Here is a 115,343-nt window from a genome sequence, read left to right on the forward strand (position 1 = left end):
AATTATTAGTACAACGGCATCCGATCATAATCCTCTATTAGTGAATTTTAGATTGGGTTTGCATTAGCAAGGTTGATAGTTAAAATATCGCCTTCTTTTACACGCGAATTTTTTAACTTATTCCACTCAAGTATATCGGTAATTTTTACACGATAGTTTTGTGCGATAGAGTAAAGGTTATCACCTGCTTTAACAAGATAGGTAATTTTTTTACTGCTATTACCATTTTTACCTAAAATAGAATTAACCGTTTTATTATTTGTTGAACTATACTTAATCGTTGACGATTTCACTTCAAATGGCATTGTAGCATGCGGTACGTCTTGTAATAGTTCAGTTATTTCATTAGCAACCAGATTCTCTGCTTGTAATTTTTTAAATAAATCTTCAGCATGAACATAAGGAACTAGCAGATGGAAAGGACCATTTACTGTTTGTTGTACATACCCTGCATTATATGTCATTAAATCATTGAGTGATAACCCAGTATATTGGGCAATTTTAGCCAATGAGATATTTTTAGACATATCGATTCGAACTAAAGAATTTTCATAATTACAATCGGGTAATTTAATACCATATTGTTGATTATTTTTTACAATATCAATGATGGCTAAAATCTTAGGTACATAGTGCATGGTTTCACTAGGTAAATCTAAAGACCAATAATTGATTGGTAAACCTTTAGCTTGATTTTTTTCTATTGCTTTTCTAACTCGACCTTCACCCGCATTATAAGCAGCAAGAGTTAATAACCAATCACCATTAAATTTGCTATTAAGGTTTTGTAATAGTGATATAGCTGAATTAGTTGATGCAATCAAATCACGGCGACCATCAAAGTAATTGCTTTGCTTTAATCCATATTCTTTGGCTGTAATTGGCACAAATTGCCACAATCCCGCAGCTTGAGCAGAGGAGGTTGCCATCGGATCGTATGAACTTTCAATTAAAGGAATTAATGCCAACTCAACCGGTAAATTATTTTTACGTAATTGGTTGATAATATAGTATACATAAGGTTCAGAACGTAGTGCGATAGTTTCAAATCCTTGAGGATCACGTAATAAACGTTCTCTTTCAGCTTTAATTCGACTATTCTCTGGCACATTAACATTGATTTGCGCTAACATAAATTGCCAAGGATTTTGAGTCACTGATGAGTAATTTACACCACCACTTTTGATACTCGTTGTCATTATTGATTTAGAGTTGTGCTTTTTATAAGTGCTATTATAGCGAGCTCCGTGATTTTGACATGCACCTAAAAAAGAACATAACACAGTAAAAATTATTAACTTTTTCATTAGTTTACAAGATTTAACATGAATTTAAGTTGAGTATTATACCTAAAAATTGTCTTTTTGGCTCCTAAAAAAAGTAAACAATTCTAACTCATTGTTAAAATTGAATTTACTTTGTAAGTTTTTTTCATTACATCTCAAAAATAAATTAATTTGTCTTTCATTCAACAACGTTGAAGGTAAAGTTATTGTTTTATTTGAAATATAATTTAAATATTGCGTAATATTTTTGTCTTCCGGTACCATGTGTGTAGCAAATTTTAAATTCGATAAAGTGTACTCATGACCTGCACAAATTAATGTGTTATCCGGTAACTTTTTTAATTTATTGAGTGAATCTAACATTTGCTGGTAGTGCTGCTCGAAAACTCGTCCACATCCGGCCGAAAACAACGTATCACCACAAAAAAGATAGGGCGCACAGTAATAGGCTAAATGTCCTAAAGTATGGCCTGGTACTTTTAATATATCAAATTTAAAATCAGCAATGGTAATTGTGTGCTGATTAGATAGTGATATTAAAGGTAGATTAATTTCACTTGGCCCATAAATGGCTATATCAGTATAGTAATCTTGCAGTAATTTAACACCACCAAGGTGATCAATATGGTGATGAGTAAGTAAAATTGCAAGGGGGGAGAGTTGGTGCTGGTTTAGATAGTTAATAACAGGTTTGCCATCACCAGGATCAACGATAATCACTTGCCTATGGGCATTTTCGAGCAACCAAATATAGTTATCTGCTAATGCCGGAATAATATGCAATTGAAACATATGACCTAACTCCTTTCAACAAAATTTATTAAATATTATCACGCTATTTTTATTGAATTAACACTTAGTCAACTGCAGATTGTTCAAATAGCGTGTCATGCATAGTTGGATTTTCAGCCATACTTTTTGCAATGACATCACAACGTTCATTTTCAATATGTCCAGCATGTCCTTTTACCCAAATCCATTCAATTTTATGCGTTTGTACTAGTGAATCTAGTCGAGTCCAAAGATCGGCATTTTTTACTGGTTTTTTATTAGCTGTTTTCCAACCGTTTTTTTTCCAAGCATGGATCCAGTTTAAAATGCCATTACGCAAATATTGACTATCGGAAAATAATTCAATTAAACAAGGTTGTTTTATCTCTTCTAAAGCAACAATTGCTGCAAGTAATTCCATACGGTTATTTGTTGTTTTATAAAAACCTTTTGATAAGATTTTTTCTGTTTGTTTATATTTTAATATCGCGGCATAACCACCAGGACCGGGATTGCCTAAGCAAGAACCATCAGTATAAATTTCTATTTGTTTGAGCATGTTAATAATCTTTTAAAATGATATTAATTGTTAGCTATCTGCTAAAGATAAAACCAAAACGAGTGTTTGTTACTATAAATGAGTTAACCCTCTATACTATTGGGTCTCAACATTAGAAGCGTTTAGTGCTAAACTATACCATTATTTTGATCATTCCCCAATTATTGATAAACAAAAAGAGAATAACGTGATAACCAATTGTAATCGCCAAATTGTATTAGATACAGAAACCACTGGTATGAATCAAGAAGGCAATAATCATTATGAAGGACATAAGATTATTGAAATTGGTGCTGTTGAAATTGTTAATCGACGATTAACAGGAAATCATTTTCATGTCTATATTAATCCCGAACGTTTAATCGATGAAGAAGCCTTTAAAGTTCATGGTATTAGTGATGAATTTGTAAAAGACAAACCTATTTTTAAAAATATTGCTCATGATTTTATCAAGTTTATAGATGGTGCTGAGTTAGTTATTCATAATGCTTCGTTTGATGTCGGCTTTATGGATTACGAATTTCGCCTTTGTGGCTTAAATTTCAAAACAGCAGATCACTGTATTATTACCGATACCTTAGCAATGGCAAGACGCTTGTTTCCGGGAAAACGTAATAATTTAGATGTGCTTTGTGAACGTTATCAGATTGATAATTCTCACCGAACACTGCACGGCGCTTTACTTGATGCCGAGATCTTAGCAGAAGTCTATCTTGCAATGACAGGGGGGCAAACAACCTTGTCATTTAGTAACGATGATCATCTTTCATCTTCCACTGATGCTAATGCTGTTAAGAAAATAGATCGTAATGGTAATCGTTTAAAAGTAATCAAAGCGTCTGATGATGAACTTGGCCAACATAAAGCTATTTTAGAAAAAATTGACAAAAAAAGTGGTGGGGCGTTATGGAACTCACAATAATGATGGTTTTATATGCAATTAAACATTAATTTGCAAATTATTATTGACGAAAATGAAATTTATCTTTAACATCACGCCTACTTTAATGTTGTTGCATTAAAAACAGCTAAAAAGCGGAGCGGTAGTTCAGTTGGTTAGAATACCTGCCTGTCACGCAGGGGGTCGCGGGTTCGAGCCCCGTCCGTTCCGCCAATTCAATCTTGTTTTGGTCCTTATTTGTTACCTAATTATACTATATCTACTTAGTATCCATTCTATTAATCAATATTTAGTCGAAATAGAGCTATATTCTCATGTTAAAAAAATGGTTATTTATCATCGGTGGCGGCATGGCTTTTACATTAGGGACAGTTGGAATTTTTGTTCCTCTTCTACCAACAGTACCTTTTTATTTATTAACTGCCTATTTATGGCTTAATAGCTCTGATCGTCTTTATCACTATTTTACCAAAAGTCGTTATTATCAGATTTATATCCAGAAGATGCTAATTGAAAAACAAGTTACTAAATCAAGCCTGCTAAAAATGTCAATAATGGTGTTTATTGTTTTGCTAATTCCATTTATTATTTTTAATTCATTACATGTTAGAATTATCTTAGCGGTAGTCTTTTTAGCTCACCTTGTTTTTGGTTATTATTATTTTAATAAGCAGTAATAGCTAAGCGGAGTGTTTATAACAAGCAAATAAATTACAGGGCAAGTTACCCTGTAACAATATGCAAGTTAATGGTTATTTTTGCAGACTCTTTTTAATTTCGATTGCTAACAAAGGATTCCACATAGCACCAGTAGCACTCATTACTGCATCAGCTCCAACGTTTAACAACTCATTATAATGTTCACTATTGCTAACCCCACCAACGCCAATGATGCTAAATTTTAAATCCATCTGTTTACGATATTTAGCTAAACGACTCACCATATCTAAACCCGCCCAACGAATTGCATCACCACAGATTCCTCCTTCTTTTCGATTATCACCTAAAGCCGGATGACCTTTGGCATCAACTGGTTTAGCGGATAACGTGTTAATTGTACTTAAACCGTCGATAATAGAACCAACACGCGTTAATAAAGAAACAATTCTTTCATCATCAGGAAAATAAGCTAGTTTTAAGATAAGTGGGCGATCTGGTACTGCTGTTTTAATTTCATTAACGATACGTTCAACTTTATCAACATCAAAACACAGTAATTTACTTGCCCCTTCATTTGGGCAACTCAAGTTTGCTTCGAGTATTGGTGCATTGGTTTCTCTTACTAATTTTGCAGCTAAAGCATAATCTTTTTCAATTTCACCTTGACCTTGTGTACCTTGAAAACTACCAATAACGCATTGACCCTGTCCCGCTGAATTTACCGCATCAGCCATGTCAGGCTGCCAAATATCTGGCGCAAAAGAGGGCACGCCAAAGGAGTTAGTAATCGATAAAGGTTGTTGATAATTAGTATCAGCTAAAACAGTATCAAGATTACTTGATAATTTTCCTGTAGGATGAACTGATAAAACATTTGGTAAAGGATGGCATTTATGGAATTTTGTTCTAACTGTTTTATATACACATAAATCGAATCCATAAGCAAAAGCAGCTTTAATATAATTGGCATTTAATAAAGGTCCAGCAGGCTGACCGAAAGGTAGGTTAACATTAACATTTAAGAATTTAGTTTGTTTAGTCGGCACGTGTTCTGCTTTGTCCAATTCGGCAAAAAGTCCAAAAGGTCCTTGAGCATAATTATCTTCATAACTGATGTTCGGATTATAAAAAGGGATTAAGGCGGTCATATCAGCTCCTATTTATGTGTGTTCTTAAAATCAATTTGGTTTATAATGGTTGAGGAAAATAAATTTAAGAGATGCTTAAAATAAAAAATCCTCCATAAAGGAGGATTAATAATTGTAATTAAAAAAGAATGAAGATTTAGTTTTTCGTTCTGTTTGGGTATCTGGACCACTAACATTTATACATTCCTTTTTATATGAGTTGCTTGGCATTGTAGCTGAATTAAAATAAAGCACAAGCCAAAAACAAGAAAAAATATCTAAGTAAATGAAATAGTTATAGTGTTTTTTTTGAGACAAGTAATTAAATTATATACACTACTATAACTATTTAACTGTCAAAAAAAGCAATTTCTAATTATTCTGAATAATAAGATCTTATAAGCTATTAATAAAATTGAATAATTTTTGTCGAAAAAATGATACTGACATAACTGATCAGACCATTGTAATTGGAGAACAGTTATCAGTAATGATATTATTACCAGTAACAAATCAATTTAAGTAATTATTAGGTAACTAACGATGAGAAACGAAAATACTTTTAAACCTTTTATTTTGCCCAATGGGGTTGAATTAAAAAATCGCATAATGATGGCACCAATGACTACTTGTTCAGGTTTTCATGAAGGATCGGTAACGCATGATTTAATTGAATATTATCAAGTTAGAGCGGGTGATATTGGCACTATTATTGTTGAATGTGGTTTTGTTGATGATAAAGGTTTGGCTTTCCCAGGTGCAATTGGTTTAGATAGTGACGATAAAATTGAAGGATTAGCTAAAATAGCTGAGGCGATCAAATCTAAAGGATCGAAAGCTATTATACAGGTTTATCATGGCGGTCGAATGGTTGAACCTAAATTAATCGGTGGCCAGCTACCTGTCGGTCCGAGTGCTATTGCAGCGCCAAGACCCGGTGCCGCAACTCCAATTGAATTAACGAGTGATGAAGTTGAGCATATGATTGATAAGTTTGGTCAAGCCGTGCGGCGTGCTATTCAGGCTGGATTTGATGGTGTCGAAATCCATGGTGCCAATACTTATTTGATACAACAGTTTTATTCACCTAATTCGAATCAACGAAATGATAAATGGGGTGGAAGCCGTGATAACCGAACTAGATTTCCTTTAGCCATTTTAGATATTACTCATAGCATGGTTAAACAATACGCAAATTCTAATTTCATTATTGGTTATCGTTTTTCACCTGAAGAATTAGAAGTTCCTGGCATTCGTTTTGATGACACGATGTATCTACTTGAGAAATTGGCTGAAAAAGGATTGGATTACATTCATTTTTCAATGGGAGCAATTCTTAGACCGTCTATTGTCGATACCCAAGATCCTACGCCATTAATTCGAAAATATGTTGCAATGCGTTCTGAAACATTAGCAAAAATTCCTGTTGTAGGTGTGGGAAACGTAGTAAATCAAACCGATATCGATGCCGCGTTAGAAAACGGTTATGATTTAGTTGCAGTTGGACGAGCTTGTATTGCATATCCTGATTGGATAAGCAGAATTGAAAAAGGTGAAAAACTTGAGCTAGTTATCAACAGTGATAAGCGAGAAGCCCTTAAAATTCCAGAACCTTTATGGCATTTCTCTTTGGTTGAAAGTTTAATTCGAGATGTTAATTTAAGTGTAAAAAAATTTAAACCAGGTGATTACCAAGAGAAAGTGAACGATGAATCATATGAATTTGTCATTAATGTAGAATTGGCCAAAGATTTTATCAAAGACATGCAATTAGTTAATGCTAATGAATTTGATAATGAAGTTATAACTCATTTTTCCGAAATTAAACATCGCATCATTGAAGCCAATAGTCCTTTTGTCGATGCTATTTCTGGCGCAACATCGCAATGTGAAGCATTTAAAAAAGCGGTAACCAAAGCTATGGCTAAATCAAATAAAGCTGCGATAGTGGCTGAAGGCGGTGATCCAAATGATAAAGCTTATGATATTGTTGTCGTTGGTAGTGGTGGAGCGGGACTTGCAGCAGCTATTCGAGCTCATGATTTAGGCGCAAATGTTGTGATTGTTGAAAAAATGTCTGTTATTGGTGGTAATACCAATAAAGCCTCAGCCGGAATGAATGCAGCAGAAACTAAGTTCCAAAAACTAAAAGGTATTGTCGATAGTAAAGAACTTTTTTATAAAGAGACGTTGATTGGCGGTAAAAACAAAAATAATCCAGAATTATTGCGTTATTTTGTTGAAAATGCACCTGAGGCTATTGATTGGTTGGATGATAATGGTATTGAACTTAGTGGTATTACAACAACTGGTGGCATGAGTGTTGATCGTACCCATCGACCTGAAAGTGGGGCTGCTGTAGGGGGATTTTTGATTAGTGGTTTAGTTAAGAACATTAACAAACGAGGCATTGAAGTTTTATTAGACACGAATGTAACTGAAATTATTACCGAAAATAATAAAGTGATGGGTATTAAAGCGGTTGATGACGATGGAACTATTCAAACCATAAAAGCTAAAGCGGTGATAATTGCAACGGGTGGATTTAGTGCAAATCGTGAAATGGTCGAAAAATATCGTCCAGATCTTAAAGGATTTGTGACAACGAACCATAAAGGTGCTACCGGTTCAGGTATTATGATTTTAGAAAAACTTGGTGCAGGGACAGTGGATATGAAAGAAATTCAAATTCATCCAACTGTTGAACAAACAACATCGTATCTCATTTCGGAATCTATTCGAGGTGGCGGTGCAATTTTAGTATCACAAAATGGTGAGCGTTTTGTTAATGAATTGGATACGCGAGATAAAGTGTCTGCCGAGATCATCAATTTGCCTCAACACTATGCTTATATTTTATTTGATCAAAAAGTGCGTGATGAAAACAAGTCTGTTGAAGAATACATATCGCATGATTTGGTTATTCAAGCTAGCAGCATTAATGAATTAGCGCAAAAATTATCAATTAATGTTGATTCATTAACTAAAACCATAGAACGTTATAATCAATTTGTTTCAAATCAACACGATGAAGATTTTGGACGAACAACGGGTATGCGTCATCCTATTAATACTGCGCCATTTTATGCAATAAAAATCGCACCCGGTGTGCATCATACTATGGGGGGCGTAACGATAAATACCCAAACACAAGTATTAGATGTCGAACATCACGTTATAAAAGGTGTATTTGCTGCTGGTGAGGTTGTTGGTGGCGTACACGGAGCGAATCGAATAGGTGGTAATGCTGTTGCTGATATTATCATATTTGGTATGCAAGCTGGAAAAATAGCAACAGATTATATTCATCAGTGATTGTTTTATACTTAGGGTATATTTAGCATGGTTAATTCAAGCTATGAATATGTGCAAAATTTATTAGGCACAACGGTTTCATTAATACTTTGTGAACCTAATGAAAACGTTGCTCATAAAATATTTGAGTTAATAAAAGTGCTTGAAAGTAAGTTAACCGTTAATCGCCCTGTATCTGAGGTGATGTCTGTTAATTTGGCTGCGGGTCAACAACCTGTTAAAGTGAGTCATAGTATTTTTTCCTTAATTGCACAAGCTAAAGATGTCAGTTTAATGCCCGGTAGCTGTTTTAATGTCGCTATTGGGCCATTAGTTAAGTTATGGAAAATAGGATTTAATGGCAGATTTCCACCCAGCCAACAACAAATTGATGAAAAGCGCTTATTAATCGATCCACAAGATATTGAACTCAATGTTGAAAAACAAACTGTTTTTTTGAAAAAAAAAGGCATGGAAATCGATATGGGCGCTATCGCAAAAGGCTATATTGCCGATATTGTAAAAGCCATTTTGCTACAAAATGGAATCAATCAAGCGATTATCAATTTAGGCGGCAATGTTGTGGCTTTAAATCAATCACCGGCAAATGCCGAAGGTTTTTGGCATATAGGATTAAGAAAACCTTTCTCTAACAATGATGAATTAGTCGGTTTTTTGAAGGTAATAAACAAATCTGTTGTGACATCAGGTATATATGAACGCTATTTTGTACACAAAGATACTCTCTATCATCATATTTTGGATTCTTCAACGGGGTATCCTTTGAATAACGAATTAGAAAGTATCACAATTATTTCTGATACGTCTCTTGAAGGGGATTTATTTTCAACGCTTTTATATGGATTAGGCTATGAGCGTGCTAATGAATATTTACAAAAACACCGCAATTTATCAGCAATTTTTTTATTAAAAAATAAAACGATAAAGTTAGCTAATCCCCATAATTTTGCTTTCGAACTAACGAATCATCAATATGTAATGCGTTAATGCCTTAATTGAAATGATTATTGAATGTTGAATTTAATGTTTGTTAAGAATTAGATCATGAAATTTTAAAATTAAAAAAGGAAAAATCCCATGAATACAATAAATAAGCCACCAGTAAAATGGTTACCTTTAATAATTATTGCTGCGCTATCAGCAATATTATGGTTATTGGTATCCCCCCCGCAGGGTATCAGTATAGAAGGGTGGCGAACAAGTATTATTTTTGTCGCAACCATTGCCTGCATTGTTGCTGAAATTATGCCTATTGGTGCCATTGGTTTATTGGCTATTACGGTTTTTGCAGTATTAAGACCTTCAGGGGCTATGTCTGCGGCAGAATCGATAAAAATATCGTTAAGTGAATTAAATAGTAGCCTAATTTGGCTTATTGTTATTGCCTTTATGATTGCCCGTGGATTTATTAAAACAGGACTGAGTAGACGCATTGCTTACTATCTTGTTAAAATTTTAGGTAAAAATACGCTTGGTTTAGCTTATGGTTTATCAGTAACAGATATGGCTTTAGCGCCGGCTATTCCAAGTACCACAGCTAGAGCTGGAGGCGTTATATATCCAATAGCTGAAGCGCTGGCGATTAATTTTAATTCAAACCCAAAAGATGAATCAAGAAACCGCATAGGTACTTTTTTGATGTTAACTATTAGCCATGTTAACGACATCACCTCTGCTATGTTTTTAACAGCTTTTACAGGAAATTTGTTGGCTGCTAAATTAGTGACAACGTCACTAGGTATTACTTTAGGCTGGGGGCAATGGTTTGTAGCAGCGATTGTACCTTGTTTAGTTTCGTTTGTTGTTATTCCATTAGTTATCTATTTTTTAACTAACCCTGAACTGAAAAAAACGCCAGAAGCACCGACTTTGGCTGTTGAAGAACTAAAAAAAATGGGGACGGTTTCAAGAAAAGAAATTATCATGGGCTGCACTGTTATATTATTGTTATGCCTTTGGATTTTTGGCAGTAATTTTGGTATTGACTCAACAACCACTGCATTTATCGGCTTGTCTATTTTGATTTTATCCGGTGTTCTCAGTTGGGATGATATAAAAGGAGAGAAAGCAGCATGGGATACTTTAATTTGGTTTGCTGCATTATTGATGATGGCCGGCCAAGTTAATAAACTTGGTGTAACTAAATGGTTAGGTGACACCATTGGTAATGCAGTAAAAGGTCATTTAGGTGATAGTAGCTGGGTATTTGTGATAATCATTTTATGTGTGGCTTATGTTTATCTACACTACTTTTTTGCAAGTGGAAATGCACATATTGCAGCTTTATTCCCTGTTTTTCTGTCAGTTGCTATTGCACTGGGCGTACCACAAATGATTGCCATTTTTGCTCTTGTGATTTGTACTAATTACTTTGGTTCAATTACACAATTTGCTAATGCGAGAAATCCTTTACTCTTTGCTGAAGGTTTTGTGCCAGTAAAAACATGGTGGAAAGTGGGCTTTATATGTAGTGTTGTAAATTTAATTATTGTCTTTACCATCGGTATTTTATGGTGGAAGATCATTGGATTAGGTTAATCACGTTATATTATGACCGCCAGTCATATCTGGCGGTAAGTTATAGGGTTTATCTTTCAAAACGTTTCAATGGATAAATCCCAATCATTGACTGATTTCCAATATTTTTGCTCTTGTTCTAAATCAAGCAATATAAGCTTATTATTTTCAATAAATTGTTGATCAACTTCTAAGATGATATGGGTTAGTTTATCTTTTGTAAGCTTTAAACGAAAAGCCTCTACATTAAGATCATTATTACGTTGATTATTAATTAAAATTGAAAGCCTTAAAATTTGTAACAATGAAACAATATGTTTATATTCAAAAAGGCTAAAATAGGGTAAATCATCAATATTAATTGACTTTCTGTGGTAACGTACCAGCGTTGATAAAAGTAGTTGTTGTTCTTCATTAAATCCTGGCAGATTGCTATTTTGCAGTATATAGCTTGAATGTTTATGAATTGAAGAGAAATTAATTTTTAATCCCACTTCGTGTAACTGCGCGGCCCAATATAAAATTGCTTCAACATTGGTTGGTATAATCATCAAGGCTTGCTTTTTCCATTGCGAAAATAGATGTTTGGACGTTTTTACAATTTGTTTTGCATGGCGCTCATCAATATTATAGTGTTGCGATAATGATTCTGCTGTCGTTTCTCTAATATCACGGTAATTGGGTCCATCAATTAGCTCATATAAAACACCTTCACGTAGTGCAAAAGGACAATAGTGCAATGCTTGCAATTCTAATGCATCAAAAATACCGCTAAATATTGCTAAACCACTAACAAACACTTTTTTTCGTTCATCTGAAAGAGATGGAAAATCGATATCCTGAAAAGATTTAAATTCTAGGACATAGCTAACTAAGTCGTCCAAACGTTTTGGTGTGATAATTCCGTCGCTAACACCAATATCGAGTAATATTTTATATATACTTTTAATTGTACCGGAGGTACCAAAAGCGACACTAATATTTTGTTTTTTTATCGTATTTATAATGTTTTCAATTTGCTGCGTTGCTGCGAGTTTTGCTCGTTGAAATGAAGCTTTATCAATTATCTTATTTGGAAAAAATTGTTTAGTGTAAGTAACACATCCCATAGGACGACTGGCGACTATCGAAGGTTTAAGATCATTGCCTTTACCTATAGCGATCTCTGTCGATCCTCCGCCAATATCAATAACAAATTTAGTATCAAATTCAGAGGTGGATTCAGAACTCATGGCGCCTAAATAAATCAAACGCGCTTCTTCTTGGCCTGAGATAATTTCAACAGGATAGGGTAAAACTTTAGCAGCTGCAGTTAAAAACTTTTGTCTATTTTTAGCAATACGTAACGTATGTGTGGCAACAATTCTCACGTTTTCAACAGGAAAACCATTTAACCGCTCTGCAAATAAAGCAAGGCATTCCACACCACGACTGATACTTGATTCACTTAGCTCATTTTTATCATTTAAGCCTGTTGCTAAATGAATATTTTTTTTATTTTTATAAATAATTTGAGTTGCACCATCAATACAGCGCGCAATAACCATATGAAAACTATTTGATCCTAGGTCAAGAACCGCATATTCATTGAATTTATTCACTGTTTGAATTCCTTATTCATGTGTTTCTAATTGTTTTAAATAATCATAAATTGCATGTTGAGCTCTAATTTTTTTCTTATTGCCTCGTTGTACATAATTATTCATATTATCTTTATCAATTACACGGGCTTTAACATTATCATTACATTGAATATTAAAAATATCATGGATAGTTGATCTTAAAATAGGATCGAAAATTTTAACGCCGACTTCTATGCGATTATCCAGATTTCTTGGCATCCAGTCAGCAGAAGAGATAAATGTATCTTTTTTACCCTCATTTTCAAAGATATAAACCCGAGCATGTTCTAAAAACTGATCCACAATACTCGTTACATAGATATTTTCGCTGAGATTTGCAATTTGAGGAACTAAAACGCAAGTTCCACGTACGATCATCCTAATTTTGACTCCTGCACATGAAGCACGATAAAGTGCATCTATCATTTCTTTATCGGTTATTGCATTAAGTTTTAAATAAATAGCGGCATTTTTTCCTGATTTTGCATGATTGATTTCTCGTTCAATAAATTCATGGAACCGCAAACGTGTGTTTTGAGGCGAAACAAGCAAATAATTGAAAGAGACGGGTTTAAATGGATTTTCAATAAAATTGAAAACTTTTCTCACTTCATCTGTTATGGCAGGATCGGCGGTGAGCAGTGAAAAATCAGTATAAATTCTAGCCGTTCTTTCATTAAAATTACCAGAGCCAATATGGGCATATCGAACAATGTCGTCATTTTCTTTACGATCAATTAAAAATAATTTCGCATGAATTTTTAATTTTGGTTGTGAATAAATAACTTTAATTCCACTACTAATTAATCTCTTAGCCCATTTAATGTTTGCTTCTTCATCAAAACGCGCTTGTAACTCAACGACTACAGTGACTTTCTTACCGTTATTAGCTGCATTAATTGCTGCATGAATGAAACGAGAATCTTTCGCTACCCGATAAATATTCATTCGAATATGTGTTACAGCGGGATCAAAAGAAGCTTGACGCATAATTTCAAGTACATGGCCAAATGAATAATAAGGGTAGTAGAGTAGAACATCGCGGTCTTTGATAGCTGCAAAAGCATTTCTGAACTTTTTAAATCGATTATAGGCAAGACTTGGCAATCGTTTATTCAACAAATTTTTTACGCCAAGATCTGGAAATTTGACTAAATCCTTAAAATTAGGGTAACGTCCACCAGGCATTGCATCTTGTTCAGTTAATCGTAATTTATTTATCAATAATTCAAATAGTGCTTTAGGCATGTCTTTTTGATAAGTAAATCTTACTGGTTGGGCAGTTAAACGTTGCTTTAATCCTTGTGACATGAGCTCGAGTAAGCTATCTAATTCAGTATTCAATTCATACTCGGCATCACGATTAATATTGATTGAATAAGCATTAAGTTCCTTGGCATCAAAAAATACTTTAAAAATTTCGGATAAGCAATAACGCAGAATATTATCTAAAAATATGATTGATTTATTTTTGGTTGAAACTTCAGACGGAAGTAAGACAAAACGTGACACATTGTCTGTCGGTAATTCGAGTAATGCATAGCTTATGCTATTTTCACAAATTATCTCAACAGCTAAGTAAGCATGATCGTCCTTTAAAAACTGAATTAATTCAGTATGACTATCTAACAAAATTGGCGTAATGTACTGGCGTAAATTCTGTTTATAATAATTTTTTATCCAATTTTCTTGATACGAGGTTAATTGCCTTTCATTGATCAAAAAGATCTGATTTCTTGCCATTTCAAGTAATAATTCATTATAGAGCTGATCGAACTGTTGTTCTAATTGAATAACTTTTTGATTAACTTGTCGTAACAGTTGTTTTGCATTGGATGAGGTTTGGGCTTGTTCTTGTTCAATTAACACATATTTTTTTAAATTAGCAAACTGTACTTTATAAAATTCATCAAGATTACTCGAATATATGCCTAAAAATCGAATTCTTTCAATCAGAGGATTATTTTTATCCGCTGCTTCTTGTAAGACTCGTTGATTAAAGGATAACCAACTCAGTTCTTTAGGTGTATATACTTTCTCTTCAGGCATTTTTTATCTCTTACAATTTATTAATTTAATGATAACAGGATAACTTAAGATAAAAAAAAAGCTAGCATCTAGCTAGCTTTTTATAATTAAGTTAATAACCCTTAAGTGGATTAAATACGATGTACAGAAGTTGTATTAGTTGTCCCACTTGGTACCAATGCACCTGATACCATTACAATCGTATCACCTTGTTGTAGACCGCAAACTTTTACCGCCATTTCTTTACCTAATCGGTAGAAATCATCAGTAGAATTAATTGCATCAATTAAAATTGGCTCAATACCTTTTGATAGTGCTAATTGGTTCACTGTTTTTTGGCTAGAAGACAGTGCTAAAATACGTGCTCTAGGGAAATAATGACGAACTTCACGTGCTGATTTACCACTACGTGTTGCTACAACGATCAATGGTACATTTAAACGTTCTGCAATTTCAACCGCACCACAACAAACAGCTGCTGTAATACGTAATTTTTCTTCTTTAGCAGTTAATTCTAACGAAGCAGGAATCGTGCCATCGGTACGTTTACAAATAGTTGCCATGACGTTGACGGTTTCTAATGGATATTTACCTTTAGCACTTTCACCAGATAGCATTACCGCATCAGTTCCATCAATGATTGCATTTGCCACGTCACCCGCTTCAGCACGAGTAGGGCGAGGATTTTTGATCATTGAATCAAGCATTTGTGTCGCAGTAATTACAGGTTTCGATGCTCTATTACATTTTTTAATCATCATTTTTTGGGCAAAAATAACTTCTTCAACCGCGATTTCAACGCCTAAGTCACCACGTGCAACCATGATACCGTCAGAAGCTTCCAGAATTTCATCAAAATTGTCTAAACCTTCTTGGTTTTCAATTTTAGAAATAATCTTAATATCTTCTCCACCATGAGTTTTTAAGTGAGCTCTAATATCTTCTACATCAGAACGCTTACGAATAAAAGAAGCTGCGATAAAGTCAACACCTTGTTCACAACCAAAAATAAGGTCATTTTTGTCTTTTTCTGCTAGAGCAGGTAATTTAATAGAAACGCCTGGTAAATTAATTCCTTTATTTTCACCTAAATCACCATTGTTTAAAACAGTACAAATAACTTCGTTGCCTTTAATTTCTTTTACATCCATCGCAATTAAGCCATCATCGACTAAAACGCGATTACCTGGTTTTAAGTCATGTGCAAAGCCTTTATAAGTTACGGCTACACGCTCAGCATTACCAATGACGGTTTCATCAGTTGTGAAGGTAAAAGTTTGACCTGCCACAAGTGAAACATCATTGCCACCTTCTAATTTAATGGTACGAATTTCTGGACCTTTGGTATCTAGCATGATAGCGGCTTTTAAACCTGTTTCTTGCATTACTTCTCGTAAATTTTTGATTCGATTACCATGCTCTTCATAATCACCATGAGAGAAGTTTAAACGCATAACATTCATGCCTGCTTTTAATAATTTTGCTAACATCTCTTTTGATTCAGATTTAGGACCAATGGTGCAAACGATTTTTGTCTTTTTCATAATATTATCTACTAGTTGTTAAGGTTGAAGTTAAAATTTTAAATAAACTGTTTTTAAATAAAAAAAAATCAATGTCAGTACATTGATGGGAATGATAGGTAAAGGGAAATGAGTAACTGCAATATGGTTACTCAATTTAAATAAATTATTTGAAGAATTGATTATTTTCATCAAAGTGTGACCCTTAAAAAACTGTGGTCATTATATTCTTAACTATTGTTAAAATAAAGCTTTTTATCGTGATATGTGTCTTCTCTTTTTACAACTTAGTTACCTTAAAACCTTATGTAAAATTAAATACCTCAAGTGTTTTAAGGTAAACTATGGGGTTTGTGTCACATCCATTCTTTGACTTGATAGATAAGTTCGTTATCTTTATTTTTTAAAATAAGTTGATTATTTGTCAATTCAACTTTAGCGCCATTACTAATCAGTTGATCTATCACAATATCCAACTTATCAAGTTGGTCATCATTACAAAGCATTTTTGTCATAGCAACGCCAACACCTTTAATTTCATCATTTTTTAACGTAACTTGACCAGAAAATTGGTTGCACATTTTTCCTGTTATTGTCATCTTTTCACCAAATTCTAAGTCGGCTTGTTTATCTAAAGCAACGTCTTGACCATTGGCTTTAATCAACACAAAATGATGATGCATTAAATCTGTATCTTTAATTTTGCCTGACTCCCCACATCCAGATAAAGTGAAAAAAGCTGTGAGCAAAGAGATATAGCCAATCGTTTTTTTCATACCAACTCCTAATAATAAGTAAATTTTGCTATAATGACATAATTATAATTGTTTACTAATATACTTGACACTTTATGTTATCTCAACAACAATTCAAACTCCTCGAATCAACGACTTTAAGTGATAAACAAAAAATAATAAAACTGTCACGTACCAAAGCTGATTCATTAAAAATTAATGCTGCTATTTTGCAAGCTGTTGATCATTACCAAACTAAATTGCAATCTTTGCCGAAGCAAATTAGTTATCCTCAACATTTACCTGTTGTTGACAAAAAACAAGCAATTTATCAAGCTATAAAAAATCATCAAGTTGTGATTATTGCAGGCGAAACAGGATCAGGTAAAACCACACAAATTCCAAAAATTTGTTTAGAACTTGGTTTAGGTGTAAAAGGTTTTATTGGACACACTCAACCTAGACGATTAGCTGCTCGTTCGGTTGCTAATCGTATTGCGGAAGAGTTAAGCACTGAAATAGGGCAATTAGTCGGTTATAAAGTGAGATTCTCTGATCATGTTAGTGATAACACTTTAATCAAATTAATGACTGATGGTATTTTACTGGCCGAAATACAGCAAGATAAATTACTATTAAATTATGACACCATTATTATTGATGAAGCACATGAACGCAGTTTAAATATCGATTTTATTCTTGGCTATTTGAAACAATTATTACCTAAACGCCCTGATTTAAAAGTGATTATTACATCAGCAACAATAGATGTTGAGCGATTTTCTCAGCATTTTAATTGTGCGCCAATTATTGAAGTATCAGGTAGAACTTATCCTGTTGAGGTGAGATATCGCCCACAAGTTGCGAGTCGTGATTCAGATAATGACAATGAAAGTAGTAATGATTTTCAACCTATCGTTGATGCAATTGATGAGCTGTCTGCTGAAAGTCATGGCGATATTTTAGTGTTTTTAACTGGTGAACGTGAGATTCGTGATCTGGCCGATACATTAAATAAACTAGATTTACGTCATACTGAGATTTTACCTTTGTATGCTAGGTTATCTGCTTCTGAACAAAATCGTATTTTCCAATCGCATACTCAGCGACGCATTATTCTTTCAACCAATGTGGCAGAAACATCATTAACTTTACCCGGAATTAAATATGTCATCGATCCTGGTTTGGCGAGAATAAGCCGTTATAGTTACAGAACTAAAGTTCAACGATTACCGATCGAGCCGATTTCGCAAGCATCGGCTAATCAACGAAAAGGGCGTTGTGGTCGTACCTCTGATGGGATATGTATTCGTTTATATGATGAACAAGATTTTTTATCCCGTCCAGAATTTACCGAACCAGAAATTTTGCGTACCAATCTGGCCTCTGTTATTTTGCAAATGACCGCCTTAGGATTGGGTGATATCGCTGCCTTTCCATTTGTTCAAGCACCGGACTCTAAATATATTCGTGATGGGATTCGATTATTAGAGGAACTTGGTGCAATTAACGCTCATCATCATCAATATCGTTTGACCGAAATAGGAAAAATATTAGCACAACTGCCAATTGATCCAAGATTAGCGAGGATGTTGGTTGAAGCAAGGCGATCGGGCTGCACTAAAGAGATTATGATCATAACTGCAGCTTTATCTATTCAAGATCCGAGAGAGCGTCCTTTTGATAAACAGCAAGCGTCCGATGAGAAGCATAGACGGTTTACTGATAAGCAATCAGATTTTATTTCTTTCATTAATCTCTGGCATTATATTGAAGAACAACAAAACCAACTTTCAGGAAATCAATTTCGACGATTATGTCAAAAAGAGTATTTAAATTATCTTCGTATTCGAGAGTGGCAAGATGTTTATACTCAAATTAGACAAACAATCAAGCAATTAACTTTTCCAATAAATAGTCAACCTGCTGATTATCGTTCCGTACATCTAGCGTTAATAAGCGGCTTACTATCACATATTGGGATGAAAGAACTTGAAAAGCACGAATATATAGGTGCTCGCAATATTAAATTTGCTTTATTTCCGAATTCAACATTATTTAAAAATCAGCCTAAGTGGTGTATTGCAAGCGAACTTGTCGAAACCAGTCGTTTGTGGGGTAGGATAGTGGCAAAAATCGACGTTGAATGGATCGAGCCTTTGGCTAAACATTTGCTTAAGTATAGCTATAGTGAGCCTAGATGGTCAAAAAAACAAGGGGTTGCCATCGCCAATGAAAAGGCAACATTATTTGGTTTGCCAATTGTCATTAATAGAGTCATAAACTATAGCAAAATCGATCCTGATTTAAGCCGAACTTTATTTATTAGGCATGCACTGGTAGAAGGCGATTGGCAGACAAATTATCGTTTTTTTATACAAAATCAAAAGCTGATTAAAGAAGTCGAAGATTTAGAACATAAGTCTCGTCGACAAGATATTTTAATTGATGATCAAGAATTATTTGATTTTTATAATCATAGAATTGATCAGTCTGTTATTTCGGCCAAGCATTTTGATTCATGGTGGAAACAAAAACAAAAGTCAGATCCGGATTTGCTGAGTTTTGAAAAAAATATGTTGATTAATCATTGTGCTCAACAAGTTAACCTTAATGAGTTTCCTGACTTTTGGCAACAAGGCAACTTCAAATTACCATTAAGTTATCATTTTGACATTGGCAATAAACGTGACGGCGTCACAGTTGAAATTCCTATCGATGCACTTAATCAAATTAAAAATAGAGGATTTGAATGGCAAGTACCAGGTTTTAGGAAAGAATTAGTTATAGCATTAATCAAGTCATTACCCAAATCACTACGTAAAAGTCTGGTTCCTGCACCAAATTATGCTGATGCATTCTTAAGTAGGGTGAGTTCAACTGACATTCCTTTACTTGAAAGTTTACAAAGTGAATTTAAAAAAATGACAGGTGTAAAAATACTCAATGAAGACTGGCAGTTAAATCAAATTCCTGATTATTTAAAAATGACCTTTGCTATTATTGATATTAATAATAAAGAATTAGCCGCAGGTAAAGATTTGGTTCAGCTTAAAGAACAACTTAAAGCACAAATACAGCATGCTTTGTCGAATATAAATACTAAAAAAACTGATTTAATAGAAAAAAAGAATATTATCGATTGGAATTTTGGAACACTACCCACTATTTATGAGGGACAACAAAAAAATTACACGATTAAAGCTTATCCCGCAATTGTTGATAATCAGACATCGGTAAGTATAAATCTAGTGGATAGTTACGAAGAACAACAACGATTAAGTAAATTGGGATTAAGGCGTTTGTTGTTGTTAAATATTCCTTCACCGATAAAGTATTTACACGAAAAATTACCCAATAAATCTAAATTAGGTCTTTATTTTAATTCGTTTGGCACTGTATTAAGTTTAATCGATGATTGTATTGCTTGTGCAATTGATGAGTTGATAGACAAAAATAATCAATTTGTCCAAAACCAAGAACAGTACCAGCAATTATTGAATTATACCAAAGCTAATGTGAATGAATATGTCTATCATATCGCTAAGCAAGTTGAATCAATTTTAACTTTACATTTCAGTATTAATAAAAAGCTTAAAGGGCGAGTTGACTTGTCTTTAGCTTTTGCATTATCAGATATAAAACAACAAATCGATGGACTGATTTATAAAGGGTTTGTATCTAAAACAGGTTATAAAAAATTATCTGATCTCTATCGCTATTTATCAGCAATCGAAAAACGTATCGAAAAATTAACAGTTAATCCAAATAAAGATAGACAAGCCATGAACATTGTTGAAGAAGTTAAAAATCAATACGAAAGTTGGCTAACTACTTTGCCTGAAAATCAAAGATTGCAAGATAATGTGAAAGATATACGTTGGATGATTGAAGAGTTGCGAGTTAATCTATTTGCTCAGCAGCTAGGTACACCATATCCAATTTCATCAAAACGAATAAAACAACAAATTGAATTAGTTAAATCGGAATTATAATTTTTATAGTGTTGAATTTAAATATGAACGCTGTTAAATCCGATTTAAATTAAGGTAGGAAGAGTTGAAAAAGTAGGGCGCCAATGCGCCCAATACTGTTATTATCGATAAAGATCAACAAATACTGTGATATTTGGTCCGTTAGCATCTTGAGCGATGCGAGCAATATGATAATATTTAGCGCCAGCATCAATAGCACGTTTACCCGCTTGATACGAGATTTCCTGATCGGTTGGATAATACCCTCTAAACTTCACGGTATCATATGCAACCATTTTCGCCGCAGTTGCATCATTGAGTTCTTGAATTTTACGGCCATCTGGCAAGGTGACAGTGTAACGGCTTGCTCGTTGTGGTGCATTTGCTGCATCTGCGGTTGCAGCTTCTGTTATTGATGTACCACTCACTGTGCTAACATTGCTTGGTTTAGCGGTTTTATCAATAACTTTATTGTGGAATTTTTCGGCATAGAATTTTTCGTTAAATGCTGATGGTGAATAATAGCCTGGTTTTTCAACTTGCATTGCAGCTTCACCACCTTGAGCTAAGGCAAGTTGCCCAGCTTCTGAATCATAAGGAATAGCATTTTCAGGTTGTAATTTTCGTTCTGGCGCATCTTTTTTAAATAAATATGCAGCAACTTGCAAATTACTACCAAGTTCTGATCGCGAATCAATATAAAATGCATATGCACCTTGAGCTAAGGCTTCTTTTGCAATCGCTTGATTTACATCGTAATCATTAGGAAAATAACCACGAATTCTAACAATATTAAAAGGTTCTAATCGAATAGCTTTAGACTTAGGATATTCATAAACACCTTCAAATTTGCGAAGGTTTTCAGCGGGCTCTTCTAATTTTGGTGCATCTGATTTATATAATTTAGCATAAACAATACGCAAAGTATCATTTGAAGGACTAATATTTGTTGTTGTAATAAAAAAAGCAGCTGCTCCTTCTTTATCTGCTGCTTTAGACATTGCCATTACATAATCACTATCAGTGTAAAATGCACCACGAACAGTAATCTGTTTGAATGATTGCAAATTTTTAGCTTGCTCTTCAGTGAGCTGTTGTGCAGCAAATGAACTCATTGGCATAATGGCCACAGTTGCTGCTATAAGAGTTTTCTTTAAACTTATCATAGTTGTTAAACCTTAATATGAACTTTTTAAAATATTTTATCATGAAATAAATTACTTTCCCAAAACAATTAAAGCATTTAAATTTTTGATAAAAATATATTTTCCTTTTACTGATAATATATCTTGCTCTTGAAACTTAGACAAAATTCTACTAACTGTCTCAATTGTTAATCCTAAATAATTGGCAATATCAGTCCTACTCATTGATAATTTTATATTCAAAGAGGTGTGACCTCGTTTTTCATAGCGTTTATATAGTGAATAGATAAAAAATGCTAATCGTTCATCCGCTTTTTTCTGGGAATAGCATAATAGTAATTTCTGATAGTTATAGATATCCGTACTTAACAACTTGAATATCATATCTCTAACGGTTTTATTGACTTCAATAAGTGACATTAATTCTTCATAATTAAGTTCACAAACGGCAACATTATTTAAGGCTTTAATAGTATAGTTATATACTTTTGTTGAAATAGAATCTAAACCAACAATGTCACCTGGCAAGTAAAACCCATTAATATGTTCATTACCATCGGCGGTGGTGATATAAGTTTTTAAAGCACCTGAATGAATAATATAAAATTTAGTGAAAGGTGTATTTTCTTCTATCAAGATCTGATCTTTGGTATAAGAACATTTACGATCTAAAACTGTATGCAATTTGTTATTGACTAACATAGGAATACATAATGAACCTACACTACATAATTCACAAGGGACTGAATAACTTTTGGAACGTAATGGCTTATAGTTACTTTGCATATTTTATTAAAAGGATTAATTCCAATTCGATAATTGATAATAATCGCATATTTTACAATAAAACAATATATAACAGTTAGCCATTATTTTTTTATATGTTAAAAAAGAACAAAATAAATGATAAATTCGATTAAAAGTGCCTGATTAAATTCGATAAGATCAAATCATAAATTTTTATGAGCTTCAACGTAACTTAAATTAAAAGCCTAGGTAGGTGAGAAGCATAGACTCAAAAGCTTGAATAAATAAGATGATATACGTAACATTTCACAATCAAAACTCAAGGTCTATAATTTAAATCAACAACAACTTAAACATTCAAATGAAATATTAATAATAAAATAACAATTTAATCAATTTAACATAATATACATTATGCGTACCAATATAAACGTAGATGAATTTTAGTAATTTAACTGACAGATTCATGACGCTAATTTAAAAATTTGTGGCATCTAATACCAATCTGGAATCGGTCAATCTGTAACACTATATAATCTCGGCACACTATATTGATAATTTATCGTTTAATCCTCCAGCTCCAGATCTTGCGATGTTATTTTTCCATGACTAATAAATTTTTCGGCTAACTTTTTTCTTGGAATATCCAATGTCCGGTCTAACATTTGACTTGATATCGTTGTGTACTGTTTTTTAGCCGTTAAATATTTACTTTTGGTTAATGCTAATACTTTATCCGACTCAGTCAATGCTGTGCCTAATTCTGCCTTTTGAACAGCTTTATCGTCACCAAATTTAGCTAAATTAAACTTAATAAATCATTGGCTTGATACACTTCTTGAGCATAGGGATTTTTAGGGTGATTGACATTGGTGGAGTCAAAATTTGAAATTCATTGTTTTTTTGCTGCCTGCGCTATCAGCTCAAAATTATCAAACATCTTTATTACACCTCAATTAGCCAAGAATAGTCTAAAGTTTCTTTAATTCGATTACGCACAAAATCTAAGGCTACAATTTTTTCATGATAGTTATTGATTTTAATTCAATCCTCATCATAAAAAGTTAAAGTATCTTTCATTTTTTATAAAAGTAAGACGTTAATTTATTGAGCTCCTGCAGATAATTTCATGTTGTTCTAGTGTAATTAAATTTACCACAAATGCGTGTCTGAATTCATTTTTCATCATGCTTTCAATTGTTTCCACTCGCTCTTTTTGGTCTCAAATACTGTACTCCTTAGCTAGTTTTGGTGATATTAACATTTGAATTATGAAAAATTTTTAAAAGACACCTAAGCGGAAAGCCTTGCGGTGCGTTCCTTCCACCCGCATTAAAGGATAAAACTTGGTGACTTTTCAATAGTTCACTGCGTGACTGCGACCGATTGACTATAGCAACACCGCGCAATTATTAACATAAAATGTAAATAACACTGTGTATAAAATTTAATTCATGATCTAAATCAATACGTTAATTAGATGCATAAAAAATAAACAGTATAAGAGCTACTAATCTTTCTATATTTTCTCAACATATAAAATAACAACAATATTAGTCTTATTGTCGTCACTTCCCTTTGATTTTAAGAATGGTAATAATGTAACCCTGTTGAATTATCACTAGTTATTTTTTAGTCAAAATACCAAGCAAAATAAAAATATTATTAATAATCAATAATATAAAGTTTGCATAATGTATATTATGTTAAATTAATATAATTATTGCGAACTTCTGTTTTGTTGTTACCTTATTAAACATAACTAAAAAATTTTTCATAATTAGATACCAAAAACGTCAAAAATTATTAACCAATTTACAACTTAACTATTTTTAGTCAGTAAAATGACCTCACTACCGGGTAATGGCATTTTTAGAATATGATTTTTTATTTTCCCCCAAACTTGCATTTCACACGCTTTACAATTAAATTTTAGCAGTAGCTCCTCATTGTTTTGAATAAGCTTCATTGGTGTAACTTTAGTTTTAACACCTTGTATACCTTTAGCTTGTTTAGGACATAAGTTAAATGCAAAACGTAAACAATGTTTAGTTATCATTAATGGTGCATCATCTTTAACTTGGTGAGCTTCATAAGCACTTTCAATTAATTCAACCCCATGCTGAGTGTAAAATTCTCTAGCTTTATGATTATAAACATTGGCCAAAAACGATAACTGATTTTCAGGATATATTGGTTTTGGTATTAATTCAGGTTTGCGCTTTTGTCGACAGTAACTTTTTAGTCGTTCTGTGGTTAATTTTGCGATAATATCTCGTCTAAATTGGTTAAGTTGACTGCTGGGAATAAAATAGACTTTTGATAAATTAATTTTAAAATCAATTAGATAATATATAGTTTGACCAAGTTTTGAAAGATTATCACGAATATTGTTAATTGCTTTATCAGGTTGATCTGCAATAGCAAATACGCTATTTAGCTCTAATGTAACGCAAATGCCCTCTTCGCTTTTAGCTGAAAGAATAATTCCACCATCTTGATTACTTAATTCAAATATAACACCAATTCGTCGATCACTTGAGTTTTTAAGTAAATTTTGCTGCCAAATATGGTCTAAGTTTCGATTAACTAAATAAGGTAATTTCACCGAAAACAGCGCTTTAGGAATTTCATTCGGGAAAATTCGATAATGACCAACTGCAATTTTTTCTACTTTATCGGCTCTAAAACCATAAATTTCACGTTTAACTAAAACATTTAAACCATCACCGTTAGTTAACAATTTATCTGTTTTAACCTCTATCGTTTTGGATGTAACTTTTGTAATTTCACCTATGGATAAGCCAATAAATTTTGGTGAGTCAAAAGCCCCTATATCCGGTTTTCGGCCATGAACAAAATAATCGGTACTACCTCGATGGAAAGTTCGATTCGGATCGGGCGTAAAAAAGAACTCCGTTTTACCGCTTGATTCTGGAGATAAATCAGGATACTCACATAAGATTTGATCTAATTTTTGGCGATAAAATGCAGTAATATTTTTTACATAACTTAGATCTTTATAACGCCCTTCTATTTTGAATGATCGCACGCCTGCGCTGATTAATTCCCGCAAATTATTTGATTGATTATTATCTTTCATAGATAAAAGATGTTTTTCGTAAGCAACAATTCGACCTTTATCATCTTTTAAGGTGAAAGGTAATCGGCATGCTTGAGAACAATCACCACGATTGGCACTACGCCCTGTTTGAGCATGAGAAATATAACACTGACCGGAAAATGCAACACAAAGTGCACCATGGATAAAAAATTCTATTTTTGCATCTATTTGTTCATGAATTTTAGCAATTTCAATTAAATTAAGCTCTCGAGCAAGCACAATTTGCGAAAAACCAACTTCAGACAAAAATTTAGCTTTTTCAGGTGTTCTTATATCCATTTGAGTGCTGGCATGTAAATCAATCGGTGGGATATCCATATTTAATATGCCCATATCTTGTACAATCAATGCATCGACACCTGCATCATAAAATTGCCAAATAAGCTGTCTTGCAGCTTCAAGTTCATTATCATGTAATATGGTATTGAGAGTCACAAAAACTTTTGCATAATAGTGATGAGCAAATTCAACTAATTGAGCAATATCACTAACAGAATTACCCGCATTATGTCTAGCACCAAAACTCGGTCCACCTATATATACTGCATCAGCACCATGCAAAATAGCTTGTTTGGCAATTTCAATATTTTTAGCTGGACTAAGTAATTCTAATTTATTGTAGGTCGCTTTATGATGCAACATTTAACTATCTCACAAACTCAGGTTAAGCAGGTATGGAATTGACAAGTGTTATAGTGATTATCACAACACTTGTCAAGACAATATAAGATTAAATAATGGATTTAAAATTAACGGTTATATGAACCATTTCGTAAGGCATCGATCCGTTTTTCTAATGGTGGATGCGACATAAATAATTCTGAAAATTTCACCTTTTTTTCACCATTTATGCAAAAAGCCATGATGGAAGCTTCTTCTTGGGGTTCATAACTTATTTTTAATTTTTCTAATGCTGCAATCATTTTTGTTGCTCCGACTAATTTGGCTGAGCCTGCATCAGCATGAAATTCTCGATAGCGAGAAAACCACATTGCAATTAAACTAGCAAGAATACCAAAAATGGTTTCAAAAACCATAACAACAATATAATAGACAAGTGGTGAGCTATCCCTTTCTCTATCGGACATGGCTTGAGATGCAACAGAAGCTAAGATTCTAGCAATAAAAATGACAAAGGTATTTAGTACACCTTGAAGTAAAGTCATGGTAACCATATCACCATTAGCTATGTGACTCATTTCATGCCCCAGTACAGCTTCAGCTTCATCTTGAGTCATGTTATTTAATAAACCAGAGCTAACTGCAATGAGTGAACTATTTTTTGTTGCTCCTGTAGCAAAAGCATTCATATCTGTAGCCTGATAAATAGCGACTTCTGGCATTTTAAGGTTAAGAGCTCTTGCTTGTCTACCGACAACATCAAGTAACCATTGTTCTTGTTGATTGCGTGGTTGTGTAATAATCTGACCATTTACAGATCGTAACGCCATGCTTTTAGACATAAATAGCGAAATGAAAGCGCCGCCAAAACCAAAAATAGCAGCAAAAATAAGTAAGCCTAATGTGCTATGAGAATCAACACCCAGTATGCTTAAAATAATACCAAATACAAACATCACAGCTAAGTTAGTTAAAATAAATAGTCCAACTCGCATCATAAATATTTCTCTCTTGTTTTATAAAATTAAAATCTTTTATTGGCATTTCCAATTATTGGATAATTAGATTAATCATATGATCTCAAAAAACTATTCTCGTCACAACCATGTATATGTTCAAATTAAAAAATAAAGATTATTTGATGATAGATTAATCAGTTATTGAGTGAGGTAATTGAGGATTTATTTATGATTACTGTAAATTGAAATTTTATGGAGGAGACCCTATCAGCCGCATCCCACACACATACTTTTTACTTTGGCTGCTTCCTTCCGGACCTGACCTGATGAGCAAAAAAACGTTGCAAGAGGACCCATAGAGCCTCCATAGAAGAGGCGTTATTATGCTTTATTTGGAAAAATAAAACAACTACTTTATTAAAAAAGAAAATAGCCTTTCCGCTTTTCAACTGAAGAAAGGCTATGTGATCAATGGATATAAGAAATTAATTTAGCGATTGATAACTAAATTTTTTTCAATTCGTTCTCTAAATTTTATCCCTGGTCTAAATGTGACAACTCGACGAGCTGAAATGTCTACACTTTCCCCTGTTTTTGGATTACGACCTGGGCGTGAATTTTTATCTCGTATAGCAAAATTACCAAAACCGGATAATTTAACTGGTTCCCCTTTTTCTAAAGCCACTCGAATCTCTTCAAAAAAAAGTTCAACAAGGACTTTAGCTTCTTGGCGATCTATATTAAATTTTTCGGCAAGACGATCTGCAATATCAGCTTTAGTTAATGTCATAGTTATTATTCTCTTAATAGGGCTTTAAAACGAATTTGTAAGGCTGTAATACATTTGCTTACAATGTTTGTTATATCTTCTTCTTCAAGTGTACGTGATTTGTCTTGTAAAATCAAACTGATAGCAAGGCTTTTTTGATCTTGTTTAATGTTATCACCTTGATAAACATCAAACAAATTGACTTTAATAAGTTGCTCTCCGCCAGCACGTTTACACTCAGCTATAATATCTGCTGCTGGAATTGTATTTGAGACGACAATAGCTATATCTCGTTTATTTGACGGATACTTCGATAGGTCTTGAGCAACAGGTACCTTCTTATCGCTAATTTTAGCTAAATTTATTTCAAAAACAAGCGATTTACTATTTAAAGATAATTTTTTTTCGATTTCTGGATGCAATACGCCAAAATAGCCAATAATTTCATTGTTCAAATATATGGCCGCACTTTGCCCTGGGTGTAATGCATTGATGTCTGCTTTTTTAAATTCAACAGTTTCGCTACAGCCTAATAGTGCCAAAATAGATTCTATATCCCCTTTTAAGTCATAAAAATCGATATTTCGTTTAGGCAATGCCCAATGTTCTTCATATAAGTTACCGGTGACAACGCCTGATAACATGAGTTCTTGACGAACGCCAAATTCACAACTTTGATCTGGAACAAAACGTAAACCAGTTTCAAAAAGACGAATACGTGATTGTTGACGGTTTTGATTGTACAACACTGCATCTAATAATCCAGACCAAAGCGATAAGCGCATTACAGACATTTCACTTGAAATTGGGTTTGGCAGCGTTATTGCAGTTTGCTCAGAATGAAGAAGACTTTGAATTTTTGGATCAACAAAGCTATATGTAACGGCTTCTTGATAACCACGATCAACCAATAAATCTTTAATTCGTTTTAACGCTATGTGGCTTTCTGGCTTCGGTTTCATAACTAATTCAATTTTCATATTCGCATTAGGAATATTGTTATAGCCATAAATACGGGCTACTTCTTCAACTAAATCTTCTTCTATTTGTAAGTCAAATCGCCAACTCGGTGCTTCAACGGTCCAAATCTCATTTTTGAATGAGACGTTACATCCTAATCGTTCAAGAATATCAATTATTTTTTGCGTTTCAATTTTATAACCGATAATGCGATCTATTTTTGAACGATGTAATTGAATGGTCGCTTGTTTTGGCAAGTGTTCTTCGTTGGTAATATTAACAACAGGACCTACCTCACCACCACAAATTTCAATAATTAATTGAGTTGCTCTTTCCATTGCAACATTTTGTAAAGCAGGATCGACTCCGCGTTCATAACGATGAGAAGCCTCAGTATGCAAACCATATTCACGTGCTTTACCGGTAATAGCTAATGGAGCAAAGAATGCTGATTCTAGAAAAATATCTTTGGTTGACGTTGTAACACTTGATTTTTCACCGCCCATAATACCGGCCATCGCGAGTACTTTTTGCTGATCAGCAATGACAAGCGTATTATCATTTAATTTGACTTCATTACCATTTAATAATGTGAGTTTTTCATCTTGATGTGCATAACGAACAACAATCCCTTTTTCGATTTGAGCTAAATCAAACGCATGCATTGGATGACCAAGTTCGAGTAATACATAATTCGTAATATCTACAATGGCATCAACTGAACGAATTCCACCACGACGCAACTTTTCTTTCATCCATAATGGCGTAGCTGCTTCGATATTGATGTTTTTGATTACTCTTCCTAGGTAGCGAGGGGCTGCCTTTGGAACATCTATTTGAATTGAGACGGTATCGGAAATTGACACTGGTACGTTTGCTACTTTAAGCTCCTTCATTGGTATATTGTTAACCGCTGAAATATCACGAGCAACACCAACAATACCAAAACAATCAGCTCGATTAGGTGTAACACTAATATCAATCATAACATCGTTAAGATTTAAATATTCTCGAATATCTTGTCCTAAAGGAGCATCTTCAGGTAACTCAATAATACCATTATGATCATCAGCAATACCTAATTCAGCATAAGAGCACAGCATTCCTTCTGAAGGTTCACCTCGGAGTTTTGCTGATTTGATTTTGAAATCTCCTGGTAAAACAGCCCCAACAGTTGCACAAGCAACCATTAAACCTTGACGGCAATTAGGTGCGCCGCAGACAATGTCTAATAATTCAGATTTACCAATATCGACTTTTGTCACGCGTAGTTTATCGGCATTAGGATGCTGTTTGCATTCTACCACTTTTCCAACAACGACACCTGTAAAATCACCAGCAACTTTTTCGATATCATCAACTTCTAATCCAGCCATAGTTAATTGATCGGCTAGTGTATCGCTACTTATTTCTGGATTGATCCATTCACGTAGCCAACTTTCACTAAATTTCATGTTTTGATCTCCAGAATTAATTAAATTGCTTTAAGAAACGTAAATCATTTTCAAAAAATGAGCGTAAATCGGTGACACCGTAACGTAACATGGTTAATCTTTCGATTCCCATACCAAAAGCAAACCCATTATAGACATCAGGATCGATACCGACATTACGCAACACATTTGGGTGGACCATACCACAACCTAGAACTTCAAGCCATTTACCGTTTTTCGCTTTGATATCAACTTCGGCTGAAGGTTCAGTAAATGGAAAGTAGCCAGGTCGAAAACGAATTTCCATATCATCTTCAAAAAAGCAGTGAAGAAAATCATGCAATAACCCTTTCAAATGAGTAAAGCTAATATCTTTATCAATCAATAAACCTTCCATTTGGTGGAACATTGGCGTGTGAGTTTGATCATAGTCATTGCGATAAGTTCGACCTGGAGCAATGATTCGAATAGGTGGTTTTTGTGTTTCCATTGTTCTAATTTGAACAGTGGATGTTTGTGTTCTTAATAAACGATTTGCATCAAACCAAAAGGTATCATGATCTGCTCGAGCAGGATGATGAGAAGGGATATTAAGTGCATCAAAGTTATGATAATCATCTTCAATTTCGGGGCCTGTTTCAACAACAAAGCCCAGTTCACCAAAAAATTCAACTAAACGATTTATTGTTTTGGTGACGGGATGTAATCCCCCTAATTCAAGCGTTTTACCCGGTAATGAGATATCGATGGTTTCATTGGCTAATTTTGCATCAAGAGCCTGGCGCTCTAAAAGTTGACGTTTTTGATTTAATAATTCAACGACTATTTGCTTAGCATCATTGATTTTTTGACCGACCGCGGGACGTTCATCGGCAGGAACATCACGTAAAGAAGCCATTTGCATGGTAAAGTAACCTTTTTTACCAAAATATTCTACACGTATCTGTTCGATCGCATTAATGTCATTAGCACCTTCAATAGCGGATTTGGCATTATTCACCAGTTCAACTAATTGAGACATACAGTTCTCCTGCTTATTGTTCATTATATAAAAAAAGCCTCTTTTGAGGCTTTATAATTATTTTTCGTTTTTTCCTTGCCTCACGAACCAATATTGCTATTGAAGCTAAAAAACAAACGAAAAATAACTAAATTCATCATTAATCCACTTTTTTGAAATAAATCATTTATATTTAAAATAATAAAAGCCGAGATAACTCGGCTCTTATAAAGTTATTATAATGCAGCTTTTGCTTTTTCAACTAATGCAGCGAATGCATTTTTATCAAATACAGCAATATCTGCAAGGATCTTACGATCGATTTCAATTGATGCTTTCTTTAAACCATTAATGAAACGGCTATAAGAAAGACCACATTGACGAGCTGCCGCATTGATACGCACAATCCATAATTGACGGAATTGACGTTTACGTTGACGACGGTCACGATAAGCATATTGTCCAGCTTTGATTACTGCTTGGAAAGCAACACGATAAACACGTGAACGAGCTCCATAATAACCTTTTGCTTGTTTTAAAATTTTCTTGTGACGTGCACGAGCAATAACACCACGTTTAACACGAGCCATAAATCATATCCTCTAAATAGTTAACCAAAATTAAGCGTATGGAACACACGCTACAACTAAACCTAAATCACCTTTTGACACTGTTGTCAAACCACGTAAATGACGTTTACGTTTAGTTGATTTTTTAGTTAAGATATGACTTTTGTTAGCTTGCTTATGCTTAAAGCCACCAGAAGCTGTTTTTTTAAAGCGCTTTGCTGCGCCTTTTACAGTTTTAATTTTAGGCATTTTATTAATTCCTACTTCGCATTGTTAATAACACAAAATAATGGTGTAACGTTTAACAAAATTAAAAATTAACTTGATGAACCATTATTTCTTCTTCGGCGCAAGCACCATAATCATTTGACGACCTTCGATCTTAGTTGGATAAGATTCGATGATTGCCAAATCAGCTAAGTCTTCTTTAATGCGATCAAGCATTTCAGTGCCTAACTGTTGGTGAGCCATTTCTCGACCACGAAAACGTAGCGTTACTTTAGCTTTATCGCCATCTTCTAGAAAGCGCATCAGGCTGCGGAGTTTTACCTGATAGTCGCCTTCGTCTGTACCAGGTCGGAATTTAATTTCCTTAACCTGAACAACCTTTTGCTTCTTCTTCTGTTCTTTTGTTGCTTTACTCTTTTCATAGAGGAACTTGCCATAATCCATAATTCGACAAACAGGTGGCTCTGCATTAGGGCTTATTTCAACTAAATCTAGAGTTGCTTCTTCGGCTTGCTTTAAAGCTTCATCTAAGCTAACTATACCGAGCTGTTCACCATCGACGCCGGTTAACCTCACCTCGCGAGCAGTAATTTCATCATTGATTTTATGCGCGCGTGTTGACTGAATTCGTTTACTGACTTTAATATCTCATTCCTCCAAATTAATTTATCATTAATTCATCTGTTCTAATGAACGACTATGAATTTCGTTAAGCAACAATTCTATAACATGTTTCACTTCAAAGCTACCAAGATCTTTACCTTGACGAGTTCGAACTGAAATTGTTCCTGATTCCATTTCTTTGTCTCCACAGACAAACATATAAGGAACACGTTTTAGAGTATGCTCGCGGATTTTAAACCCTATTTTCTCATTTCTCAAGTCTGCTTTTGCTCTAATGCCAACTTTTTGTAGTTGCTCGGTTAATTGTTTTGCATATTCAGCTTGATTATCGGTAATATTGATGACAGCAACTTGTAGTGGTGCAAGCCATGTTGGGAAAAATCCTGCACAGTTTTCAGTCAAGATACCCATAAAACGCTCCATAGAGCCTAAAATAGCCCTATGAATCATAACCGGTGTGTGGCGTTCATTATCTTCGCCAACATAAGTTGCATCTAAACGTTCAGGTAACATAAAGTCAAGTTGAACTGTACCACACTGCCATGCTCGACCTAAACAGTCATGTAACGTAAATTCGATTTTAGGACCATAAAATGCCCCTTCACCTGGTAAATATTCAAATTCAATACCATTTTCGGTTAAGCAGTCAGCTAAATCTTTTTCAGCTAAATCCCAAGTTTCATCTTTACCAATACGTTTTTCAGGACGTGTTGATAATTTGACCGTAATATCAGTAAAGCCAAAAGTGCTGTAAGTGTCATAAACCATTTTAATACAGCTGTTTACTTCACCTCGAATTTGGTTTTCAGTACAGAAAATATGCGCATCATCTTGGGTAAAACCACGTACACGCATCAACCCATGCAAAGAACCAGAAGGCTCATTACGATGACAACTACCAAACTCTGCCATGCGCAAAGGTAAATCACGATAAGATTTCAAACCTTGGTTAAAAATTTGCACATGCCCAGGACAGTTCATTGGTTTAATACAATATTCACGATTTTCAGATGAAGTCACAAACATTAACTCTTTATAGTTACCCCAGTGACCCGTTTTTTCCCACAACACTCGATCCATCATAAATGGACCTTTTACTTCTTGGTAGTCATATTCTTTAAGTTTGGTACGAACAAACACTTCAAGCTCACGGAAAATAATCCAGCCATCATTATGCCAAAACACCATGCCAGGGGCTTCTTCTTGCATATGATAAAGGTCAAGTTGTTTACCGATTTTACGATGATCGCGTTTGGCCGCTTCTTCTAAAAATTGTAGATAACTATCTAATTGCTTTTTGTCAGCCCAAGCTGTCCCATAAATACGTTGTAACATTTTATTATCACTATTGCCTCGCCAATAAGCACCCGCAACTTTTTGTAATTTAAAATGATGACAAAAACGCATATTTGGTACATGCGGACCTCGACACATGTCGATATACTCTTCATGATGATAAAGTGCTGGCGTTGAATCTTTCGGTATGTTTTCATCTAAAATGGCGATTTTATAAGGTTCATGACGTTCCCAAAAGACTTCTCTAGCTCTTTCCCAACTAACGACTTCCTTTATAACTTCATAATCTTTTTTAGCCAATTCATGCATACGTTTTTCAAGCGCATCAAGATCTTCTTGTGTTAAAGAATGTTCTAAATCAACATCATAATAAAAACCATTGTCAATTGTCGGCCCAATAGCCATTTTCGTATCCGGCCATAATTGTTTAATGGCGTGACCCAATAAATGTGCACAAGAATGGCGAATAATTTCAAGTCCATCTTCATCTTTAGCGGTAATGATTGCTAATGTTGCATCTTGATCAATGAGGTCACAAGCATCTTTACGCTGTCCATTAACACGCCCTGCAATACATGCTTTGGCAAGACCTGCACCAATACTTTGAGCGACTTCTAAAACAGTAACCGGTTTATCAAACTGACGTTGACTTCCGTCAGGAAGAGTAATAATTGGCATAATAAATCCTTATAACAGTGGTGCGCCACACGAAAGCGCACATGTGTGTAAATATTGCATCTAAAATAATAGATCGCGTATACTACCACTTATCATAAGGATTTCAAATAGAAATAGTGGTCTTATGAATATTAATAATGAATATTTTTTACTATACTGAATCGTATAATTAACATGAAATTTTTAACGAAATTTGCATCTTAAAACGGTTAAACGATTTATGATTGATAGTTGTTTAAGTTGAATGGTTTGTTAATGCTATTATGAACATTTGGATTGATGCTGATGCTTGCCCTAACCCAATTAAAGAAATTTTATATCGAATCGCTATTCGTAAATCAATCAAAATTAATTTAGTTGCTAATCAATGGTTAAATATTCCGCCTTCACCTTTTATTTCTCGATTACTTGTTGAACATGGTTTTGATAAAGCAGATAACAAAATTGTCGAACTTGTTGAATTAAATGATTTGGTCATTACATCTGATATACCTTTAGCATCAGATGTATTAAATAAAGGCGCTTTTGTTCTTACACCTAGAGGTGAAGTTTATACGTTAGAAACAATTAAAGAGCGGCTAGTGATGAGAGATTTTATGGAAACAATGCGAGCAAGTGGAATACAAACTAAAGGACCCGCTCCCTTTTCAAGTAAGGACCGCGAAAAATTCGCCAATCAACTTGATATTTTAGTTAATAGGTTAACTAAATAAAGTTAATCATTTTGATAAGAAAATTATACCTATATTTTAAAATATTTATCTTTAATAACGTTACGACGTTATATTTTTAAAAATAATTCTCTACTTTTAAATGGTTTTGCACCTATATAAGGTTTCAATGCAATTCTGGTAAAACGTTTAGCCGCTTTAAGTGTATCTTCATTATTAAACTGACGTTTGCCAAAAGCTAAAACGTGTTCACCACTAAAACTAGTACTATTTTGCAGTAAACTACTAATAAACCCTTTTTCTGATTGATATTGATAATGCATTGTTTCAACAATATCATCACCGGTTGCACTGCAATGAAAAAAATCAACGTGATAACCTAAGTTTTCTAATAAAGATAGCTCAAAACTACGTAACACATTTTCAGCAGAAACTTGCTGTGCGAGTTGCTGTAAGCTTTGTAAATAGTCATCAAAAAGTGTAGGCATTTCTGTTTCGGCAACTAACACTCGATGGAGTAACTCGTTTAAATAAAAAGCGCTATATAAATGAATTGAAACCAAAGGTAGTGTCAAAGATACCGCTTCAACCTGGCGTAATGTTTTTATTTCACCTTGACCAGAATATTGAACAATTAATGGAGTAAAGGGTTGTAAAATGCCCTTTAACGCGGATTTTTTACGTCTGGCACCTTTAGCTAAAATAGTTATTTTACCTTTATTTTCAACAAATAAATCAGCTAATAGACTACTTTCACTGTAAGTTCTGGTATGAAGTATAAATGCTCTTTGCCAATTTTCCATTAAAAAAGCCTTTTAATTGCGTCGCAATTTTTTATCCACAAGGGTATCTGACCAAAATTTAAGTAATTTTATGAAATTTTCACCTGAAATCTAGCTGAAAATCCGATATAATCAATTGCTAAAAACTACAGGATTATAGGATAAATAAAAGACAAGCTATGGAACTTTTTTCAATAATTTTACTTATAGTATTAATTGTATCACTTTCTGGTGTCGTTGTTAAAATGTTACCAATACAAATTCCACTACCACTTATGCAAATATTGTTGGGATGTATATTGGCAGCGTTTGGTGTTTATGTGAAGTTCGATCCAGAACTATTTCTTGTTTTATTTATACCTCCTTTACTTTTTGCTGATGGTCGAAAAACATCAGTTAAAGATTTCGTCTATAATTTCAGAGAAATTGTTGGATTGGCCTTAGTATTAGTGGTGATATCCATCATTGCATTGGGTTATTTGTTACATTGGATTTTACCAAATGTGCAATTAGCCGCAGGTTTGGCTTTGGCTGCCGTATTATCACCAACCGATGCGGTTGCGTTAAGTGGCATTGTCGGTAAGGGTCGAATCGAAAAAGAAAAAATGGAAATAATTGAAGGTGAAGCTTTAATGAACGATGCATCTGGCTTAGTATCATTAAACTTTGCAATAGCCATCGCCGCAGGCGCGATACAGTTCGATTTATTACAAATTAGCGTGACATTCTTTGTTGTTGCCATTGGTGGATTAGCTATTGGTGTTTTATTTACCTGGTTATATGCACGCATTTTAAGAAAAATAAATAAACTTACCCATAATGATCCGGCAATCCAAATTGTGCTGTTATTCTTACTTCCTTTTGCTGCTTATATTATTGCCGAAGAATGCCACTGTTCAGGTATTTTAGCTGCAGTTAGCGCCGGCATGACAGTTAATCAATCTGGCATGATGAGAAATGCACCTTTAACAGCGCGTTTACAATCAGATAGTACTTGGTCAATGTTAACTTTTGTGTTCAATGGTTTTGTATTTATTTTATTAGGAATTCAATTACCAAGTATTTTAACGAATACTTTTGCTGAGAATCAAACCGATGCATCCATTGAAGTCTGGCAATTATGTTTAATTGTGCTGTTTGTCTTCATTGCTTTAATGGGAACAAGATTCGCTTGGCTTTGGGCAATGAAACATATGCCAACAATGCCATTTGGTACCAAACGCCCTCTTGCATTTCGATCTTATTCAACCCGAGATTTGTTAATTTCAACTTTTGCAGGTGTACGCGGCGCAATAACCCTTGCCGGTGTTCTCTCTATTCCAATGACAATCGGCGGTCGATATCAACTTGTCTTTATAGCAACAGGCATTATCCTTATTTCATTAATTGCCGCTGTGATTATATTACCGATATTATTAAGAGGTAGCGTCATTTTAGATAATTCCGAACAAGATAATGAAATTCTTACTGTAAAAGGTCATATGGCCGAAGAAGCCATTGTCAGTTTAGAAAAAATGCAAAATAACTTATTACAAGAAACAACCGAAAACAGCATGGATCAAGAAATTGTTAATGAAGTCGGTTCTCGTGTTATCGGTTCGTTAAGACGTAGAACGGGGCTGAAGGACTTAGAACAAAAAGCACTTGAAGCCGAAAATCTTGAAAGGCGCATGCGTTTAGTTGCTATTGGTGCAGAGCGTACGTCGTTATTACAAATGAAAATTCGTAATGAAGTGAGTGAAGAAGTTTTCGAGCATTTAAATACAGATTTAGATATTTATGAAAAAATGATTTCTGGGGATGTATAAATGATAAGCAATCATCACTTATTAGGAAAAATACACTCAACATTTGTCGACAAAGCCCCTCAAATGTTGGGGGTAACGTTGCGTTGTATTCCTTTCAATTTAAAAAAACAAGTTATCGAACAATTGTTACAATTACAATTTAAGCATTCACTTGAGGATGGAGATCTTGATTTTTTAGAAAATCGTTGGCTCAAAATCGAAGTGACCGATTTACAACTAGTCTGGTTTGTAAGTCTGATTGAGAATAAATTAGTTGTTAGTCGTGAAGAGATTGCTGATGTTAGTTTTATAGGTAATGCAAACGATCTAATTATGATAGCAACTCGACGACAAGATCCCGATACATTATTCTTTCAACGTCGATTAATTGTTGAAGGCGATACTGAACTAGGTTTATATGTCAAAAATCTTATGGACTCGATTGAAATAGAAGCCATGCCTAAATTTTTAAGGATAACACTCGAAAAACTTGCAGATATTATCCAAACCGCACCTCAGAATTAAGTCAATTTGCTCAATTTTAAACAAAATTGAGCAAATAAACGTTTCAAATACGACATTCTATTTTCAATAACTAACAATAAATTATTTACTGTTATTTAGCTAGCATTAAATAAACAACTAATTATATGTTTTGGGCCATAATAAATTTCTTAAAAATGGGGTTCTGTTTATTTTTCCTCTATTTATTAGACTGTTAGAAGCTTAAATTAGACATAGCATTATCTCCTATATAGCGTTATATTTAAAGGGTGATGAAATAATTATCAGAGATATGACGAGTGTTCACTCCCCATGAACCTTAATCTTTGTTAAACAATTTATCAGCAAAACGGAAAAATATTACAGGAGGAACCTTTATGTCTTTGATGAAAAAATTGATGATAAGTATTGCGATTGTTACAACGTCATTTTCTAGCTTTTGTCTCGAATTTAATAATCAGCTTGAGGCTGACTACAACATACCTAATTTCAAATTTAATGATGGAAACACGGTCGAAAATTTACGAATACATTATACAACTCTTGGTAACCCAAATGGAAAACCAGTGCTAATCTTACATGGTACAACGGGAAGTGGAAATGCAATGTTAAATAAAAGTTTTGGTCATGCCCTTTTTGACAAAGGTATGCCATTAGATGCTGAAAAATATTATATTATTCTTCCTGATGCTATTGGTACGGGTAAATCATCGAAACCTTCGGATGGTCTAAAAAGTGATTTTCCACATTATGATTATACCGATATGGTAAATGCACAGTATCAACTTGTAAAAAACGGTTTAGGAATAAAACATCTTACACTAATAATTGGTAATTCAATGGGTGGCATGGAAACTTGGAAATGGGTTACCCTGTACCCTGATTTTATGACTGCAGCAGTACCATTAGCATCCACACCAGCAGCAATGTCTAGTCGAAATTGGATAATGCGAAAAATGGTCATTAATGCAATTAAAAACGATCCTGATTGGCATAATGGCTTTTATGATAAACAGCCGACAAAGTTCCAAACTGTTTATAATTACTACAATATTGCAACCGATGGGGGGGATATCGCCTGGCAAAACCAAGCATATAATACCGAAATAACTGAACAGATTTTGACAAAAAAACTTAATGAACATGTGACAATGGATACTAATGATTTTCTATACCAATGGGATGCAGCAAGAAATTTCGATCCATCGAACGATTTAACAAAAATTAAAGCCCATCTATTAGTGATCAATTCAGCTGATGATGAAAGAAACCCTGCAAAAACTGGCGTGATGGAAAACGCATTAAAAAAAATTCCTAATGTTAAATATTTTTTAATCCCTGCCAGTGATAAAACTAGTGGACATAGTACAACCATGAAAGCGGATTTATGGAAAGACCAATTATCCACATTTCTTGAAGAAAACAAAATCAATTAATAATATTAGTTTAATAAAAGTGGGTAATGCATTTTTACCTACTTTTTTCGCTATGTCATAATTGGTTTATTTAAGCCCGAAACACTTACCATTTGTTACAATGTCACAAAAAATATAATTCTCGATGAAATAATCCCCAAGAAAATACTTAGATTCTGTTATAATCAGCTAATTAACTAGTAACATTACTTTTTAGCCATTAAGCTGTCATTTTGAATATCAATGATCAACTTTAAAATCATGCAACTTGGTTGACGGCTATAAGGCAGCAAAAACGATAAAAATGAAAAACAACACCGAATTCCCTACTTTTTACTTTCATGATTATGAAACTTTTGGTATCAATCCTGCTTTGGATAGGCCAGCGCAATTTGCTGGAATTAGAACAGATAATGATTTTAATATCATTGAGGAACCTTTAGTCATCTATTGTCAAATTGCTCAAGACTATTTACCAAATCCAGAAGCAGTATTAATCACAGGAATTACACCACAAAAAGCAAATTCGAAAGGTCTGTGTGAAGCAGAGTTTACCAAATTAATTCATCAAGCATTCAGCCAAGCCAATACCTGCATCTTAGGTTATAACAATCTTCGTTTTGATGATGAAGTGACTCGCAATATTTTATATCGAAATTTTTATGACCCTTATGCCTATAGTTGGCAAAATGGCAATTCTAGGTGGGATCTTCTTGATGTTGTGCGTGCTTGTTACGCCTTAAGACCTGATGGTATCAATTGGCCTATTAATGATGCGGGTTTCCCAAGTTTTCGTTTAGAGCACTTAACAAAAGCCAACAATATTGAACATGAACACGCGCATGATGCGATGTCAGATGTTTATGCGACTATCGCTATCGGTAAATTAATTAAACAAAAGCAGCCTAAATTATTTGATTATTTTTTTAAACTTCGCCATAAAAATAACGTTGCGCAACTTATAGACATCATTAACATGACACCAATAATACATGTATCGGGCATGTTAGGTAGTTATCGAGGCAATATAACCATCGTGAGTCCAATAGCTTGGCATCCAACGCAAAATAATGCGGTTATTGTCTGTGATCTTACTGGTGATATCGATTCAATCATTAATTTACCAATTGAACAAATACGGCAAAAACTGTACACCAAAAACGAAGATTTAGCATTAAATGAATCGCGGATCCCATTAAAACTGATTCATATAAACAAATGCCCTATCGTTGCACCATTAAAAACCTTATTACCTGAAAATGCACAAAGGTTAAATATTAATGTAGCGCAATGTTTAATCAAACAGCAACAGTTATTTAAACATCAACACGCTTTACAAAACAAGATGAGAGAGCTATTTAACTCAACTGATGATTACTCCGCTAATAGCGATGTTGATGCTCAAATTTATGCAGGATTTTTAAACAACCAAGATAAATTACGGTGTGAAACTATTCGTACGACACCAATTCAATCACTTGAAAATTTATCAATGAATTTTGATGATGAACGATTAAAGACATTATTCTTTCGTTACAAAGCAAGAAATTATCCTCAAATACTAACCGAACAAGAGCGTATAATCTGGCAGGATTATTGTCAACAGAAACTGAATATAACCAAAGTCCAAGATTATCTGTTAACATTAGAACAACTTGCTCAAACCTATATACAACAACCTGAAAAACTGAATTTAATTAAACAACTTTATCATTATTGCCATTATTTAGTTGGATAATTAAATTTGAGCGGCGTATCATATAAAGAAATATTCATATCATTTCTAAACTTTGAAGTGATCATCATTATCAAAGAAAAATTAATTAGTATTAACGTTATGAAACATTTTTTAGCAAAGCATGCCACAATCAAACACCGTATATACTCTTTATACTACACGTTATTTAGTTATGGTCGAGGATTACTCGTATTAACCGCTTGTTTATGGGTAGGTAATATCATCTCACTGATATTACCAATTATGATTCCGGGCAGTATTATTGGACTACTAATTCTGTTTTTCTTATTAGCTTTTCAATTAATTCCAACTTGTTGGATTAAAAACAGTTGTAATTTATTCATGCGTTACATGACCCTGCTATTCATCCCGGCTGCAATGGGGATTATGGATAATTACTCGTTATTATTAGACAACTGGCTCCCAATCATTTTTGGTAGCGTGGGTGGCTCAATTATTGTCTTATTATTAACGGCCTTTTTGACAGAACATTTACATAATAAATCAACAATAAAAGCCGCCAAAACAGTATCAGAAAATAATGGGGATAAGCAATCATGATATGGATGTTACCTTTAACGCTTTGTGTATTTCTTATTATCCGCAGAATTTCAATAAAAATTAAATCGCCATTATTTAATCCATTGGTGGTTTCTGTCATTGTTTTAATTCCTATTTTACTCATTACAAAAACTAGCTATATTCAATATGTAAATAACGTACAAATAATTAATGACTTACTACCTTATTCAGTGGTCGCATTGGCTTATCCTTTATACGAATTGATACCACAAATCAAAGCACGCTGGAAATCAATAATGCTAATCACCTTCACTGCATCAATCGCCTCAATGATAACGGGGGTATGCATCGTATTTTGGTTGGGGGGAAGTCATGAAATTGCGGCATCAGTTTTACCGAAATCAGTAACCACAGCTATTGCTGTAACTATCGCATCCAATCAAGGAGGCGTCCCTTCAATTGCTGCACTTTGTGTTATTTTAGTTGGCACCTTAGGCGGAATCTTTGGTCATCAATTATTAAATATGGTAAAAATTAAATCTGCTTCAGCAAGAGGTCTTGCAATTGGTGCGGTTTCACATGCTGTTGGTACTGCTCGTTGTATCGAAGTTGATTATAACGAAGGTGCATACAGTTCTTTATCTTTGGTACTATGTGGTATTATGACATCATTGACAGCACCTTTTTTATTCCCAATAATGGTTTTTATTTTTGATTGGTTATAGCATGAACTTAAAAAAGCTATTGGCTTATTTTATCGGATTTTGCTTTATTATAATAACGTTGATTCTTGGTCTTGATTACTGGATCAGTTATAAAACTGCGCCTTATATTTATCAAGACGAAAATCAACTACCGCATCGAGCTATTGGTGTCGTTCTAGGTACATCTAAATATGTACGAGGCGGCGGCATAAATGGATTTTATCGAAATCGCATAGATGGTGCCATAAACCTTTATTGGCAAGGTAAAGTGGATTACCTTCTGCTTAGTGGTGACAATGCATTACTCAGTTATAATGAACCAATTACAATGCAAAAAGATCTGATTAAAGCTGGTATTCCAAAAGAATCTATTGTTCTTGATTATGCAGGCTTTAGGACATTTGATTCGGTTGTTCGAGCAAATAAAGTCTTTGATGCCAATGATTTTACGATTATTACTCAAGAGTTTCATTGTGAGCGAGCAATCTTTATTGCATTAGCACAAGGCATTCAAGCACAATGTTTTGCAGTCCCCTCTCCTGACAATATGAAATTAGTAAGAATTCGTGAAATGTTTGCTCGTGTCAGTGCTTTTGTCGATCTTTATATTCTTAATCAAAAACCAAAATATTTAGGACCAGTCATTCCTATTATTGCCCCTGATCGTTAACTTTGATGATCAGCATCTTAAAAAAATGAAAAATGTCGAACAAAACCAATAATCAATTTTTTGTCTCATTTTTGTGATTGCATTTTTATGCAAAAAAAAGTAATATTTAGTCAATTTGAATTTAAGAAAACGAATAATGAATATTGAATTAGACCATATAAACTGTTTTTATGGTACCCACCAAGCTTTAAATGATGTTTCTTTATGTTATCCCCTTGGCGAAACCATTGTTTTGTTAGGACAAAGTGGTGCAGGAAAAAGCTCTTTATTAAAAGTATTTAATTTACTTGAAATTCCAACATCAGGTAAAATGACAATTGCTGATTCTCATTTTGATTTCTCAACTAAAATTAGTGAATCAACAATACGACAATTACGTAAAAATGTTGGTATGGTTTTTCAAAACTACAATTTGTGGCCACATTTAACAGTACTAGAAAATTTAATTGAGGCGCCTTGTCAAGTTTTAAAGCTTTCTAAACAAGAAGCCAGTGACAAAGCTATGTCGATTTTAGCTCGGTTACAAATCGATGAAATGGCACATCGCTACCCACTTCATCTATCTGGCGGTCAACAACAACGTGTTGCTATCGCTAGAGCATTGATGATGGAACCACAAATTTTATTATTTGATGAACCAACTGCGGCTTTAGATCCGGCAATTACATCGCAAATAGCCGAGATTATTAATGAATTATCCCAAACAGGGATCACACAAATTATTGTCACGCATGAAGTTGATTTTGCTCGAAAAGTGGCTTCACAAGTGATTTATATGGAACACGGTAAAATTATTGAGCAAGGACAACTAGAATGTTTTGCTCATCCAAAAACCGAAGAATTTAAATCTTATTTATCACATTAATTAATATAAAATTGGGTGGATATATGAAAAAAACGTTACTAGCCATTTTGCTTGCAGGATCAGCTTTTGCTGCTCAAGCTGCAGAAACCTTAACCATTGGTACAGAAGCGACTTATGCGCCTTTTGAGTTTACCAACGAAAAAAATGAAATTGTTGGATTTGATATTGATGTGATTAATAAAATTTGTGATGAAATTAAAGCATCATGTAATATTGTTAATCAATCATTCGATGGATTAATTCCTAGTTTAAAAACTCGCCGTATTGATGCTGCAATTGCAGGTATTGATGTGACACCAGAACGCCAAAAACAAGTGGATTTTACTAAAATATATTATGATGATAGTTCTATTCAATTTATTACGCTAAAAGATTCATTAACCAGTTTAGATCAACTAAAAGGCAAACGAATTGGTATACAAAAAGGGACAACTTATTCAAAATATTTGAATGAAAAATATCCTGATGTTAAAGCCGTAAGTTATGACAGTTATCAATTTGCTTTTTTAGATTTAAAAGCCAAACGCATTGATGCGATTGTTGCAAGTTCATTTGTTGCTGGTGACTGGCTAGGTAAAGATAGTGAAATTGTCGCATTAGGTGATAAAATTACTGATCATGAATTTTTTGGTGAAGGTTTAGGTATAGCATTACGTAAAGGTAACGATAAATTACGTGATCAATTTAACCAAGCTATTGATAAACTGAAAGCAAATGGTCAATTAGACGAAATTTACAAAAAATGGTTTAATAAATAATCATTAAACTTTAATTTAGACTTTATGATGACCTCGCCGCATATTTTGCGGCGAGTTTATTTTTTTAATTTAACAACGGTTTTTTTATGTCAGACTTTCTTGCAAACGGGATGAACTGGATCTTATCATCAATGGATGGTTATATTTTGCCGCTTACTAAAGCGACATCTATTACCTTGTCATTAGCGTTTATATCGCTAATTGTAGGCATGTTTTTTGCGTTTATTTTTACAATTTTAGAATCCGTTCCTTTTAAACCCGTTGCATGGTTAATGTCACTGTTTAACTTAACCATACGTGCTCTACCAGAACTTTTGATAGTGGTAGCAATTTATACAGGATTACCTTTGCTGTTAATGGCATTAGATGATGGTTTTTCTATATCATTAGGTTTTACATCATTCACACTACAAATGAATATCGAAAATACAAAACCCGATCCTTTTTTATGTGGTGTGATTGCCTTATCATTACTTTATGCTGTTTATGCATCACAAACATTACGAGGGGCATTCAAAGCGATTTCAAGTGGACAAAAACAGGCAGCACAGGTGCTGGGATTAAGTAAATCACGTACTTTTTTCCGTATTATTTTGCCTCAAATGTGGCGCCATGCTCTACCTGGATTAAGTAATCAATGGTTAATTTTACTAAAAGATACAGCACTAGTGTCAGCCATTGCTATTGATGATTTAATGATGCAAACGAAAACAATTATAGCTCGAACAAATCAACCCTTTCTCTGGTATTTTATTGCTATGATTATTTACTTGGTTATTTCGATTTTAAGCCAAAAAGTTATCGGGCGAATCGAAAAACGCTCAACCTATTTTGAACAATCTAATTCTGCTAATAACCAGTAAGGTCAATTTATGTTTGATAATTTTATTTACTATCTTAAAATCATTTTACAGGGGTTACCTAATACACTAAGTTTGGGTATTTTAGGGATCTTATCTGCTGGTTTATTAGCAATAATCTTTTCTTGCTTATTATCATTCAATTCGAAAGTATTAACTAAGGCAATTCGAACCTATATTATTATATTTACGGGTTCTCCACTGCTAGTCCAATTATTTCTAATTTATTATGGACCATCACAATTTGGTCAAACGTTAAGTCATGTACCAGCATTTTATGATCTTATCTCCTCTCCTTGGTTTTGTGCTTACTTAGCTCTGACACTTAATAGTGCAGCTTATACTACTCAGATTTTTTATGGGGCTCTAAAAGCAGTGCCACAAGGGCAGTGGCAGGCTTGTAAAGCTTTAGGTATGAACAAATGGCAGACGTTGAAAGTTGTTATGCCTTATGCATTAAAACGATCATTATCAACCTATTCCAACGAAGTGGTTTTTGTAGTTAAAGGCACTGCTCTAGCGTCTATGATACCAGTAATGGACATTATGGGATACAGTAATGAATTAAATGGTGATTACTACGACTTTTCAATTTTTATTGTTGCAGGCTTAATTTATCTCTTGATAAATGGTTTATTAAGCACCATTATGAGAGTTATAGAGAAAAAAGCCCTCACATTCGAAAACTAATAAATATGAGCCAATTTGATTCGACATCTTTTTTAAAAACTGTTCCCCATAAACCGGGTATTTATCAGATGTTCAATGATAAAGACACGATTATTTATGTAGGAAAGGCCAAAGATCTCAATAATCGATTAAAAAGCTATTTTAATAATAGTAAAAAAACGTTAAAGACCGATAGACTGGTAAGTCACATTCATCGAGTTGAATTTACTATTACTAATACCGAAACAGAAGCTTTATTACTCGAACAGACTTATATTAAAAAGCATCAACCTCGTTATAATGTACTATTAAAAGATGATAAAAGTTATCCCTTCATCAAATTAAGTAAAGAACGTCATCCCCAATTATCACTTTATCGAGGGACAGTTAATCGCAAAAAAGATGAATTTTTTGGTCCTTACCCAAGTGGCTATGCGGTTAAACAAATTCTTGCACTATTGCAAAAAACGTTTCCGATAAGACAATGTTTAAACTCGACTTATCGTAACCGTACTCGCCCTTGCTTACAGTACCAAATAAAAAGATGCTTAGGGCCTTGTGTACCAGGGTTAGTCAGTGATGAAGATTATAACGAACAGGTTAATTATGTAAGATTATTTTTATCGGGACAATCTGAACAAATTTTACAAAAAATAACTGAAGATATGCAAACAGCAAGCCGCGAATTAAATTTTGAAAAAGCAGCGGTATTACGTGACCAGTTACAAGCTATCAAACACATTAATGAAAAACAGGCCATTTACAATAATAATGATAATCTTGATGTAATTGGATTCCATTATGAACTCGGTTTAGCATGTATCTATGTATTATTTATTCGTAATGGACAAACCTTTGGACATCGCTCCTACTTCCCTAAAGTTCCATCAAATACCGAATTAGAAGAAGTTATTGAAACATTTTTAGGTCAATTTTATTTACAAGGAAACCAAAATCGTAATATACCTAAAAAGATTTTACTCAATTTTTCATTATCCGATAAACAGCCAATGGAAGAGACGCTGTCACTTATTGCTGAACATCAAGTTAAACTGATCGATGAGCCCAAAGGAGACAATTTAAAGCTTTTGAATATTGCAACGATTAATGCACAAACAGAAGTTAAAAATAAACTGCTAGAAAATTCCACAATTAAACAACGTTATGATGCCTTACAAACGTTTTTGGGAATTAAAAAAATTAATCGCATGGAATGTTTTGATATCAGTCACTTTATGGGAAAAAACACTATTGCATCTTGTGTAGTTTTTGATGACAAAGGTCCAGTTAAATCAGAATTTCGCCGTTATAATATCACCGGCATCACACCGGGCGATGATTATGCAGCAATGCAACAAGTGTTAACACGTCGTTACAGCAAAAAAGATCTACCTGAAGAAAAGATACCCGATATTATTTTTATCGATGGTGGTAAAGGTCAACTTAACCAAGCTCTACAAGTTTTTGAACAACTCGATGTAAATTGGGATAAACATCACCCTATTTTGATTGGTGTAGCCAAAGGGGCTGAACGTAAAGAAGGATTAGAAACACTCTTTTTTGAAGCGCATGGAATAGGACACTATTTAGATGACCATTCCCCTGCACTATTATTAATTCAACAAATACGTAATGCATCACATGATCATGCCATTGTTGGTCAACGCAAAAAAGGGGTAAAACAGCTCACTGACAGTGCTTTAGAGCATATTGAGGGCGTGGGCGGAAAGCGCCGACAAGCATTACTTAAACATTTTGGTGGTTTACGGGAATTAAAAAACGCCAGTATAGATGAAATTGCACAAGTGCAAGGGATATCTAAATCTTTAGCTGAAAAAATTTATCTCAATTTGCAACAATAACACATTGAAAAATTAAAATTTTTCAGGCAACATAATCATAATAAAAACACTGTTTTTTTAATTGTTACTAATTATTTGATTAATCAAACAAAAAAGAGCTTATGTCACATGAAAATTAATTTCCCTACAGTTTTAACCTTATTCCGAGTTATATTAATTCCTTTTTTTGTGATGGCTTTTTATCTATTTCCGCATGAGTGGTCAGGTTTTTTTTCTGCCTTAATTTTTTTAATCGCAGCAGTCACTGATGTGTTAGATGGTTACCTTGCGCGTCGTTTAGGTCAAACAACAAAATTTGGTGCTTTTTTAGATCCTGTCGCCGATAAAATTATGGTCACTATTGCTTTAGTTTTGATTACTCAATACTACCAATCGTGGTGGATCTCTATTCCTGCAATCATTATTGTTTCAAGGGAAATCATCATATCAGCATTACGTGAATGGATGGCTGAAATAGGCAAACGCGGTAATGTTGCGGTATCTTCAATCGGCAAAATAAAAACTATCGCACAAATGACAGCCTTGACTTGGTTACTCTGGCGGCCTTGTGATATTGTTATTTATGCAGGTCTTGCAGCTCTTTTTCTAGCAACAATTTTAACTTTACTATCCATGTTACAATATTTATGGATAGCACATAGCGATCTGTTGGATGAAGAGTAATTTATCTAAAAATCACTAAAAACCAGCTTTAGTGTAATTTTGTGATAGTCCATTATATTCACAAAATTACACGCCCTTTTCCCCAAAAAACACAATATTAAAACAACAATAAGTTAAACATTGAACAATTAAACAATTAATCAAAAATATCTGTTGACTGAAATCATAAGATAGGTAAAATGCACAGCATTCAAAACGAATTACATTTTAGTAAGCAGTTTTGAGCCCGGGTGGTGAAATCGGTAGACACAAGGGATTTAAAATCCCTCGGCCTTTTTGGCCGTGCGAGTTCAAGTCTCGCCCCGGGCACCATTTAAAACACGTCTCATGCGGGAATAGCTCAGTTGGTAGAGCGCAACCTTGCCAAGGTTGAGGTCGCGAGTTCGAACCTCGTTTCCCGCTCCAATTCATGATGTATAAAGCTGTACTAAAGTATACAACTTAATGAGTTTTAATTAATATTTAGTTTTTTTGTATACTGAGATGTACCCAAATATACCCACAGATACTCAAATTTAGTACACTTCATGTTCGAGCTAGTACACTTTTATCTTTTAAACGAACCTCTTATTTTATATAATAATTCTGCCTTTTAGTTTGATTTCTAAAGGAGAGTTTTATTATGGCTTTAACTGAAATTGCCGTTCGTAATGCCAAACCAAACCAAAGGATAATTGATTTCATTCACGTAAAGTGGTGCATTGATGTGTTAGCGGAGGTCGATCCATTTAACTCATTTTATGTGCTATTTTTATTTTTTTACACTAATTGCTATTGAAAACCTAATTTTATACTGTATATTTGTACATATTCGTTTTTTACCACGATAATTAGAAAAAAGTGGTGATTTTCTCTACTTTAGTTTTTTAGGAGTATTTTCTTGCACAAATCGAGTTGTGTTGTGCTTAGCCGTGTTGATGTTTCTATTTTAAATCCGTTGCCATTAGTGGAAACGCCTTTACAGCAGGTTTCCCCCTCACCTGCGGATGATTATTTAGAGGTTAAACTTGATTTAACTGAGCATTTAGTCAAACACCCTAGTGCAACGTATTATATTAAAGCGATGGGGGATGCCTGCCTTTAAGATTCTCCTTGCCATTCGTAAGCAAGTGACGTTATTAAGCTCTAATTACGAATTGTATGGTTACGAGTCGGCGTGTCTTTAATACAGTACGTGATTACTCAGCAGATGTAGAGCCTTATTCGATTGATAAAGCATTTATTGCATTAGATAGATTTTCTGATGTTATTTCACATTATCAGCATATCCGAGCGGTAGTAAAACGTGACACGGGTATACCCGTCAGTATTGGTATTGCTTCAACCCGAACTTTAGCTAAAGTCACTAACCATATTTCTAAAAAGCAAACGGCTTACTGCGGTGTCTGTTATTTAGCAAATGACAGTGGTTTGTTGACTGAAGCCTTAAAGTAGTTTCCAGTGAGTGAAGTATGTGGAATTGGAAATCGTATTGTGGAAAAACCACACGCGCTAGGTATTCGGATTTGCGCCAAGCCAACACCAAACAAATTAGGCAGCAGCACATTACTGGAGCTACAAGAAACTTCTTGTAACGAGTTAGATGATATGTCCACGCCAAAACAAAATATAATGACTTCGCGTAGCTTTGGTTAGTTAACCGGTGAGTTATTTGATTTACAGGAAGCGATTCGTGTTCATGTCAGCCGAGGAGTGGAAAAACTTAGACATCAACACTCCGTTGCCAGTACAGTACTGTTTTTTTTGAAAACCAATCGTTTTCGTGAAGATGTGGTGCAATATAACCCCTTTATAGTGGTTCCTCTAGCATCCCCACCGATGATTCAAGCCGCACAAAAAGGATTACAGGTTATTTATAAAAAAGGGGGGATATATATTAAGACTTGGGTAATTTTGCTTGACTTACGCACTAAGAATACGGATTCACAGTTTGATTTATTTGAAGATATGAACAATATAGAGCAAAAGCAAAAAAGTGATAGGTTGATGCAAGCACTCGATGGGATCAATCACAAGATGGGTAAAATACTGTGTAATTAGGTGGTATTAGAAAACAAGCCCCTTGGCAAATTAAGCGGGCGTTACTAATCCCGCGTTATACCACGCGTTGGGATGAGTTGCTTCAAGTCAGGTAGTCATTTTTATATGTTTTATCAAGGATTACTTTGACGATAATTACGATGCCACTCATCAATATAAGCTAACTCATCGACTTCTTAGGAAGGTATTTTTGTTTGGACTCATCTTTAGTACAACGAGATAAGTAATTACAAGCAGGACACCAAGTGCCTGCTTTAACATGACTGGGCCTTGCTTGCCACGTATGACCTAAATGACAAATCCAAGTCAGTTTGGTTTCTAAATTTTTGTAACTTGTTGAAAGGCATTGTCCGCCTCGTGCTATCGCCAGTTGTTGCATGTCCTCAATGGTGTAGGTTTTACGGGCACAGTAGGGACACCAACGACCTGTACGAATCAAATAGGTTGCTTGTGACCACTGATGTCCCTTAGCACATTGCCACGTAACCTTATCACTTACCATTGCATCATAAATAGCTAAACATAACCCACCACGAGCCGCTGCAAGCGACTGTAAATCAGCTAATGAACAGCGATGCTTCTCATAACGGCACCTTGGGCACCAAGTTTTTGAGTTCTTGATACTGTTTCCTGTGGTTTGCCATTCATGTCCGCTGGCACAACGAAAGCTGTATTTATCTTTACCATATGTATAAGCCGTTGATAAGCACTCCCCTCCTTGCTTGTTGGCTATTTGTTGCAGAATTTGTAGCGCGTGTTGTTGTTTTTGTACTGTGGTACATACTGGGCACCACTGTCCTTTTTTATAGCCATCAATATTCATTTGCCAAGTGTGTCCGTATTGACACTGCCAGGTGAGAGGCTGACGACTATTTTGGTAGTCAGTAGTAAGGCATTTGCCCTTTTTTTGCTGAGCCAGATTTTGAATATCTTCAATACGGTAACGAAGATTATCGAAATAACAGTGAGGACACCACTGTCCGCGATGCAAATGAAATACTCGAAATTTAAATGTATGACCGTTGCTACAGCGTATGTAAAGTTTAGCAGTTTGGGTAAGCTCATTGGGATTAAGCCATTCCCCTCGCCATAAATGAATCAATTTTTTAATCGCACTACGCAGTGCTTTAGAGTATTCAGGGGTGCTTTGTCCTTTATTACTCGGCCACTTAGCAAGTGAGCGTAGGATTTTTTGTTGTAAGGCGGATGGGGCATTTTTGAGGGCACTGCCACAATCAGGGGGAAGTGTTAAAGTCATAATAAGCATCTTAACTAATTCGCTCCGTTACATTATCATCTATGGGTGGTGATACTACGGTAAACCATAGATTATCCAGAATACTCGCTACGCGATAAACGTCAGGAAAAAAGCTAGTGCCTAACGCCACTGATAACAATTGACTGAGATTAGCACAATAGTTCTCCTTCATGTACCCGAGCCATACGGCTTTCGTCTCACTAAACGCGGATTGCACTTCTTGCATTTGGGTAATGGTAAGATTAAGTTTTTCAGGAGTGGTTTGCATAGTACGTCGTATATAACTTTCAGACGTTATCGGTTCTGATGCTTGATAACTCAGTAATAATGCACTGATAAATGCAGTACTGTCTTGATTGCTAGCTTGGTCTGTGATTAATAAATACAGGGTATTATCTTGTTTATCAATCAATCTCTCAATGATAACGGGATGCCTTTGGCTCTGCGTTCACATAGGCAAAAGTCACCATCCACGGTAAGTTAACCAGGGCAAAACTGCTAAGTAGGTTTTCTTCAAAAAATGGCGAGTGCAGTGTGTTATCCACGCTTTCAAAAAGCATGACCTTATGGCTTAAGTTATCAATATCATTTTGCTCATCGATGAGTGCATCGAAACTAAATTGACTCGGTGTCATCAGAAATGATTTGAGTACCACCATTGATTGCATCGACCAGTCTTGCCAGTGTTGGTGAAACGCTTTCTCTTGTTGTGCCCAGCATTTTTGTTTTTCTTCAGCATAGCCATACACCATCAACCTGATACCAAAGCACATCCTTGCGATAGTTAATGTAATCACTAGTCGAATACGGAAAAAACCTATCATCGTCGTTTGTGTCTGGAGCGACTCCAGCAACATGAAGACTGTCATGAATAACACACCAGCATAAATCAAGACAATCAGCGAAAGCCAATTCCATAGTTTAAGTGGTGTTAGCTTCGGTAAGGGTGGTATTACGGGTTTAGACCACACGTCTTTCTCCTTGTTTTATGTGGTAACCTTTAGTTATTTTTTATAAATACGTCACCACCATCGTCACGACGTAGTAATTGCCATGTCAAATCGATATACTCTTGCTGAGTTTCACTATCAATAAAAGGCTCTACTTTATAGCCACTGACTAACTCACGATATTCAATTCTGCCATTAATGGTGGTTGAATACAGCCCACTATGACGGCATAATTCTCCGGTTTTGAGGCTTATACGCACCGCCGAATCAACTTGATTGATGCTATCTAATATTTCTTCATTTACTACAGGAATATCGGTTGCCCTAACATCATCAAAACGACTTTGCCACTCTTTTGAGGTTCGTTTATTAAAACGGATTTCGCCATTAATCGAGCCAAAGCCTAATGAACCAATTTCAGGGGCTCGTGCGGCCTTTAACAGCACATTGACGTTAACATAATGCCGTGGATACGGATTGCTCGCCACATCCCCCAGTTCAGGCACTTCACCGGCCCGCACCACAACCCCACCCGAATAGGGATAAAAGGTGATACCTTCATCATGATTACGCTGCTTTAATTGGCTAAGACCACCCAGTTTGTTATTAAGCAACTCATCACCGAGTACCGTCAGCCAGTTAATGCACTTAAAACCTTCTCGAAAATGCTCATCTGTTTCATCATTAGAAATATCTAACCCCAAAAATTGATGGGCAATATCGTATTCTAAATATTGGTAATCATAGTATTCATGGCTGTGCTGAATACCTAAGCCAAAAAAACCATGCATCGGTTGTAAAATACCACTGATTTTTTGAATCAACTCCACCAGTTTTTCAACACCAAAATGCTCAAGCTCATCAATCGGCAGATAAAATTGGACATAGCTTAATGGTTTGTGTACCTCTTCATACCATTGCACTTTAGAAAATACTTCAATCATATAACTAGGAGTAAAATCTAAATTGTCAACATTACTCCAATAAAAATTCAATGTGTCATCATCAAACTGACTAATTTGTTCTAACTTTTGTGCTAATGAGCTACCGTGATATTGATATAATTCGTTTGGATCGCCATCGAAATAGCCATAACGCAGCTTTTCCCCCCAATATTGATCATACAGCGCTAATACTTGTCTAATGGCTTGCCGTTTTTCTGGTCGGTAAGCTTGGTTTAAATAAAAACAACCCACCAACCCCGTTTTTAACGAAAAGGCATTATCGGGATCTAAATAGTGTGTATAAGTAAACTGTGCCTCATTTTCAAAGTACTTATCTAATAATCGTTGTACATTTTCTATCATCATTTATCCTGTTATTTTTAAGTAAAACACATTCACCAATGCTTGGCTAGTCATCAGAGGTTGGTTCATCACCTGGCTTAAAATAGTAAGTCGATATACTTCCTGCCGAAGAGGTTTTCCCTGTTGCAAACTTACCTGAACCTTTACCTATCTTTCATTCCTTGTCACGCCGTAGTAATTGCCATGTCAAATCGATATACTTTTGCTGAGTTTCACTATCAATAAAAGGCTCTACTTTATAGCCACTGACTAACTCACGATATTCAATTCTGCCATTAATGGTGGTTGAATACAGCCCACTATGACGGCATAATTCTCCGGTTTTGAGGCTTATACGTACCACCGAATCAACTTGATTGATGCTATCTAATATTTCTTCATTTACTACAGGAATATCGGTTGCCCTAACATCATCAAAACGACTTTGCCACTCTTTTGAGGTACGTTTATTAAAACGGATTTCGCCATTAATCGAGCCAAAGCCTAATGAACCAATTTCAGGGGCTCGTGCGGCTTTTAACAGCGCATTGACGTTAACATAATGCCGTGGATACGGATTGCTCGCCACATCCCCTAGTTCAGGCACTTCACCGGCCCGCACCACAACCCCACCCGAATAGGGATAAAAGGTGATACCTTCATCATGATTACGCTGCTTTAATTGGCTAAGACCACCCAGTTTGTTATTAAGCAACTCATCACCGAGTACCGTCAGCCAGTTGATGCACTTAAAACCCTTTCGAAAACGCAAATCACTTTCAACATTAGAAATATCTAACCCCAAAAATTGATGGGCAATATCGTATTCTAAATATTGGTAATCATAGTATTCATGGCTGTGCTGAATACCTAAGCCAAAAAAACCATGCATCGGTTGTAAAATATCACTGATTTGTTGGATAAATTCAATTAATTGTTCAACACCAAAATGCTCAAGCTCATCAATCGGCAGATAAAATTGCACATAGCTTACACCTCTGTGCAGTTCTTCATGCCAACCTACCCTTGAATACGCTTTAATAAAGTACTCTGGAACAAACTCTAAATCATCAACATCACTCCAGTAAAAATTCAATGAATCGTTATCAAACTGACTAATTTGTTCTAACTTTTGTGCTAATGAGCTACCGTGATATTGATATAATTCGTTTGGATCGCCATCGAAATAGCCATAACGCAGCTTTTCACCCCAATATTGATCATACAGCGCTAATACTTGTCCGATGGCTTGCCGTTTTTCTGGTCGGTAAGCTTGGTTTAAATAAAAACAACCCACTAACCCCATTTTTAACGAAAAGGCATTATCGGGATCTAAATAGTGTGTATAAGTAAACTGTACCTCATTTTCAAAGTACTTATCTAATAATCGTTGTAAATTCTCTGTCATCATTTATCCTGTTATTTTTAAGTAAAACACATTCACCAATGCTTGGCTAGTCATCAGAGGTTGGTTCATCACCTGGCGTAAAATAGTAATAGAATTGCTGCCTAGCGGGATAATAATGTACTTTTCTCCCTCGCTCATCAAGGCGATATTTATCTCTATTTTGCCTTGCTTGCATTGAATCGTCCTCAATATCCATTATGGGGTTTATCTGTCCAATATTTTTTTGATAACGATAATCAATTTCTATTAAACGATCATCTCGGTATTTCAGGCGTTCTTGTTTAGAAAAATCACGATAGTAAGTTAGCTGATTATTTTTTTCTAAAACATAACTATTAGAGTTTTTTTCCTGTGCGGCTAGTCGTTCAGCACTCGCGGCCCCGACTCCAACAACCGTTGTGGCTCTAATAATTGGAAGGAGCTCGATCAGTTTACCCCCTCCAAACTAGTTATTGTCGCAGTGGTAACTGATTCGGCACTTGACGCCAAGTTCGCTGCTTCCATTTTTCAGCAAAGATAGACAATATCGAAAGTGATGAGAGGCCACTAAGGTTTAATGTATAATGGTTGTTCAAAGAATGAGAAATGATAGCACCAAGATACCCTGTTTCTCGCTGTGAGATCAACATAGGAATTCCTTATTATTTGCAATCAATTTTTATTATTGTTCACTTATTAAGTTGTTTTATACATAATAACGATAGGCGGATTCATTCTCAGAATGATAGGTTATTTCTTAATTTATATCAATTATTTTTATATTATTGTGATATTAGCCTGTAGTTAATATTGGTAATAATCTTTAAATCACATTTTTTGTAAACAATATCAGTAATAAGCATTGTATAAATAGCCATGCACTTTTGGTATTTTTCGGACCTTCAACCGCACACGTCCAGATACTATAACCATATCCTAATCGTTTGTGGTATTTGAGTTTTCAAAGGCTTCATATATCGCTAGGCAGCAGTTTTCTCAACTTTAGCAATCTGTTGCATCTGTGGAAATTCCATCACATAACACATAAAAAAACTGGGTATAACAATAAAAACGTATCATCTACCGTATGAATTAGCGATTGATGTTGGTTGATAATGAACTTTTGCATTAAGATAACTTCTTTTAACCATTGTACAAAATGTTCTCCTGAGGGGGGGATTTCATCAATTTGCTTCATTACTTGTTTTTTCATATCGGTAAATTCAACGATAGGTAACGTTGATTTACAAACTGGGGAATGAAAGCAACTTGCAAATACCCCATATTTTCCGTTTGGTATAACGTAATGCCCTTCACAAATTTTACATTGGATAAATATTATTAATATTCATTATCAGTTTACTTATCGCTTAATAACAAATGACGTAATTAATAGCTATTTCGAAACAATCATATTAACCACAAATAATTCAATGCCTCTCTCAAGAAAAAGCAAGAGGAGATAGTTTAAATTTTAACTTTTAACTTTCACATCTAAATTTATATTTTTTTAGAAGATAAAGTTTTTTGCTCCGTTGTTTTTTGTAAAGAATCAATTTCCTCTGATATAACAGATTTTAAAGGAACTGCACCCACCGGCAATGCTTTTTCAATAATTAAGTCTGAACCTTGTTTGGCTAGCCATTGCTGTAATTTGGTAAAATCACTGCACCAAAGGGTTTCAATATCACTATCACGTTGTTGATTGTTTTCGGAAGTCAATTTAACTGCTCGTACCTGCATGCGTGCCACCTCAGCGTTAGCGGCTAACTCTATGCCGTAACCAGGTGTAGAAGGATTACGCAAAACTAATCGCCCATCTTTCGCCCACTGTGTATCCATTCCGTGTCGTACTTCATATCCTAGGCTAGCCAATCCCTGTAAAATAACTTGTTGTCTGTACATCGCTTCTGTTTTTTCTTTGATTTTTGCCAGCGTATGTTCGCAATTATCTATTAATATTTTCAATTCTTTAACACTCATCGTGTCAAGTTTATTAAAATCAAAATCTAAAGGCTCCGTTGTTTTTTGTTGTAATTCAGCGATTAATAATTCCAATTGTGCTTGTAAAACACCACGTTCCTTGGCCTCATTAACCGCTTGAGCTAAGTCTAATACAATACTATCAAGCAGTAGTTTCTTACGGCTAGGTTGCAACTCCTGCTCAATGTTGTTTAAGCGCTCAATAAATACATCATAAACTTCTTTTTGTTCAAGTGATAACTCTGCAAGATAGTGTTCAATTTTTTGTATATAAGGGTCTTTTTGCAATGCAATATTTTGTTGTTCTAACCAGCTTGCAAAGGTTTGCGTGGTGTCATCTACTACCATACGGTTGAGCAAAGCTTGTTGCTCTTGTGAAAGTTCTTTGGTGTTTTTAGGCGTGAGTAAATTAAAGACTTTCGTTAAAAGCTGATTAACATTCCCCTGATATTTACCTTTAATCGCTTGTTGTAATTCGTTATTGAATTGATCGGAGAGTACTACTTGTTTATTATTTAATAAATTAACCAGAGCTTTGATATTTTCTTTTGCTTGCTTTTCTTCAATAGCTTGCTGGCTTTTTGCTGCGACCTTTAATTGTCGACGTTGTGCAATATCGTCATTTAGACTGGTTATTTCAATCGGCACAAGTTTTTGTATATCTGAGAAACGTTGCTCTTCTAACATATGATCAAAGGTTTTCCGTTTTGCAACGATTGTTTCATAAAACTTTTCATCTGTTTCACTCAGCTTATCCATTGATTTTTGCCATTGTTTTATCGATTGATCCAGACGGGCCAAATAGCCTTTGCTGGTAGCCGTCATTTCTTCTAGCGTAACAATTCTTACAACTTTTGGGCCACTCATTGACTTACCTCGGGTGTTAATACAGTTTCAACCAACGTTTTTAAACGTTTCTTTTCTTGTTCTTTATTTTCATACCAATTATGTGATGAAATACGTATGATATTAGGAATTGCACGTTTTAAAACCGATTGTCGCCAGATTTCACGTGATCTGGCATGATTTAACAATGAGTGAATTGGTGCATCACATTCAATCCCAATACTGTATAGTTTCGTTGCTGGGTCTTCAATCGCAAAATCTAACGCGAATACCCCATTACCTGATTGACGCATATACCCTACCCCCAAAGACTGGATAAAGGCTTCTACATCATCAAGAAAAGCATCTTGTTGCTTAGTCTCTGCTCTATCAATAACCAACTGGCTATTCCCCGTAACCCGATTAAGTAGATCTTTACTGTAATCAAATTTACCTTCTGACAATGCTTTAGCATAGGCTAAATAGCACTGTAAATAATCTCTAGGTGTAGTTGGGATCTGTTTGCCAGATAACATATCAGAAATAGCGTCTATCGGCATCGAGGAGACTAAAATTACTTTTTTTCGAGCTCGTGTAATGGCCACATTAAGTCGCCTTTCTCCACCTTGTTGGCCTAATACGCCGAAATTACGTCTAAAGACTCCTTTCTCATTGCATCCGAAAGTTGTCGAGAACACAATAATGTCCCGTTCATCGCCTTGTACATTTTCAACATTTTTAATAAAAATGGACATATCTTCGCCGTTGTCCATGCGTTGATTTTCTTCTTTGAAGATGTCGGCAAACGTTTCATCTTCAGCTGCTTTTTCATAAAAGAACTTTTCAATTAAGTCTGCTTGTTTTTTATTAAATGTAACCACGCCTATAGAAGGACGTTTGCCCGATGACTGCTGCCAAATATTGTCCACCACTTGAACAACTTTTTTGGCTTCTTTTAAATTTGTTTGTTGTTCATATACTCCATTAGCCCATATATACTCTAAAGGCTGTGCTTGTTTAATCGTATCTAACGGATGCCGAACGGGTATATTTAGTTGATTCATATAGAAAGCAGCATTCGAATAATCAATTAACTCTCGATATTCCGAACGATAGTGAATTTGCAGGCCTGTTGTTGGTAATACTGATCGAGCAAGCTGTAGTAAATCAGGACAATCCGTAATTTCTTTTGAGTCCCATTTGCCTTGTAATACCTCTTGTTGTTCTTCATCGGTTAATTTAGCGCTTAAATTAAGATCTAAATCTTCCTCAAGCTCTACTTGAGCACTAAAGAAAGAGCTAGGTGGCATTTGCTTTTCATCCCCACTAACGACAGCCACTTTACCGCGATAAAGTGATGGTATTGCATATTCGACAGGCATTTGTGAAGCCTCATCAAAAATGACCACATCGAACAAGCCTGCTTTTAAAGGTAATAGCCGGCTAACAATATCAGGATTCATTAACCAAATGGGTCTTAAGCTCATAAGCCCTAACTGCACACCTTGTTCTACAAACTCGCGCAATCTTCTCGCACGCTGCCCCGTTAATCGGGTGATATCTTCCCATTCTCTAGCGCTCGCTAACTTACCGAAAGGAATATTGTGCGTAAATAAGGTTTTATTTAATTCACGGATCTCTTCATCAGCTTTGGCTAAAGCCTGAATTTGTTGTTGAATTTCATCCTCATTGGTTAGCAGTACAGGATTATCTTGCTCAATACGTGCTTTCCATGTCTGTTTAGCCTCATAATTTAATAGCTGTCTAAAACTTTTATCAAGCGCTGTCATGGGTAAATGAGTTAAGTCTTCCTGATAAAGCCTTAAACGTTCAAACAACTTAATAGCTTTGGCTGATAATTGTGGAACACGTTTTCTAAAATATTGGTAAGCTTCAAGAGTATCAAGTACACGGTTAATTTCTATCAGCAACATCGGAGAAATTTCATTTTTTTCGATGGCTGTTTTGCAGTTTCCATAGAGTGTATCTTCAAAATAACTCACTAACGGCAATAATGCCTCTAAAGAAGCTTTACGTGAAGCATATCTTTCAAAAGCGGTATGATAATCATTTAATAAGTGTTCGAATGCCACTTTACTTTGTAAGACTGACTTTTCAACTTCTTCACAGTGAGGTGCCGACATAATTCTTTTAGCCCATTCTTTTACCTCTTGCAAACTTGTTAATGTTTCATTGACGACATTTTTTATATTCAGGTTTGTACGATTATCAGGTACTGGCAATTGTAGTCTAGCGCATATAGTTTGTATCTCTTGACGAATGGGGCGATATTCTTGCTCAAGCAACAATGCATTATAAAGCTTAGGAATGACCTCCAAATTCGGCAACTCACCTTGTAATGCTAAAAATGCTAATAATGCCTGTTTTGATCTATAACGTTTAATATTTAAGAAACTATACCATGACCTAGGCATTAACATCCGTCGAGCTTTGTTTGATAAATCATTTAACTCATTTAACTCTAACAAACAAAGTTTAAGGGATAAATCACACCAACTGCTTTCATTTAACAGTGCTAAGCGCTCTTTCAATAGAGTCAGTTGGTTAATTAGTAAATCGCCTTCTAACACAGCGGAAGCATCAGCACCCAGCTTAAAGAAAGGCAACCATTTTACTAAACGTGCGCGAATACTTTCTGAGATCGCCAGAAAATAATTCCCCTCTGCTTCAATCCATTGCTGGTAGGGTTTTGGGTTGTCTACTTCAAAGCGCGTATGATTAGTCAACTGACTCATTCTTAGCTGTTCAACACTTAAAAAATGGCTAAAGAATTTTTTAAAATCTTCTAGTGTAGCTAAATCATGGGAAAATACTTTTAAATGAATTAGAGGACTATTTTCGTAACAGGCAGGCAACCAAAAACGCACTAGTGGTGCACACTCATTTTCTAATGCGATTAACTGTTGTGGATCGCAATCACTTAATACTGATCTTATTTGAGGCGCTGCAAATAACTGATAGTTTTTATTAGCACCAATTAAATCAGCAATCAATTCTCTATAACTTAACCCCGTTTGAGGATCTTGTTGATGTAGTGCCTCGTGATGACTATCTAAGCGATTTTCTAAATCTGTAATTTTGGCTGCAACTCGCTTACGCTTTTCGATCCAATCCGTTCTTTCAGGAAATTTAAATAATAATCCCAGTTGTTCTCGTATACTACTAATCACCGAATTTCTATTTGCATTAACATCATTGACCATAATACTGCGAGAATCTAGCCCCTCAGCAGCTAAGCGTTTATATACTACCTCTAAGGCTGCTTTTTTCTGGCAAACAATCAACACAGTTTTATTTCGGCCAATCGCGTCGCCCACCATATTTACAATGGTTTGGCTTTTCCCTGTTCCAGGAGGACCTTCAATTAAGAGTCCTGAGTCTTGTCGTGCTTGCAAAACGGCATTTTCTTGCGAAGGGTCACTGGACACTGAAAAATAGCGATCTAACTCTGCTGGCTTTTCAGGAATCTCAGCAACTGCTTGATAAGGCTTTAAACGCAGTGCTGTTTCTAACGCAGTATTAACAGGGGATAATTTCTTTAAACGGTTAAGTTCTTCACCGATGGATTGACCTAAAAAGTTTACATCAAATAAGACAGCCGAACATGCAAAGCAGACTTGACCACGTTCAGTGTCAAAATTAACAGGTAGATTTTGCACTTGCCGAGACAATACACACCCCAAATGAGTCAATGTATCCATAACTTCGAGTGTCGTCAGCGCAGATCTCGCTAATAATTCATCTATAACGCTTTTCCAGTTTTCATACAACGCTTTTCCTAATATACCTTCTAATGCAGGATTAACTCTGATTTCTTCACGTTCAATATCAAATGCTAAAGTAATACGGTTGGGAACGCCCATGTTATAATTGAGTGTGATGGGCCAAAGTAATAGCGGAGCAATACGAGGTAATCGATAGCTATTAGGCTCTTGATAAAGCAAAAAAGGGAATCCCATATACAATCCATTTATTCCTGTATCTCTTCTATAGAGATTGGATTGGCGGTATAAATTACGCAACTGATACTCGATAAAGTCGTTGGCTTGAAATGCTTCCATATCAATAGTTTGCGGTCGGCTATTGCGCTGTACAATATGATCTAACAATTTATTGGCAGACGTTCTTTCTGTACCTAATAAATTAATATCGACACGCGCTGTATGCATTCCTAGTCGCATTCTTACCAAAGGGCCTTGTAATATAGACGTAGTGACTTTTTTATGGAAAAAATCAATAATCTGAGAAGTATACTGCCGTTTATGGGGCTTAACCCATTTTTCAGGTTCAATACTTAATAAAACCAACAACCTCGGTAATGGCATGCGTTTTTCAAGACGGTATTGTTCTGCCCACTGGTCGACTTCCTCCAAGCCCGTGCTGGCAAATCCCTCTATTCGTTCATTTAACTGTTGATAAAGCGTCAAACGCGGTTGCGCGATTAACCTTCTTAACGCCTCATCATCAACCATATCAATGTTGAATTTTTTTCCTAATTTGAGTGACTCTTTAAGTACTGTATCTAATGATTTAAACTGTCCAAGCTCAGCACTGAGTAAAACAATAAAATCCTCTTCGCTAATGCTGCGTCGCTCTAATAATGACAGTAGCCCTGCATTATTTGCATCCGGAAACAGGGCACTTTTTTCCGACCATATGGCTGCTAATTGGGCTCGAGAAGCAGATAACAAATGGATTCTTAAAACTTCCTCATCAAGTTTTATTTGTAAGTTCAAAGCTCGCTGACGAACTGTATTAGCTCGCTCATGTAAATGCCATAACCACACCTCAGACGCTTTTAGTATACTTGGAATAACTCCTGAAATAAGCTGGTATCCATCACTAGGATGTTGCAATAACCAATTTGGCGTTACAATATTACCGGCTATAATGAGTGGGATGTCAGGATTTAAAATCTTTAATACCACCATCAATTGCATATCCGATGTTAAATCCGGCTTACGCATAACCTCTCTGATAGTGGCTAGACTCGTGGCGTCAAAATCTGCTTGCTCTAACCATGTCACCAAATTACCTCGAGACAAAAGCTCTGTCGCCTCTTGCCAATTAACAGGGTTAGCTGCATTTAATGCAAATAATTTAACTCTATGGTAACTTTTTCCACCTAAGGAAATACTCCTATCGAGATCAACTTCTTGCACAGTCGCTTGCACAATTTCTGAAGCAGCTACATCCTCGCCATTAATCCACGCTTGAACTTCAGACCATTGCCAGCGACAATGATGGTCTTTAGCCAATAGCCCTCTTAATAGCAACTGTAACCGAGGGTCTAATGTGGTTGGAATATCTACACCACTGGCCAGTACTTGAATGATAAACGCTTGTGTATTTACGCCCTCAAAGCATTTACCTTGTGTCAATTGCTCTAGTAGAATAACGCCCAAGCTCCACCAATCAGAAGCGACACTTACACCACCTGCTACAACTTCTGGCGCAGTATAAAAAGTAGTTGCCAAAGGCGATATGACTTCTAGATCAAACTCTGATAGCCTTGCTGAACCAAACCCCGTAATCACTAAATCCAGAGGTTCTTTTGTACGCACTAATAAGTTATTAGGTCTTAAATCACAATGACGTAAACCTGCTGCGGTAAAAGCATTTAGTGCTTGACCTAGCTCTGTCATGACATGGCGAATAGTATCCATATCATTAATGACCATCCCCAGATCAGCCAATACTCCACCGGTTAATTCTTCTGCCACAACATAAGCTTGGTCGTTCCAACGACCTTTAGTAATAATTTCTGGCACATGCTCACGAGGAAGGTTACGCAAGACTTCATATACATCAATATTTGGCTCAGCACCGGTATGATAGAGCGTTAGAACTGCACGTTTTTCATCATGTAATCTTTTGACCAAATAACGTTCACGCACGCCATCGGTTTGACTAATAAGTTGCAATAACTGCCAATCATCAATGGTGGTAATATCAGACTCTGTTATGGCTTCTTCTTGGTTAGAAGGTATTCGTTCTAGATTTTCTGAATTATCTATCTCAGCTAAATCAGCACCACACTCCATGCAAATTAAATCACCTGTATCCATGATATGACCATTCACACAGTGTGCCACAGTGATTTCTGGCAATACATCATTGACAGTTACAACGCTCTGAGGGCGCCATCCTGTCTCACTAATAGTTACCGATGACAAATCCCAACCACAGAGTTCATCATTAATAGTCCCTTCACAGAAAATCTCATGAAGAGATCGCTCTGTTTGACAATTAGGACAAAACCGCATCATTGCCATTTTTAAATCCTTAATACTTTATTTTATCAGCGGTCACTTTTATCTGGTGCCCTTGTTGCTTTAAAAGAGTTTGTAATTTTACGAAATCATCACGCCTAGGGATGCCGGCAAACCAGACAACACCTTCTGCATCAAACATGACATCTAATACTTTATCCTTAGTTGTAACTGCTTGCTGATAATAGGCATATTTTTCGATTGCTTGTGAGGTAAAACAATGTAAACGTTGATTATCACTCCCTCTTAACCTTAAAGTTTGTGAACTCTGCCGTTGAAAGGGGTCACTGATTAACACATCAATATAAGGTTTAATTTGCTGTAACTGATCGGTAATATCTTCAACGCTATACCCTGTGTAAACTAAAATATCGACCTTTGTTTTTTTGCGTAACTGAACCACAATAGCCAACAACGCCTCAAATTGATCGAAAGGTTCCCCGCCAGAGATAGTAATCCCATCAATCAAAGGTAGGTAAGAGGAAAGCGTCATCATCAGTTGTTCAATTGGAATTAACGTTTTAGCTGTTGCCCATGTATCAACTGAAATACAACCTTCACAACGTAAACTACAGCCTTGAAACCAAATACCAAGTCGCCTACCTGGTCCTAATGTTGTTACTGGAAAATGAATACGCGAGATACCAACTGTTAACACCATTTACTCCAAAATTAATTGTCCTACTTGCAACTCAGTTACGACTAATGTTTGACCTGTTTGAGGGTTTAACTTAAACAACTCACGAGCCAATGGATTTAATAAATAAGCCTCAATGTGATTACGTATTCCTCGACCTCCGTTTGATAAATCAGCTAAAGCAATGTTTCGCAAACTGTCTAATGCTTCTGGGGTAAATGATAAAATTAACCCTTGTGATTGTAAATCTTCAATCACACCATCAATCATTTGTTGGAATATTTGCTCCGCCACACTAGGACGAATAAAGTCAAAGACAATAATATTTTCGCCTATCCTATTTAAGATTTCGGGACGATTTAAAACAAATTTAAAATGCCGCTCAATTTCATTTTTTACTCTGGCTTGAACATCATCAAATTGAACATTAGCAGTAACGTTAGGAATGCGCTCACCTGTTTCGGTCAGTTTATAAATTCCAAGATTGGATGTAAAAATGATGAGTGCCTCTGAAAAATAAACACGCTCACCTCGACCAGAAGTTAGAACACCATCATCTAAAATTTGTAAAAATTTATCCATAACCCGAGGATGAGCTTTTTCAATCTCATCAAATAATACGACACTAAACGGTTTTTCACGTATTGCATTGGTTAGCTCCCCTCCTACATCATACCCCACATAGCCGGGAGGTGAACCAATTAAACGCTGATCTGAAAACTCTGAACTAAACTCAGACATATCAAAGCGAATGTATGCGCTTTCATCATTAAAGAGTAAACTGGTAATTGTTTTGGCTAGCTCAGTTTTACCTACACCTGTTGGACCTGCTAAAAAAACTACACCACGAGGTCTATTACCTCTTCGATTAGCGCCAATACCCGTAATCGCTCGCTTTATAATATCGAGCATATGGACAACTGCATGATTTTGTCCTTTAACTCGTTGATACACAAAGTTATCTGCTTGTACTATTTTTTCACGATCAATTTTTTGCCACGGATCTTCCGTGACACCTACTTTATAGCGCCTTACGGCATCATTGATATCATCAATGCTCAGTTTCTCTACTTTTGCTAATGTTGTAATGGCATTCATATCCAGCAATAACATCCCCTCTGTACTGTTAACAAAAGTTGTTTCCGCTTGTGCCAGCAATTCAGGCGTAGTTTGTTGCGAACCTGAAATACCTTTTATTAATCTAGAGGCTAATGCTCGACGAGCGGCACTGTCTGGTTTAGAAACTGGAATATGACGAATTCGTGGATTATTCACTAATAACCAGTCAGGTAAATCCCCCTCTTTTTCGACCAACCAAAGTACAGTATTAAAAAACGGCGTACGACTAGTGCCAGCTGGTCTTGTACTCGCTCGATGAGAGAGTACTAATGCTCGCGTAAACAGCTGATGCTCTGCTGCACTTAAGTTATCAGCACGAATGGTCAGCTGAGAGGCAAAATCAATAATTAATGCAACAGGTTCGCCGTTAAGATTAACAAAATTCTCTAAGACATTTCCCAATAAATCAATGCCAGCAGCAGCCCGCCCTTTTTCTGGCGTTAGTCCTATTTGTTGTAATAATTTATCAATATCGATAGCTGGTAAATCAGGCGTTTGTAAACCATAAAACCCCGATAAAGGATCCCAAATCAGTACTTGACTATACCCTACATCGCGGAGAGCACGATATAACGCCAACTCAAATGTTTGTGGTGTAATAACCCCTGGCTCCACTTCACACGCTTGTAAATCCCTAATATTTCCTGACAATACAAACTGGCTCTTTAAATGTAAAAACCTAACTAAATCACGCATCCAACGTGGCTTATTAAACTGATAAGTCATGCCGAAAATCCTTTAATAATATAACCTCAATAATCACTACCATATATTATATAGAAACATATTGATATAACTAGCCTTAATAATTAAAGATCTATAATATCCATCCTTCTAAAATGAAACCACTTAGCACTTGAGAAGAATTAGCTAACATTTAACATCTTTAATATTAATTACTGAATGTGAAGAAAAATTGCTTAATTTCTACTTAGTAAATTATCTGATACTATTAAGTAATATGCTATTCTTAGATAGGCTAGGATATTGTAGATAAAGGATGAGCCAATAATAAAAGCAATGACAGGGACTAAATTAACAAAAAGAATACCATTAATCGCACCAAGACCATTGATACCTGCATTCCAAGTAATGATCACTAATGTGGTTATGACAAGTATAAAAATATCAAATCCACTTGTGATAAATACACTCAAACTAGGAAGTTTTGCTAAGCCTAAAAAAGATGCAATTAAAGTAATCGTGATAATACTTATTACGCTAAGAGAAGAACTTAACGCTGTAACTCTTAACGCGCTCCATTTGTCTTTTGTCATCACCATATTTGCAAAATAGGTATAAATAACCCAACAAATTGTAGCGGCCAACAATAGTACATCACCTAAAAAGCTTGATGAAGCTATCAGATGATTAAAATCTCCATTCGTTATAACCAAAACTATTCCTACAAAAGCTAATAGCGTGCATAAACTTGTTTTAATGTTAGGTATATTGTGATTGAGGATAGATGATAAAATCATTGAGAGCATCGGCATTAACGCTAATATAATTGTTGCATGCTCAGCAGATGAAAAACCAATGCCGATAAACGTTAGGAAGTTTAATCCAGCAAAACCGATTGTGCCAAAAAGCCACAATTGAAAAGCTTTTCCTTCCGTTTGATAACTTTTTTTACCTTCGATAACAAGCAGAACAATGCTTACAAGAAAAGCACCAAGAACGTAGCGAATAACAGTAAGATAATAACCATCTATACCCGATGATACCGCATGTTTTGAAGCGGGATACATAATCCCCCAGCCAAAGACAGTCACCAATAAATATAATGTGTATTTATAATGTTCTATTCGAATACCCTTCATAAAAAACCTATTTTACGTATTATTTATTTTATTGACTTTTATAATATTTTTTTATGAAAAGATCATTATCGTCGAGGTAATATCTTTTTTTACATTTTGTAATAAATAATTCTACGTTATTGAGTTAGCATTATTATAAGATTGAGAACTCTGATTAGATTTTGTTCAATTTAAGATATTATTCTTTTTTGAATTATAATGTGAATCTTCTTATCCTTAATAAATAATCTTTTCAATATCTCAATTCAAACTATGTGGGTCCAATGTTAATAATTGTTTATTAGCTTGTAACTCTTCAATTATAAAATCAATAAAAACCCGAATTTTAGGTGATAAATATCGATTTGTAGGCCATATTAATGATAACTTACCTTGTGGCTTCATAAATTCTGTTAAAATAGGCTTGAGTTTTCCTAACTGAATAGCCTCTTTAGCTATGTATACAGGTAAATGCGCTATTCCTAAACTATCGATTGTTGCACTTAAACAGGCAAATGAATTATTAAACACAATATTATTGGGTAAATCCAAAGCATCATAGGGTGACTTAAAAGACCAATTAGCTAAACGTCCATTAGAAGGATGTTTAAAATGAATGCATGCATGTCGAACCAAATCTGAAGGTAATAGAGGTGTACCATGGCATTTAAAATAATGTGTACTTCCACACACAACATAATTTTGATCGCCAATGCTATGACATATTAAGCGAGAATCGTTAAGTTCTCCTATTCTGATGGCAACATCGACCCCTTCTTTAATAATATCTACAACATTGTCATCAAAGTCGATAATGAGATCTATGTCAGGAAAATTATTTCTAAATTTTGGTAAGAGTGGTAATAAAATTACATGCCCAAAAATGTGAGGAATATTTAAATGTAAAGTACCTTTTGGATCGCCTAATTTAGCCATCATCATGGAATTAGTGTCATTAATTAAACTTAAGATGTGTTTACCGCGACTATAAAAAAAAAGTCCCTCTTGAGTTAACCCGATACTTCTAGTTGTTCGATGAAAAAGCCTAGTACCAAGATCTGTTTCAAGTTTATTTATACATTTCGCAACTGCAGATGCAGATAAACCTAAAATTCGACCGACTTCAGCATAACTACCCACCTCAGCTACATGAATAAATATTCTCATTCCTTTAAGACTGTACATATTAAACTCATTATTAAGGAATTTTTTTCATTATTATAAAGACCTGCTCCCACATTTACAACTTTGATTAATTAAAATAAAGTAAAAAAAATTTATTATTACATGTTGTTTTTTATTGAGTATTGAATATCGATTTTAATTAAAAATAAGGGAGAAGTTGACGCTGGTCCTATTATAGATCAGGAGCCAGTTAGAATTAATAATATGACTTTGGATAATTTACGCGAATCAATAATTTCTGCAGAGAAAAAAATGATATATAAAGCAATAATCGCATTTTTAGAAAACAGACTAAAACTTTTTGAAGATAAAGTTATCTATGAGGGTTACAAAAATGATTAAAATAAAGAACCCTGTGATCAGTGCTAGTCTTATTGCTAGTATTCTATTTCTTTCTATTATCAGTCTTGGATTATCTTTATCAATACTACCATTATATATAAATAAAATTATTGGTTATTCTGCTTTTTATGTGGGTTTAGTTGTAGTTGCTGAATCACTTTCAACACTCTTTTCAAGAGTTTATGCCGGAAGATATTCAGATAAATATGGACCCCGCAAAGGAATGACTTTAGGATTAAGCTTAACTATTTGTTCCGGAGTACTATTTCTATTTGTCATTTTGTTTATTAGTAACAATCTTTACGGCTATCTAATTATTCTTTTATCAAGAATATTTATGGGCGTAGGTGAAAGCCTAATATTTACTTGTAGTGGAACATGGCCAATTGGTTTAGTTGGTCGCGAACACGCAGGAAAAATTATGTCATGGGTTGGAATTGCTATGTTTATAGGACTGGCAATAGGTAATTATTTTGGCACTTTATCTTATTATTACTCTGGGGTAGCCTTATCAACCTTAATAATGACAATGATACCTGCATTAGGGTTTATAATTATTTTAATTGTTAAGCCTGTACAAATTACTGAAAATTCTAGTCATGTAACACTTTTATTTGCAATAAAGCGTATTTGGAAAGCGGGAACTGGTTTTGCATTAGCAAATATAGGTTATGCAAGTATTACAACATTTCTAGTATTATATTTTATTGATAATGGATGGGAAAAACAAAGCCCTCTTGCATTATCTTTATTTGGTATAGGCTATGTCTTTTCTAGACTAACTTTAGGATGGAAAGCTGATTGTTCTGGACTAAAAATGGTGATTTTTTCATTAATTCTTGAATCGTTCGGATTAATACTGATAGCTATTCCATCATCTCCATATCAAGCAATGATAGGATCGTTTCTTACTGGATTTGGCCTATCAATGGTTTATCCACTTCTTGCCTTACCTGCAATTAAAAGTATGTCACATAAAGATATTGGTCTTGCTCTAAGTACCTATGAATCGTGTTTTGATATTGGAATTCTTTTATCTGGCTTTACAGGCGGAATTATTGTGTCGAGTTTTGGTTATAATGCAACGTTTATATTTGCATTTATATGTAGTTTATTCGCTATATTTCCTTCAATACTTTCATATAAACAAATTGAAAAAAATCAAAACTAAGCTAAATAACTAAACCAAGTTGGTACGCCAATAGCTATAAGTGCCGCTTTAATTTATTAGGTTCATTAATAATTTTAATCCGTTTGAAGCTACGAGCATAAGATAAACTCAGTTCACAAGTAAAAAGCATTCAACTTGGGAGGATGCTTATAAATTACAAATAATCGGCAGGAATTATAACTTGTTATACCCTATTACCTTAGTTCACAATCATATTGTTGCCAGGAAGAGTATCGATGATGTCAGTTGTTATTATTGATAATTTTATTGCTTAAAAAGTATTGCATAACTTTAATTATCTGAATTTTTTTGTTAAAAAATCAAACTATCCTCATCTAGCACTTGGCTAAATGAGGATGAGATTATTTAAATGATTAATGAACGCCAGGAATAGTGAATTCCATAATAAGTAATAACGTTGGTAAAATAAAGATAGATAAGATTGTTGAAGCAAAGAAAATACTCGATGCGTGCTCTTGTTCGACTTCCCAATCGTAAGCCAAAATAACTGCGGTTGATGCTGTTGGCATCGCTAATAAAAAGACTAACTCTTCGGCTTCGATACCTTTAAGTCCAAAAAGATGCACAGCAATTAATGCAACAACGGGAGTTACAAAACTCTTTAAAAGCACATTAACCACTAATAGTTTAGATAAATTTAATTGAACACCATATATCCCTACGCCAACAGCAATAAGTGAAATAAAGTTACATGCATTAGACATAATATCAAAAGTATTAAACACAAAATGCGGCATCCAAGTTAAACCATTAGTGACACTAACAATTAACCCTAAAATAACAGCCAAAAACATTGGTTTCATAAGCGAGTTTTTCACTGCGCTAAAAATCATATTGCCTGTTACTTTACCGCCAGATACTTTAGTATGACATAATTCTAATAAGAAAATTGTCATTGGAATTAATGATAAAGCCACAACAAAATTCGCAATGGCGACAGAAATGGTTGACGATGCACCTAACATTAATGTCAAAAATGGTACGCCCATCCCGCCCATATTAGGGAAACAGCATAACATTGAATTCATGGTGGTTGATTTTAAATCTTTACCCAATAAGTATTTATTAGTTAAAAAACAGATTATCCACAAAAATGACATTGTGCAGAAAAAAGCAATCATCCAAATGCCGTTAAATATCTCTGATGGCTTTGCATGGGCAGTATGGACAAAAAGTAACGCTGGGAAGACAAAGTTTGATACCAAGCCAGATAATAGTTTTTTTGAATCTTTTGTGAAGATTTTTTGTTGAACGCAAAACCACCCCAGAAAGATCAATAAAAAAACGGGAAGACAAGAACTTACAACTTGCCAAACGGCAGACCAAATCAAATTCATTTTTTAAAACTCCTAAAATAATATTACTTAAAATACATATTCGGTATTTGGTTGGATTTTTGGATGAACGCTTATTTTTATAAACCAAATTAAATTAATTAGACAATAAAGCTGAACATACCTGATGTAAGCTTGGTATATTTAAGACATGGTTAACATTAAAATCCACAGCATCTTTATTGGTCACACTATAACTTGGGCGCTATTATAGCTTATTCCGATCTACCTTGTGTTAAGCAAGCCCTAGTAAGATTCTTAAAAAAAGAAAAAACCATTAAAACTTAGTCCGATTTATGTCAAAGGAATTTTTTTAAATCAATATAAAATATAATGTTATTAAAATCAAAAAGATGAGTGTTAAATTATAGTAAAAATAAAATCTATACAAAAAGGCCTTAAAGTATAGCCTAAGTATAGATTATTGGTGTAAATGTTCAGTCGATAATAAATCAATTTATTTAATTGACTTATATCTATTTATTTATCATTAAGCTGGTTTGTTATTTTACAAAAAAACCGCAAAATAATCATCAAAAGGTAACAGTATTTATGACAATTATCTTTAAAATTAATTAACGATTAATCAATATAATGTAAATTATTTATTGGTACGCAAAGATAAGGCATAAATTTTATAGGCAAATTATCGATTATTCGTTGTTTAACTCAATTTAAATTAAGATCATTTAGCCATCATTTTTTCATTTACTATATCGGCTAACCTAGCAGTAAACATATTAATTTTTGGCTATTATTTAGTCCATTTCGATCTATTTACACTAGTTTTTATTGAATCCTCAAAAATAAACTGTATATTTATACAGTATTATTCGTTTTTTATCACGAATTAAATAGATGTAATTCTGTTAGTATCGATAAATTATGTTAGGAGAGTATGCTTGCGTAAAGTTTCTATTATTGTGCTTGGCATGGTAGATGGTTCAGTAAAAAAACATTTACCTTTGGTTGATACGCCCGTCAGAGCGGGTTTTCCTTCTCCAGCGGATGACTATTTGGAAACTAAGCTTGATCTTACCGATCACTTAGTTAAACATCCAAGCGCAACCTATTATATCAAAGCACAAGGCGATTCAATGATTAATTACGGCATTTATAGTGGTGATCTGTTAGTTGTAGATCGCTCTTTAATGCCGCAGATAGAAGATATTGTGGTCGCCGCAGTTGATGGTGAATTAACCTGTAAATGTTTAGGGCTTATTAATGGGCAACACCATTTATTATCGGGCAATGAATTTTATCCGCCTATTTCGCTAGCGGGTAAAGAGGTACATATTTGGGGCGTAGTAATACATACGATTCACGCCTTACGAAAGCGTGGCAACACATGATTGGTTTGATTGATTGTAATAACTTTTATGCTTCGTGTGAGCGAGTTTTTAACCCAAAACTAGAAAAAAGACCAATTGGTATTTTGTCCAATAATGATGGTTGTGTTATTGCTCGTTCAAATGAACTTAAGCCATTAGTACCAATGGGTATGCCCGCATATCGAATTGAACCCAAAATCCGTAAACACATTACCTTATTAAGCTCTAACTATGAACTTTATGGCGACATGAGCCAACGGGTTTTTAATACAGTCGGTCATTATACTGCCGATATTCAACCCTACTCCATTGATGAAGCTTTTATTCAATTAAATGGGTTTAACGATGTGATAGCACATTGCCAAAATTTAAGAACAATTGTAAAACGAGATACAGGTATTCCTGTCAGCATTGGTATTGCAACAACCCACACTTTAGCAAAATTAGCAAATCATATAGCGAAAAAACAAGCTAAATATCAAGGGGTCTACCACCTTCCTGACAAGCCTGTTTTATTGGATAAAATTTTAAAAACATTTCCAGCAGAAGAGATTTGGGGTGTGGGTAGACGTATTGCCCAAAAATTACAGACGTTAAATATTCATAGTGCATGGGATCTACGTCAAGCAAATTTAAAACAGATTAGGCAACAATTTTCAGTCGTGCTTGAACGTACAGTACTCGAGCTACAAGGTGTTAACTGCATTGAATTAGATGATCTCAACACACCTAAACAAAACATCATGACATCGCGAAGTTTTGGACAACTAACTGGGGAACTATTTGATATACAAGAAGCCATTCGCATTCATGCCAGTCGGGGAGCTGAAAAACTAAGACAGCAAAATGCTATTGCTAATGCGGTGCTAGTCTTTTTGAAAACCAACCGCTTTCGTCAAGATTTAATGCAATATAACCCTTCAATTGTAGTCCCTTTATTAACACCAACTGATGATACAAGACTCATTATTCACGCTGCACAAAAAGGGTTACAGGCTATTTATAGAAAAGGTTTTTTGTTTATGAAAGCGGGTGTAATGTTACTTGATTTAAAGGTAAAAGATAGCTTCTGTCAAACTGATTTATTTAGTTCTGAGCTTACGCCTAACTTACAACAAAAAAGTGATCAATTAATGAAAACAATCGATAACATTAATCAAAAAATGGGCAAAAATACCATTCAATTAGGGGGTAATAGAAAAACGGCACCTTGGCAAATTAAAAGAGAACTGCTCAGTAAACGTTACACTACGCGCTGGGATGAATTACCGCTAGTTAAATAAACATAAAGTTTACATCATAATCAATTTATAATATTGAGTAATATCAACTTAATATCCTCAATAAAATAATAAATAAACGGTTTACGTTTGCTTAAATTTTGTTGCTAATAGATATAAAACACAGACTAGATAGTGAATTGCTTAATCAGTCAGAGTCGACCTTTTTAAAAGCTTTAGTGTCGAAGAATCAAATCATTGCAAACTATCACCATGATTTAATAGTAAATTTATTTGATTGTAAATATTAAGATGCAGATGGTGTTAATAGAACAATTATTCAATTGTGTTATTCATGTTTTGAAAGTCAATATTTCAGATCTAATTAAAATCGCATCTAATATTACTAATTCATACAGCTATGTAGCGATGTTTAAGTTTGTACACAAAATAGTCGTTCCAATAAAGAGACTATATAGGTGTAAGTCTATTGTTCTAAGCCTATATAGCAAGCAGCTAAACCCCAACTAATGAGGTACCTAAAATACACCTGATTAACCATTACAACTTAGTTCCTATAAAATAGGAACTAAGTATAAAGTTGCACAATATTTTTATCGACAAATCGGTGTACATCCTTGTGCTAACTGTAACAAGTTATAACCTACGTATCCTGTTTCAATATCAGTACTAAACATGAGTTTATCAGTATAAGCTTGGTTACTCCAGGTACATCCTGTTGAAGTATCAAAGTTACTGTTAGGATAAGCTTTATATAATTCGCCCCACTCTCCAGCAAATGTACCGTCAATATCTCTTGATAATCGTTCCTCTTTATTTTCAATCCATGCAGGTAAAAAGCCCGTTCCATTTCCCGTAACCGCGTATTTAGCACTAGGTGCATTGGTTAAATCAGTGATCGAAAATAAATAACTCGCTGCAACAGAGGCACTAATAACACCTAATCCATTTGGCTTTCCTGAACAAGCATTAGCAGCAGGAAATATATTATCACCCGAACTCATGGTATCTGACATTTTATACTGTGTACTCGGAAGTGGGCGAGCCCATTTACTCACTGTAAACGTATAGCTAAATGTTTTTTGTTCAAGTGGTGATCCAGCTTTTGTTCTAGCGGTTAATGTTATGGTAAATGGAATAGTAGGACGATTGTCAGATCTAAGTGTAACAACCCCCTCACTCGTAATTGGCGCTAAAGATGGATTACTTGAAGAAAAACTATAATCAGTCTGTGCATTACTCATTTTGAGTGTGAAATTTGCGTAGTTGAATCCTGTTGTTGGAAATTTTTTTGATGCTGTAGGAGAGTAACCGCGATAAGGTTGAAAAACCGCTGGATTATAACCATTGGCAAATTTACAATTGATTGAATTACATGTGTTATATTTATCCCGTCGTGAAGAGTCAAAAAATCTCAAACTGCCTGGTTTAATATGGCAGATTTGTTGTTCATCAACTTTTATTGTATAGATTTTGCTGAAACTGCCATAGTCATTAATATAGGGAATGCCATATTTTGTTTGAACGCTAATATTATTAGAACTAATGGTTAAAGTATAAGGGCTTAGACATGAATCCATAATGCTATTTAATTGATCTGCGGTCACTGTTTTAGTCGTACCATCATAATCCTTATAACGCCAAATAGCTGTCAGCTTTCCCAAGACGGGTGGTTTTTCATTAACATCTTTTATTGATGTAAATTCATCACCATCGATATCACCATAATGTAATCCTTCTATGGTAGAAATATTTTTTGCCACCCCGTCAGCAATGACTTTCGTTTCGACCTGATTAAATTTAGTATTGGCCGATACCCAAAGTATTTCATTTGATTTTGAGGGCGTGATATTAATAACGCCTTGTTTAATTATCGGTGCTTTGAAACTAAACAAATCATCTAAATCTAGATAGGGTTTATTACCTTGAATTATTTGTACCGTTTTTGAAGTTAGCGCATAACTTAACTGACTAAACATTAATGTCATAACTAACAGTAAAAATACCTTAAAACATAATTTAATTTTGTGACAAAAGTGATGGACAATGAGACTAGAAAGTAAGCGTATTAATTTTTGATCAAGATTTTTAAGAAAAGAATAAAATAATTTACAACAATAGCCTTTTTCAATGACAGACTGTTTGTTATACAACATATGTAAACTGCTGCCTGCTTTACCACAATATAACACCATAAAAAACACCCTTACACAAGTTAAGTATATGGATAATATATTAATTTATTTGAAGAATATTAATATATTGGTGGATAAATACGAATTGGACTAGCTATTTTTTTAAAGTAACATAACAGTAATAAAAAGAAGAAACACAATTTGGTAAAGAAAGTTTAATTGCATTTATATATTTCAATAATAGTAATTTTTTGAATAATCACAATGTGAAATGTTAAGGTAATCAATGGGTTTATGTTATTAACCCCAGAAACTGGGGTATAAAATATGTAATTACGATCCCATATTAACAATTGATTTTCGAAAACGCTTGAGGGAGATGATAAAAAACACACTACCAATAGCTAATAACCACGCGAAAGAAGTCCACACCACACTTAGACCAGCCCCACGATATAATATAGCTTGTCCTAACTCAACAAAATGAGTGGTTGGCGCAATCATCATAATATTTTGAACGATCTCTGGCATACTTTCTCGAGGAGTGCTTCCGCCTGATAACATTTGTAATGGTAACAAAATTAAGATAAGCAACATCGCAAATTGAGCTGTTGATTTTGCTACTGTTGCCATAAAAATACCAAGTGACGTTGTCACAAATAAATGTAAAGCAGCACCAATAAGAAACAAGCTGATTGAACCCGCTATAGGTACACTTAACCAACTATGCACAACCAATAATAAAGCGACCCAAGTTGAAACCAGCACAACTAATCCCATTGACCAAATTTTAGAAAGCATAATTTCAAATGGTGTGACAGGCATGGAAAGAAGATGATCAATGGTGCCATGTTCCCTTTCTCGCATTAAAGCTGCCCCCGTTAAAATAATCGATAACGTAGTGACTATATTAATGATTTCCATAACAGAACCAAACCATGATCGGGTTAAGTTTGGGTTAAAAGCGGTATGCACTTGAATGTTAACGGGTAGATTTGTCGCTTTGCTATAACGATTCACATATTCAGTAATTTCACCTGTAATAATTTGTGTTATATAACCATTACCAACAAAAGCTTGTCCCATTCGCGTTGCATCAATATTAAGTTGTATTTCTGGATTTTGGTTATTGAGTACATCTCGTTGAAAATTAGGCGGAATATTTAATGCAAAGGTATAATTATCCGTATCCATACCCCGATCCACATCCTTCATTGAATATAATTTAACAGGATTATTAAACATAGGTGGATAAAACGCCGCAGTAATTTGCCTGGACAAGGGCGAGTCATCTTCGTCAACAATCGCAATTGACGCATGATGTAAGGAATCTGAAGTCGCAGTTGCAGCAATATAAATATCAAAGGTAAAACAGTAGGCTATTAATAAGAGCATAATAGGATCGCGTAATAATCCCCATAGCTCTTTTATACCTAGACGATAAATGTTCATTAACGTTTGCATAAGATCTACCCCTCCTGCTTTTTAAGCAGAAAAATACTAGCACCAAGCACTATTGGTATGGTAATTAATAAAGCCAAAATAGAGTTATGCAAATCAACAAAATTTAATGCTTTATTGAATATCCCACGCGCAATAATTAGCATATGGGTTGTAGGGTAAACTTCACCAATATATCGACCACTCCCTTCTAACGAGGCGACGGGATTTAACAATCCAGAAAACTGTATAGCAGGTAGCATGGTTCCAACACAAGTCAAGAAGATAACGGCAATTTGACTGCGTGTTATGGTTGATGCTAACAATCCAAATCCTGTAGAAATAATACAATAAGCAAAAGCAGCTAAACATAGAGTAAACAAACTACCTTTAATTGGCACCCCAAATATTGTAATTGCCATAATTAATAGCAATAGAAAACTAAACATAGAAATAATAATATAAGGGACTTGTTTACCTAATAAGAACTCAGCCCGTGTTACCGGCGTAACATATAAATTAATGATTGAGCCCATCTCTTTTTCACGAACGACAGATAATGCCGCCAACATAGAAGGAATCATTAGCAATAAAATTGGAATTACGGCTGGAACCATCGATGGTAAGCTTTTAATATCGGGATTATAGCGGTACCGGGTTTCAATATTGGCCAAGCTAGATGATTGTGAACTGGAGCTTTCTTTGTTTTTTTCACTTAACCAAGCAAGATGCATACCTTGAACATAGCCTTTAATGGTATCAGCTCGCATTGGCATAGCACCATCAATCCATATAGCAATATCAACCGGATCACCACGTTGCACATCTCGACCAAAATTTGGTGGAATTTCAATAGCTAGCGCTATCTCATTGCTGCGTAATCTTGCATCCATATCATTATAGTCAGTTAAAGGAGGCTGTTCTATAAAATAGCGTTTAGATCCTGACAAATTAAGCGTGTAATTTTGACTAAGCTCACTCTGATCACGATCTAATACTGCAAAGCGTAAATCCTCAACATCCATCGTTATTCCATATCCCATCACGAGCATTAAGATCGCTGATCCTAACAAGGCTAATAATGCGCGAAGTGGATCACGTGATAATTCTAAAGTTTCACGCCATAAGCAACCAATCATGCGAGTAAAGCTGAAGCCTCGAAGGTGATGCTCTTTTTTAGCACGATCTTGATCATTGGTAATCGTTTTAGCATTCGTTACAGAATTTTCATCGGCATGACTATCATCAGCACCTGCTTCAACTAAATAATCAATAAATGCTTCTTCTAAAGTTTTAGCTTTTTTTGACGCAATAATATTATCTGGGGTATCACTTGCTAATACTTTACCAGCATGCATTAACGATATTCTATCGCACCTTGCTGCTTCGTTCATAAAATGGGTAGTAATAAAGACAGTAACTTTATCTTGTCTTGATAATTCAATAATTAAACGCCAAAAGTCATCACGGGCTATAGGATCGACACCTGAAGTGGGTTCATCGAGAATAAGAATTTCAGGATTATGCACAACAGCAACAGAGAGTGATAACCGCTGTTTAACGCCTAAAGGTAAACTATCAGGTAAACTTTGCCTATGTTGTTCAAGTCCAAAACGTTTAACTAATTGTTCAACGCGTTCTGGTATTTTGCTTTCTGCGATACCAAATAGACGAGCATGCAACACAAGATTTTGTTCAACCGTCAATTCACTATACAATGAAAAAGCTTGTGACATATAACCTAAGTGGCGCCTGACATTAATATCACTGGCATCAACTGGCTTACCAAATAACCATGCTTGCCCTGACGAAATCGGTAATAAACCAGTAAGCATTTTCATGGTTGTTGATTTGCCACAACCATTAGATCCTAAAAAGCCAAAAATTTCCCCTTGTTTAATTGAAAAATTAACATGATCAACAGCGATAAAATCACCGAATTGTTTAGTTAAATCTTTTGCTTCGATGGCTACTTGTAAATCTTTTGAAAGATCTAAGGGTGGAATTTCGACGGGTTGATAACCTTGTTTTGCATCTTCTGGCATTAATTGGATGAAAGCATCATCTAAATTATCTTTTCCAGTTTGGTTTAATAGCGATTGAGGCGTTCCAGTTTCAAGGATTTTTCCGCCATACATAGCAACTAACCAATCAAAATTTTGCGCTTCATCCATGTAAGCAGTAGCTACAATGACGCTCATTTGTGGCCTTTGCGAACGAATTTTGTTAATCAGTTGCCAAAATTGAGCACGTGAAAGCGGATCGACCCCTGTTGTAGGCTCATCAAGAATTAATAAATCAGGATCATGAATTAAAGCAGAACATAAACTAACTTTTTGTTTCATCCCTCCGGATAAACGACCGGCAGGTCTGGATAAAAATGGATAAAGTCCTGTGCTATGCGTTAATTCATCAATGCGACGTCGCCGTTCGGCCGCATCATTACCAAAAAGCCGAGCAAAAAATTGTAAATTTTCTTCAACGGATAATGTTGGATATAAATTTTTACCTAAGCCTTGAGGCATGTAAGCAATACGGGTACAAACTTTATTGCGATGTGATTTATCGTGCATATCACCATCTAAAACATACACCAACCCTTCTTGAATAACATGTGCACCAGCAATGAGTGACAATAAACTTGATTTACCTACCCCATCAGGTCCAATCAATCCTACCATGCACTTTGGTGGAATTTGTAAACTCACATTATTCAACGCACAGGTTTTTTTATAATGCAACGTCACATTTGAAACGGTTACCACTGCGTCGTCTATCGATTTAACATTATGAGCGATAGATAAATCTTTATTGTCTGATTCTGACATGAGCTATCTCCAATTATTTAGTTGGACATTTAGCAACATCAGATAACTTAGCTGGCCACGGAGTTTTAGGATCGATCCGTACCCAAGCAACGCCAGGCACACCAGTTTTAACTTGAGTAAGATAACATTGTAATAATTCTGGGCTTAGTTGAGCTTTAACTCTGAACATTAATTTTTGACGCTCATCTTTGGTTTCAACAGTTTTAGGGGTAAATTGTGCCACACTAGAGACAAATGAAACTTTAGCCGAAATTGCAACATCTGGAAGCGCATCTAAGACTAATCTAACTTCATCACCAATCGCTACTTTTCCAGCTATGGTTTCGGGTAAAAAGAAGGTTAAGTAAACATCGGATAAATTAACCAGATTCAAAACCTTTCCACCGGCAGGCAATACTTCACTAACTTGTGCTATACGATATTGAATTCTCCCATCAACAGGGGCGGTTAATGTACTATCATCTATATCTGCTTGAATTTTCGTAATATTAGCACTAGCAACATTAATCGCTGAATGAGAACTATCCACACCTGCTTGAGCAACCTCAATAGCAGCATCAGCGGCTGTCACTTGGGATTTTGCAGAATCTAACGCCGCTTTTGCACTATTCACTTTTGCGGTATCGTCATCAAATTGTTGGATAGATAATGCCCCTTTTTGGTAAAGAGTTGTTGTTCGTTGTAAATGCTTTTGAGCAATATCGAGATCACTTTCCCGTTGATTCACATCAGCTTGAGCAGCGACTTTATCACTCACTTTTAGTGAGACTTGGGCTTTGGAACTTGCTTCATTACTTATGGCCTGTCGATATTGAGCTTGTGCTTCGTTCAATTGAGCTTGCAAGGTATTGGTTTGCATAATAACTAATGGTTGGCCTGCTTTAACAAAATCACCTTCATTAACGTTAATTTTCTCGATTCTGCCAGCAAGCTTTGTTGAAATATTAATTTCTGTCGCCTCTATACGACCATTGCCACTTACAAAATCTGGACCAAATCCATCAGTTTTTAATTGTTGCCACAAGATACCACCACCAATAACAACGACAACAACAATAAGACCCCATTTCTTACTTATTTGTTTCATGACCTACATCCCATTTTAAACTGATTATTTATATTATAAATTTCATAACGTTAATGTGTGTTTTATATGCATAATGCATCGACATGTGTTAAATAATATCAGATGTTTTTTATAAATAAAATCAACTATAAAAACAAAGGCAGTAAAAGCTAAAAAATTTAATTTAAAACATCAAGGATGTTTAAAAAACATGAGTAATCATAAAGAAAAGTGTACTTCAATTCAGAAAGCTTATTAATCAATTATTGGTAAATTAACCCTTTTTGATAAATACGTATTTATTATCTACGCCATGGATTTATCTAATTTATTTCAAATAATGTATTAATCCTCTATCTACAAATTAACTATTTTTGTATCAAAGCACGTTATCGACTATAACGTTTAATATTATCTGACTAAAACTTTATAAAATTGAAATTCATCTTATAAAATAATTAATGAAACCATTTAGTTGTATATAGGAAAATGATAATGTAAGTGGTATGCTTGCGAGAACGATTATTCGACATTAAGATTTTTTTCACAAGGTGATTTTTATGACACTTCCTTCTTTTTTAACACTTTATAACGAACTTATTTCGACTCCAACCATTAGTAATGTAACCAATGCTAAATTAGATTATTCCAATAAACCACTCATAGATAAATTAGCCAATTGGTTTGAAGAGCTTGGATTTACTATCGAAATTCAAGCTGTCCCAAATACGCGTCATAAGTTTAATATGCTCGCAACGTATTCAAATAGTAACAATAAAACTCAAGGTGGCTTATTATTAAGTGGTCATAGTGATACAGTGCCATTTGATGATGGGCAATGGACAAAAGATCCATTCAAATTAACTGAAGAAAATAATAAGTTATATGGACTTGGTACCGCTGATATGAAAGGATTTTTTGCTTTTATTCTCGATGCTTTGCGAGATATTGATCTAAAAAAACTCACCAAACCAATTTATGTACTAGCCACCGCAGATGAAGAAACCTCAATGGCTGGTGCTTCATTTTTTGCTAAACAAACTCAATTAAAACCTGATTGCACAATTATTGGCGAACCCACATCATTAATTCCTATCCGAGCTCACAAAGGTTTTTTATCCAATTCAATTAAAGTTATTGGTAAGTCTGGGCACTCAAGCGATCCGGACAAAGGCATTAATGCAATTGAAGTGATGCATCTAGCTATTGAACGTCTATTGATCCTTAAACAAAAATTCAAAGAACAATATCATAATGATGGCTTTAGTGTGCCCTATCCTACCTTGAATTTAGGTGTGATTCATGGCGGTGATGCGGCTAATCGCATTTGTGGCTGTTGTGAATTAATTATTGATATTCGGGTATTACCAGATAATGATGTTGACACATTATATAATGCGCTATGTGAAGCATTACAACCCGTGATGGATAAATATCCCAATAGGCTGTCAATTGAATACGAAGTTGCACCCATTCCAGGTTATGAATGTAAAAAAGATCATCCCGCATTACAACATATTGAACAGCTAGTTGGTCACACCGCTCAAACGGTTAATTACAGCACTGAAGCGCCTTATTTAAATCAAATTGCCCCAACCATTGTTTTAGGACCTGGCTCGATTGAACAAGCTCACCAACCTGACGAATTTATTTCAATGGATTTTATAAAACCAACAAAAGTAACGATTGAAAATTTGATTAAAGATTTTTGCATCTAATCATAGAAACACGCCGACTCCGTCGGCGAATAAAGTTATCTTGAATTATGCTAATGTGTCATTTTTATGGTTATTTCCCCATTGACAAAGCCTATCTAAAATCGGCACCAAAGACTTACCTCGGTCTAATAACCCATATTCGACTTTAGGGGGAATTTGCGGATATTCTTTTCTGAAAATCAATTTATCCCTTTCCATCTCTTTTAAAGTATTACTTAGCGTTTTAAACGAAATGTTATTGATACTTCGTTTAAGTTCATTAAATCGCATTGATGGTTGATTTTCGTTTAACCAATAAAGAATAACAATCTTGTACTTGCCTCGAATCATTGAAAGTGTGTAATTAAATCCACTATTCTCAAAATGATCTTCGGCACAATGATGATTTTCCATGTTTACACTCTCCCTAAAGATAGTACATAACTGTAATTACCGTACTTTAAAAATAATGGTATCAAGACTATCATGACTCAATTATAAATAGATAAGGAATATTGACAATGAAACGGACTTTAGTGATTATTGCTCATCCAGATTTAGCTTCTTCAAAGGTTAACCGATGTTGGTTTAATAGATTAAATCAATATCATGATCAAATAACCCTACATGATCTTTATTCACACTACCTCTCACATAAAATAGATCCGAGTTTTGAGCAAAACTTAATTGAAAATCATCAAAACTTAGTTATTCAATTTCCAATATATTGGTTTAATTGTCCGCCATTATTAAAACAGTGGCTCGATGAGGTTATGACTTATGGTTGGGCATTTGGTTCTTCGGGAAATAAATTAAAAAATAAAAAAGTAGGATTAGCGGTTTCAGCGGGCATAAAAAAAGCTGACTACTGCGAATCGGGACAGTATAAATATACGCTCGAGCAAATTCTAAAACCATTCGAATTAACAATGAATTATGTTCAAGCTGATTATCAGCCCCTTTTTGCGATTTATGGCGCAAATAATGAGCCAAACTACCCAGATAAAATTACACAAAACGATATCGAAAAAAGTGCCGATAATTATGTAAATTGGATGAAAAATTTAGGAATGCTAATTTAAATTATTTAATTAAAGTACATTCATGCCTATCATTAAATAAAGCTATTAACGGTTAAAAATATAACTTAAATTACCAACAATGTAGCGAATTTTTCATTGAAATTGGTACATATGATTCTATTTTTAAACAGAAAAATAAAACAACCAAGGCACCTAAATAGTGTTTACCAATATTTAAGGTTTTTAGATCTAATTGCCCTTTATTACCAAATTGATGCCGTAGCGAACAATCCGGCAATAACGGTAAACCAGATTAAACTTGAAAAGTGGCAAAATCAGTCGCGATCTCACTATTCGCAAATACTGTTTTCGCTTCCTCCACTAATTTTTGATTATCTTTTGCGTTATAACGAGGGCTAATATGCGTTATGATTAGGCATTTAGCGTTAGCTTGTTTTGCAATTGTGGCGGCATGAACAGTAGTTGAATGCCCACGCTCAAGGGCTTTCTCACTTAAGGCATCTTCCTGTGTAGCTTCATGCACCAGCAAATCAACATCGTTAGCCAATTCAACTGACGCATCACAAGGTATTGTATCACCTAAAATTGCCAGTTTTTTACCTTTTCGAATATCGCCTTGATAATCACGCCCATCAATTACTCGCCCATCTTCAAGCGTGACGGTTTTTCCTTCCTTCAAGGATGAGTAAAGCGAACCAATATGAATCCCATCTTGCTGTAATTTATCAATATCTAACGTTGCAGGTAGATCTTTTTGGATTATTCGATACCCAAAACACGGTATACGATGTTGTAATAATTTAGCTTCAACACAAAACTGATCATCGTCAAAAACAGTGCCATCCGCTTCTAATTCAATAATATTTAGTGGATAAGTTAACCAAGATTGACTGACTTCAATTACTGTCTCAATAAATCGCTTGATCCCTTTTGGAGCAATTAAAGTTAAAGGTGATTGATTTTGCATCAAAGAACGACTGGTTAACACACCCGGTAAGCCAAACAGATGATCACCATGCAGGTGGGTTAAAAAAATTACCTCCAATTTAGCCAAGCTAAATTTCGCTTTTTGCATCTGCATTTGTGTGGCTTCACCACAATCAAAAAGCCAGAGTCGCCCTCGTTCTTGCCTAACATCTAGCATAATACTACTAACATTACGTTCAGCCGTTGGTGAGCCGGCACTGGTGCCTAAAAAGGTTATGTTCATAAAATCTATCTATTATTTTTGTTTTTGTACTCAATATAAGAATAGCTCAACTGTTGGCTATTCAACTATTTATTATAGTAACCTTGGTTTATTTATTTTTTAAATTCAGATCAGAAAGTTCATGACCAAGGTGATCGGCTTGGCGATAATTAAGTTTGGTTACACAAGTTAAACGCCGCATTTCAAGTGCATTAGTTATTGCACCACCGCCTAAAGATTTAAAATATTGGCAATGTACATCACGATAATGAGCAAACGCTTCGTTAGATAGAGTCAATTTGCGTTTAGCTAAAAGCGTAAACTGCTCATCGTCATCCCATTTTGAAAGTAAATTAAAAGCGTTTTGCTCCGCCTGCTGTAAAGCAAGTTGGCTTTGTTTAGCCTGTTTTTGTAAACACACTAATCGATCTGATTATGAAAAAGCCTCACACTCGTCAAGCTGGGCTATCATTTTATCGGCCAAGTCAGCAGTTGTAGAGGCAAAAATACCAAAGGATGATAAATTCAATGTTAACACTACAATTAACGTAAGTATTCTTATTTTTTAATTATTTATCATCACATACCTAACATATTGTTCATATCTGATAATGAAGGTACAACATCAATTGATTTATGCAATCTTATTGATGAATAACGATATTGATGATGAGATATTAAATATTTTTTCGCTCAATAGTCTGCTCACCCCAAAATAGCTTGTCTGCTTTAGTTTTAGAAAAAGCAAGTTTTAAAACCTCATCACTCCCTTCTGACCAAATTTGTTCAGCTAACTTTTCATCGTGATTGGCTAATTCAAAAATAGCTTCTGCAATTTCAATTGAAGTTTCACGAACACTAGCCCACGCACGAATTTCATGTATATCTTTTTTAATTAAATTCATCTTATTGCTCCTTCTTTGATAAGATTATGTGTAAAATAAACCTAAATCAGACAAAATTCAATAGGTGATGAATATATGCTTACAGTTATCTCCCCTGCAAAAACACTTGATTATCAAAGTCCACTTATTACCAAACAAAATACTTTACCGCAATTTTTACATCAATCAGAAAAACTCATTATGGATTGTAAAAAATTGAACGTTGAAGATTTGTCTAAATTAATGGCTATAAGTTCTAACTTAGCTGAAGTTAATTATGAACGTTTTCAAAATTGGCATAGTGATTTTAATCTTGAAAATGCAAGGCAATCTATTTTGGCATTTAAAGGTGATGTTTACGAAGGACTTCATGTTCAGGATTTTAATGAGAAAGAGTTACAATTTGCTCAGTCTCATTTAAGAATTTTGTCGGGACTGTACGGCATCTTAAGGCCGCTTGATTTAATTCAACCTTACCGCCTCGAAATGGGAATTCGCTTAAAAAATGGTAAAAATACCAATCTTTATCAATTTTGGGGTGAACAATTAACTGATAGCCTAAATAAAGAATTAGCTAAAACACCAAAACCAACGCTACTCAACTTAGCATCAAATGAATATTTTAAAGCGATCAAACCAAAACAATTAAAGGCGACAATTATTCAACCCGTTTTTTTAGATAAAAGCAAAGATGAATATAAAGTGATCAGCTTTTATGCTAAAAAAGCACGTGGATTAATGAGTCGCTTTATTATAAAAAATAGCATTGATAACAGCGAGGATATTAAAAATTTTAATTTGGAAGGCTATCAGTTTGATGCCAAACGTTCAACTGAATTAGAATGGTACTTCACGCGAAAGCATTAACTTAATGTAGAATGATCAAATGGAATTCCTTTTTACCTTATGGTTACAATTTTTAGCAACGCTGCCTCTATTTATTTTAATTTTATTGGGTTACTTAGCCATTAAATTGGGTAAATGGCAAAAAACAGTGACTGATAGCTTAACCAAATTTACATTTTATATAGCGTTTCCAATTATGCTATTTCAGATAATGAGTCATTTTTCTGAGCACTCGCATATTGATATTAAGCTATTATTAGTCTTTTTTGGTGGTACATTTATAGTGTTTGCTATTGGTTGCGTTATTGCATCTAAATTATTTAAATTAAATGGCAGTGAAAGTACGATGTTTGCAATGGGCGGCATTTACACAAATACGGTTTTTGTCGGCATCCCCATTATTAAAATGTTGTTAGGCGATAGTGCTATCCCAATCGTTGCCATCATTGTTATATTTAATGCATTAATTTTATGGACATTGGCTAGTGTATCGATTGAATTTGTCCAAATAGGTAAACTATCGTTTAAGAGCATACTGCAAGCGTTTAAAAAAGTATCAAAAAACCCTATCATTATCGGCATTTTTTTTGGTCTTATTGTAAATTACTCTGGAATTCCTTTGCCAAAATTTATTAACCAATCAAGCCAAATGGTTAGCGATATGACTGCACCACTTTCGCTAATCGTATTAGGCATGGGGCTTGCCGAATATAAGCTTCGCGATAATATTTTGATTACGACAGCAATCTGTACATTAAAATTAGCGGTGTTACCCATTGTTACCTATATTTTAGGTAAACTCATTGGGCTACCAACTTTAGAATTACAAGTCGTTGTGCTATTAAGTTCTGTGTCGATTGCCATCAATTGTTATATGATGGCAAGGCAATTTGCTGTATTACAAGGTCCAATTGCTTCAAGTTTGTTGATATCAACGGCATTATCATCCGTGACAACACCGTTAATTCTATCCATAATGTTACAGCTTGCTTAGAAAAATTAATTTGCCTCTAATTTTTTGAATTTATGATGCAAAATCAAAGCAAAAACAATAACGACACTACCTAGTGAAAAACGGCCCCAATCAATCGATTGATGCCAAATAACAACATTCACTAAAATACCTGTTGGTATAACCACATTATTCATAATGGCTAAGGTGCCAGAATCGACTTTTGTCGCACCATAATTCCATAAAAAATAGCATAACCCCGATGCCACAACTCCAAGCCATACAATAATCCACCATTGTATGCTACTCGTCGGCAATTTAGATGAATTGCCAAATATTAACCAGCCAATACTTGCAACTATAATCGCGCCTAAATAGACCCACGCAAAAGCGTGATGTTGCGGCAGTGGATAGAGTTCCATGATTCGTTTATAACCAACCTGCCCTAATGCAAACACAATATTCGCGCCTTGAATCAATAAAAATCCAATAATAAATTGACTACTAATATGATCATAACGAATTATTGCTGCACCAACAACAGCAATAACAGCCGTTAATAAATACGACAGTCTTAACCGATGGCGCTGCAATAAATCATAAATAATTGTGACATAAATAGGGGTAGTAATAGTAAAGAGTAATACTTCTGGGACTGAAATATATTGGAAAGAATTATAATAAAAAAAATACATAATGCCCAATTGACATGCGCCAACCCCCATTAACGATACCATCTGTTTTGGCAAAATATTTTTGATACGAAAAAAAGGAATAAAAGTAACAAATGCTAAAAGTACACGCATTACCACAGCAAACCAAGTATCCACTTGTCCACTTAAATAAATGCCAATAAAACTGAAAGAAAACGACCAGACAATTGTCACAATAATAAGATATAGCATAATTAATCTAAAGTAATAATGATCAGGCAGGCATGGTATCAATCCGCGCCTTGAATGTAAACAGAATTTAAACTTAAATGTTTACCATCATTGACCACATTAAATAACCAATAAAAGGGAGATATAAAACACTAAACAATAATCCTCAATAACGATTAATTATGGCATAATGTGCGCCAAATTATATTTTGGCTATTTTACAACATGGCTTTGAGCAAAATAGCCTTAACAATTCGAGAGTATAAATAAGTGTTAAGTACAAATAACATCACAATGCAATTTGGCAGTAAACCTTTATTTGAAAACATTTCTGTTAAGTTTGGTAATGGTAATCGCTATGGTCTTATTGGTGCCAATGGTAGTGGTAAATCGACTTTTATGAAGATTATTGGTGGTGATTTAGTTCCAACTTCAGGTAATGTTGCTTTAGATCCACATGAAAGACTAGGTAAATTGCGTCAAGATCAGTTCGCCTTTGAAACATTCACGGTTCTTGATACTGTCATTATGGGCCATACTGAACTGTGGCAAATTAAACAAGAGCGTGATCGCATCTACGCTCTGCCCGAAATGAGTGAAGAAGATGGTTTTAAAGTTGCCGATTTAGAAACGCAGTATGCCGAAATGGATGGTTACAGTGCTGAAGCTCGCGCAGGCGAATTATTATTGGGCGTTGGTATTCCCATTGAACAACATTATGGATTAATGAGTGAGATAGCGCCAGGTTGGAAGTTAAGAGTCCTTTTAGCACAAGCACTGTTTTCTAATCCCGATATTTTATTATTAGATGAACCAACCAATAACCTTGATATTGACACTATCCGTTGGTTAGAAGATACCCTTAATGAACGTGAAAGTACCATGATTATTATTTCGCATGATCGCCATTTTCTCAATATGGTTTGTACCCATATGGCAGACTTGGATTATGGTGAATTGCGCATCTATCCAGGTAATTACGATGATTACATGACGGCATCAACGCAAGCCAGAGAGCGTCTATTAGCCGATAATGCCAAAAAGAAAGCACAAATTAATGAATTACAATCGTTTGTTAGTCGCTTTAGTGCTAACGCATCAAAATCAAAACAAGCGACATCACGCGCAAAGCAGATTGAAAAAATTAAATTAGAAGAAGTTAAAGCTTCTAGTCGGCAAAATCCATTTATCCGCTTTGAGCAAGATAAAAAATTATTCCGTAATGCACTTGTCGTTGAAAATCTCACCAAAGGATTTGATAACGGACCACTATTTAAAGATCTTAATTTAATGGTTGAGGTCGGTGAAAAAGTGGCTATTTTGGGGACTAATGGTATTGGTAAATCAACCTTACTTAAAACGTTAATGGGCGAACTAACACCTGAATCAGGTGATATTAAATGGTCAGAAAATGCCAATATTGGTTATTATGCCCAAGATCATGAATATGAATTTGAAGAAGACTTAACGGTATTTGACTGGATGAGTCAATGGAAACAACCAACCGATGATGAACAAGCGGTTCGAAGTATTTTAGGGCGTTTACTATTTTCACAAGATGATATAAAGAAACAAGTTAAAGTATTATCTGGCGGTGAAAAAGGTCGTATGCTATTTGGTAAATTAATGATGCAACGTCCAAATATCATTGTCATGGACGAACCAACCAATCATCTTGATATGGAATCGATTGAATCGTTAAATATGGCATTAGAGCTTTATCAAGGAACGCTATTTTTTGTTTCGCATGACCGTGAATTTGTTAGCTCACTTGCAACTCGTATTATCGAAATCACCCCAGAAAAAGTGATTGATTATACCGGTAATTATGAAGATTACTTGCGTAGCCAAGGGATTGAATAATAATATTGTTTCATTAATAAAAAATAGCCACGTTAGTGGCTATTTTATTATTTATCGAATTAAATGATTAAAAATCTAGTTCATCCCACCAAATATCAATCAATTCACTAGTTTTGACATTTTTTAAACCATGGTTTTCAAGCCATTTAGTGACAACGTCACGGTTCTCTTCGGTACAATTACCCAATTTTTGCGTACAAATGATACCTTGCCAACTTAAATACCCACTGCCTTCGTAGGCCAAACCATTTGCTTGTATCGCTTCAATGATAAATTGATCGACAACAGAATCGATGGTTTCTTCACTCGTCCCTTCGTCAAAAGACCAACTGACAGTAAAACCTAACTCTTTAAACTCTTCAATATGTAATTTTTTTCTTAAACGACGACTGCGATTAACTTTAGCCATAATAATATCCTTCTACTTTAGAAAATTTAGTGAGTTTTAGAATATGTATGATGGCTAGATTGCGTCATACTATTCTGATTATTTTTTGAAGTTCGCGTTTGATTAACACGTCTTCTTTTTGCCGGAACCTGTTTTGCTGTCACTTTTTTTACGGGTTCGGCTTTAATTCGAGGATCGACTTCGAATCCCTGAGTAAAAATTTCTGGAATGGTTTTTTTAATCAATTTCTCAATTGATTTTAATTGAGCAAGCTCATCAATACAAACTAATGATATCGCCTGCCCCTGATTTTGAGCTCGTCCTGTTCTACCAATTCGATGCACATAATCTTCTGCCACTTGAGGTAATTCATAATTAACAACATAAGGCAATAATTCAATATCTAAACCTCTGGCCGCGATATCGGTAGCAACCAGCGCTCGTATTTGTCCCGATTTAAAGTCCGCTAAGGCTTTGGTTCTTGCTCCTTGACTTTTGTTACCATGAATTGCCGAAGCTTTAATACCATCTTTGGTGAGCTGTTCAGCAAGATGATTAGCACCATATTTCGTCCGGGTAAAAATTAACACCTGCTGCCATTGATTTTTGCCAATCAAATAAGAAAGGAGTTCACGTTTACGGCGTTTATCAACTCGATGAATATATTGAGTAATTTGTTCTGATGCACTATTAGTTTTGGCTACAGCGATCGATTCGGGTGAATGCAAAAGCGTATTGGCTAATGATTTAATTTCATCCGAAAATGTCGCTGAAAACAATAAATTTTGACGTTTTTTTGGTAACTTTGCGATCACACGACGGATATCATGAATAAAGCCCATATCAAGCATACGGTCAGCTTCGTCCAGAACTAATATTTTAACGGTTGAAAGGTCAACTGCATTTTGCTGAACTAAATCTAATAATCGTCCGGGTGTGGCGATTAAAATATCTACACCACCGCGAAGTTTCATCATTTGTGGATTGATACTTACCCCACCAAACACCACTAATGATCGAACAGCTAGATAGCGACTATAGTCACGAATATTTTCCCCAATTTGCGCAGCAAGTTCACGAGTTGGTGCTAAGATCAAGGCATATAAAGGACGTTTGCCCCTTTTAGGTTCAGATCGATTATTTGTTTTTGCTTGCTGTTCGACTAATTTCTGCAAAATCGGTAAGCCAAAACCTGCCGTCTTACCCGTACCAGTTTGAGCACTGGCCATTAAATCTTTACCTGACAATATTACCGGAATAGCTTGTTGTTGGATAGGGGTCGGATCGGTATAGTTCTGTTCTTCAATAGCTTGTAAAATCTTGGCATCTAAGCCAAGAGAGTCAAATGACATGAAAGGATTCCTAAATAAACGTAAAAAATGAATTATTCATGTGTATTATAAAGCAATTCAATATTAAATGTTTGATTATTTAACCATGCATTAAGGAAAACCTAACACGGTTTAGCTTTCACGGCTTATATCAGGAACAATTCTTTTTTCTCAATTGAAATTAGATAGATAAATCAAAACGAGATAGAACTAGTCCTTTTTTATTCAATAGTAGACTAGTAAAAAGGACAGTAATTCAATGCTCAAGTCTATTTTTTTGTTTATACGTCAAGTAAAGACTTTTAAAAAGTTTAATGAGAAGTAGGACAAAATAACCTATAACGCCCAGGCAGAAATGAAATGGTATGACTAAAGCGAAAGCTAAAACATCCAAACCAACACTGAGCATTGAAAGCACAAATAAAGCAAGAAAAAAAGCGATGAAACAAACGACTAATCCGTAAAACAACCCAATATAAGAAGAAAAACGATCATGATCAGGTAAAATAATTATATCAAATAGTATAGAACAAAATAAAAGAAGCTGGATTAATAACATCGTGCACACCAATACCAACTCAATACTCAATAAATAATCGGGGCAACGAGAGTCCATATTTAATACGTAAATAATGAACAAAACATTTACGCCATAAAATAAAAAAAACAGAGATAATAAAACTAAATTTCGATTTCTAACCAGTTTTTCCATATATCATTTATCCTTGAAGCTTGGATTTTAATTTCACACTTTTATACGATTGCAATTGAATGTTAATATTGTAAAGTGATTAAAAACCATCCTTGTTATAGGTAATTTTATATAACTTCTTACTCTAAAACTAGCCGTTTAACTAACGTAAAACATTAAGGATAATTGTCAAAGCACATTGGTTTGTTTATCCATTCGTTGACAAAATGCGTGGCGGCCCAATTACAGCGTATTTGTATTGCTCGCATAAACGCAAATTTTATCGTTATTGACCGATTTATAAAAACAATTACATTTAACCAGCAGCTTTATTTCGCTGATTTAACGACAATTACCTATCTATATGATCGAGTACTGTTTTTTATCAAGGACAAATTGTTGAACAATTAGGTGATGTTAACATGCGTATTTTAAACAACTTCTAGAATCTATATTAGGTTTCTAAATTTATGACAATACAATCAAACAGCCAGCTTAGTTTTAAAGATTATTTAGCATTGGTTATTCCTTTTATCATTGCAACTATCACAACCCCATTATTAGGTGTGGTCGATACCGCTTTAGTCGGTCATCTATCTAATCCAGCATTTATTGCTGGTATAGCGGTTGGTGCAGTTATCTTTAATACGCTATATTGGTTGTTTGGCTTTTTACGTGTGAGTACCACAGGATTTGCAGCTCAAGCATTAAACGATCCACGATTACTGCGCTCTTCGCTGATCCGTCCCCTGTTTATTGCTATTGTGTTGGGTATATTATTTATTATTTTTCAGCAATTCATTTTTAGCGTGTCGATGCAAGTCATCAAACCTAATCATGAGGTTAGACATTATGCCGATATTTATTTTTCGATTTTAATTTGGGGTGCGCCGTTTGTACTCATCAATTATGTCCTTGTTGGTTGGTTAATGGGGATATCAAAAATAAAAGCTGTACTGTTTTTGCAGGTGTTAATCAATGTGCTCAATATTCTTATGGCAGCCATTTTGGTATGGGGGTTTCATTTCGATATTCAAGGCGTGGCGTTGGCAACGTTCAGTGCGCAAGTGATTTGTACGTTGTTAGGGATCGGATTTATTGTTCGCTATTTACCCCAATCACACCAAAAAACTGATTTGAAATCGGTTTTTTCTTGGCAATCATTGAAAGAAGTCATGTTGGTTAATACCAATTTAATGATTCGAACTATTTGCCTGTTGGTAGTTACCAATCATTTTATTTCAATTGGTTCAAGTTTTAGTACTAACGTGTTAGCAGCCAATGCGGTATTGTTTCAAATTCATTATTTAATGGCATATTTATTTGATGGTTTTGCTAATGCGTCAAGTGTGTTTAGTGGTAAAGCTAAAGGAACCAAAGATATAGTTCTATACAATCAAACCTTACGTTGGTCACTACAAGCATGTATTATTTGCCCTATAATTTTAATTACAATTTGGTTTGCGTTAGATACCACCATAATAAAATTATTAACCAATCAAACCGACATTATTGATCTTTGCCTCCAATATCAATTATGGTTAATCATTTTCCCGATTGTCGTCGCGGGTGGATTGATCTATTATGGCGTTTTTTCGGGAATTAGTTATACCTCTGCTATTCGAGATTCCATGATTCTTGCCCTTTTACTTTGGTTGATTGCTCAATCTATTTTTGTGCCAATTTGGGGAAATAATGGTTTGTGGTTTTCCTATATTTTGTTCAGTTTAGGGCGCACCTTATTTCTAGTGATTTGGATTAATCGATCGAAACAATATCTTATGCGTTGATTTAAACAGACCAGCAGCAAATGGATTTTATTGTTTGCCTACAAGTAAATATCGTTACTTACTTTCTGCAATCGAATTCCTATTTCAATCCATCTCTTATATAATTATCCGCATTTTTGAGACAAAACAGGCATTAAATTAAATGAATAAAGGAAACAAAACCGTTATTGTAACAGGCGCTTCAAGTGGAATTGGTTTTGCGATTGCTAAAGCCTACCTTGAACGAGGTTTCAATGTCGTTGCAAATGGTCGAGATAAAGCCCGTTTAGAACAGGCTGCCATAAACTTAGGTGAGCCCGACAATCTATTACTTGTTGCTGGGGATATTGCAAAACCGCAAACAGCAGAGTTACTTTTTTCACACGCTATCGCAAGGTTTGGTAAAGTCGATATTTTAGTCAATAATGCAGGCATATTTATTTCTAAACCCGCTATTGATTATACGCAAGATGATTTAAACACCATTATTGATACAAACCTTAAAGGTTTTTTCTACCCTGCACAAACTGCCGCTAAACATATGATGGCAAATCAATCTGGGCATATCATCAATATCACTGCTGCCATTGCTATGCAACCCAATTTGACTGTTCCGGCTTTACTACCGATTATGATCAAAGGTGGTATTAATAGTGCTGTAAAAGGCTTAGCGTTAGAATTAGCATCAAGTCAGGTTATGGTTAACGGCATTGCGCCAGGCATTATCGAAACTCCAATGCACCCAACGGATCCTCAAGTTCAAACAGTTTTAAAATCCATGGCGCCTGTCAATCGGATTGGACATGTGCAAGACATTATTAACGCGGTGATGTACTTAACTGATTCCAATTTTGTGACAGGCACAGTTATGGTTGTTGATGGCGGCTCAACTGCAGGTAAGTGGTAAACAGATTCAACGACCGATTTGGTTAAACTGCCAGTAAACTGGCAGTATTTAAATTTTAACAAAATTTAAAATCGGTATGAATCACTCGCTTTAAAGTTACGTGCAAGCCCATAGGTGTTTTCGCCTAAATAAAGCCGATAATCCTTGTTAAATAGGTTATCAACAGAAAATCTTACTTCTGCTTTTGGTAAAAAAGTTGGTTGCCAAGTGGCAAATGAGTTATGTAGAGAATAACCCGACGAAGGTGATAAAGAATAAGCACCAAGATCAGCAAAACCGTCATGATTTCTATCTTCATGCCCTGTGCGATCTTGCTTTCTAACAAATTGCGCATTCCAACCTGCTCGAAGATTCCATTCTGGGATTTTAAAACCCGTTGTTAATGTTGCCGTGCGTGGTGCAATTGTTGCGACATAGGTTTTATGATGCATCCATGGTGCTTGAGGCGCCGTATCTCTTTCTCCTTTTTGAATTGAGTAGGTGGCACTTGCAAATCAATATTTATTGTTAAAAAAAGGATTAAATTACTTAAATTCAATAATATCATGTCTACATGTCTCTATTTTCTGCCCTCACAAAACGCTTCACCATAAAACACTAAGCAACTATTACCTCGAGGAATAACATCATGAAATCGTTGACGAATCTCTTTTTGTTGTTGATATTGTTCTTCTTTATGTTCAGCCAATTTATGAGCCAATAGCAGTTTTGCCAAACGTTTATTGGCATGTTGGCTACGTTCTGATTGAACTTTGACAGTCATACCGGTTGCAATATGTGTTGCACGTACAGCTGACTGCGTTTTATTCACATGCTGCCCGCCTGCTCCGGAAGATTTCATTGTCGAAAACGCAATAGAGCTATCTTGTATTGGAACAGGATTAGGTAAGCAAGTAATACCAATAAACCAATTTTTACGTTTATGATGTGGTCGGTAAGGACTTTGACACACCCACTGTACGGTGCCAAGCCAACGTGAGATTAATTGTTCACTTAGACAACCTTCAACAGAAATCAATACTGAACGAAATGTATTGGGCTTGTCGCCCAATATACTTTCTAACATTTCAATTGATAACGATAATTTATTCGCTTCGATAAAAAATTGTTTTATGGCCTTTGCAACCATCAATGAGCATTCATCAGGCCCTCTGGCAGACGAAAAAAGCAGTAATGCCATTAGTGATCTCCTTGTGTTTTATAATTCAATATTGGTGTAAGTTGAGCAATAACCGTTACAATATTGGCTTGTTGCATCGATTCAATCACACTATCTATTGATTTGTACGCTTGTGGTGCCTCTTCGAAAATTAAACGACTATCCTCACAAATGACACGGCTACCTAATTTTGTTCGTTTTAATTCAGCAATTGTGTAACGAGTATCGAGTTTGCTTTTACAGTCTGCTCGGCGCCATTTTCGCCCTGCCCCATGAGCTAGTGACAAGAGTAGCGCTTCATTCGGTATCGGTTTAACTAAGTAGCTATAATCCCCACGAGAGCCTGGTACGATAACAAGCTCATCCAGCGCTGAAGATGCACCTTTACGATGCAACCAATAGTCATTATGGTCTAATGTCACTTGTTGCAAAAAATTATGACAAACATTGAGTATTTCACGCCCATGACTGTTGAGGTTATTGAGTAACCGTTCAGTTATCACTTGACGATTTAGCATAGCAAATGCGACAGCGTTATCATGTTTTGCTAAATATTCAAGTGCGGGTGCACTTTGATCTGCTAAACCTTGATAACCAAATCGTGATATTTGGTTTTGCAAAATTGCATGCCCTAATCCCCGTGAACCACTATGCACTAGCAAAAATAATTTTTTAGCATCAAGTTGGTAATGCTCAAAAAGTTGCTCGCTAAAAATTTTGCTAACCTTTTGTAACTCGGCAAAATGATTCCCACCGCCAATCGTACCAAGATTATATTTATGTCGCATATCGGGTTGATCAATATTGCCTATTTGGCGTGTTAATTTATCTATGCTTAACTTAGCAATACTAATATCGGTTTGCCAAAACCCCATACCACAACCAATGTCACTGCCAATTAATGCAGGATAAATTATTTCACGACTTAAATAAGCCGCACCAATCGGGTAACCTTTTCCGGGATGCAGGTCAGGCATTCCAACCACTTTAACCATATTGGGTAATGCAGCCGTTACCTCTAGTTGCTCAATAGCTAAACCATCAATCCATGTTTTGTTTGAAGCAATTAATGACACTTTTTCAGATAGTATCTGTATAGAATTGTCCATATATCAATCCATTAAAAATATTTTTATTGTTTAGTGCCTATAATTTAAATGCGATATAACAGATAAATAACAACCACACCAGTAAGAAAAACCACCATGGTCAAAACATTATTGTTTTGTCGCCAATAAAAGCGATAAATTAACTATCAAATCATTTTTAGGTTGTGAAACTCTTTAATTTACATCAATAAACTAAGATTAGTTTTAAATTATAGGTATGCATTTAATTGGCAGGCTAAGATCAGCAGAATGAATTGAAGCAAGAATGGAAAAGTTAATCACCCAATTATTGTGCGATAAGCCTGCAAAGGTCATCTAAATAAATCATAATCAGTTCTCCTTTGCAGTTAATAATGGCGCGTATCATAATGAGCTTTTTTACTATTGTAAATAGCCTAATCATAACATTTTTTAACCATATGCGCTAAATCATAGTTAAAACATCATCAATTAACACGTCTGTTTTAAAACAATTTTTAATGCCTTGTAAGTCGCATACAAGGCATATTATTACTATTGAGGCGTTAAAGACATCACAACTGTTTCAAATGGTTCAAGGGTGATCATCGCTGTTTTATCAATAACAGCTGGTTTTGGTGCATGTGATTGACTATTGTAATCAATGTGAATGGTAAAATTCGAGTTTGCCGTTGCTGGTAACTCTAAATCATTCTGTAAATCAAGATAATACACTTGTTGTTTATCTGACGGATTACGTAAAGTAATAATGGATTTATCTTGCGTCCATCCAGCCCAACCATATACCCCTAATTTTGTGGGATCTTTACCGATCCAATGGGTATCAAATAACACTTTTTGGTTATCTCTTGCCCAATTAGCCGCCGACGCTAACGTATCCCAATTGTTTGTTGTCATCAGTTCAGGGGTGATATACATTTCTTGCAATTGCGTTCCAGTTGCAAAATAACTCCAAACTTGATCGGCAAAGTCATTTTCGGTTTCTTGTTGCAAATTTTTTGCTTGTTTAGCATACACAATGCCATGCAGCATTAAAGAATTTAATGGGAACAATGGACCTTTAAGTACAATTGATCGATAAGTTTCTGCATCACGATAAGTCAACCACTGTTGAACTTTACTGCCAGGCCCATAATAATTGACATCATCGCCTCCTCGCCAGATGGAGTCGGCATAAAACAGCCAAGATGGCGTAGCCTGGGTTCCGGTTGTTAAATTAATATATAAATGATCACTCGCTTTACGCATATCTTCAATTAAATGGATCGCCGCATCAAAATCACTAGTAAATTGGCTACCAGCAATCACTTTATCCGCATTGCCTGTCCCATCAAGTTTAAACATCGTAATATTTTGATTTTTGATTAATTCTAAAATCCGTTTATGGAAATTAGCATAATATTTAGGACCAGATAAAGCCAGTTTACCATCCATTGTCTCATAACCCAGTTTTAACGCATTGGCAACACGAGTATCACGTGGTTTATTGTATCCTCCCCAAGGTGACAACCAAATACCAAGTGCCGCACCATATTTTTCAGATGCAGTTTTTAATTTATTAAATTCATTAGGAAAATTTGCACTAAATCCCCAGTTTCCTTGTAAATTATCCCATCCATCATCAAACAGATAACCATCAAGTTTGACTTTACGTTTTTCAACCAATTGCTCACCATATTGATCAATGCGTTGTAAAGCTTCTTTTTCGGTATAAGGATTAAAAAAACCGATATCTAGCCAAGAGTTATAATGCAAATATGGGCTATATGGTCGTTCTCGAACGTGATTAATAAATTCATTTACATTGCGTCTTAATTGCCCATTTTCATAGGTACCAATATAGGTTTTATAACTCAAGGTATGATTAACTTGTAACGGGATCGCTTGCGGAATTTTTTGCAAAACACCGCCTTCATAGGCAACCGTATTGGTTAATGGATTTTCGGGAATGATAAAAAAGGTATCACTAATAATAGGTGAACTCACAACAGAACCATAAACAAATGGCGCTTGTGAATGGAATGGCATTAAAGAAACGGCTGACATTGAAAGTGCTTGTTTTTTAGGGGTGATTTGCAGCTCATAACTGGCAAAATGTTTATCGTCATTGAGAATCAATAGGGTTTGAATCGCAATATCATGACCACTTAAATTTATATAAATTTGATTGTCTTTTTGTTGCAAATTATCTAATTGGAAATCTTTATCGGTCAATTTTTGTCCGGAATTCAAAGTAATCTCAAATAGCGTATTAACATTGATTGAATCATGGGTTATAGGGTTAGTAATATTAAAAGATGTGACATTTTTGTGATTATCATTATCAGATAGCGTGATTTGTGTATTTTTCCCCGTTAATTGATACTCTTTAGCCCATACCGAACCAATAGGCAGGCAAAATGCAGTGAGTAATCCGATTGTGATCCAATTTTTGACATATTTTTTCATTACTACCTCCTGATAAATATAAAATTCGGAAAAAAATTAACCGAAGTATTAATATCAGTATAGGCAGTAAAATAACCATAAATTGTGATCTTTATTGCAGTTTATTGGTTATTAAAATTTGGTATAAATAACTTTTGTTTGGTTCAAAACGAAATAACAGACTGGCGTTAATAAATTGTGATTTTATCTAATTTAATTCGATTTAACTTATGGTTAAAAACAAAATTGATAATTTTAACGAAAGTATTTTGTACCAATTAACTTTGCACTTCTTTTATTATACGATGTGATAAAGCTCACATTTCTAATAATTAAATTTTGTTAAGCAGAGCAATGAACTGATTTTATTAAACGTAACTTGTTCAAATAGAATGATCAATATTTTCTATATTAAGATCGTTTTTTCGAAAAATAATAAATATTTTTCTTGTTAAAACAATCCCATTTATTTAATTGAAGATCAACAGTATGCTAAAGATTAATTTTGAATTGATAAAAGTGAATGGTTAATATGCAAAACCTCAAACAAAAATTAGAGAAACAACAAATAGCTATTTATTTTTTAGCGGTTTTTATCGCAATGATTGTTGTTTTTTGTATAAATGGAACCTCAGTTTTTGCGATAGCCATTACTCCTGCCTTAGGGGTCATGCTATTTGTGACTTTTCTACAAGTTCCAATTGGCGATATAACAAAATTTTTGCTTTATAAGCGATTTATTGTTGCTTTAGTCATTGCTAATTTTGTTGTTATACCACTATTTGTAGGGATATTGTCTATTTTTATACCCAATGAACCTTTGATTAAGCTCGGTATCTTATTTGTATTGTTAGCCCCCTGCATTGATTACGTTGTCACTTTTGCACATATTGGTCATGCTGATGCCCGATCACTGTTAATGGCGACACCATTACTGTTATTGCTTCAACTGTTTTTGTTACCTTTTTATCTAAATATATTTATTGGTGAACAGGTTAAAGGACTCATTGAACCTACACCATTTATTCATGCTTTTGTATGGCTAATTTTACTTCCACTTACCATTGCTGTAATAATCCAGATATGTGCAAGTCGAAGTCAAATTATGACAAAAACAGTCAATCTATTGAATATACTACCGGTCCCCACCACCGCTTTAGCCTTATTTATTGTAATTATAGCGATTTTACCTCAACTTAAAGGGAATTTGTCACAAGTCATATCAGTTATTCCATTTTATCTACTATTTGCTATTTTTGCGCCTTTTATTGGGTGGTTTGTTGGTCGTTTTTTTCGTGTCTCCATCACAGAAAGTCGAGCTATCGCCTTTAGTGCTGGTACACGCAATGCGTTAGTGATATTGCCAATAGCAATGGCTATTGCAGACATCATGCCAATTTTACCGGCAGTAATTGTCACCCAAACACTAGTCGAATTATTCAGTGAGCTAGTCTATATTTATTTGATTGCTAAATTAGGTAGATCATCGAAGTAAAAGTGGGCATATTGCCCACGGGTTATTGTTCAATTAATTTTAATTTTGCTATAACGGGAATATGGTCACTGACTAATGGCCATTTAATACCATTCCATTCGTTACCATCATTAGGAATCGTTAATTGTTCAACTTTCCATATTTGATTGCGACTGGTAAAGATATGATCTAAATCTAATCCCGGATTTCCTGCTGGCCAAGTGCGAGTATCTACATAATCTTTTTTAACCAACGTCCAGTATTTTTCAAGCTCTTTTATCACTTTATCATTTTTGACTGAATTAAAATCGCCGAGTAACAACATAATACCAGAAGCCAAATTAGGAAATTCAGTATCTAAATCTAAATCATCAAACACAATGCTATTAATAAACCTTGCTTGTGCCATTCTTACTTCATCTTCTTCATGCCAATCAAAATGGGTATTAAATACATAAATAGGCGAATCAAAGCCAGGAACATTAATTTTACTTAACATCAATGCTCTTTGTTCAAAAGAGCCAGACGGTAACAAAAAGGTTTTGCTTGTTTCAATAGGATATTTCGAAAGTATAGCATTACCATAATTGCCGCCTTTCATATCGGTAGCTTTACCAAATAGATAGTGCATTCCTGTTTTTTCAGCGATGATTTTAGCTTGATCTACGCCGCCACTACGGGTAGTATTTTGATCAACCTCTTCAAGTGTGACAATATCAGCATCCATCGCTTTAATTGCTTTAGCAACCAAGTCTAAATCGACCTTGTGATGTCTAAGTCCCCCTGCAATATTAAAATTAGCAACAGTAATCTGCGGTTGAGCATTATCGGCATACACTTTATTCGGTGAACTTTGATATTGAGAAACCACTAAATCATCTGTAGCAAGTGCACTTGAAGACAGTGAAAACAATCCCAGAAAACTGAACACAAAAAAAATTTTTTTCATATATTTATCCTACTGCTTTTTTAGTTAAATTCATTCATATTGATTATTTGACGTTATAGCTGATATTAATTAAATTCAAATTGATACATTGCGATCGCAATCACAATTTAGTGTTTATCAATAATAAAAAAACGTCCATATAAAAATAACACGATAAGCCATGCAGCTTATGCATGGCTTTACCGATCTTGGTTAAAACTATTTATTTTTAATTATCATTTGCACTGGGTAATGATCAGAATATTTATCTGTAAAATCATCTTTTAGCACTTTAACGTCAATAACATCCTTTTTGAGGGGAGGAGAAATATAGATATAATCATAACGTAGTGGCGTTGAAGCTTGATCATAAAATACTTTCGTTGGCGCTGTTGCGATAAATTGTTTATTTTTAATTTTCAAGGCATCAATAAAACCTGCATCCAATAAGTTTTGTTGCACGGTATAACTTAATTGTCCATTAACAAGATTTTCTAATATTGGTCTTTGTTTCTGCTTTTCTTTAATATCATTTAACAGATTACTTTTATCGTAGGTTTGTTTATCAGCAGGTGAAAAAGAGTTCAAATCACCAGCTATAATCCATTTGCCATTGGGATCACGACTATACTTAATTGAATCAATAATTAAGTTTATTTCATCGATTCTTTTTGCCGTCCAAAATGGATTCATGTGAGTAATAACAAAATGATAATTGCCAATATCGGCATATAAAGCGCCATGCCACATATTATCAACGACTTTATTGACATTAACTATAGGATATTTTGAGGTAATTGCAACAGGGAAAAAAGCGGCATCATCTGGTTTTTCTTTCAAAAGTACAGCATATTTATGTCCATAACTTGCTGCAAATTTTTCAAGCTTTTCACGCGTAAAAAAATTCATCTCTTGCCAAGCAATAATGTCAGCATCTTGTGCTTTTGCCCAATCAATAAATTTTTGTTTACCTTCACTTTCGTCTAACTTCATCCCATTATAAACATTGTAGCTAATAATTTTTAAATTCTTCACATCCTCGAGCGAGGCAAAAGCAGTCGATGTACTTAAAATAATACTGCCAATAATTGCAGCTAATTTTAATTTATGTTTATTCATAACCGATTCCTTGTTTTTTTATACATGGATAGATATTATCCTGAATCTTGAGACCGCCAAGATTTTTATGTAATTTATGTGATATAGCTCAATAATTTCAACGAGTATAATGTTACTTGACTTTGTCATATGGCAAATCAATTATTATATTTAACTAACGAAGTGATAAGAGTTTGATTGAGGAGATGTAAGACATAAAATTGATAGAATCGATTCTATGTCTTATTAATCAGAATTAAGTAACGTATTATCTAATTTTTACACTAGACGAAAGACATTATTATTGTGTGATAAATAGATTAACTTGTTCTTGTGGTTTGACTGTTTCATCTATCTTATCAATTTCTGTTGCGTAAGTTCTATTTTTATCTTCACCATTAGTTGAACATTCACTTAGGATTGCATGTTTAGTTTGGAATGTTTCACTTGAAGTTAATTGATTATAAACGTTGGCTAACTCTTTCCCTGTTGAATTGAAAAACTTATTCCAATCTTTTACTTGTGTGTCAACAAACTCGCGCCCTTTTTTACATGTAATCGAATCTAACGAAATGGTTGGCATCACAACTTTTGGTAAATCTGCAAAATTCTTAGGCTGATAAGGAAAACTGACCTTCTCATTTTCTGGGATATCTAACGTTTTCAAAAACTCATCTTCGCGGTAGAGTTTACGTCGTTGAGATTGATATTGGTTTTCACCTTTTACAGTAACCGAGTCAGGTAATGCTTCATCAATAGAATAATCCCAAGGCGTTTTATTTCTTTCAATAAATACGTCATTAACCACATTTATTGGTAATTCAATCTCAGTCTGTTCACCATTAATAATGATAGGAACATTCTTAAGTTTTGAAGCAATCATTTTTTCGTAGACTTGTTGGTTGTTCGTATAGTAAGTCGTTAACAAAATATAATTACTCTGTGTTGGATTAATAAATCCTGAATTAGATACTATTGCAGGTTTAGCCATGAAGTTAAGTGTCTGATTATTATAAGATAAACTGTGTTTTCCATAGTCAAATGTATAATTTATACCAGATTTAGCCGGTACAATTAACTCTTTACCATCTATAGACACTTTGATTTCATTAGCAGTTGGATTATCTATCCAACGGTCTACTGAGCCTGATTCAATAGGGTTAGAATCAAAACAACCAACCAACCCTAAACTACAAGTAAGTAATAACGTATATTGTATTTTTTTCATCACATTCTTTTCTATTAATATTTAAATCGAGCATACACTTTATCATATCCTATGCAAAAATTGATATTTATTTTTGTCAAAAAAATGATAATTAACGGATGTTAAACATAGAGTTATCTAACATCACCAATTGAAGTATAGCTAACAATATCAACAAAATTATCTATCTAAAACTATTTTAATAAACTATATTGATAATTAACTTCTGCCATTGCTTGTTTTAGATCCGTTTGAAATTTGGGAAGCGTTTGTAAAAAAGCGTATTCAACAGCACCAACCATTCTACCGGCAGTAACATCACTTTGCCAATGAGCACCGCAAATCACCCTACTTTGTCCAAATTCATAACCACGTTTAATTATTGCTGCCGCATGATCTGGTGATATTTGTGCCAAAACTAAAGCTAGTGTCCAACCGTATGAAGTATGCCCAGAAGGAAATGAACCATTTTGCAGTAATCGCTCTTCTTCATCTTGAGGTTGACAAGGATGGTTGCCAAAATAAACGAATGGACGGGTTCGTTTATAAAATTCTTTCGCTGTTTTTGTGGCATTATCGGCAGAATCAACTAGCAAATCACCAAACATTTTGTAAAGTGTCGGTGTTGTTTTTGGTGAGATTTTTATACCTAATGGTATTGAAAATATCTTAGCGACATTATCTGTATGTAAATCAGCATCAGACGTTGCTTGTTGCCAGCGCGGTGTATCTTTTAATTGATAACCTTGTAAGTAAGCGATTTTGTCGGCTTCAAATTCAGGGCTATCTTTATCAGGGAAAGGAGGTAAATAATCTTTACTACTCACAGCTTGTTCGGCGGTATGATAAGTAATACCAACTTCATGCCCTAAAAAGTCTTCAGTCGAACCTTTTTGAAAAGCACATACCTGACATGAGATAAAAAATGAACTCACTACCGAGCTAATCATAGTCAATTTAAACAATTTATTGGCGTTATACATAAATAGGCTCTCCTTAGTATACGATTATGTTTAGTTTCTAGACTAACCAGTACTATTACCTCTTAAAGGTAATGTTAATATTACATAAGGAAGAAAATGAAAAATGAGAGTTCAATCAATTTTTTATAACTATTTTATAGCCAAAGTAAAATGACTTTCTGGTGAAGAAGTACACGAATTGTTTTTTTAATCATAAAATTAAAATCGATAAAACAATGTGTTAAAAAAATAAAAGAAAACACAAAAAATTAAAGCATAAAACTATTAAAAATAATTTTATGCTTATTTATTAAATAGCTTAGATAAAGCTTATCTTAAACAAAGCAATTAGATAATATTATTGTTTAATAAGAAAAAAGTTAAAATCTCTAGCATCTCTGAGGATATTATAATTATAATCTGTCATAGCTGTATGATAGGTACGATTAGGATCAATCTGGTTGTTACAAATATTTTCTAATTGTTTTTGCTTATCAAAATCACTATCGTCCATTAACTTATTATATTTACTTACAAAATCCCCCCCTTTAAGGGTAAAAAGATGCTGCCATTGATCGTAAAGATTTTTAATATATTCTCGACCTGGTTCACATTCTATTGCATTAAGATCAACTGTTGGGAAAAAATGAGTAGAACTGATTTCACTAAATTTTTTAGGTTGATAGGGAAAACTGATTTCTTCTTCAATATCATCTTGTTTTAAAAGTTTGATATATTCACTTTCACGATAAAGTTTTGTAAGTGTCTCAGAGTAAGCATAATTTTTTGACATTTCTCGCGTTATTTCTTCAGGTAAATCCTGATCAAGTCCATAATCCCAATCATAATCCTGTTGATCAATAAATACATCATTAATTAGTTTTGCGGTAAGCGGTATTTCGGTAACTTCCCCATTAATAATGATGGGAATATTATTAATTTGTTTTTCAATAACTTTATCAGATTCGCTCTCTTTCATAGCCGAGGTAACGTAAACATTAGTATGTAAAATATAGTTACTTTGGGTAGGATTAATAATTGTAGTTCCGCCGAATTTAGCGGGCTTTATAATAAAATTGATTGAATCGTTATTATAAGTCATCGTATGTTTACCATACTCGAAACTATAATTAACTTCTGACTTAGCAGGAATAGTTAATTCTGTACCATCAATTATTAATTTAATGTCGCTGGCTGTTGGATTATCGATCAAACGATCTAAAGTATTTTTTTCAAAACATCCCGCTAAAGCAATGCTACAAAAAAATACTAAAATATATTTAATTTTTTCCATTATTTGCAAATTTCATGTCTATTAAACGAACAGTAACTTTATCAAAATAAAGTCAATAATTCCAATTAAATTAATAGATTTAAAATCTTTTAATTAATATTCATGAAAAAAATTAAGAAAAATTTTATATTGATTATTTATCTACATAAGATAACCAATCATAGTTTACAATAACGACAAAAATATCCTAATCAATTAATTAGGATATTGGGTCACCTGATAACAATTTTCTACTATTGTTGTGGCCAAATAAATCGACCTTTAGCATCAGGATCTTCATTAATAAACGTTTTAAGTTCATCAGATTGATAAAGTTGTTTCACATCTTTAGCCCACTGAGTATTTAAATTTTCTTTTTTAACAACCACCATTAACTCTAAATTAGGTGACAGTTTTTCTTGTAATAACACATTATCAGCAGGTACTTTACTTAACCAAGCAACACCGCCGGGCATAATCGCATAATCAACTTCGCTAAGCGTTCGAGGAATAATTTCGGATAATAATGTTTTAAATTTTAAGTTATATTTATTTTCAGCAATATCATTAACACTGACAGTGCCCGATTGCGCTTGAGGTTTTAATTTTATCCAATCCAAAGATTGCAGTAATAACAATGCTCTAGCGGTATTCGAAGGATCATTTGGTATAGCGATAGTTTGTCCTTGAGCAATATCGTCTAAAGATCGATGAGTTTGTGAAAATAGTGCTGCTGAAATAGAAGGTATGTGGACTAACGAAACTAGATCGTTATTCGTTTCTTTATTATAAACATCTAAATAAGCTTGATGCTGAGCGGCATTCATATCAATACTACCTTCAACCAATGCTGTATTGGAGTCTCGTAATGAACTAAAATTGACTAACTTGACCGTATAACCTTTTTTTTCTAATTCAGGCTTGACCACCCTTTCCATTAAAATATTATGCATACTTGGCGGTAAACCGACGACAATCTCTTTTTTTTCTAAATTATTAGCATTCGTTTCAGACTTTTGTTCACAACCAAATAAAATAAACCCCGTCACTATTATTGCTAATATATTAAAAAGTTTTTTCATTATCACTCCTCTTTTTTTAACTAGTTAAATTAACTAATTGCAATCAATATCTATTATTTTAGTCACCACATTATAGGCAGCTATTTTAAATAGCGATAATACAAAAAAATTATAACTATATTCAAACTAGTTATATTAAGTTTGGTAATGATGATAAACTAAAAACAACTAATCCTCATTGCACTCTGAGCATTACTTAACTATTATTGATAATAATAAGTTTCATCGTTTGAATCGACTTGTAATTTATTTTCTTTACCCCATTGTTCAAAATCAGGATGATGACTTGCCTGCCACTGAATATAATTATTAACAAGTATAAGTGATTGTTCTAACTCTTTTTGCCAAAACGGTTGGGCTTTTTTGTCAATTAATAAATTGATATGTTGCTGTACTTCCTTTCCCCACTCAATTGCCAATAAAGGATCGCCAATATAATAGTCAGGTAAATGATGCGTTGCAAAGTCAATTTTTTCTAGCAAGTTAGTGATAATCCATTTTCTTGCTTTGTCATCACAAGGATCGATTTGAAGTGCGTGATAGATATAAGAACTGTCACAAAAGAATTTTCCATACCAACGAAAAGGCTGGCTATTGACTTTTTCTTGCTTACACCACTTATCAAGCGTCGGTTTTATCAATTTGCTCATTAGCGGGTAGCATAGATAAATAAGTTGAAGCTCAAGATCGTCCTCACAAAGATTGAATACAAAGGCTACAAACTCCTTCTGCTCATTAAAACACCATTGCAGGCTATCGGCTAAAAAAATATCAAGTGCAGAAAAAGCTTGCTTTCGCAATCCCTGTTCACGTAACTTACAATATTCGGCATAACTCTGCCATTTGCGATGAGATTCAATAGCGAGTAGAGTCGGTCTTAAAGAGTGATTTTGATCGTTTAACATTATTAGCAAAACAAGTTTTGAAAATATATCGGTCTATAATAAGTGATATTTTTAAACTATAACAACTTGTTTTGCTTAGTTTGCTTTTAAATTGCACCAACAATACGATGAGGAATATAAAGCGCTTGTAAATAATCAATGTCGTCTTGACTTAATGATACTTGTAATGCGCCAACCGCATCGTCTAAATATTTTGTTTGAGTCGCACCAATAATTGGAGCGGTAATGCCCTTAGCAAATTGCCACGCTAATGCTATTTGAGTCATTGAGGCATGATGTTTTTCAGCAATTTCCGATACTCGCTCGACAATACCCATATCTGTTTTTTCTGTACTATCATATTTATCAACAGCGGTTTTGTCGGTTTGGCTACGTAAGGTATCTGTATGCCATTGTGAGCGAGCAAGTCGGCCTGCCGCTAGAGGACTATATGGCGTTAACGAAACATTAAATTGTTTACAAATTGGAATTAACTCCCGCTCATCTTCACGATAAAGTAAATTATAATGGTTTTGCATTGAAACAAATTTAGTCCAGCCATTTTGCTCAGCAGCAAGTTGCATATTGAAAAACTGATAACCATACATGGCTGAAGCCCCTAATGCTCTAACTTTACCTGCTTTTACTAAATTATGTAATGCCTCCATTGTTTCTTCTATAGGCGTGTTATAGTCAAAGCGATGTATGATATATAAATCAACATAATCGGTGCCAAGCCGTTTTAATGATCCATTGATTTCTGTTTCTATCGCATTTTTAGATAAGTTACCTGGATTAAAATAGACTTTTGTTGCGAGTATGACTTTATCTCGAGCTATGTTATTTTTAATTGCTCGCCCAACATACTCCTCACTGGTACCCGCTGAATAAATATTTGCAGTATCAATAAAGTTAATCCCCAAATCCAAGGCATGCTTAATAATTGACTCACTCTCTGTTGGATTAAGTGTCCATGCATGCATTTTACTGGCAGGATCGCCAAAGCTCATACAGCCTAAACAAAAACGTGATACGCTAATATCCGAATTGCCAAGTTTTATATAATCCATAAAAGCCCCTCTTGTTCCACATTAGTTTTAAATACATTGATGTTTAATAACATTAATATTCACGCCACAATGAATAACCTTCGAATATAAATTCACGCAAATAAATTAATGTCGATGATTTATTTTAGGCACAGGTTTTATTGAGATAAATATGGTATTCATTTATAGTATGATGAAATAAATTCATTAATCACATGCGTGTTTATGTATAATTTTAACGAACTGCACTATTTTGTTGTCGTCGCACAAGCTTCTAGTTTTGTAAAAGCAGGAAAGGCATTAGGTATTTCATCTTCAGCGTTAAGCCATAGTATGAGCAACTTAGAGACCAAGCTAAATCTACGTTTGTTTAATCGAACCACACGAAGTATGTCATTAACCGAAGCTGGCGAGCAGTTATATAAGCAAATAGCCCCACTATTTCAATCGTTAAATCAGCAAGTTAGTGCATTATCAGATTTTCTAAGCACGCCGTCTGGAACCATTAGAATTAATGCACCACATTTAGCTGTTGAGAGTATTATTTATCCTAAACTACGTCAATTTTTACCCCGTTATCCTCAAATCAAGATCGAAATTGAAGCAGACAATAATTGGGTAGATATAGTTAAACAAGGTTTTGATATGGGGTGCCGTTTGGGTAATGATATTGCTAATGATATGATTGCAGTAAAAATCTCTGCGCCATTAACGATGGCTGTCGTTGCCAGTCCTGATTATCTAAAAAACAGACCTCTACCTAAGCAAATTAAAGATCTTGATAAGCACCAATTAATCGGTAAGAAAATTTCTGCTCAACATGCGACAGAATTAGCTTGGGAATTCAATGACAATGGCAATATTATTAAATACCAACCTTCTTCTCAATTATCAAGCAATAGTAATTTACGTAAACAAGTGGCTTTAGATGGATTAGGCATCACATGGATAGGTAGACCAACGGTAGAAGACGATCTGGCCAAAGGCAATTTAATAGAATTATTGGAGGATTTTGCTATCACTTATGAACCATTTTATATCTATTATCCTAGTCGCAAAGGACATTCTCAAGTATTTAAATTAGTGTTAGATGCATTAAAATTTTAATCAAATTTTTAGGTGCTCAATAAATTAATACATAGATTAAAACTGTGCATAACCGCTATCACACAAAATAAAAATTTTTGTGTTATTAAATATGATCGCGCTTAACTTCAATTTTATTGCTATCGATTAACGATCAACTAAATCAATCTATCTATACCATTATGGAATTTGAATGAAAATTAAAACAGATAAATTCAGTTAAAAAGCTTGTCTAAGCTACCTATACACAACTAACATGATTTTATAAACACTCAAAACTTGAGAACATAAAGTTGCAATTTTACTTGCTGGTAAGTTGACGATAACATCGCATAAAATATGCTTTTTTAACATAAGTTAACCTATCACTATTCCAATAACGCTTTTTGAAAAACATACTGTTCACAATTATTTAATGTCATCATTCTCATATAAAAAAAGCTTTTGTCGTTCATAACGGCAAAAGCCCATAATTTGATTTAACTGTCTTTAATAAAAGACATGATATTTTGATAGCTTATTGATTTAAATATAGTATTATCGCTAACGGTTAGTTCACCTCGCTATGGGTAAGCGCAAATAACAGTAAAGATAGGATCTTGGCTTCTTTTTGGGTAAACGCCTCCACCTGCCATATTGACTATCCACGGCCACACTCCAGAGGCATCACTAAATTCACTGGTGATTAACATCGCGCCGCTAAATACTGCATCGTTGTAAAAATCAAGAACCCCCCATTCGGACATAAACCCTGCACCAATTTGGCGTTCAAAATAGTTTCCGTGTGATTCAGGTTTGGCACCTACAAATCCTTGATTCTCTGCAGGACTATTTGGGTCTGGAATGGCATTGGTCAAATCTTTAACGAGTGGCACGCGATAACCAGTGCTATTACACCAAGCTTGATTATTTGCCATATTCGATAGTTTTTTACCACGTGCAATAAACCACTGTTTTAATATAAAACCATATTTTATCACCGGTTTGTTATTACGATCATATCCAACGAGTTCGAATGTCTGTGGCAATTGTGGTCGGTATATTGCTCCTGGTGAATTAGAGCTTTGTTGTGTAGTCGTTGCAGCCGGGCCCGTTAAGGTTACTCGCGTCACAACTTTAGGCGTAGGATTTAGCCAAAGTTCATTATGCTCAGATCGGGTCACAGTGGCCGTGATTCCTTCATGAGTAACTGGAGGCCAAGTTAACTCACTTTCATCAATACCGGAAATTTCTAAATCGAAAAACAAATTATTTCCCCCTGTAGTTGGGAAATTGCGTTCATAAGTTGCCGGATCGCGAGATTGAGCATAAAACCCTTTTGACCAACGCCATACCTCGGTATTAGCCGGTGACGCAAATAAACTCGGTACTAACATACACACTGCCGGAGCAGAATTAGGCTTAATATAATATTTGACAGGGCGCATGTATAACGTGGCTATGTTAGGAATTCCATATTTGGTAGATAAGCTCCAAACACCACTTGTATCAAAATCAATAAGGTAAGGTGCTTTACAAATATCTAACGCCGTATCAGCATTGACAATACTACCATTTTTATCAGTAACATTAACACTTATGTTTCCTGTAGCAGAAATACCGTCGGCACCTTGCCCATCACCATCATCATCTCCCCAATAACTATAAGGAGGTCCAATTATAGTTTTTAAGTTTATAGACCTATTGATGATGGGAATCATCATAGAAATGTCTTTAATGGTTTCACCTTCCTTGGGTAAGGCTATAGGATTTTCAGAAGATGAAGTATTGGTTGTTGAACTCATGGTAGTACCGTCAGAAAAGGTAATAACAGACAAAATATTAGCATCTGTAACTTTGGTTTTACCTTTATCAAAGGTTAAATACGG

The 115,343-nt window shown here is 34.6% G+C and carries 97 protein-coding genes, 3 tRNA genes, 1 other RNA gene, 1 pseudogene and 1 other annotated feature (2 of these 103 cut by a window edge); of the genes and pseudogenes, 41 read left to right on the top strand and 61 right to left on the bottom strand.

The window, feature by feature from the left end; all coding sequences use genetic code 11:
* Positions 1–67: the 3' end of an endonuclease/exonuclease/phosphatase family protein gene (locus tag J3U63_RS05800; protein WP_267332816.1), read on the top strand. 713 nt of this gene lie to the left of the window's left edge; the window shows 67 of its 780 coding nt (coding positions 714–780); the start codon falls outside the window, past its left edge; the stop codon is at positions 65–67.
* Here J3U63_RS05800 and J3U63_RS05805 read toward each other — a convergent pair.
* The 3 genes from J3U63_RS05805 to rnhA all read right to left on the bottom strand — a co-directional run bounded on the left by J3U63_RS05805 (position 48) and on the right by rnhA (position 2,616).
* Positions 48–1,307, bottom strand: coding sequence for a transglycosylase SLT domain-containing protein (locus J3U63_RS05805; RefSeq protein WP_267332817.1), 1,260 nt, complete (start codon positions 1,305–1,307; stop codon positions 48–50). The genes J3U63_RS05800 and J3U63_RS05805 overlap by 20 nt on opposite strands.
* 42 nt (positions 1,308–1,349) lie before the next feature.
* Entirely contained in the window at positions 1,350–2,078 is a 729-nt protein-coding gene (gloB, locus tag J3U63_RS05810) for a hydroxyacylglutathione hydrolase (RefSeq protein WP_267344134.1), read from the bottom strand.
* Positions 2,079–2,142: 64 nt separating this feature from the next.
* The gene (gene rnhA, locus J3U63_RS05815) at positions 2,143–2,616 is read right to left on the bottom strand and encodes a ribonuclease HI (protein ID WP_267370892.1); all 474 of its coding nucleotides are present in this window, start codon (positions 2,614–2,616) and stop codon (positions 2,143–2,145) included.
* Positions 2,617–2,854: 238 nt separating this feature from the next.
* On the opposite strand from rnhA, the gene dnaQ reads away from it, so the two are divergent.
* The 3 genes from dnaQ to J3U63_RS05830 all read left to right on the top strand — a co-directional run bounded on the left by dnaQ (position 2,855) and on the right by J3U63_RS05830 (position 4,194).
* Positions 2,855–3,538, top strand: a complete 684-nt coding sequence (gene dnaQ, locus J3U63_RS05820) for a DNA polymerase III subunit epsilon (protein ID WP_416379549.1) — start codon at positions 2,855–2,857, stop codon at positions 3,536–3,538.
* Between the two features lie 115 nt (positions 3,539–3,653).
* Positions 3,654–3,730 (top strand) — tRNA-Asp (locus tag J3U63_RS05825).
* Between the two features lie 101 nt (positions 3,731–3,831).
* Complete coding sequence (locus J3U63_RS05830) at positions 3,832–4,194, top strand: YbaN family protein (protein WP_267370895.1); 363 nt, start codon at positions 3,832–3,834, stop codon at positions 4,192–4,194.
* Between the two features lie 75 nt (positions 4,195–4,269).
* On the opposite strand, the gene J3U63_RS05835 is transcribed toward J3U63_RS05830, so the two are convergent.
* Positions 4,270–5,325, bottom strand: coding sequence for a hypothetical protein (locus J3U63_RS05835; protein ID WP_267344133.1), 1,056 nt, complete (start codon positions 5,323–5,325; stop codon positions 4,270–4,272).
* A 522-nt stretch (positions 5,326–5,847) separates the two neighbouring features.
* Here J3U63_RS05835 and J3U63_RS05840 point away from each other — a divergent pair.
* The 3 genes from J3U63_RS05840 to J3U63_RS05850 all read left to right on the top strand — a co-directional run bounded on the left by J3U63_RS05840 (position 5,848) and on the right by J3U63_RS05850 (position 11,157).
* On the top strand, positions 5,848–8,619 hold the full coding sequence (locus tag J3U63_RS05840) for a flavocytochrome c (RefSeq protein ID WP_267370898.1): 2,772 nt from the start codon (positions 5,848–5,850) through the stop codon (positions 8,617–8,619).
* A 27-nt stretch (positions 8,620–8,646) separates the two neighbouring features.
* Positions 8,647–9,606, top strand: coding sequence for an FAD:protein FMN transferase (locus J3U63_RS05845; protein ID WP_267370899.1), 960 nt, complete (start codon positions 8,647–8,649; stop codon positions 9,604–9,606).
* A gap of 90 nt (positions 9,607–9,696) precedes the next feature.
* A complete protein-coding gene (locus J3U63_RS05850) occupies positions 9,697–11,157 on the top strand; it encodes a DASS family sodium-coupled anion symporter (protein WP_267332825.1) in 1,461 nt (486 codons plus the stop codon).
* Between the two features lie 56 nt (positions 11,158–11,213).
* Here the strand turns inward: J3U63_RS05850 and J3U63_RS05855 are convergent, their stop codons facing one another.
* The 4 genes from J3U63_RS05855 to J3U63_RS05870 all read right to left on the bottom strand — a co-directional run bounded on the left by J3U63_RS05855 (position 11,214) and on the right by J3U63_RS05870 (position 17,085).
* Entirely contained in the window at positions 11,214–12,683 is a 1,470-nt protein-coding gene (locus J3U63_RS05855) for an exopolyphosphatase (protein WP_416379550.1), read from the bottom strand.
* Positions 12,684–12,749: 66 nt separating this feature from the next.
* Positions 12,750–14,807 (bottom strand): polyphosphate kinase 1, encoded by a 2,058-nt coding sequence (ppk1, locus tag J3U63_RS05860; RefSeq protein WP_267344129.1) that lies wholly within the window; start codon positions 14,805–14,807, stop codon positions 12,750–12,752.
* Between the two features lie 110 nt (positions 14,808–14,917).
* Positions 14,918–16,330 carry a pyruvate kinase PykF gene (gene pykF / locus J3U63_RS05865; RefSeq protein WP_267370900.1) on the bottom strand — a complete coding sequence of 471 codons (1,413 nt, stop codon included), beginning with the start codon at positions 16,328–16,330 and terminating at the stop codon, positions 14,918–14,920.
* Positions 16,331–16,665: 335 nt separating this feature from the next.
* On the bottom strand, positions 16,666–17,085 hold the full coding sequence (locus J3U63_RS05870; protein ID WP_267344128.1) for an META domain-containing protein: 420 nt from the start codon (positions 17,083–17,085) through the stop codon (positions 16,666–16,668).
* 74 nt (positions 17,086–17,159) lie between these two features.
* On the opposite strand from J3U63_RS05870, the gene hrpA reads away from it, so the two are divergent.
* Positions 17,160–21,038 carry an ATP-dependent RNA helicase HrpA gene (gene hrpA, locus J3U63_RS05875; protein ID WP_267370903.1) on the top strand — a complete coding sequence of 1,293 codons (3,879 nt, stop codon included), beginning with the start codon at positions 17,160–17,162 and terminating at the stop codon, positions 21,036–21,038.
* 101 nt (positions 21,039–21,139) lie between these two features.
* On the opposite strand, the gene J3U63_RS05880 is transcribed toward hrpA, so the two are convergent.
* The 13 genes from J3U63_RS05880 to thrS form a co-directional block, all read right to left on the bottom strand.
* A complete protein-coding gene (locus J3U63_RS05880; protein ID WP_267370904.1) occupies positions 21,140–22,183 on the bottom strand; it encodes a YdgH/BhsA/McbA-like domain containing protein in 1,044 nt (347 codons plus the stop codon).
* A gap of 51 nt (positions 22,184–22,234) precedes the next feature.
* On the bottom strand, positions 22,235–22,948 hold the full coding sequence (locus J3U63_RS05885; RefSeq protein WP_267344126.1) for a helix-turn-helix domain-containing protein: 714 nt from the start codon (positions 22,946–22,948) through the stop codon (positions 22,235–22,237).
* Positions 22,949–23,475: 527 nt separating this feature from the next.
* Positions 23,476–23,658 carry a hypothetical protein gene (locus J3U63_RS05890; RefSeq protein WP_267347722.1) on the bottom strand — a complete coding sequence of 61 codons (183 nt, stop codon included), beginning with the start codon at positions 23,656–23,658 and terminating at the stop codon, positions 23,476–23,478.
* Between the two features lie 1,073 nt (positions 23,659–24,731).
* The gene (locus J3U63_RS05895) at positions 24,732–26,675 is read right to left on the bottom strand and encodes a peptidase U32 family protein (RefSeq protein ID WP_267370906.1); all 1,944 of its coding nucleotides are present in this window, start codon (positions 26,673–26,675) and stop codon (positions 24,732–24,734) included.
* Between the two features lie 107 nt (positions 26,676–26,782).
* Positions 26,783–27,652: a protease HtpX gene (htpX, locus tag J3U63_RS05900; protein ID WP_267332834.1), complete on the bottom strand. Its 870-nt coding sequence runs from the start codon at positions 27,650–27,652 to the stop codon at positions 26,783–26,785.
* A gap of 223 nt (positions 27,653–27,875) precedes the next feature.
* Positions 27,876–27,971: signal recognition particle sRNA small type (gene ffs, locus J3U63_RS05905), an RNA gene on the bottom strand.
* Positions 27,972–28,103: 132 nt separating this feature from the next.
* Positions 28,104–28,403, bottom strand: a complete 300-nt coding sequence (locus J3U63_RS05910; RefSeq protein ID WP_267332835.1) for an integration host factor subunit alpha — start codon at positions 28,401–28,403, stop codon at positions 28,104–28,106.
* 5 nt (positions 28,404–28,408) lie between these two features.
* Complete coding sequence (pheT, locus tag J3U63_RS05915; protein WP_267370909.1) at positions 28,409–30,796, bottom strand: phenylalanine--tRNA ligase subunit beta; 2,388 nt, start codon at positions 30,794–30,796, stop codon at positions 28,409–28,411.
* 16 nt (positions 30,797–30,812) lie between these two features.
* Complete coding sequence (gene pheS, locus J3U63_RS05920) at positions 30,813–31,796, bottom strand: phenylalanine--tRNA ligase subunit alpha (RefSeq protein WP_065633608.1); 984 nt, start codon at positions 31,794–31,796, stop codon at positions 30,813–30,815.
* A gap of 27 nt (positions 31,797–31,823) precedes the next feature.
* Positions 31,824–31,937, bottom strand: a sequence feature (Phe leader region).
* Positions 31,938–32,011: 74 nt separating this feature from the next.
* On the bottom strand, positions 32,012–32,365 hold the full coding sequence (rplT, locus tag J3U63_RS05925; protein WP_024496189.1) for a 50S ribosomal protein L20: 354 nt from the start codon (positions 32,363–32,365) through the stop codon (positions 32,012–32,014).
* Positions 32,366–32,395: 30 nt separating this feature from the next.
* Positions 32,396–32,593 carry a 50S ribosomal protein L35 gene (rpmI, locus tag J3U63_RS05930; RefSeq protein WP_065557738.1) on the bottom strand — a complete coding sequence of 66 codons (198 nt, stop codon included), beginning with the start codon at positions 32,591–32,593 and terminating at the stop codon, positions 32,396–32,398.
* An 84-nt stretch (positions 32,594–32,677) separates the two neighbouring features.
* Positions 32,678–33,217 carry a translation initiation factor IF-3 gene (gene infC, locus J3U63_RS05935; RefSeq protein ID WP_065633609.1) on the bottom strand — a complete coding sequence of 180 codons (540 nt, stop codon included), beginning with the start codon at positions 33,215–33,217 and terminating at the stop codon, positions 32,678–32,680.
* 27 nt (positions 33,218–33,244) lie between these two features.
* The gene (gene thrS / locus J3U63_RS05940; protein ID WP_267332837.1) at positions 33,245–35,170 is read right to left on the bottom strand and encodes a threonine--tRNA ligase; all 1,926 of its coding nucleotides are present in this window, start codon (positions 35,168–35,170) and stop codon (positions 33,245–33,247) included.
* A 263-nt stretch (positions 35,171–35,433) separates the two neighbouring features.
* On the opposite strand from thrS, the gene J3U63_RS05945 reads away from it, so the two are divergent.
* Positions 35,434–35,883: a YaiI/YqxD family protein gene (locus J3U63_RS05945; protein WP_267332838.1), complete on the top strand. Its 450-nt coding sequence runs from the start codon at positions 35,434–35,436 to the stop codon at positions 35,881–35,883.
* A 68-nt stretch (positions 35,884–35,951) separates the two neighbouring features.
* Here J3U63_RS05945 and recO read toward each other — a convergent pair whose 3' ends face one another.
* Positions 35,952–36,644, bottom strand: a complete 693-nt coding sequence (recO, locus tag J3U63_RS05950; RefSeq protein ID WP_267332839.1) for a DNA repair protein RecO — start codon at positions 36,642–36,644, stop codon at positions 35,952–35,954.
* A gap of 158 nt (positions 36,645–36,802) precedes the next feature.
* On the opposite strand from recO, the gene J3U63_RS05955 reads away from it, so the two are divergent.
* From J3U63_RS05955 to J3U63_RS13400, 20 genes and pseudogenes are all read left to right on the top strand, one after another.
* Complete coding sequence (locus tag J3U63_RS05955; RefSeq protein ID WP_267332840.1) at positions 36,803–38,431, top strand: Na+/H+ antiporter; 1,629 nt, start codon at positions 36,803–36,805, stop codon at positions 38,429–38,431.
* Positions 38,432–38,935, top strand: a complete 504-nt coding sequence (gene ubiT / locus J3U63_RS05960; protein ID WP_267332841.1) for a ubiquinone anaerobic biosynthesis accessory factor UbiT — start codon at positions 38,432–38,434, stop codon at positions 38,933–38,935. It abuts the gene before it with no gap.
* 356 nt (positions 38,936–39,291) lie between these two features.
* Entirely contained in the window at positions 39,292–40,350 is a 1,059-nt protein-coding gene (locus tag J3U63_RS05965; RefSeq protein WP_267370910.1) for an alpha/beta fold hydrolase, read from the top strand.
* Positions 40,351–40,633: 283 nt separating this feature from the next.
* A complete protein-coding gene (gene sbcB, locus J3U63_RS05970) occupies positions 40,634–42,067 on the top strand; it encodes an exodeoxyribonuclease I (RefSeq protein WP_267370912.1) in 1,434 nt (477 codons plus the stop codon).
* Positions 42,068–42,166: 99 nt separating this feature from the next.
* A complete protein-coding gene (locus tag J3U63_RS05975; RefSeq protein WP_267332844.1) occupies positions 42,167–42,628 on the top strand; it encodes a CidA/LrgA family protein in 462 nt (153 codons plus the stop codon).
* A complete protein-coding gene (locus J3U63_RS05980; protein ID WP_267332845.1) occupies positions 42,625–43,314 on the top strand; it encodes a CidB/LrgB family autolysis modulator in 690 nt (229 codons plus the stop codon). Before J3U63_RS05975 ends, J3U63_RS05980 begins: the two co-directional genes overlap by 4 nt.
* Before the next feature lies 1 nt (position 43,315).
* Entirely contained in the window at positions 43,316–43,963 is a 648-nt protein-coding gene (locus J3U63_RS05985; protein WP_267344110.1) for an ElyC/SanA/YdcF family protein, read from the top strand.
* 136 nt (positions 43,964–44,099) lie between these two features.
* Positions 44,100–44,828 (top strand): arginine ABC transporter ATP-binding protein ArtP, encoded by a 729-nt coding sequence (gene artP, locus J3U63_RS05990; RefSeq protein ID WP_065633617.1) that lies wholly within the window; start codon positions 44,100–44,102, stop codon positions 44,826–44,828.
* A 23-nt stretch (positions 44,829–44,851) separates the two neighbouring features.
* Positions 44,852–45,586: a transporter substrate-binding domain-containing protein gene (locus tag J3U63_RS05995; RefSeq protein ID WP_267332847.1), complete on the top strand. Its 735-nt coding sequence runs from the start codon at positions 44,852–44,854 to the stop codon at positions 45,584–45,586.
* A gap of 86 nt (positions 45,587–45,672) precedes the next feature.
* Entirely contained in the window at positions 45,673–46,449 is a 777-nt protein-coding gene (gene artQ / locus J3U63_RS06000) for an arginine ABC transporter permease ArtQ (RefSeq protein WP_267344109.1), read from the top strand.
* A 9-nt stretch (positions 46,450–46,458) separates the two neighbouring features.
* On the top strand, positions 46,459–47,136 hold the full coding sequence (gene artM, locus J3U63_RS06005) for an arginine ABC transporter permease ArtM (RefSeq protein ID WP_267370915.1): 678 nt from the start codon (positions 46,459–46,461) through the stop codon (positions 47,134–47,136).
* A gap of 5 nt (positions 47,137–47,141) precedes the next feature.
* Complete coding sequence (uvrC, locus tag J3U63_RS06010) at positions 47,142–48,977, top strand: excinuclease ABC subunit UvrC (protein ID WP_267347712.1); 1,836 nt, start codon at positions 47,142–47,144, stop codon at positions 48,975–48,977.
* Positions 48,978–49,085: 108 nt separating this feature from the next.
* Positions 49,086–49,640, top strand: coding sequence for a CDP-diacylglycerol--glycerol-3-phosphate 3-phosphatidyltransferase (gene pgsA / locus J3U63_RS06015; protein WP_267332851.1), 555 nt, complete (start codon positions 49,086–49,088; stop codon positions 49,638–49,640).
* 224 nt (positions 49,641–49,864) lie between these two features.
* Positions 49,865–49,952: transfer RNA gene (locus tag J3U63_RS06020), tRNA-Leu, on the top strand.
* A 17-nt stretch (positions 49,953–49,969) separates the two neighbouring features.
* Positions 49,970–50,045 (top strand) — tRNA-Gly (locus J3U63_RS06025).
* Positions 50,046–50,520: 475 nt separating this feature from the next.
* Complete coding sequence (locus J3U63_RS06030; protein ID WP_267370917.1) at positions 50,521–50,724, top strand: hypothetical protein; 204 nt, start codon at positions 50,521–50,523, stop codon at positions 50,722–50,724.
* Between the two features lie 56 nt (positions 50,725–50,780).
* Complete coding sequence (locus tag J3U63_RS06035) at positions 50,781–51,074, top strand: hypothetical protein (RefSeq protein ID WP_267370920.1); 294 nt, start codon at positions 50,781–50,783, stop codon at positions 51,072–51,074.
* Between the two features lie 6 nt (positions 51,075–51,080).
* The gene (locus tag J3U63_RS06040) at positions 51,081–51,275 is read left to right on the top strand and encodes a hypothetical protein (RefSeq protein ID WP_267370922.1); all 195 of its coding nucleotides are present in this window, start codon (positions 51,081–51,083) and stop codon (positions 51,273–51,275) included.
* A 30-nt stretch (positions 51,276–51,305) separates the two neighbouring features.
* Positions 51,306–51,680, top strand: a pseudogene (locus J3U63_RS06045) (Y-family DNA polymerase); the annotation flags it as partial.
* A gap of 5 nt (positions 51,681–51,685) precedes the next feature.
* The gene (locus J3U63_RS13400) at positions 51,686–51,775 is read left to right on the top strand and encodes a DUF4113 domain-containing protein (protein WP_416381299.1); all 90 of its coding nucleotides are present in this window, start codon (positions 51,686–51,688) and stop codon (positions 51,773–51,775) included.
* Between the two features lie 65 nt (positions 51,776–51,840).
* Here the strand turns inward: J3U63_RS13400 and J3U63_RS06050 are convergent, their stop codons facing one another.
* From J3U63_RS06050 to J3U63_RS06115, 14 genes are all read right to left on the bottom strand, one after another.
* A complete protein-coding gene (locus J3U63_RS06050; RefSeq protein WP_267370927.1) occupies positions 51,841–52,938 on the bottom strand; it encodes a hypothetical protein in 1,098 nt (365 codons plus the stop codon).
* Between the two features lie 10 nt (positions 52,939–52,948).
* Entirely contained in the window at positions 52,949–53,350 is a 402-nt protein-coding gene (locus J3U63_RS06055; RefSeq protein ID WP_267370930.1) for a hypothetical protein, read from the bottom strand.
* A gap of 4 nt (positions 53,351–53,354) precedes the next feature.
* The gene (locus J3U63_RS06060) at positions 53,355–53,909 is read right to left on the bottom strand and encodes a hypothetical protein (RefSeq protein ID WP_267370931.1); all 555 of its coding nucleotides are present in this window, start codon (positions 53,907–53,909) and stop codon (positions 53,355–53,357) included.
* Between the two features lie 29 nt (positions 53,910–53,938).
* Positions 53,939–55,195: a type VI immunity family protein gene (locus J3U63_RS06065; RefSeq protein ID WP_267370934.1), complete on the bottom strand. Its 1,257-nt coding sequence runs from the start codon at positions 55,193–55,195 to the stop codon at positions 53,939–53,941.
* Between the two features lie 154 nt (positions 55,196–55,349).
* Positions 55,350–56,582, bottom strand: a complete 1,233-nt coding sequence (locus J3U63_RS06070; RefSeq protein WP_267370937.1) for a type VI immunity family protein — start codon at positions 56,580–56,582, stop codon at positions 55,350–55,352.
* A gap of 46 nt (positions 56,583–56,628) precedes the next feature.
* Positions 56,629–56,757 carry a hypothetical protein gene (locus tag J3U63_RS06075; RefSeq protein ID WP_267370940.1) on the bottom strand — a complete coding sequence of 43 codons (129 nt, stop codon included), beginning with the start codon at positions 56,755–56,757 and terminating at the stop codon, positions 56,629–56,631.
* 274 nt (positions 56,758–57,031) lie between these two features.
* Positions 57,032–57,211, bottom strand: coding sequence for a hypothetical protein (locus J3U63_RS06080; protein ID WP_267370942.1), 180 nt, complete (start codon positions 57,209–57,211; stop codon positions 57,032–57,034).
* Positions 57,212–57,594: 383 nt separating this feature from the next.
* Complete coding sequence (locus J3U63_RS06085) at positions 57,595–57,774, bottom strand: conjugal transfer nickase/helicase domain-containing protein (protein ID WP_267370944.1); 180 nt, start codon at positions 57,772–57,774, stop codon at positions 57,595–57,597.
* A 287-nt stretch (positions 57,775–58,061) separates the two neighbouring features.
* Entirely contained in the window at positions 58,062–59,411 is a 1,350-nt protein-coding gene (locus tag J3U63_RS06090; protein WP_267370947.1) for a hypothetical protein, read from the bottom strand.
* Positions 59,408–65,665: a protein kinase domain-containing protein gene (locus J3U63_RS06095; RefSeq protein ID WP_267370950.1), complete on the bottom strand. Its 6,258-nt coding sequence runs from the start codon at positions 65,663–65,665 to the stop codon at positions 59,408–59,410. The genes J3U63_RS06090 and J3U63_RS06095 overlap by 4 nt, the downstream gene beginning before the upstream one ends.
* 10 nt (positions 65,666–65,675) lie before the next feature.
* On the bottom strand, positions 65,676–66,323 hold the full coding sequence (locus tag J3U63_RS06100) for a 4Fe-4S single cluster domain-containing protein (protein ID WP_267370952.1): 648 nt from the start codon (positions 66,321–66,323) through the stop codon (positions 65,676–65,678).
* The gene (locus tag J3U63_RS06105) at positions 66,324–68,144 is read right to left on the bottom strand and encodes an AAA family ATPase (protein WP_267370955.1); all 1,821 of its coding nucleotides are present in this window, start codon (positions 68,142–68,144) and stop codon (positions 66,324–66,326) included.
* Between the two features lie 194 nt (positions 68,145–68,338).
* Positions 68,339–69,241, bottom strand: coding sequence for a DMT family transporter (locus tag J3U63_RS06110; RefSeq protein ID WP_267370957.1), 903 nt, complete (start codon positions 69,239–69,241; stop codon positions 68,339–68,341).
* Positions 69,242–69,481: 240 nt separating this feature from the next.
* Positions 69,482–70,405 carry a LysR family transcriptional regulator gene (locus J3U63_RS06115; protein WP_267370959.1) on the bottom strand — a complete coding sequence of 308 codons (924 nt, stop codon included), beginning with the start codon at positions 70,403–70,405 and terminating at the stop codon, positions 69,482–69,484.
* A 334-nt stretch (positions 70,406–70,739) separates the two neighbouring features.
* Between J3U63_RS06115 and J3U63_RS06120 the strand changes: the two genes are divergently transcribed.
* Positions 70,740–71,918 carry an MFS transporter gene (locus tag J3U63_RS06120; protein ID WP_267370960.1) on the top strand — a complete coding sequence of 393 codons (1,179 nt, stop codon included), beginning with the start codon at positions 70,740–70,742 and terminating at the stop codon, positions 71,916–71,918.
* 374 nt (positions 71,919–72,292) lie between these two features.
* Here the strand turns inward: J3U63_RS06120 and J3U63_RS06125 are convergent, their stop codons facing one another.
* Positions 72,293–73,276 carry an AEC family transporter gene (locus tag J3U63_RS06125; RefSeq protein WP_267332859.1) on the bottom strand — a complete coding sequence of 328 codons (984 nt, stop codon included), beginning with the start codon at positions 73,274–73,276 and terminating at the stop codon, positions 72,293–72,295.
* An 899-nt stretch (positions 73,277–74,175) separates the two neighbouring features.
* Between J3U63_RS06125 and J3U63_RS06130 the strand changes: the two genes are divergently transcribed.
* Together J3U63_RS06130 and J3U63_RS06135 are read left to right on the top strand one after the other, a co-directional pair.
* Positions 74,176–74,625 carry a LexA family protein gene (locus tag J3U63_RS06130; protein ID WP_267370961.1) on the top strand — a complete coding sequence of 150 codons (450 nt, stop codon included), beginning with the start codon at positions 74,176–74,178 and terminating at the stop codon, positions 74,623–74,625.
* The gene (locus J3U63_RS06135) at positions 74,622–75,887 is read left to right on the top strand and encodes a Y-family DNA polymerase (RefSeq protein WP_267370963.1); all 1,266 of its coding nucleotides are present in this window, start codon (positions 74,622–74,624) and stop codon (positions 75,885–75,887) included. Before J3U63_RS06130 ends, J3U63_RS06135 begins: the two co-directional genes overlap by 4 nt.
* 551 nt (positions 75,888–76,438) lie before the next feature.
* Here the strand turns inward: J3U63_RS06135 and J3U63_RS06140 are convergent.
* The 4 genes from J3U63_RS06140 to J3U63_RS06155 form a co-directional block, all read right to left on the bottom strand.
* Positions 76,439–78,040, bottom strand: a complete 1,602-nt coding sequence (locus tag J3U63_RS06140) for a hypothetical protein (protein WP_267370965.1) — start codon at positions 78,038–78,040, stop codon at positions 76,439–76,441.
* A 273-nt stretch (positions 78,041–78,313) separates the two neighbouring features.
* On the bottom strand, positions 78,314–79,444 hold the full coding sequence (locus tag J3U63_RS06145; protein ID WP_267347696.1) for an ABC transporter permease: 1,131 nt from the start codon (positions 79,442–79,444) through the stop codon (positions 78,314–78,316).
* A gap of 5 nt (positions 79,445–79,449) precedes the next feature.
* Positions 79,450–82,248, bottom strand: a complete 2,799-nt coding sequence (gene rbbA / locus J3U63_RS06150) for a ribosome-associated ATPase/putative transporter RbbA (protein ID WP_267370967.1) — start codon at positions 82,246–82,248, stop codon at positions 79,450–79,452.
* 13 nt (positions 82,249–82,261) lie between these two features.
* Complete coding sequence (locus tag J3U63_RS06155) at positions 82,262–83,335, bottom strand: HlyD family secretion protein (protein WP_267370969.1); 1,074 nt, start codon at positions 83,333–83,335, stop codon at positions 82,262–82,264.
* 533 nt (positions 83,336–83,868) lie between these two features.
* Here J3U63_RS06155 and argE point away from each other — a divergent pair.
* Entirely contained in the window at positions 83,869–85,032 is a 1,164-nt protein-coding gene (gene argE, locus J3U63_RS06160; protein WP_267371053.1) for an acetylornithine deacetylase, read from the top strand.
* 45 nt (positions 85,033–85,077) lie between these two features.
* Here argE and J3U63_RS06165 read toward each other — a convergent pair whose 3' ends face one another.
* Complete coding sequence (locus tag J3U63_RS06165) at positions 85,078–85,425, bottom strand: winged helix-turn-helix transcriptional regulator (protein WP_267367084.1); 348 nt, start codon at positions 85,423–85,425, stop codon at positions 85,078–85,080.
* A gap of 107 nt (positions 85,426–85,532) precedes the next feature.
* Between J3U63_RS06165 and J3U63_RS06170 the strand changes: the two genes are divergently transcribed.
* Positions 85,533–86,093 carry an NAD(P)H-dependent oxidoreductase gene (locus J3U63_RS06170; RefSeq protein ID WP_267370971.1) on the top strand — a complete coding sequence of 187 codons (561 nt, stop codon included), beginning with the start codon at positions 85,533–85,535 and terminating at the stop codon, positions 86,091–86,093.
* Positions 86,094–86,346: 253 nt separating this feature from the next.
* Here the strand turns inward: J3U63_RS06170 and rnz are convergent, their stop codons facing one another.
* From rnz to J3U63_RS06185, 3 genes are all read right to left on the bottom strand, one after another.
* On the bottom strand, positions 86,347–87,264 hold the full coding sequence (gene rnz / locus J3U63_RS06175; RefSeq protein ID WP_267370972.1) for a ribonuclease Z: 918 nt from the start codon (positions 87,262–87,264) through the stop codon (positions 86,347–86,349).
* Positions 87,265–87,352: 88 nt separating this feature from the next.
* Positions 87,353–87,664, bottom strand: a complete 312-nt coding sequence (locus tag J3U63_RS06180; RefSeq protein WP_267370974.1) for a hypothetical protein — start codon at positions 87,662–87,664, stop codon at positions 87,353–87,355.
* 256 nt (positions 87,665–87,920) lie between these two features.
* Entirely contained in the window at positions 87,921–88,148 is a 228-nt protein-coding gene (locus J3U63_RS06185) for a YccJ family protein (protein ID WP_065633582.1), read from the bottom strand.
* Between the two features lie 75 nt (positions 88,149–88,223).
* Here J3U63_RS06185 and yaaA point away from each other — a divergent pair, with 75 nt between their 5' ends.
* Together yaaA and J3U63_RS06195 are read left to right on the top strand one after the other, a co-directional pair.
* Entirely contained in the window at positions 88,224–88,994 is a 771-nt protein-coding gene (gene yaaA / locus J3U63_RS06190; protein ID WP_267370976.1) for a peroxide stress protein YaaA, read from the top strand.
* 19 nt (positions 88,995–89,013) lie between these two features.
* Positions 89,014–89,967: an AEC family transporter gene (locus J3U63_RS06195; protein ID WP_267332871.1), complete on the top strand. Its 954-nt coding sequence runs from the start codon at positions 89,014–89,016 to the stop codon at positions 89,965–89,967.
* 5 nt (positions 89,968–89,972) lie between these two features.
* Here J3U63_RS06195 and J3U63_RS06200 read toward each other — a convergent pair whose 3' ends face one another.
* Positions 89,973–90,830: a carboxylate/amino acid/amine transporter gene (locus tag J3U63_RS06200; protein ID WP_267367090.1), complete on the bottom strand. Its 858-nt coding sequence runs from the start codon at positions 90,828–90,830 to the stop codon at positions 89,973–89,975.
* A 249-nt stretch (positions 90,831–91,079) separates the two neighbouring features.
* Between J3U63_RS06200 and J3U63_RS06205 the strand changes: the two genes are divergently transcribed.
* The gene (locus tag J3U63_RS06205; protein WP_267332873.1) at positions 91,080–92,672 is read left to right on the top strand and encodes an ABC-F family ATPase; all 1,593 of its coding nucleotides are present in this window, start codon (positions 91,080–91,082) and stop codon (positions 92,670–92,672) included.
* A 67-nt stretch (positions 92,673–92,739) separates the two neighbouring features.
* On the opposite strand, the gene J3U63_RS06210 is transcribed toward J3U63_RS06205, so the two are convergent.
* Positions 92,740–93,081 (bottom strand): YggL family protein, encoded by a 342-nt coding sequence (locus J3U63_RS06210; protein WP_267347683.1) that lies wholly within the window; start codon positions 93,079–93,081, stop codon positions 92,740–92,742.
* Positions 93,082–93,107: 26 nt separating this feature from the next.
* On the bottom strand, positions 93,108–94,412 hold the full coding sequence (gene rhlE, locus J3U63_RS06215; protein ID WP_267344091.1) for an ATP-dependent RNA helicase RhlE: 1,305 nt from the start codon (positions 94,410–94,412) through the stop codon (positions 93,108–93,110).
* Positions 94,413–95,552: 1,140 nt separating this feature from the next.
* Here rhlE and J3U63_RS06220 point away from each other — a divergent pair.
* Positions 95,553–96,872: an MATE family efflux transporter gene (locus J3U63_RS06220; RefSeq protein ID WP_267370978.1), complete on the top strand. Its 1,320-nt coding sequence runs from the start codon at positions 95,553–95,555 to the stop codon at positions 96,870–96,872.
* A gap of 142 nt (positions 96,873–97,014) precedes the next feature.
* Positions 97,015–97,758: an SDR family NAD(P)-dependent oxidoreductase gene (locus tag J3U63_RS06225; RefSeq protein WP_267332877.1), complete on the top strand. Its 744-nt coding sequence runs from the start codon at positions 97,015–97,017 to the stop codon at positions 97,756–97,758.
* 65 nt (positions 97,759–97,823) lie between these two features.
* Here J3U63_RS06225 and J3U63_RS06230 read toward each other — a convergent pair whose 3' ends face one another.
* From J3U63_RS06230 to J3U63_RS06245, 4 genes are all read right to left on the bottom strand, one after another.
* A complete protein-coding gene (locus J3U63_RS06230) occupies positions 97,824–98,189 on the bottom strand; it encodes a TonB-dependent receptor (RefSeq protein ID WP_267370981.1) in 366 nt (121 codons plus the stop codon).
* Between the two features lie 128 nt (positions 98,190–98,317).
* Positions 98,318–98,938 carry a peptide chain release factor H gene (gene prfH, locus J3U63_RS06235; RefSeq protein ID WP_267370983.1) on the bottom strand — a complete coding sequence of 207 codons (621 nt, stop codon included), beginning with the start codon at positions 98,936–98,938 and terminating at the stop codon, positions 98,318–98,320.
* Positions 98,938–100,026: an RNA ligase RtcB family protein gene (locus tag J3U63_RS06240; RefSeq protein WP_267370985.1), complete on the bottom strand. Its 1,089-nt coding sequence runs from the start codon at positions 100,024–100,026 to the stop codon at positions 98,938–98,940. The genes prfH and J3U63_RS06240 overlap by 1 nt, the downstream gene beginning before the upstream one ends.
* Before the next feature lie 513 nt (positions 100,027–100,539).
* Positions 100,540–102,453 (bottom strand): enterotoxin, encoded by a 1,914-nt coding sequence (locus tag J3U63_RS06245; protein WP_323849456.1) that lies wholly within the window; start codon positions 102,451–102,453, stop codon positions 100,540–100,542.
* A 511-nt stretch (positions 102,454–102,964) separates the two neighbouring features.
* On the opposite strand from J3U63_RS06245, the gene J3U63_RS06250 reads away from it, so the two are divergent.
* On the top strand, positions 102,965–103,927 hold the full coding sequence (locus tag J3U63_RS06250) for a hypothetical protein (protein ID WP_267370987.1): 963 nt from the start codon (positions 102,965–102,967) through the stop codon (positions 103,925–103,927).
* Positions 103,928–103,949: 22 nt separating this feature from the next.
* On the opposite strand, the gene J3U63_RS06255 is transcribed toward J3U63_RS06250, so the two are convergent.
* The 8 genes from J3U63_RS06255 to J3U63_RS06290 form a co-directional block, all read right to left on the bottom strand.
* Positions 103,950–104,855, bottom strand: a complete 906-nt coding sequence (locus tag J3U63_RS06255; protein ID WP_267347669.1) for an endonuclease/exonuclease/phosphatase family protein — start codon at positions 104,853–104,855, stop codon at positions 103,950–103,952.
* 198 nt (positions 104,856–105,053) lie between these two features.
* The gene (locus J3U63_RS06260) at positions 105,054–105,953 is read right to left on the bottom strand and encodes an endonuclease/exonuclease/phosphatase family protein (protein WP_267367101.1); all 900 of its coding nucleotides are present in this window, start codon (positions 105,951–105,953) and stop codon (positions 105,054–105,056) included.
* A gap of 280 nt (positions 105,954–106,233) precedes the next feature.
* Positions 106,234–107,160, bottom strand: coding sequence for a hypothetical protein (locus tag J3U63_RS06265; RefSeq protein WP_267347668.1), 927 nt, complete (start codon positions 107,158–107,160; stop codon positions 106,234–106,236).
* Positions 107,161–107,333: 173 nt separating this feature from the next.
* Positions 107,334–108,122, bottom strand: coding sequence for an acid phosphatase (locus J3U63_RS06270; RefSeq protein ID WP_267332885.1), 789 nt, complete (start codon positions 108,120–108,122; stop codon positions 107,334–107,336).
* A 337-nt stretch (positions 108,123–108,459) separates the two neighbouring features.
* Positions 108,460–109,395, bottom strand: coding sequence for a hypothetical protein (locus J3U63_RS06275; protein ID WP_267344081.1), 936 nt, complete (start codon positions 109,393–109,395; stop codon positions 108,460–108,462).
* A 233-nt stretch (positions 109,396–109,628) separates the two neighbouring features.
* Positions 109,629–110,456, bottom strand: a complete 828-nt coding sequence (locus J3U63_RS06280; protein ID WP_267332887.1) for a MetQ/NlpA family ABC transporter substrate-binding protein — start codon at positions 110,454–110,456, stop codon at positions 109,629–109,631.
* Positions 110,457–110,659: 203 nt separating this feature from the next.
* Entirely contained in the window at positions 110,660–111,361 is a 702-nt protein-coding gene (locus tag J3U63_RS06285) for a hypothetical protein (RefSeq protein ID WP_267370988.1), read from the bottom strand.
* Between the two features lie 86 nt (positions 111,362–111,447).
* Complete coding sequence (locus tag J3U63_RS06290; RefSeq protein WP_267332889.1) at positions 111,448–112,410, bottom strand: aldo/keto reductase; 963 nt, start codon at positions 112,408–112,410, stop codon at positions 111,448–111,450.
* Positions 112,411–112,614: 204 nt separating this feature from the next.
* Here J3U63_RS06290 and J3U63_RS06295 point away from each other — a divergent pair, with 204 nt between their 5' ends.
* Positions 112,615–113,496 (top strand): LysR family transcriptional regulator, encoded by an 882-nt coding sequence (locus tag J3U63_RS06295; RefSeq protein ID WP_267332890.1) that lies wholly within the window; start codon positions 112,615–112,617, stop codon positions 113,494–113,496.
* 542 nt (positions 113,497–114,038) lie between these two features.
* Here the strand turns inward: J3U63_RS06295 and J3U63_RS06300 are convergent.
* Positions 114,039–115,343, bottom strand: the 3' portion of a protein-coding gene (locus J3U63_RS06300) for a hypothetical protein (RefSeq protein ID WP_267370990.1). 75 nt of this gene lie beyond the right edge of the window; 1,305 of the gene's 1,380 nt are visible here — the last part of the coding sequence; its start codon lies beyond the right edge, outside the window; its stop codon occupies positions 114,039–114,041.

The organism is Gilliamella sp. B2838 (assembly GCF_026536185.1).
Classification (GTDB): Bacteria; Pseudomonadota; Gammaproteobacteria; order Enterobacterales; family Orbaceae; genus Gilliamella.

Bases quoted from the DNA above. Each gene is read 5' to 3' on its own strand.
- J3U63_RS05805 (WP_267332817.1), bottom strand. From the start codon at position 1,307: ATGAAAAAGTTAATAATTTTTACTGTGTTATGTTCTTTTTTAGGTGCA.
- gloB (WP_267344134.1), bottom strand. From the start codon at position 2,078: ATGTTTCAATTGCATATTATTCCGGCATTAGCAGATAACTATATTTGG.
- rnhA (WP_267370892.1), bottom strand. From the start codon at position 2,616: ATGCTCAAACAAATAGAAATTTATACTGATGGTTCTTGCTTAGGCAAT.
- dnaQ (WP_416379549.1), top strand. From the start codon at position 2,855: ATGAATCAAGAAGGCAATAATCATTATGAAGGACATAAGATTATTGAA.
- J3U63_RS05830 (WP_267370895.1), top strand. From the start codon at position 3,832: ATGTTAAAAAAATGGTTATTTATCATCGGTGGCGGCATGGCTTTTACA.
- J3U63_RS05835 (WP_267344133.1), bottom strand. From the start codon at position 5,325: ATGACCGCCTTAATCCCTTTTTATAATCCGAACATCAGTTATGAAGAT.
- J3U63_RS05840 (WP_267370898.1), top strand. From the start codon at position 5,848: ATGAGAAACGAAAATACTTTTAAACCTTTTATTTTGCCCAATGGGGTT.
- J3U63_RS05845 (WP_267370899.1), top strand. From the start codon at position 8,647: ATGGTTAATTCAAGCTATGAATATGTGCAAAATTTATTAGGCACAACG.
- J3U63_RS05850 (WP_267332825.1), top strand. From the start codon at position 9,697: ATGAATACAATAAATAAGCCACCAGTAAAATGGTTACCTTTAATAATT.
- J3U63_RS05855 (WP_416379550.1), bottom strand. From the start codon at position 12,683: ATGGTTATTGCGCGCTGTATTGATGGTGCAACTCAAATTATTTATAAA.
- ppk1 (WP_267344129.1), bottom strand. From the start codon at position 14,807: ATGCCTGAAGAGAAAGTATATACACCTAAAGAACTGAGTTGGTTATCC.
- pykF (WP_267370900.1), bottom strand. From the start codon at position 16,330: ATGAAAAAGACAAAAATCGTTTGCACCATTGGTCCTAAATCTGAATCA.
- J3U63_RS05870 (WP_267344128.1), bottom strand. From the start codon at position 17,085: ATGAAAAAAACGATTGGCTATATCTCTTTGCTCACAGCTTTTTTCACT.
- hrpA (WP_267370903.1), top strand. From the start codon at position 17,160: ATGTTATCTCAACAACAATTCAAACTCCTCGAATCAACGACTTTAAGT.
- J3U63_RS05880 (WP_267370904.1), bottom strand. From the start codon at position 22,183: ATGATAAGTTTAAAGAAAACTCTTATAGCAGCAACTGTGGCCATTATG.
- J3U63_RS05885 (WP_267344126.1), bottom strand. From the start codon at position 22,948: ATGCAAAGTAACTATAAGCCATTACGTTCCAAAAGTTATTCAGTCCCT.
- J3U63_RS05895 (WP_267370906.1), bottom strand. From the start codon at position 26,675: ATGTTGCATCATAAAGCGACCTACAATAAATTAGAATTACTTAGTCCA.
- htpX (WP_267332834.1), bottom strand. From the start codon at position 27,652: ATGATGCGAGTTGGACTATTTATTTTAACTAACTTAGCTGTGATGTTT.
- J3U63_RS05910 (WP_267332835.1), bottom strand. From the start codon at position 28,403: ATGACATTAACTAAAGCTGATATTGCAGATCGTCTTGCCGAAAAATTT.
- pheT (WP_267370909.1), bottom strand. From the start codon at position 30,796: ATGAAATTTAGTGAAAGTTGGCTACGTGAATGGATCAATCCAGAAATA.
- pheS (WP_065633608.1), bottom strand. From the start codon at position 31,796: ATGTCTCAATTAGTTGAACTGGTGAATAATGCCAAATCCGCTATTGAA.
- rplT (WP_024496189.1), bottom strand. From the start codon at position 32,365: ATGGCTCGTGTTAAACGTGGTGTTATTGCTCGTGCACGTCACAAGAAA.
- rpmI (WP_065557738.1), bottom strand. From the start codon at position 32,593: ATGCCTAAAATTAAAACTGTAAAAGGCGCAGCAAAGCGCTTTAAAAAA.
- thrS (WP_267332837.1), bottom strand. From the start codon at position 35,170: ATGCCAATTATTACTCTTCCTGACGGAAGTCAACGTCAGTTTGATAAA.
- J3U63_RS05945 (WP_267332838.1), top strand. From the start codon at position 35,434: ATGAACATTTGGATTGATGCTGATGCTTGCCCTAACCCAATTAAAGAA.
- recO (WP_267332839.1), bottom strand. From the start codon at position 36,644: ATGGAAAATTGGCAAAGAGCATTTATACTTCATACCAGAACTTACAGT.
- J3U63_RS05955 (WP_267332840.1), top strand. From the start codon at position 36,803: ATGGAACTTTTTTCAATAATTTTACTTATAGTATTAATTGTATCACTT.
- ubiT (WP_267332841.1), top strand. From the start codon at position 38,432: ATGATAAGCAATCATCACTTATTAGGAAAAATACACTCAACATTTGTC.
- J3U63_RS05965 (WP_267370910.1), top strand. From the start codon at position 39,292: ATGTCTTTGATGAAAAAATTGATGATAAGTATTGCGATTGTTACAACG.
- sbcB (WP_267370912.1), top strand. From the start codon at position 40,634: ATGAAAAACAACACCGAATTCCCTACTTTTTACTTTCATGATTATGAA.
- J3U63_RS05975 (WP_267332844.1), top strand. From the start codon at position 42,167: ATGAAACATTTTTTAGCAAAGCATGCCACAATCAAACACCGTATATAC.
- J3U63_RS05980 (WP_267332845.1), top strand. From the start codon at position 42,625: ATGATATGGATGTTACCTTTAACGCTTTGTGTATTTCTTATTATCCGC.
- J3U63_RS05985 (WP_267344110.1), top strand. From the start codon at position 43,316: ATGAACTTAAAAAAGCTATTGGCTTATTTTATCGGATTTTGCTTTATT.
- artP (WP_065633617.1), top strand. From the start codon at position 44,100: ATGAATATTGAATTAGACCATATAAACTGTTTTTATGGTACCCACCAA.
- J3U63_RS05995 (WP_267332847.1), top strand. From the start codon at position 44,852: ATGAAAAAAACGTTACTAGCCATTTTGCTTGCAGGATCAGCTTTTGCT.
- artQ (WP_267344109.1), top strand. From the start codon at position 45,673: ATGTCAGACTTTCTTGCAAACGGGATGAACTGGATCTTATCATCAATG.
- artM (WP_267370915.1), top strand. From the start codon at position 46,459: ATGTTTGATAATTTTATTTACTATCTTAAAATCATTTTACAGGGGTTA.
- uvrC (WP_267347712.1), top strand. From the start codon at position 47,142: ATGAGCCAATTTGATTCGACATCTTTTTTAAAAACTGTTCCCCATAAA.
- pgsA (WP_267332851.1), top strand. From the start codon at position 49,086: ATGAAAATTAATTTCCCTACAGTTTTAACCTTATTCCGAGTTATATTA.
- J3U63_RS06035 (WP_267370920.1), top strand. From the start codon at position 50,781: ATGGTTACGAGTCGGCGTGTCTTTAATACAGTACGTGATTACTCAGCA.
- J3U63_RS06050 (WP_267370927.1), bottom strand. From the start codon at position 52,938: ATGACTTTAACACTTCCCCCTGATTGTGGCAGTGCCCTCAAAAATGCC.
- J3U63_RS06065 (WP_267370934.1), bottom strand. From the start codon at position 55,195: ATGATAGAAAATGTACAACGATTATTAGATAAGTACTTTGAAAATGAG.
- J3U63_RS06070 (WP_267370937.1), bottom strand. From the start codon at position 56,582: ATGACAGAGAATTTACAACGATTATTAGATAAGTACTTTGAAAATGAG.
- J3U63_RS06075 (WP_267370940.1), bottom strand. From the start codon at position 56,757: ATGCAAGCAAGGCAAAATAGAGATAAATATCGCCTTGATGAGCGAGGG.
- J3U63_RS06080 (WP_267370942.1), bottom strand. From the start codon at position 57,211: ATGTTGATCTCACAGCGAGAAACAGGGTATCTTGGTGCTATCATTTCT.
- J3U63_RS06085 (WP_267370944.1), bottom strand. From the start codon at position 57,774: ATGAAAAAACAAGTAATGAAGCAAATTGATGAAATCCCCCCCTCAGGA.
- J3U63_RS06090 (WP_267370947.1), bottom strand. From the start codon at position 59,411: ATGAGTGGCCCAAAAGTTGTAAGAATTGTTACGCTAGAAGAAATGACG.
- J3U63_RS06095 (WP_267370950.1), bottom strand. From the start codon at position 65,665: ATGGCAATGATGCGGTTTTGTCCTAATTGTCAAACAGAGCGATCTCTT.
- J3U63_RS06100 (WP_267370952.1), bottom strand. From the start codon at position 66,323: ATGGTGTTAACAGTTGGTATCTCGCGTATTCATTTTCCAGTAACAACA.
- J3U63_RS06105 (WP_267370955.1), bottom strand. From the start codon at position 68,144: ATGACTTATCAGTTTAATAAGCCACGTTGGATGCGTGATTTAGTTAGG.
- J3U63_RS06110 (WP_267370957.1), bottom strand. From the start codon at position 69,241: ATGAAGGGTATTCGAATAGAACATTATAAATACACATTATATTTATTG.
- J3U63_RS06115 (WP_267370959.1), bottom strand. From the start codon at position 70,405: ATGTACAGTCTTAAAGGAATGAGAATATTTATTCATGTAGCTGAGGTG.
- J3U63_RS06120 (WP_267370960.1), top strand. From the start codon at position 70,740: ATGATTAAAATAAAGAACCCTGTGATCAGTGCTAGTCTTATTGCTAGT.
- J3U63_RS06125 (WP_267332859.1), bottom strand. From the start codon at position 73,276: ATGAATTTGATTTGGTCTGCCGTTTGGCAAGTTGTAAGTTCTTGTCTT.
- J3U63_RS06135 (WP_267370963.1), top strand. From the start codon at position 74,622: ATGATTGGTTTGATTGATTGTAATAACTTTTATGCTTCGTGTGAGCGA.
- J3U63_RS06140 (WP_267370965.1), bottom strand. From the start codon at position 78,040: ATGGTGTTATATTGTGGTAAAGCAGGCAGCAGTTTACATATGTTGTAT.
- J3U63_RS06145 (WP_267347696.1), bottom strand. From the start codon at position 79,444: ATGCAAACGTTAATGAACATTTATCGTCTAGGTATAAAAGAGCTATGG.
- rbbA (WP_267370967.1), bottom strand. From the start codon at position 82,248: ATGTCAGAATCAGACAATAAAGATTTATCTATCGCTCATAATGTTAAA.
- J3U63_RS06155 (WP_267370969.1), bottom strand. From the start codon at position 83,335: ATGAAACAAATAAGTAAGAAATGGGGTCTTATTGTTGTTGTCGTTGTT.
- J3U63_RS06165 (WP_267367084.1), bottom strand. From the start codon at position 85,425: ATGGAAAATCATCATTGTGCCGAAGATCATTTTGAGAATAGTGGATTT.
- J3U63_RS06170 (WP_267370971.1), top strand. From the start codon at position 85,533: ATGAAACGGACTTTAGTGATTATTGCTCATCCAGATTTAGCTTCTTCA.
- rnz (WP_267370972.1), bottom strand. From the start codon at position 87,264: ATGAACATAACCTTTTTAGGCACCAGTGCCGGCTCACCAACGGCTGAA.
- J3U63_RS06185 (WP_065633582.1), bottom strand. From the start codon at position 88,148: ATGAATTTAATTAAAAAAGATATACATGAAATTCGTGCGTGGGCTAGT.
- yaaA (WP_267370976.1), top strand. From the start codon at position 88,224: ATGCTTACAGTTATCTCCCCTGCAAAAACACTTGATTATCAAAGTCCA.
- J3U63_RS06195 (WP_267332871.1), top strand. From the start codon at position 89,014: ATGGAATTCCTTTTTACCTTATGGTTACAATTTTTAGCAACGCTGCCT.
- J3U63_RS06200 (WP_267367090.1), bottom strand. From the start codon at position 90,830: ATGCTATATCTTATTATTGTGACAATTGTCTGGTCGTTTTCTTTCAGT.
- J3U63_RS06210 (WP_267347683.1), bottom strand. From the start codon at position 93,081: ATGGCTAAAGTTAATCGCAGTCGTCGTTTAAGAAAAAAATTACATATT.
- rhlE (WP_267344091.1), bottom strand. From the start codon at position 94,412: ATGTCATTTGACTCTCTTGGCTTAGATGCCAAGATTTTACAAGCTATT.
- J3U63_RS06220 (WP_267370978.1), top strand. From the start codon at position 95,553: ATGACAATACAATCAAACAGCCAGCTTAGTTTTAAAGATTATTTAGCA.
- J3U63_RS06225 (WP_267332877.1), top strand. From the start codon at position 97,015: ATGAATAAAGGAAACAAAACCGTTATTGTAACAGGCGCTTCAAGTGGA.
- J3U63_RS06230 (WP_267370981.1), bottom strand. From the start codon at position 98,189: ATGCATCATAAAACCTATGTCGCAACAATTGCACCACGCACGGCAACA.
- prfH (WP_267370983.1), bottom strand. From the start codon at position 98,938: ATGGCATTACTGCTTTTTTCGTCTGCCAGAGGGCCTGATGAATGCTCA.
- J3U63_RS06240 (WP_267370985.1), bottom strand. From the start codon at position 100,026: ATGGACAATTCTATACAGATACTATCTGAAAAAGTGTCATTAATTGCT.
- J3U63_RS06245 (WP_323849456.1), bottom strand. From the start codon at position 102,453: ATGAAAAAATATGTCAAAAATTGGATCACAATCGGATTACTCACTGCA.
- J3U63_RS06250 (WP_267370987.1), top strand. From the start codon at position 102,965: ATGCAAAACCTCAAACAAAAATTAGAGAAACAACAAATAGCTATTTAT.
- J3U63_RS06255 (WP_267347669.1), bottom strand. From the start codon at position 104,855: ATGAAAAAAATTTTTTTTGTGTTCAGTTTTCTGGGATTGTTTTCACTG.
- J3U63_RS06260 (WP_267367101.1), bottom strand. From the start codon at position 105,953: ATGAATAAACATAAATTAAAATTAGCTGCAATTATTGGCAGTATTATT.
- J3U63_RS06265 (WP_267347668.1), bottom strand. From the start codon at position 107,160: ATGAAAAAAATACAATATACGTTATTACTTACTTGTAGTTTAGGGTTG.
- J3U63_RS06270 (WP_267332885.1), bottom strand. From the start codon at position 108,122: ATGTATAACGCCAATAAATTGTTTAAATTGACTATGATTAGCTCGGTA.
- J3U63_RS06275 (WP_267344081.1), bottom strand. From the start codon at position 109,395: ATGGAAAAAATTAAATATATTTTAGTATTTTTTTGTAGCATTGCTTTA.
- J3U63_RS06280 (WP_267332887.1), bottom strand. From the start codon at position 110,456: ATGAAAAAACTTTTTAATATATTAGCAATAATAGTGACGGGGTTTATT.
- J3U63_RS06285 (WP_267370988.1), bottom strand. From the start codon at position 111,361: ATGTTAAACGATCAAAATCACTCTTTAAGACCGACTCTACTCGCTATT.
- J3U63_RS06290 (WP_267332889.1), bottom strand. From the start codon at position 112,410: ATGGATTATATAAAACTTGGCAATTCGGATATTAGCGTATCACGTTTT.
- J3U63_RS06295 (WP_267332890.1), top strand. From the start codon at position 112,615: ATGTATAATTTTAACGAACTGCACTATTTTGTTGTCGTCGCACAAGCT.